The sequence below is a fragment of the Blautia acetigignens genome (assembly GCF_025566865.1).
Taxonomy (GTDB): domain Bacteria; phylum Bacillota; class Clostridia; order Lachnospirales; family Lachnospiraceae; genus Blautia_A; species Blautia_A acetigignens.
On record NZ_JAOQJM010000014.1, the window covers coordinates 24,165 to 116,376 of the forward strand.

Genomic DNA, 92,212 nt, shown 5'->3' on the forward strand with positions numbered 1-92,212 from the left:
AATATCCTACTTTTCTACCAGCCAAACGCATCCCGAATCAGTGCCCCGGTTTCTCCGTCTATGTAAAACAGTTCCTGTTCATCCGGGGAGTCTTTCCACTGGTAAGGGCAGCGAAAGCTCCAGACAGGCCTGTAAGTGATTCCCTCTGCGGTTTCATCAATATAATATTCCAGACAGATTTTTGTAACGGGAATCGTGGTGGATTCCGCTTCCTCCGCAGTGTCCTGTTCCGTGAAGAGACCAATTTTGCCCTCTTTTACATATTGTTCCACTGACTTCATAATTTCTTCCATAGAAAGCAAAGTAACTGCTTCTTCCTCTTTCACCTGAAGCGGAGACGGTATGTTGAAATAACAGTCTCCAGGCTCAGGGCCAAAGCCTGCTTTTCCCAGATAACCATGCTGGGAAAGTCCGCCCGCCGGTATTCCATTCAGCAGAATTTCTGTGTCGTAATAATCATATCCTTCCGTCATATTGCTGATTGACTTCTTTACAGAAGTTCCTGTTAAATTGGCTCTGGAAAGCAGCTGATTTATAATGTTTAATTCCTCCTCTTCCGTATTGTTTCCTAAATCTCCCAGGTTTTTTTCACTTAAGCCATCACACTGTATCCTTCCGTCTGAAATGAATATCTGCAGTCCCTTTTCTTTATTTTCCCAGACCATTTTATCAGTCTTGGATTTTTCCCAGCCGTCTTCTCCGCCAAACCAGGCGCAGATTTCTTCCTCTGATACATTGCATTTTTCCAGAATTCCTTTCGAAACATCGGTGGTACTTCCGGTAATATCAGCCTCTATTGTAAGAGTTCCGGATTTTCCAGGCAGAGAAGCTGTTACATGGCTTTCCTTTACCTGTAATACTGCTGTTTCCGGATCATATTTCTCATTTGCTTCCGCAGCATCTGAAGGATCTTCTGAATCTGTTGTTTCCTGTGTATTCTCATCCAGGGAATCCGAAATGGGTTCTACTCCAGTATCTTCCGCCTGCAGCTTTCCTTCTTTTCTGTATTTTTCTATGATATCCCGTACTTCATCATTTAATGGAAGGGTTACGGTAAGGGTTTGCGGCGTATATCCTCTGTAAGCATCCTCCGCAGGCAGTGCATAAGCCAGCATTCCTTCTGAATCTGTAAAAGAACCAGTTTTAAAAATCTTTCTGTAAGCTTCATCATCTTTCCAGGTGTAATAGATTTTGCCGTTATAATCCGGATATGCCTGAATGGTCATGGAAAGCTCTACCTGGGAATCTTCTTTTAATATTTTCTCTGTCAATGCATCATCATACAGAGTAATGTGTCCATAATAGAGATCTTCCCCGTCTATCTTGTTCAAAGCTGCAAGCGCATCTTCTCCATTCACTGTCGCATGGTCACGGCAGCTGATCGTATAGTTCTTCGCCTCCCTGGAAGGCTCTCCCAGAAAGCTTAAACCACTGCCATCAAAATACGCTTCTGTAACAGACAGCATAGACTGGTTCCAATCCTTCTCCTTTGGAGTTATATGATAAGAAGTCACATCTTCCACATTTTCTGCATTTGAATCTGGTTCTGTGACAACCATTTGAACAGCTTCCTGTTCTGTAACGCCCTGCTGTTCCAGTTCTTTGTGAAGCCATCCAAGTTTTGTTGCAAGTACGCCGGTGCTAACACCTAATATGGCAGCTACCGGAAGAAGAATACGGATTATTTTTTTCTTATTTCCTGAATTTTTGGATCTTCCTTTATCTGATTTTACAATTAGCTTCTTCGTGCTGCTCATTCTCTCATCTGGAGAATCCAAAATTCCCTTCAGAACATCTTCCATAGCTCTATCAATATTGTCCGGTATCACAGTTTCTTCTTTTAAAATTTTTCTGATTTCTTTTTCATCCATAGTCCTCACCTCCTGATCACCTTTTTTAATTTTGCTCTCGCCCTGGAAAGTTTGGTTGATACCGTATTGCTATTCATTTCAAGAAGAGCACTAATTTCCTTTACGGAAAATTCATCAAAATAATAGAGTTCCACGATTTTCCGGCTTTCTTCATCCAGACATAAAAGCAATTGTTTCCATTCGCATAGATCCAGTTCTTCACAGTGTACCCCTTCTGCGAAATTATCCAGTTCCGTGTCATGGTTCTTTTGACGGAAAATGTCTTTACATTCATTTATCAGAATCCGCATCAGCCAGGTTTTAAAATATTTCACTTCTCTTAGCCCCTGTATATTCTCATAGCAGGACAGGATCGTATTTTGCAGGGCATCTGCAATGTCCTGTTCGTTCCGAAGATAAACCCAGGCAGCTTTATACAAGCTCTGCTTATTCATCCGAATCAATTGAACGAACGCCTCTTTATCTCCATTTTTAGCTGCTGTTACCAAAGCATCCATTTTATTCCCCCTTTTCGTTTTTATAACTATTAGACTTGAAATATGGGAATTTGCTTTCAAAAATTTTTTATTTTTTACAAAACAAAACACAGGCAATCGAAGCTTAACTGTCTGTGTCCTTTTTATATCTTTTCTGATGCTATAATTGTATCGTAATTATGAGTCAGTGTAAATTCATATTTATAAATGTAACTTACATTATTTGCCAAAAGAACCCCTGGAATCTATCCGAATGAACAGATACCAGAGGTTCCTCATCTCTTTTATTTCAATTTCACAAATCAGCCTTTTACAGCACCTACCATAATTCCTTTTGAGAAATACTTCTGCATGAATGGATACAGTGCGAAGATTGGAAGGGATGCCATAGCCTGCGTCATGTCTGCTCCACTGGATGCATTCTTCAGCTGTTCGGCAAGTCTCTGTGCCTCATTTAAGTAGTTGTACAGTAAATACTGTAAGGTTGTCAAGTTCTCGTTTGCACGGGTATAAATATGATTGTCAAACCAGGAGTTCCACTGGCCAACCGCTACGAATACCACAACAGTTGCAATGATCGGCTTGCAGAGCGGAAGGACGATCTTGAAGAAACAGGTAAGATAGCCTGCTCCGTCCAGGCTGGCAGACTCTTCCAGTGCCGGAGGAAGCTGCTCAATGTAAGTCTTGATCAGAATCATATTATACGCGGAAATAGCCGTCCCTTATTCTGATTCAGGTAATTCTCCACCCGCTTCCACTGCTGCCCGGAAAATCCTCTGCTGTTTCCAATAATATCTACCATATCCGCAAGAATGATGTTAGGGGCAAAAATTCTTTTGCCCCTAACTTGATATCCACGAATTGCCCCGCAGCAAAGCATTTTTATTATAAGCAATATTCCCCAATACTTCAATAGCCTGGGAAAAAGCTGTGCAGTGTTTTTCCAGTGCCTCATTAAGAATTAAGAGGAAAGCTGTTTTTGTCTGCCTGCGACTGTAAAGCCGTATTCGGACCAGCCGTTTTCCCATTGGCCGCGGATGAGGTAAATCATTCCTTCCCGGGCATTTTTCAGGACAAAATTGCCGTCCTCGTCTGTTTCTATGGAAGCAGTCTCTCCTTCTTCCCCGGAAGCCTCTGTGCCCAGAAAATCTGCCGGATAGGCTATAGCAGTCACTTCCACTGGCTGTTCGTCAAAATACAGTTCCATGTCTGTGGCTTTCTCTATATTCATTATCGGAAGGTCTGACCACATTGTGACCTTGGAACTGTCTGCCGTTATGGTCTGGCTCACGCCCTCTTCGTCTGTGTAAGTCCAACTGTATCCTCCCTGCATGGTCACTGCGCTAATAACGCCGTAGGACTGGGTGTAGCCTACATTCAGACAGGGAAGCTGGGAAGAATCCCTTGGGGACCAGATCTCGTCGATAATATCCTGATACTGGTCAGCGTCTGCAGGATCTCCCTGGCTGACAACTTTTATTCTGGTTACGCCGGGGTACTGGCCAGGATAGGATTCCAGCATAATGCCGTCGCCGTAAATATCCAGGAGGTTTCCCCTCTTCAGCTCCTGCCAGGTGATCTGCTTTCCGTTTTCATCCAGGATCGTGTCCGGCATGGTTATGGAAAAAACGTCGCCGTTGTTCTGGCCGATCATAAGGTGGTCATCGTCGCCAAGGGGAATATACATGGCACGAATGGGCGGCTCTTCCTTTTTCTCCAAATACTTCTGATAAAACCATGCGCCAGAGCCAATGGCAATAAGAACGACTAAGAGGACCGGGATCCAAAATTTTTTCGTTTTCATATGTGGGCTTCGCCTCCTTGTGGATTTACATTTTGCATTGTCTATTATATGATTGATACTCTGGTATCATATTATGAATGTTATTCTAACATACTATGTATGCTTCTATGTAATTTCAAGATTGCGTGCACGCTAGAGCTTGTTTGAAAAATCATTCCTGCAATCTGCACGCCCCACTTTGCGGTATATTTCACCCGAATTCGGTTGTCGCAGCCCGCTACGGCTCATCTTTATATTTTCGGCAGATCCTCATATTCCGTAAGTGCAGGACTTTGGTCGCCTACATACCAGTAATCGCAGCAATCGCCGCCAAGGGCCTCAGCTTTGGTGCGGATCAGCCGGGCGTGCATGACTTCTGCCAGGAAATGATCGGTCCGGCAAAGGTAGGGAAGCTTTCCAGAAGAACAGGGCCATCCAGCTGATGTGCACTTGCCTCGTAAAAAGAAAGGATGGTAAAAATGCTCCCGGCAGTACTGCTCGTAACATTTTCCATATTGGGATACCATGTATGCTCTTTTTTTCATTGTGGTCTTCCTTAGCCTTGCTGGCCGTTGGCCTGGCGGATCATGTCTTCCACTACAATATCAAAAATATCGCCGATGGAATTGCAGTATTCCAGAATCTTCCAGGGCTCATTGGTGTGGAAATGGATTTTTACCAGATCCTGGTCTCTTCTCTCGATCAAAAGCTGTGTGTCGTAGCGGTATGCGAACTGATCGTCTTCCGCATCAATTGAATGTACTCCCATGTGTTTTTCCTTCCTGAAATTATTTCTTGACCCCTTTGCTACGTCCGAAACATGCCGTAAGCCCCTCCCAAAGCTTCTGTTCCTCCACGGGCTCCATAAAAAAATATTCCACACGCAGTTTAAAGGCATGAAGGGAAAAATCCAGATCACTGCACCAGATTATTTTGCATTTGGGGTGCAGGGAACGAAGATGCTCGGCAGCATTCAGCCCTGCTACCCCCGGAAGCGCCAGAAGCACAATAGCTGGTACCGTCTTTTGTATCTCTCCAAAAAACTTTTCCTGATCCTGATAAATCTGAACCAGGGGAAATATCTTTCTGTCGGCACAGTAATTCAAAATATATTCTGCATAATCCTGCCCCTTTTGTTCTTCATCAATCAATACAGCAATGCAATACACGAATCTCCTCCTTTTCCGCTTGATTTTTTCCTTCACTTGTTGAGACTAATTATATGAAAATCCAAATGTTTTTCAATTGGTTTGGCACGAAACAGGAAAAAATGGCACGAATTGCCAGCAAGGGGAATGGTTTGGTCTGGTGTTTTGTGTTATACTGTTTTTATAAAAATTGTGATGATGGAGAAATTTTCACACGCAGGATTGTTTGAGAAATCAACCAGTCAGTGCGCAAACCGGGAGGACAATACATATGAGAATTGCAATTGTAGATGACATTGCCAGCGAGCGTACCCTGCTGCGTGACCGCCTGGAACAGCAGCTTGGCAGGCGCGGGGTTCATGCTGACCTGACAGAATTTGAAAACGGAGAGACTTTTCTGAAAGCCGCAAAGGAACGACCTTTTACCGTTTTGTTCCTGGATATTTATATGGACGGGGCAAATGGGATCGAGATTGCCAGAGAGCTTCGGGGATTTGATCCGGACTGTCTGTTAATCTTTACCACCACCTCCACAGATCATGCGCTGGATGGATTTAAGGTCCGCGCCCTGCACTATCTGGTAAAGCCTTATAACGAGAAGGAAATCTCGGAACTGATGGATGAGGTTCTTTCCCGGATTCCCGATTCCGGGAAGTACATAGATGTGAAAGTGAACGGCAGCAACATACAGGTTCCCTTCCGGAGCATTGTGTTTGCGGAGCATTTTTCCCATATGATCCACATTCATACTACAAAGACAAAAGAACTGGTTACCCGCCAGTCCTTTGAGGCCTTCCTTGCCCTGTTAAAAATAGAGCCTCGTTTTTATCAGTGCAACAGAGGTATTGTGATCAATCTGGAACACGCGGTTGATTTCGACGGAGAGGTATTCGTGATGGATGACGGGAACCAGATCCCGGTGAGCCAGAAACTTGTGAAACATGCCAGACAGACTTTCATGGAGTTTCTGTTTCAGAGAGGACACTAAAAAAGAACATTAGAGCGTGTTTGAAAAAGATCTCTGAGAAAGGACATTTCCAATGGACAAAATGCTAAGACCGATTCTTGAACTTACAGTGATCATTCCAGGCTTACTGCTTGCCTATCTGCCTGTAAGGACTTACCTGCGGCAGCCATTGCACAAACTGGCAGTGTGGCTGCTTCCTTTGCTTGCAGGTTTTTGTGTATCAGGTGGTGTATTATGTTATACTTTGCAGATTACCACCTTGCCTGTGCTGATTTTTCTGCTGCCGGCAGTTATGGCTGTCTACCACAGGACTCTTCGGGTCACCATCTGGAAATCCGGCAGTATTTTCCTGGCTGTGTGCGCGGTGTTCGCCTGCGTCAACAGTCTGTCCAGGGCATTCAACGCCATTCTCACTGCAGGGCTTAACCTTGCGGAAAATGAACTGTGGTTCCGAACAGGCACAGGACTTTTCTATAATGGAATCTGCCTGCTCTTTCTTGCAGCTGCATGGTATCCTGCTTCCCATGCAGCAAGGACTATGGTGGACGATGAAAATTTCGCACAGACCTGGTATATCTTCTGGATCCTGCCTCTGATCTTCATTGCGCTGAATCTGTTCATGGTGCCAAAGTACCGGAACACCTTGTACACCGGACGGATCCTTCAGGGATATATTGTGATCAGCCTGGTTCTTCTGGTGATCCTGGTATTCTTCTACGCCATGTTTCTGCTGATAGCAAACAGCCTGAACAAAAACGCAAGGCTTGTGCAGGAGAATCATTTCCTTTCCCTGCAGCAGGCAAGATATGAGAATCTTCGCTCTGCCATTGAGGAAGCCAGACAGGCCAGGCATGATCTTCGCCATCACTTTGTCCAGCTGTCTGCCCTTGCGGAAAACGGCGATCTGGACAAAATAAAAGAGTATCTTTCCTGTGCTTCCAGCAAAATTCCAAGCCAGGATCTGCATTTTTGTGAAAATCAGGCGGCGGATGGCGTGCTTGGCTATTACTCTGCCCTTGCCAAACGGGAAAGCATTCCCTTCCATGCAAAAACGGATCTGCCTTCCCATATTGCTGTGGATGAGATTGACATGTGCCTGGTGCTCTCTAACCTTCTGGAAAACGCCATCCAGGCAAGCCAGAAAACAGAGGTTTCCCGCAGGAAAATTAACGTGGAGATTTATCTTCACTACAATCATCTGCTTCTGATCCAGGTGGAGAATACCTTCGACGGCAAAATCCGAAAGAAAAATGATATCTTCCAGTCATCCAAACGCACAGGCAATGGAATCGGAATCCAGTCCGTCCGCCACATCGCCGAAAAAACCGGCGGTGCCAGCAGCTTCACCTGTGATAACGGCGTCTTCACGGCGAAGATCATGCTGCGCCTGAGTAAAAATAACGCTAATACATAGTCGTAAAACCCTTCGGCAAAGTAGTACGTGCAGATTACAGGAATGATTTTTGGAACACGCTTTACAGCAGGTCGCTGTCTATGATCTGGTAATTGGCACGGTGTATGTAGAGAGCCTTTCCATCGATCATCAGCTTGGTCATCTTGGGGAGGTCTTCCGGGATTTCCCAATATACATTGTCGCCGGAAAATGCGGTGATAGGCTGGCCAAGCTGGGATTTGATCACCACGATCCGGGACTTGCCGAAGTAGTTCTTGTACTTGTTTATGTAGCGGGCAACTGCCGCGTTGTCTGTAAGGCCAGCGCTGCTGCTCTGGATGGCTTCCTCTGTGAAATCCACCTCCGGGTTCAGGCCGTCCTGCATGAAAATACAGGTGTCGCCGCAGCTTTCGATCTCCTTGCCGTCTATGGTAATGGTGATTACTGATGACAGGTCGTAGCCCTTGATGGCTTTGCCGGTATCATCATAGCTGACAGTCTCAATTTTATTTCCGGTGATGCTGATCTTCTTGCCAGTAGTCTCCAGAGTCTTGTTGCCGTAATTGTCATAGGTGTCTATGGTATAGCTGTTTCCTACCAGGGAACCATGCAGCTCATTGATCACTGAGTTCAGCCCGCCTATGGAACAGCCGGATGTAAGCAGGGTAAAGCTTAACAGGACTGCGGTTATGAATTTTTTCTTTTTCATATTATGAATTTCCTCCTTTGTAAAAATGCGGTGATGGCTTCATTGCTGTTCCATCACCAGAGCGTTCTTGCCGGCAAATGCAATTCCAAGCTTATAGATCTTTTCCCTGGGAATTCCAGCAGCCAGAAGATCTGTCTCATAAGCTTTTTCCTCTATCTGAAGCAGCGCGTTCCTTGCAGTATCCTCGATTTCCTTCTCTTTTTTCTCGTTCATCACCTTGAATTCCAGAATAAACGCGTCCAAATCCTTCTGGAGAGGATACATGGCAATGTCATATCTTCCCATTCCGCTTTCCCGGTTGGAGACAATGCGGTACTGATCCCGCAGAGATACAATAAGCCCAAGCACCAGTCCGTGATAGAAGTTCTCCGGTGTCCGTTCAGCGGGGCCTTTGCCAGTATCAAAATAGCTCATGGAGGTATACGCCACCTCTGTGAGAATTTCACTTAACAGCTCCGTCTTATGGTTCATCAGTGCATAAACAAAATCCCTGTATACAGAATCTCCGTTCTTGACCATCTCCCTGATCTGGGAGCGGAACATTCCCATCACTTCCTGATTGGTAACGGATACGTCGCATTCGGTGATCTCGCCCTTCTTTTTGACATTGTCCGCCTTGATATAGCCTACAGCCAGCAGCAGGGACCAAAGGCTGTTCTCATCTCCGTCTAAATACTGGAACGTAATATTCTCGTTGATCTCCTTGTGCACTACTTCGCCAGCCATAAGCTGCTCAATTTCATGCTTGCTGCGCATAGGATGCTTCCGGATAATATCCCCGACCAGCTTATTGCTGCTGGTATTGGTCCAGTAGGAAAGAAGTTCTCCATCTATAAGATAGTTGCAGATGGACCACGGATTATAAATATCTTTGTGACTGCCAAAGATAAAACCGTCATACATCTTCTTCACTTCCTGCATCTGGTCTACGCTCTGGCACATCAGGGCATCCTTTACCTCCTGCTCTGTGAAGCCAAAACAGTCACTGTATTCATCACAGGTTACTGTAGCTACTTTTATATTATTCAGGTCTGAAAACAGAGAATTCTTAGAGACTCTCGTTACGCCTGTAATAATCGCCCTGCTGTAATAATTATTTTCTTTAAATGCACTGTGAAACATCTGACGGCAGGTTCCGATCATCTCATCACAGTATCCGTCTGTATAAGCTTCCAAGAGCGGCGTATCATATTCATCCAGAAGAATGACTGGCTTGGTTCCATAATGCTTGTACAGCAGTCTGCACAGTTCGGGAATTGCCATTTCTATGTTATTATTCTCACGATGCCAGAGCTTCTCCCGCATAGAGCGATATGCTTCTTTATCCTCAGCATCCAGTATCTCGCTTTTCAAAAGTTCATTGTGAATCTCATACATGTTAAACAGGCCACTGATCATTCCCCGAACTGCCTGCGCATAATTCATCCCCTTACAGCTTCCAAAGCTTACGGAAACTGTGGGAATGGTGCCATAACACTTCCGGCTCTGCTCGCTCTTCCACACCTTCAGCTTCTCAAAATATTCCGGATGCCCGGCACATGCAGGATCCAGAAAATTCTCTACCGTACTGAGAAGAGTGGTCTTGCCAAAACGTCTCGGCCGGGTGATCAGAGTGACCTTTTCTCGGCTTCGCAGCCACTGAGTAATAAAATGGGTCTTGTCCACATAAAACTGCTGGCCGCAGGCAAAATCGCGAAAATCCTGGTAGCCGCAGCCTACCTGGGCATCCAGATAAGGATTCTCCTTCAGGATATCCTTCAGCGTCTCATAATATTTCAGAAGCCGCTTCTTCTCCTCTTCCAGACTCTTCCGCTCTTGAAATTCCAGCAGGATCTTCTCTCTGCCTTCCAGCTTCACATACACACTCTGGGACTTGCCCTGTATGGTACGCTGGATGTAAGGCTGCTTCTTCCCATTGATGGTCTTGTAGGTCAGGGTTCCCTTGGGCAGTTCTTTCAGTCGGCTGTCAATCTCCTCAAGCCGCATTTTCGGATTATTCAGCATGGTCTTGATCCTCCTTCTTATCATTATTTCCGGTCAAAAAAATGGTTATATAAAGTTATCCCTATTATATAACTTCATATAACCATTGTAAATACTATATTAAAAATATTTTTTAATTCTAAATAATCACTCGCCCATTTTCTTAATTTCCATATTCTCTGGAAGCACCAGACTCAGAATGATGGAAATTACAAAAATAACTGCCACTACGTTCTCCGCAAATACAGACTGCACCAGAGATGGGAAAATTTCCCAGATTCCGCTCTCCCATTTTCTCAAATCCAATTTACAATTTCGGAAATCCTTACAATCAGTAAACCACAACCGCCATCACCACATACACCAGAATGGACACCAGACAGTACAGGGAGTTGGTGGTGGAAACGTAGGCGCTTCCGTCCTCGCTCTTTAAGAAAGTCTGCATGCTGAAGGTAGCTGGTGAAGACATGTAGCTGATCACCGCAAGGTCCAGAAGCAGATGGTCTCCCACTATGTAATGGATTGCCAGCAGCACTCCCGCGATCATCACCGCCTGCAGGATCACGCGAAGCACAATCGTACGGATGCACGGGGAAAGCAGCCTTTTGTCAAGCTCAATGCTGTAGCCTACAATCACCAGAATGATGGAAGTCACAGAAGTTGTAAGAATATTCTCCACACTTGTGTAGGTTCCCGCAAAAGGACCCTCCAGAATCTTCAGCACCACACCGGATAATCCCGCAAGAATGCCAAGCACGCTTGCAATAAAAGCCGGGGTGCGGATGGCGCTGGCGAACAGCTTTTTCACATCGATCTTATCACCGTTCTCCACCTGTCCCAGCATTCCCATGTAAACACTGAACCCGAACAGAAGCCCTGCAATATCCAGCACTGCGATCTGGGAAAGATTCTCCGCTCCGCAAAGGCTGGTGTAAAGAGGGTAGGCCATAGAACCTCCCTCATACACACTGACCATAAAAGGCAGATATTTGCGGTAGCGCTGCTCCGGCATAAGAGGCCGCATTGCAAAACCAAGACTAAAGGAAATTACCAGCATTACAAACATAATGCCAACCAGAATCCCCGTTTCCTTATTGTAGTCGGAGGTGGCTAGGGCATGAAAAATAGCAACCGGAAGCATGATCTGGGTCACCAGAACCTTCATATTATCAATTCCGTTCTGATTCAGAAGCTTCCATTTCCGGCAGGCCATTCCCAGAAGGATCATCACCAGTACGGGAAGAACAATCTCTAAAACTTTCATCTTTATGCACTCTTTCTGAATATAAACTTTCTTATTACAATGTACTTCTTAATTGCCGTTCTGTATGATTATTCATCAAAATCTGTCTCAAATACACCCTCCGGTGTCCTCATGGTAAGCACACCCAGGTTAAAATCATCATCCATCACGGTAATGTGATACTCAAAAACCACGTCATCATCAAACTTGGATAACAAAATGTAGGTTCCGTTCTCCTTGCCCTCGATCTGATCGCAGATGTCATTGTACACATCCTCCCCGGAAATCAGGCGCGGATAGCCGGCGTCCTTAATTTTTTTCTCAATTGCTGCATATAATTCTTCCATTTTTTATTTTCGCAGGATTCCCGGCCTTCGTGCCGTGAAATGCACTGCGTGCTCCTTTCTTCAAAATCTCCATCCTGTCAAAGCAAAAGCTCCCACAGCTTTTTGGTTCTGCTCTTTTTTCATTGTATAATATCCGCCCCCGGAATGTCAAACCCGTTTTATCAGTATTTTCGCAGGTTTCACAAACGCCCCTGCCTGCCATTGTGCATTTCATTTCAATTTTCGTCTTTTTTTGTCGCTTTTGTTGACTTTTTTCATAATTTTTGTTGACATTATGACCGATTCATTGTATGCTATTAATACAAAGAGGCAATCCATGATACGAGGATGTATCTGTGGGTTGCCCCAATTCGTATCTATAGGGAGGTAACACTTATGAAAATGAAACAGGTTTTAGCAACAGGTGCAGCTTTATCCATGGCTCTTTCTATGACCCCTGTCACAGCATCAGCCGCAGACAAAGTAGATATTAACGTGATCGCTGCACAGTATGGCCAGCAGACAGCTGATTGGTGGGCAAACTTCGTTACAGAATTTAACGAGGCAAATCCAGACATCAATCTGAACGTAGAAGTTGTTTCCTGGAACGATATTTACACTGTAGTGAATACCCGTATTGCCAATGGCGAAGCACCGGATGTTCTGAATATCGACGTATTCGCTGACTATCAGGCAGACGACCTTCTCCTTCCGATCCAGGACGTTGTTTCTGAGGAGACCTACAGCAAGATGTATGACGCATTCCTTGCACAGTCCGAAGTAGACGGAACCGTATGGGCAATCCCGGATCTTGCATCTGCACGTGCTATGTACTACAACAAGGACATCCTTGATGCAGCAGGCGTTGAAGTTCCTACCACATGGGACGAGTTAAAGGATGCCTGCGAGAAGATCAAAGCTTATGACGATAGCCTTTATCCATGGGGAATCGATATGACCACTGACGAAGGTCAGGCAGCATTCGCATACTACACCTGGAACAACGGCGGCGGATTTGTTGACGACGACGGCAACTGGACACTGAACAGCGAGCAGAACGTAGAAGCAATCCAGTACGCAATCGATCTTGTAAACTCCGGCTACACCAACACCGATCCTGCTAACGATACCCGTTATGACCTGCAGGATATGTTCGGCGCAGGCAAGGTTGCTATGCTCATCGCTCCGAACAGCTTACCTACATATATCGCTACAGGCGGAAATGAAGTAAACTACGGCGTAGCTTCTATCCCGTCCAATACTGGCGAGTCTGTTTCCGCAGGTGTTATGGACCGTTTCATGTGCTTCGATAACGATTACTCTGATGAAGAGAAAGCAGCTATCACAACATTCTTCGATTATTTCTATGATGATGCACGCTACACAGAGTGGGTTGACATGGAAGGCTTCCTTCCGGCTACCAAGACTGGCGGCGAGGCTCTCGCAGCAGCTAACGAAGACATGGCAAGCTGGATTGATATCTTAGACAGCTGTAAATTCTATCCAACAGCAAAAGCTGAGTGGGCAGATGTAAAACAGGGCGTTATCAATGTAGAGCAGAACGCACTTCTTGGCGGTGATGTTCAGGAATTACTGGACGACCTTCAGTCAGAGATCGCTGGCTGATCCAGGACTGTAACATTCCCATTACGAGGATGATAATGGGCCGGACTGATTGGTCCGGTCCATTTTTTTGAAACATGGTAACTGTAACGGTACAGGCAGTTACGAAACATACGAAAAGAGAGGTATCCCCTGTGAAGAAAAAATTCAAAAAAGTGGAGCCCTACATTTGGATCCTGCCAAGCGTCCTTCTGATGGCAGTTTTCATTCTGGTTCCCATTGTATTTGTATTTCGCATGGCATTAAGTGATGTCAGCAAGGCCGGACTGATCAAAGGCTTCGCAGGCCTTGAGAACTTCCGCAAGGTAACCAGCAGCTCTGTTTTTGCCATGGTACTGAAAAACACCCTTGTGTGGACCGTTGCCGTTGTCGGTATCTCCACGCTTCTTGGCTTTATCCTTGCCATCTTACTCAACAACGAATTTAAGGGCCGTAAGCTTGCCCGTGCAGTTGTGGTTTTCCCATGGGCGACTACACTGATCGTTCAGGCAAGTATCTGGAAATTCATCATTGACACTGATTACGGTACCTTAAATACGCTGTTGATGAGGCTTGGCATTATCGACCATGCCATCAACTGGACGCCTACTGCCGGTGCATACTTTGCCTGGGAAATTGCCTGCGGTATTTTCGTTACCATTCCATTTGTAACCTTTACCGTGCTTTCCGGTCTGCAGAGCATTGATGCCAGCTACTATGAAGCTGCGGCTGTAGACGGTGCTTCCTACTGGCAGAAAATGTTCCAGATCACCATTCCCCTGGTACGTCCGAACCTGACCATCAGCACCATCCTGAATATTATTTACGTATTCAACTCCTTCCCGATCATCTGGACCATCACCAAGGGTGACCCGGCCAACCGTACCGACACCCTGGTTACTTATCTGTACAAACTGGCCTTCTACAACGGCAAGCAGGGACAGGCTGCGGCAGTATCTGTCATCGGCTTCCTGATTCTGCTTCTCTGCGCCAGCCTGTACATGGTTTCCGTACTGAAGAAAGGAGATGAATGATATGGCAGGCACCAATGCTTCAGCTAAGAAAAAAAACACCAAAAATACCGTGCTCCGGGTACTGCTTTATGTGGTAGTCATTCTGATCTGCCTTTTTACCCTGTATCCGTACTTTGTCACCGTATGTACCGCCCTTAAGAGCCGTGCGGAGATTTTCTCCATAAACGGTACCATTTTCCCTATTAAGGCCATCTGGTCCAACTTTACAGATGTGTGGAAATTAGCACCTATGAGCAGCTACATGCTGAATTCCATCGTCATTGCCGGCGGTTCTACTCTTCTGGCTATGCTCTGCGGCATTCCTGCTGCTTACGCCCTGTCCAGAATGAAATTCAAAGGCCAGACCGCATTCCTGGGATTTGTCATCGTTTCCCAGATGTTTGCCCCGGTCGTGCTTCTGATCGGTATTTACAAGGTTATGATGGCGTTCCATCTGACCAACAGCATTATCGGCCTGATCTTTATCAATGCCGCATTTAACCAGGCATTTGCCATCTGGCTCCTTCGCGGTACTTTCCTGAGCATCTCCCCGGAGATGGAGCAGGCCGCTACCATTGACGGCTGCAACCGTGTACATGCTCTTCTTCGGATCCTTCTTCCGGTTGCCGCACCTGGTATTGTAACTGCGCTTATTTTCGTATTTATCAACGCATGGAACGAATATACCGTAGCGCTGACCCTGATTTCTACCGATACCTTCAAGCCTCTGACAGTTGGTATCAATATTTTCAACGGATACAATATGATCGAATGGCAGTATCTGTTTGCTGCTTCTCTCTATGCAATTGTTCCGGTTGTTATCCTCTTCGTCGGAATCGAAAAAAATCTGGTTGGAGGACTCACTTCCGGCGGTGTCAAGGGTTGATTTTTATTTTTTTCCAAGTATAATAGAAAAAGATGCGAACACAACGAAGGGTTGCTCACGGCAGCCCTTTGTTTATGCAAGCCACCATAAATCCTGCATATATGCGGGATTCTTTGCTGTATATCCCATATTTTTTCCATGGGAAAAACAGTGCACTTTACTATTCGAATACATAAAATTCGGCACATTTCACAGATTTTTAGAATCGTCCGTTTTCACCTTGACTTTTCTGTAAAATCCTGTAATATTGTTAGTGCACAACATTTAGTGGTTTAAATACTTTTCAGACACAATATATGGAGGGATTTGATAAATATGAGCACAGAAGTCAATGCAAATGTCATTAAGCGAAATGGCGTGGAGGTCATCTTTGATAAGGCGAAGATCATCAACGCAGTACAGAAAGCCAATGAGGAGGTTCCCAAGCTCCATCAGCTGAGCCAGTACCAGATTACGGCGCTTGCAGATACGATTGCCACCCGTGCTCTGGAGTCCTCACACGCAGTGAATGTAGAAGACATTCAGGATATGGTTGAGACCGGCATTATGGAGATGCGAGGCTATGAGGTTGCCCAGAAGTACGTGCGTTACCGCTACAAGAGAGAGCTGACCCGCAAGTCCAATACCACAGACGATAATATCCTCTCTCTTCTTGACCAGATCAATGAGAATGCCAAGCAGGAGAACTCCAATAAGAATCCTACCATCAACTCCACACAGCGTGATTATATGGCAGGCGAGGTCAGCAAGGACCTGACCATGCGTGTGCTTCTTCCGGAGGAGATCGTGAAGGCTCACGACGAGGGAATCATCCATTTCCACGATTCCGATTACTATGCGCAGCGTGAGCACAACTGTGACCTGATCAATCTTCAGGACATGCTCCAGAACGGCACCGTCATCAGCCAGACACTGATCGAGAAGCCCCACAGCTTCTTTACCGCCTGCAACGTTACCACACAGATCGTAGCCCAGGTAGCCAGTAACCAGTACGGCGGACAGTCCTTCTCCCTGGCACACTTAGCTCCGTTCGTTGATATCAGCCGTCAGAAGATCCGCAATAAAGTGATCGAGGAGCGTAAGGAATGCGGTGAGCCTATGGACGAGGAGATCATCCGCAAGGTTTCCGAGCGCAGACTGAAGGACGAGATCCAGAGCGGTATCCAGACCATCCAGTATCAGCTGATCACTCTTATGACCTGTAACGGACAGGCTCCGTTTGTGACTATTTTCATGTATCTGGACGAGGTTCCGGAAGGACGTACCCGTGATGACCTGGCTCTGATCATTGAAGAGGTAATGAAGCAGCGTATGCAGGGCGTTAAGAACGAGCGCGGCGCATGGATCACTCCTGCTTTCCCGAAGTTGATCTACGTTCTGGATGAGGACAACATCCACGAGGATTCCAAATACTGGTACCTCACTGAGATTGCTGCCAAATGTACCGCCAAGCGTATGGTTCCGGACTACATTTCCGCTAAGATCATGCGCCAGCTGAAGAACGGCAATGTATACACCTGCATGGGATGCCGCTCCTTCCTTACCGTTGAGGAGAAACAGAAGAACCCGGACGGTTCCTACAAATTCTACGGCCGTTTCAATCAGGGCGTTGTGACCATCAACCTTGTTGATGTGGCATGCTCCTCTGAGGGTGATTTCGATAAATTCTGGGAGATCCTGGAGGATCGCCTTGAGCTTTGCCACAGAGCACTTCGCTGCAGACATGAGCGTCTTCTTGGAACGGTTTCCGATGTTGCCCCGATCCTGTGGCAGTACGGTGCGCTTGCCCGTCTTAAGAAGGGTGAGACCATTGACAAGCTCCTTTACGATGGATATTCCACTATTTCCCTTGGATATGCTGGTATCCACGAAATGTGCATGAGAATGTACGGCAAGTCTCATACAGATCCTGAGGTTCGTCCATTTGCCATGAAGGTCATGCAGCGTCTCAATGACAAATGCGCAGAATGGAAAGCAGCTGAGAACATCAGCTACTCTGTATACGGAACTCCGATGGAGTCCACCACCTACCGTTTTGCCAAATGTCTCCAGAAGCGTTTTGGTATTATTCCAGGCGTTACAGACAAGAATTATATTACAAACAGCTATCACGTTCACGTTACCGAGGAGATTGACGCATTCTCCAAGCTGAAATTCGAATCCGAATTCCAGAAGCTTTCCCCGGGAGGTGCCATCAGCTACGTGGAAGTTCCGAACATGAAGCAGAACATTCCGGCAGTTCTCTCTGTTATGAAGTTTATCTATGACAACATCATGTACGCAGAGCTGAATACCAAGAGCGATTTCTGTGATGTTTGCGGATATGACGGAGAGATCCAGATTAAAGAGGACGAGAACGGCAAGCTGATCTGGGAGTGCCCGAACTGCGGCAACCGCAACCAGGATAAGATGAGCGTTGCCAGAAGAACCTGCGGTTATATTGGAACACAGTTCTGGAACCAGGGACGTACACAGGAGATTAAGGATCGCGTGCTGCATCTGTAAAATAATCTAAGCAATGCAGTTAGCGCAGATACTATGAATTATAAACAAATCCGGACAGTTTTCTAAATTGAATGATTTTGATTTCTGTCCGGGTTTGTTTTATATAGACACCGGGATCAGGCGTCACAAGGCAATATATATTGTACATACTTCTTTCTTCTTTTTATTTTAAAGAAATAAACACTTCTTCCAGAGGTAGTTAAAGAGGTATAAAGGAAATCTAATTTTGAAATCATTCGCGGCATTTTAGAGCGTGTTTGAAAAAGGCTTTCTGCAAGATGTGCGTCACAATTTGTGGGAGATTTGGTCCGGATGAAGGCGCCGTAGCGGGCTACGGCAACTGAATTCGGGCAAAATCTCCCGCAAAGTGGGGCGTGCAGATTGCGGGAATGATTTTTCAAACACGCTCTAGGCCACACAAATGAGGGAATTACGTTATGAACTATGGAAATATTAAATCTTACGACATTGCAGACGGTACCGGGGTGCGGGTAAGCCTGTTTGTATCCGGATGCCGGCATCACTGCAAGGGCTGCTTTAACGCCCCTACCTGGGATTTTAATTATGGGGAGCCATACACAAGGGAAACACAGGACAAGATTCTGGAACTGCTGGCACCGTCTTATATAGAGGGCTTCTCTTTACTTGGCGGTGAACCCTTTGAGCCGGAGAACCAGCCGGTCCTGGCAGAGCTTCTGGAAGAGATCAAGAGCACTTACCCGGAGAAATCCATCTGGTGCTACAGCGGATATCTTTTCGATAAGGACCTGGCTCCTGGAGGCAAGGTCTATACGCCTTACACAGATCGTATGCTTTCTTGCATTGATATTCTGGTGGACGGGGAATTTATTCAGGAACTGAAGGATATTTCCCTGCAGTTTCGGGGAAGCAGCAATCAGAGGATTCTGCATTTGAAGGATGGGAAATTGGTAAAGGAAGGGTTATAAACCCGCTCAATTCCACGCAATACACCATGTATAATTCAAAACCGTAATGAGAAATCAGCAATTATTATTGGCCCATCATAGTAGTTATCCCTGATAATATGCCAGGCACCAGATAACCTGCCTATGAGCTGTCCGATTTCTCATTACGGTTTTGTATTTATTATTTCTCTGGATTCAATTTTTCAACTTCTGCAAGAATGCTGTTCATCTCATATAATTTCAGCTGCTTTTTCAGTTCTTTCATATTGATGTTCAGACGCATGTCTTCCAGGCTTTCTTCTATTACAATGTCACGCTTCATGGTTGCCAGCTGCTCGCTTAAATAAACCATTTCTTTGTTGGTTTTTAAAGCTTTTAGCGGACTTCTGCCGATGCCAAGGCTTTCCTTCCAGAAGGTATTCAGCTCTTTCTCTTTCTTCGCTACGCCCTCGCAATCTTCGATTGCCTCGTAGATAGCATCTAAACTGCGGTACTCTTCCACTAACGGTGCTGCTGCAGAGGAAACACCTTTACAGCCTGGAATGCCGTCTCCCGGGTCTCCTGTGATGGCAAGAAGCACCGGGATCTGCTCCGGGTAAACGCCCTCTTCGGAATGGACGATTTCCGGGGTGTATTCAAATACATTAGGAGGAAGCGCCTCATAGGCATCTTTTCCATAAAGGCCGTAGGCATCCTTCAGAGCCTCCAGCTTGTCTCTTGTAACCACGCGCCACATGCGGGTGTATTCGCTTACCAGCTGGAAATAATCGTGGTCCTTGGTAAGCACATAGGTCTGAAGCTCCGGCCCCTGGAATTTCTCCACCAGGGAGGCGGCGTAGTCATCTGCCTCGTAATCCGGACTCATAAATACTGGACAGCCAATGGCTTTGAGGAACTCTTCCATCTGTACAAACTGATTCTTCAGAGGCTGAGCTGTCTCCTTTCGGTTGGCTTTGTAAAAGTCCGCTCCAAGCTGGGTGCGGCGGAAGGTGTCTCTTGTCATATCAAAAGTGAAGGCAACATATTCCAGCTTCACCTTCTTATAAACTGCCAAAAGGGTGCGCAACATGGTGAACATGGCATTGGTGTATTTTCCATCGGAGGTGTGTAAGATCTCCGAATAATGCCGCTCCTTCTCTTCGTCTGTCTTGGCGAAAAGAATGGACTTGGGAAGGTTTCCGTAATAGGAAGTAGACAGCATAGAGGAACCGTCGATAATCAGAAATTTGGGCATAGTAAACTTCTCCTCATAATTTTTATTGGTACCTGTGGCCTTATCTATCCCTCAGAATGTGTTTGAAAAAGGCTTTCTGCAAAATATACTGCAAAGTGGGGCGTGCAGATTGCGGGAATGATTTTTCAAATACGCTCAAACTCTCTCTGTTGAATACTTTCAGGGGACGCCACAGTTTATCTTATATCGAATTCAATCACATAAGCACTTGCATCCATATGCTTCTTAAATGATGTCAACTAAGAGTATACCATAATTTTAGCTAATTCGAAAATATTTTCAAAAAAATTACAGATTCCGTGTTATTTTCCCCTCTGAATTTCGTATATATAGTAAAGGGAGCAGGAAATAAAAATATTTCATGAATCCCGTTTCTACGTAGTAATGAGGAGGTCCTTAATGAAAAAAATTATTTTAGTGTTATTCGGTATCCTTTTTGTAATCTTTACCGGATTGTCACTGCTGGTCTGCATGATTAGTGGAATCCCCACCATGGACCAGCCCGCCGCAACCTTTTATCTGGTGAAAGCCATTGTCCTTTCCTTTGGTTTTCCTATGGTCGCGTTTGGTTTCTTTGCACATAATCTTCATCTGCGCCACAAGCTTGAAAAAAGAGACCAGCTGATCCGGGATTTCCAGGAAAAGATTCTGGAGCACCAGAAATCCAGCTGCAGGGACTCCCAGGAAGAATATTCCCAGGAGTTCAAGGATTCACTTGCCTGTCTGTTCTGTGCCTTTGCTGACGAGGGAAAACTCAGCAAAAAGGATCAGAAGGAATTACTCGATTTTATCGATAAATTATAAGTGAGGGTGACTTGCATGCTTTGGATCTGCGTGAGCATCGCAGGAACGATGCCGCTTTTGGTCTGTCTCCTGCTGATGCTCCTGAAACGGAAAAACTTTTCTTACCGGCTTGGCCGGAAACTGGTGTTATTGAGTCTGGTGGAATATTTCATACCTTTTCAGATGCTGAAATATTATCTGCCGCAGGATATGCTGGAAGAGACCAATTCTCTTAACGCAATTTCCTATTTTGTAAACTTTGACGACAAGGAAGCGGTTTCTTATCACGGAATTTCTGTGTGGATGCCTGATTGGATTCTTATGATCGTTTTGTGCTGGCTGTTTGTGATCGCAGGATTCAGCATTTATGAGACGATCAAATACCATCAGCTCACGCGAAAGCTGAAACGAATTACGGAGATAAGAACATATCCTTTGCCTGGAATCGGGAATGTGGAGTACCGCATTTCTCCGGAAATGAACACGCCGTATACCGTTGGGTTTGTGAAACCTTTCATTGTGGCTCCGGCTGAGTTTCCAAATTCCAAGCTGTCGGAAATGATTCTCAGGCATGAATATTCACATCTGCGCCGCCGTGACTCGATTGTAAAATTAATCTGTTTGTTAGCAATTTGCCTTCATTGTTTTAACCCGTTAACGATCCTGACATTTTTACTTTACACCCGTTTTTCTGAAAACATTGCAGATGAAGCTGCTACGGAAGGCTGTTCCGCTGAGGAACGAAGAGCCTACGCCAAAGCTCTCGTGAAACTTTCTGCAAGAACCAGACAGGTTCCTGTAGTCTGGAGAAACAACTTATTGGGAGACAAGAAAGAATCAATGAAAAGGAGAGTGGAACTCATTATGAATAGAAACAAAAAGGCATCTAAGATTGGTACTGTGGCAGCTGTGCTGGCTTCGGTGATTCTGAGCGGGACTACGGTGTTTGCGTATACGCCGATGCAGACGGTAAAAGATGCTTCTGATACCAATGAAGATTATATTTCTTTCGACTTTGATAATGAAGCTGAAACTTTATTTGCTGAATATGATACTTACTTTGAGGCTCTAGATGGCACCATTATTCCTTTAAATACAGACACAGCTAATGCAAGAGCTATTTTTTGTAGCCACAATTTTAAATCTGGTTACGTAAATAAACATTATTCTCAAAGCAACGGAGGATGTATTGTAAAAAGGTATACTGGAAAAATTTGTATGAAATGCAATCATATAGAGGTAGGTGACTTGTTAAGCACACATACATATGTAACTTGTCCACATAAATAAACTATTTTATCTCTTTATAGATTTACAAATAAATTTATCTTTCGGAAGCTCAGGGGGACGAAAGTTTTAGAAGAAGGATAGGAAAAAGCATCTGCTTTTCCTGTTCTTCTTCTGTTTTCACTTTCTACAAGTATCCTTATACTACAACCTCAAAGCCGCTTTTCCTTTTTCCTACTTCGGTTCAAATCTGTTATTCCCATTTTTCTGTCCCCATCAACTCAATTCAAACATCCCATGATACAACTGATAATATTTCCCTTTCTGCTGTAGCAGATCCTCATGATCCCCACGCTCTACGATTTTTCCCTGCTCCAACACCATAATCGCATTGGAATTACGTACCGTACTCAATCTGTGAGCGATAACGAATACCGTCCTGCCCTCCATCAGCTGATCCATTCCTTTCTCGATCAGCGCCTCCGTACGGGTATCTACTGACGAGGTCGCCTCATCCAGGATCAGCACTGGCGGGTCTGCCACAGCGGCCCTGGCAATGGCAAGAAGCTGTCTCTGGCCCTGGGAAAGATGGGCGCCGTCAGAGGTTACCATCGTGTCATATCCCTGTGGCAAACGGCGGATAAAAGAATCTGCGTTGGCAATCTTCGCCGCCCGTTCAATTTCCTCCTGGGTAGCATCCAGTTTTCCAAACCGGATATTGTCCGCCACCGTTCCTGTAAACAGATGGGTGTCCTGCAATACAATTCCAAGAGAATGGCGCAGGGATGTCTTGCTGATGTCCCGCACGTCAATTCCGTCATAAACAACCGATCCACCCTGCACATCATAGAAACGGTTGATCAGATTGGTAATGGTGGTTTTTCCTGCTCCCGTGGAGCCTACAAAGGCAATCTTCTGTCCTGGCTTCGCATACAGGCTGATATCCTTCAGAATCATCCGATTCTCATCATAACCGAAGTCCACATGCTCAAACCGTACATCCCCTCGAAGAGGCACCAACTCCCCACCTGGCTTCTTCCACGCCCAGGCATTTCCTGACACATTTCGCAGAGGATTTTTCCCCCTTTCTGCGTCATTCTCTCCAGTTTTTTCCTTCCCGAATGTACCATTTTCCCATGCTGGAACTGTACTTCCAATTTCTTTTTCCATGGCTTTTTTCTCATATTTGGAGTCCAAACAGCCACTTTCGATTTTATTCGGAACTTCCATCTGCACCAGTTCTACTTTACCTTCATCAACTTCCGGCTCCAGATCCATCACCTTAAACACACGCTCCGCACCCGCCAGCGCAGCCAGAAGGAAGTTGCTCTGCTGGGTGAACTGATTGATGGGCAGAGCCGCCTGGCGGACAAACACCAGATAGCTGGCAAGGCTTCCCAAGTCTGCTTTTCCCTGCAGAGCCAGAAGGCCGCCGAGCACTGCCACAATGGCACAGTTGATATAAGAAATACTTACCACCACCGGAACCATAGTCGCCGCATAACCTTGGGCCCCTGTACCAGCCTTGCGTAGGGCTTCGTTTTTTTCACAGAATTCCTGGAAGCTGGCTTCCTCGTGGTTAAACACCTTTACCACCTTCTGCCCGCTGATCATCTCCTCAATATAGCTGTTTAACGCACCAAGGCTATTCTGCTGCTTGGCGTAATAAACCTTGCTCCTACCTCCGCTGAACCGAATATACCACAGCATAATGCCGTAACACGCGGTCACAATAATAGATAGCCGCCAGTTCAGCACATAAAGAATGGTCAGGGTTCCCACCATCTGGATAAAGCTCTGGATCACCATTGCAAAGCTGTTGTTCAGCGCATCGGAGATGGTATCAATATCGTTGGTGAAAAGACTCATAATGTCGCCGTGTCCGTTTGTGTCGAAGAACTTCAACGGCAAGGTCTGAATATGGGAGAACAGATCCCGTCGGATATCAAACAGAATCCGCTGGGAGGCTTTCACCATGGTCTGGGAATATCCCCATGCCGCCAGCGCACCTGTAGCAAAAATCCCCGCCGCAGTCAGAACGCCTTTCAAAAGAGTGCTGACATTTCCATCTGCCAGGCCATTGACTACCGGGCGGATCATATAAGTACCAAGCAAATTGCACAATGCGCTTACCGATACCAACACTGCTACTACAAACAGCATCCGCTTATGCCGTCCCATATAGGAGAGAAAATAGCCCACCGTCTTTTTCATGTTTTCCGGTTTCTTACCGCTGTAAGTTTTCGCTGCCATCTGTTGTCCCTCCTTTCACCTGCACGCCGCCGCGCTCTGCCTTTGCAGCACTCTGCTCTATCTTATTTTCCTGCTGATCCGCTTTCTTTGCAGCGCTGTGCTCCATCTCGTTCTCCTGCGCCCCGCTCATCTGGGATCTGTAAATTTCCTGATAAATCGGGTCGTGAGCCAGCAGTTCCTTATGAGTTCCTGTGCAGTGCACCTTTCCATCCTCCAGGATTACAATCTGGTCTGTGTTCATCACAGAGGTAATCCTCTGGGCAATAATAATCTTGGTCACATCCTTCCGCTTCGCCAGCGTCTCCCGGATTTTTTTCTCCGTTGCAGTATCTACCGCGCTTGTGGAATCATCAAAAATCAAAATCTTCGCCTTTCCCACCAGCGCTCTCGCGATACAAAGTCTCTGCTTCTGGCCACCGGAAAGGTTGCCTGCGCCCTGCTCCAGCATGGTATCCAGACCATCTGGCATCCGGTTCAGGAACTCATCTGCGCACGCAGCCCGGCAGGCCTCCCAGATTTCCTCATCTGTCGCCTCTGGATTTCCCCATTTCAGGTTGTCACGCACCGTTCCAAAGAACAGCACATTTTTCTGCAGGATAATGCTCACCGCATCCCTTAAGGAATGAATCTCATAATCCCGCACATCCTGTCCGCCTACGTACACCGCTCCCTCGGACGCATCATAGAGCCTTGGAATCAGCTGTACCAGCGTGGTTTTGGAGGCACCGGTACCACCCAGGATTCCTACTGTCTGACCAGATGGAATGTGAAGATTCACCCCGGACAGGGCAAACTCCCGGGCATCCTTGTGATATTTAAAAGAAACATCCTGAAAGTCAATACTTCCGTCTGCTACCTGCTCCAGTCCGTTTTCCGGGGAAGTCAGTTCCACCTGTTCGTCCAGCACTTCTGCAATACGGTGAGCGCTGGCAAGGGAACGGGTAAGCAGAAGGAACACGTTGGCAATCATCATCAGGGAGTTCATGACCTGCATCACATAGCTTAAAAATCCAGTCAGGTCACCTACTGCCAGATTGGATTTCAGGATCATATTTCCTCCAAACCACATGATCAGCACAATGGCGCTGTACATCACCGCCTGGAAAGCAGGCAGGTTCAGCACCGCATAGTGGAAGGTAGTCTCGCTGGAGCTGGTCAGATCTGTGTTGACCTCCGCGAATTTCTCTTCCTCATATTCGTCCCTGACAAAGGCCTTCACCGCACGGATGGCAGTGAGGCCTTCCTGAACCACCCGGTTCAGTCTGTCCATAATGCTCTGAAGCCTTGTGTACATGGGTGCTACTTTTGACACGATCCAGAAAAGCACGCTGCCCAGAACCGGGAGGCACACAAGAAATACAACTGCCAGCTTTGGATTCATCCAGAAGGAAAGCACAATTCCCATTACCAGAAGGGACGGGCCCCTTGTCACCGGACGAAATCCTGCATTTACCATATTCTGAAGCACCGTTACATCCGTAGTCATTCTTGTGATCAAAGAGGACACTGCGAAATGATCCAGGTTGGAAAATGCATACTGCTGCACCTTCTCATACTCCGCCTTCCGAATCTCTGCGCCCCATCCATAAGCCGCCTTCGCAGCAAAGTGCGCATACAAAAGCCCGGTAATCAGCGCCATCAACGCACACAGAATCATCTGAACTCCTTTTTGGTAAACATAAGAAAGGTCATGATTTGCCACTCCCACATCGATCAGGTCCGCGATCATAATGGGAATAAACAATTCAAAGCAAGTCTCAATCAGAACCAGCACCGCCCCCAGCACCATATCCCTCCGATACGGCCCCGCATACCTCAAAAGCCTTTTCATATCATTCATCCCACACCACGCTCCTTATGTCATATTTTATCTTGTCTTCTATCATGGATACAATTTTTCCTCTCTCTTCCATGCGCCGGATATTTCTCAGGTTATTATAGTCACATTCAAATATTCCGTCAATTCCCTTTCCAACGCAAAATAAAAGAAGGACCCCAGCGCTCCACCTCTCAATCTCAGATGAAGCCAACTGCAATCCTTCTGTAAAATCATATATCCTATCGCCGCCACCCGGCAGCATTCCCGTAATCTCTTTACGCCACATTCCTTTTCAGCTGTCCATGTACCGTCCGCCTTACGAAGATGAAGCAGATCACCTGCATCACAATGGTGATGGCCCAGGAGGCTGGGTAGGAGATGAAAAGGGTGTAGAGGGAACGGTTCTGTGGGAAGATCCAGAAGATCCACACAATTCGGGTACCCACCGTACCGATAATGGAAAGAATCATGGGCACGCCGGAATGTCCCATTCCGCGGAGGGCTCCCGGGAAAAGATCCATGATACCGCAGAGGAAATAAGGCACTGTGGTAATGGAAAGGATCTCCACGCCGCAGCGGATTACCTCCGGATCCTCTGTATAAATCTTCAGAATCTCACCGCCGAATATGTAAGAGCCGCAACCCAGCACAAACGCGATCACAAAGGACAAAATCCCGCAGTCCAGAAGCACCCTGTCCATACGTTTATATTTCCCCACACCGTAATTCTGGCTGGTAAAGCTCATACATGCCTGGGTCACAGCATTTACAGAGGCATAAAGGAAGCCCAGCACATTGTTGGCTGCCGTATATCCTGCCATGGCCGTGGAGCCAAAGGAATTTACAGAGGACTGAAGCAGAGCATTGGAAAAGTTAATAACCGTGCTCTGGATTCCCGCCGGAATTCCCACCTGAAAAATCTGCGCCAGATAAAATTTCTTCATACACAGCCTGGAAAAACGCAGCTGATAGCTGCTATCTGTCTTATACAGGCATCTTAGCACCAAAAGGCAGGAAATCATCTGTGAGATCACTGTGGCAATGGCAACACCTGCCACACCCATGTGAAAGGCGATGACAAGAAACATATTCAGAACCGCATTAATCACCCCGGCTACTATCAGAAACATCAGCGGCCGCTTGGTATCTCCCACTGCACGAAGAATAGCAGCTCCATAGTTATACACCATAAAAAAGGGCATACCAAGAAAATAAATCCTCATATATAAGGAGGACTGGTCAATAACATCTGCAGGCGTCCCCATTATCTCCAGGGCCCATCTGGAAAAAACAAGCCCAATCACTGCCATCACAACACCGCTGACCAGTGCCAGCGTAATAGCTGTATGGACCGTCTCTGACATCTCCTTATCCTTTCCGGCTGCATAAAACCTTGCCGCCAGAACATTGGCACCCAGAGAAACACCAATGAAAAGATTGGTAAACACATTGATCAGGGCTGTAGTGGAACCTACTGCAGCAAGTGCCTGACTGCCGGAAAACCGCCCCACCACAATAATGTCCACCGCATTAAACATCAGCTGCAAAATACCGGAAACCATCAAAGGAAGGGCAAAAGAAATCAGCTTATCCATAATGGTTCCGTTGCACATATCAATTTCATATTTGTTTTTCTTCAACTCTATCGCTCCCTATCTGCGCCAGCCGCGCATCAGCTATTATAAATCCCTGGCAGCCATTTTTCAAGCACGGAATAAATAATCTCCATATCAACGGGCTTGGTTACATACCCGTTCATACCACATTCAGCTGCCTTACGCTCATCCTCCTGGAATACGTTGGCAGTCATGGCAATTATGGGAAGCTTTTTCCAGTAAGAGCTTTCCCCTGCCCGGATGCTTCTGGTTGCCTCATAGCCGTTCATTACCGGCATCTGGATATCCATAAAGATCAGCTCATAGAAGTTTTCCGGCTGCTGCTTAAGAAGCTCCAGTGCTTCCCTTCCGTTCTCCACAGCATCCACGATCAGTCCCTGCTCAGACAGCAGCTCGTAGGCGATTTCCCGGTTCAGCTCATTGTCTTCAACCAGCATGATTCTATGCCCCTTAAGGAAGCTTTTGTCCTTTGCCCTGCTGCGCTTTTCCTTATGGGCAGCTGCCTGCTCCTCTTTACGCTTCTCCTTATCTGCCAGCTCCAGATCCAGCTGTACAACAAAGGTGGTACCCTTTCCCTGGCAGCTTGTAACCTCAATGGTTCCGCCCATCTGGTTGATAATGGATTTGGCAATGGAAAGCCCAAGTCCGGTTCCCTGGGTGGCATCGGTCATGCTGTTATCCTCCCTGGAAAATGGCTCAAACAGCTTTTCCAGGAACTTTTCAGACATACCGATCCCATTATCCTCTACCACAAAGGTATATCTGGCTTCTCCCTTCACAAGATGGCTTTCCTGGGATACCTTCACCAGAACCTGTCCGTTTTCAGGGGTATACTTCACAGCATTTGAGATCAGGTTGATCAGGATCTGACGAAGCCTTACCGGGTCTGCTATTACGTAATCATCGCAGATGCCCTCTATATCCATCACAAAGCTCTGATGCTTTTCCATGGATGAGGGCCTGCAGACTCCGTCTACGATCTCCATAGTCTTCGTCAGGCACAGGGGCTCTTTCCGAAGAACTGTACTGCCGCTTTCGATTTTGGACATGTCAAGCACCTCATTAATAAGCCCAAGAAGGTGCCTGGAGGAATCATCAATCTTGCGCAGACAGTCCAGAACCCGCTTTGGATCCTCCAGATGATTCATGGCAATCTGGGTCATACCCAGGATTCCGTTCATAGGTGTACGGATGTCGTGAGACATACTGTTCAGGAACACACTCTTGGCCTTATTCGCTTCCTCTGCGGACTGGTATGCTGCCTTTAAGCCGGCCATCAGCTGCTCATTTCTGCTGTGGCTCTCCTGAACGTCCGTTGCGATTATGGTCATCATCCTTGGCATAACATTTCCTTCATCCAGACGGATAAACTGAAAGCGCACCCACCTGTACCTTTCTCTGACCTTTACCCTGGCCTCACACTCATAGCTTCCTTCCTGCTCCAGAAACGTATGGGAAAGCTCCGACAGCTTGATTTTCAGACGGATCCTGTCCCAGTCTTTGGGATCAAGATTAGGGGACAGATAGTCCTTTAGGAAATCCACATAATGGCCATCCGGGATTTTTTCATCCAGAAGCCTCTGGCTTCCTCTGTAGGAAACCTTATACTCCCCGGACATCATATCCACATACAGGATAATCAGGGAATTTCTGGCAAGTGCGCGAAGAAGCTGGCGGTTTTCACTTCCGCTTTTGTGAAGGAAATCCAGAATGTTATCGTCCTCGTCCTCCTGCTCCTCAAGCATTTCCCACTTCTCAATATTAATGGCAGAGCGGATTTTCTCTGCCTTTCCATCCTCCACTGCACTTCCATAAACAGAGCAGCTGGTACGAAGTCTGCCGGTTCCCACCAGATAAGCAAGATCCGCCTGCAGTTCCTTGTCATTTTGGATCAGCTCCACAAGCTCCGGACAATACCAGGTACCCTTGCCGTAGGCCAGCTCCTCTATCACCTGTGCTATCTTTTTATTGCTCTTGTAGCTTCTCCCTATAAAATCTGTAGCTGCATCCATTCCATCGCTCACGTGAAAGATTTCAATGAGAAAGCGCTCCTTGGAAGCACAGTTATCAAAGTCCTTTGGATATCCCATTTTGCCATCCCAGGACTTGTGATGTCCGAGAATGATATCATTATACTTCTGAAGAGCCGGAATTTCCGCAAGAAGCTTCACTCCGTTTGCAGGATGACAGTAAATCCGCTCCATCTCCCGCGCAGTCAGCTGGCGAGTCTGCTTATTTATAATAGAAGCCAGCTGGATTTTACCCACATCAAAAATCTGGGCAGCCTGGGATACAAAATCCAGGATTTTATCCTGATTTTCCAGCACCTCTACCACATTGGCACAGCCACAGCTTCCCACCAGAAGCTCTGGCTGTCTGCGGATCACTGAGCTTAAGATCCTTCTTGCGATCTGCTCCACCATGGCACAGTGGATAACCGTAAGCTCATCTCTGCTGACCATAACCTTCATAAGAAGCATGGAGCTTACCTCATCCCTGGAAAGATACTTCAGAAATTCTCTCAGGGAGCGCCACACCACGTCATTGATAAACTGGTCATTCTCTGTCCTTGGCAGGCTGCGGATCATACGCACATATTCGTCTACGCAGTAATCCTTAATATCATCTGGTCCGTGGTATTCATCCTTGTACATATCCAGGGTTTCCATAATATTATAAAGGTGGTTGACTACGACCTGAAAATAACGGCTGTCCGAAAAGTCCACATCCTCCTGGCTGTCCAGAGTGTCATGCTCTATACAATACCTGCAATAGCCTATGTAATCCTCTATAAAGCTTGTGCAGTCAAGCTTTCCCTGGAAAAACAGACACCTTTTATAATTGCAGTAGATCTCATCCGGCATTTCGTAGGGATTGGGGTTCTCTTCAAGCTGCCTGGAATAATATTCTCCAAGCACCTTAGAAGCCCTTTCAAGAAGCTGGGGATCAATGTTTTCCCTGGAATATCCAAGCACAGAATTCCCAAGAAGATCGTAATTCAGCTCCTTGATCAGCTCATCAAAATCAAATTTATCTTCATCTAATGCCCGGACTTCTTCGTTATTGTAAAAGGCCAGTGCCTCATCGATAAGCTGCATAAGCTCCCTGGCATTTACAAGGTTAAAATTCATCAACGTGATGGGATAATTGTAATAAGAAAATATAATCCGTTTTCTCACATCAAAGTCTTCGATCTCAAAGTAATGGCAGGAAAGCTCCCGCAGCCGTTTAAAATAAAGGGCACCCTTTTTTCCGTCCTCAACACTGAAGGGTCTGTTATAAAAATTGCCAAGAAGATTCAAGGTCCAAATGTAGGCATTCAGATTTTTATTTTTCTGAAAATATCCATCCAGCAGCTCTGCCACCTCCACAAGTGCCAGATCGTCCTCATACCCTTCATTATTGGCTTCCCGGATCTGATTTAAAAGCTCTTCTGCAAGGGCATCGTCCAGCTTCACCTCTCCGCTTAAAAACGGACGGATGTACAGATTGAGAAGCGTTTCATTCTCAATGTAAAGCCGCCGCATAGCCTTGGATTTCTGCCGCAGCTTTCCCAGCCAGGCCTCCTGATCCTGGGCTTTCAGGATCCCCTCAAGCACCTGTGCCTCTGTTCCCAAATTTTCCTTATATTTGTTATAAAAATGTATGATATTTCCCTGCGTAATCATTTCGTTTTTGCCTCTTTTAAAATACTCTCATGATTTCGTTTTTTGCATAGGTACATTCTGCGGTCTGCTTCCTTCACCAGCTCTGCAACATTTCCATTTTTCTCCTCAAACGCCACAATACCATAAGAAAAACCGATATTACGTTCATCTCCGTTAATATGAAATTTGATCGGGTTCTCTTCCACAATGAAATGTAGCCGCCTCTTAATTTCCTCTTCCCTGGCGGAAGCAAGAATCAAAAACTCATCTCCTGCATAACGGTACAGGGCACCATCCAGTCTGAGAGCCTGTTTCATATTTTCGGCAAAGCATACAAGATAACTGTCTCCGCCTTCATGCCCATAGCTGTCATTGATTTCCTTAAGATAATCAAGGTCAAGAAAAGCAAGACATCCTTTTTTATGTTCACTGACAAACCGTCTGCTGCTTTTTTCAAAGGCAGCCCTATTCAGGCATCCGGTAAGAGGATCCTTTTTCATGGTATCCTTCAGGTTTACAAGGCGAAGCTCCTCCTTCGCCAGAAGCCGCAAAAGCTCATCATAGTTTTCCTTCTCTTTTTCCAGAGCCTCCAGATACATTCTCTCATATTTATGCACCTGGCTTCGGATCTCTTCCTTCTCGCTTCTGCGGGCAGCCTGACACATAACCTTATAAACCGGGCAAATGCTTCCGCTGAAATTGGGGGCATCCTTTATAAAGTTGCCAATGCGGATAATATCCTCCCAGCGCTCCACCTTCGCCATAACCTGAAGCAGCTCGCCAAAATTATAAATACAAAAATTCAGGCAGTCCACCTTAAGCTCTCCGGACTCCATTTTCCTCATATATTCATTAAATTCTTCTGCAATCGCAGCGATATCCTTCGTCTTGTGCATTCTCAGATACAGATCCGTGCATTCCCTCTGAAGGCGGAAAAAGTTTTTTCCTTCTTCGGAAATATCATCGCACGCAAGAAGTCTTCCGATCCCCTCCAGGGCCTGCTCAGCGCCTTTGACATCTCCCATTCCAAGCTTCACATATACTTTACTGTCATAATACACGAACTCATTCATGTAATCAGAATTCCAGAAATCCACTTCCGGCCCGCAGGGATCCAGCCTGGAAATATCCAGCATTTTCTCCAGATAAATATCTGCCTCTTTATAAAGTCCACAGTCTGTAAAGGTTGCTGCAATGGTATTATATACAGATTTCAGGCAATCACGCAAAGTGTAGCCGGATTCTGCATATTTCAGACCGTATTCCACTACCTTCGGCAGAAAGCCCAGGCAGAAATAAAGACGCATCAGTGCCAGATAAATCAGAGCTTTTTCCATGGAGGGACCAAGCAGAAGCTTCGCCTCCTGGCAGATTTCCAGCATAGGATACACACGGTCACGAAAGCTGTATGCAAAGACACCATAGCTGGAATAATAAATCTCCCCCACATGGGAAGTAAGCTTTGAGGAAGCCTTCAAATCTGCGATAATCGTATCTACATCCGCCCTTGTCCATTGACCGCTTCCGATTTTTTCTTTAATTTCTTCTACTGTATACATATAAACTGTCACCTCATAAAACGATACTACCTGTAGTTTAAAAGATTCCTCTTATAAATGCAACCTTTCTCCTGTATAAAAAGACAAAAAAGTGCCCGGGCAGATACATCTGTCTGCATTCTGCCCGGGCAATGCTTATTTGGATCAGATCTGATACCACTTAATTTCGTTTGCTTCTACATGAAGTTCAAAGCTGCTGCCATCGCCTCTGTAAATCACCGTATCCTGTGGCTCATAGGTATTATTTACCACACAGTATTTGCCGTTTTTCACGTATGCATGAACTTCCACGTTATAGTTTGTGGAATACCAGCAGTTCAGCTCCTCCTCTGCAGAGGCAGACCAGAGAACTGCACGGTAAAGCACACGGCTGTTCTTAAAGCTATACGGCAGTCCGCTGATGTAAACGCCGCGGCCTTTTCCGAAGGTTTTCACCGCCATCTGTACCTCCTGGTCTTTCTGGATCAGAATGGTGGTTTCCGGAAGCGCAAAAATGTTTTTCTTGCCTTCCCCGAAATCCACGGTTCCGTCTGTGTCTGCAAGAATAAAGTGATCCTTATGCTCTTCCCAGTTGTATTTATCTGTATTTAAGTTGAAGCCTCGTTCCTCTTCCACTCCCAGCACGTCGTCCAGCTGGAAGTATTTGCCCTGCCACTGATGGGCTGCTGGCTCCCCAACGCCGATGAATCCGCCGCCGTTATAGACAAATTCCTTCACGGCTGTAATTACAGTCTCATTGGCCCAGTACTCGCCGCCGCTCTGGGCTGTGTCTGCGTCTCCCACATTGATCACAACGTCGAAGTTTTTCAGAAGATCCTTATCTGCCAGAATGTCATCAAAGCTGATAAAGGAAACGTCAAATGGCGCACCGCTTAAAGCCTCGATGATACCGAAATAAGAGTAATTCTGTTTGTGGTAAATAGCGTGATGAACCATATGGTTGCCCCAGGAACGCATTTTGCCCCAGCAGTTTAAGACTGCAACCCGCTTCACGCAGTAAGGGGTAACGCCCTGAATGTTGTCGTACAGGGTGCGGAATTCCTGGCACACTTCCTTGATATACTGGACAAAATCCGGGAACTCCAGGGCCAGCTTTAAGTATCCGCCGTATCCGATTCTCTGGATGGGACTTCGCAGGATGGCACGCCTTGCAGTTACCCAGTTCACCTTCGCTTCTTTCACAGGATCCCCGCCCTCATGGAAGGTGTCCGGGAAAAAGTAAGGAAGGAAACGGCCTTCTGTGTATTTTACATTTTTGATGTCGCTAAACAGACGTAAGGTGGCGCCGTTTCCAACGCTTCCCACTACGGCATCAAGCCCGATGGATGCAAACTCCTCCATGAAAGGTTCCATACCGATCCAGTGATCGCCCATAAACATCATGGCCTCTTTGCCGTATTCATGGACAATGTCTACCATCTCTTTGGCAAGCTTGGCAACTTCTCTTCTCTGGAATGCCTGGAAATCCTTGAATTCTTTGGATGGAATGCGGTAGGTGTTGTTCATGTAGCCCTGATCGATAATGTATTCCGGGCGGAAAGGATAGCCCACTTCTTTTTCAAACTGCTCCAGCACATAAGGGCTGACTGATGCAGAATAACCGAACCAGTCCACATATTTTTCCCGTGCCAGCTCATCGAAGATCAGGGTGAACTGATGGAAAAAGGTGGTGAAGCGAACCACATTGACATAAGGATGGCTGTCCAGGAAACGGCGGAGACGCTCCAGGGAATGGGCTCTTGTCTTTGGCTGGCGCACATCAAAGGTGATCTGGGGCTCTACGTCCTTCCAGTCGTTTACCACTGCGTTGTACATATGTACCGGGTCCCACATAATATATGCCAGGAAGCTTACGGTGTACTCATGGAAAAGCTTCGCCGGGGTGATTACCACATTTCCGGTCTCTTCGTTGTAGGACCAGTCGGTTACCGGCACTGCTTCGCCTGTGGTGCGGTCTATAACTTCCCACCATCTTGTAATGTCGTCACGGGTGTTGACCTTCAGCATATCCGGGTAAAGGTGATCCATCAGGTGAATTTCCAGTGTCTCAGAAACTGCGGTGTGGAAGGAGCTCATAATGTACATCTGCTGGATCTCGTCCGGGTTGGCTTTTGCCCAGGCGTTGTCTTTTCTTGTGGTGTAGTAAGTGGCGTAGATCTTCGCTCCGGTGTCCTTCAGTTCCTGGGGAAATTCCGTTCCGTCGCAGTCACGGATGGCGTCTGCGCCCCACTCGTCCATAATATCCAGTGTCTCTTTTACCACATCCAGGTTTGTTGGTATGGTAACACGTCCTTTTTTTGCTTCCATTTTCGGTACCTCCGTTGTTGTAAAATCTTATCCTCATTCAGCGCTTTCGCAGCTGCGTAATTGCCTATAATCTCTATTCTTAGAATAAGAGTTTCGCAGGCAGATTTCAACGGAGGTCTTGCTTTGCTTTTTAGAAATCTTGCGGTCTTTTTTGTTCTGTGATATGATAAGGTTATTCATAACATTATTGCCTATATGAATGAATGCATGTATGTTTACAATAACTGCTCACAGATAATATTCACGGAACACTGCGATCCCTTCATTCCCAGTATCCTTCGTGATACTTTTACCAAAATAGTTCAGGAGGCGCTGCTATGAGTACACGCTCTTTTTCCTTCGATTTTGAAAATCCCCTTGCCCAGGAAGCGGTTCTTGTGAACGCTTCCCTTTCCCGGTATGAAAATGACTGGCCCAGCATTCCCCACACCCACGCCTTTACAGAATTGTTCTATGTGCTGGAAGGAAGCGGGGAATTTGTGATCGAGGACGAAACCTTCACCATCTCCAAAGATGACCTGATCATTGTGAATCCCCACATCCAGCACACGGAAACTTCCAGAAACGCAGCGCCCCTTTCCTATTTCACAGTAGGCGTGGACGGGATCAGTTTCTCTTTTCACGATCAGAAAGAGTTCCAGATTTTTAACTGCCGGAAGAAAAAGACGGACCTGCAGTTTTATTTCCACTCCCTTTTCACAGAGCTGGACCAGAAAAATCCAGGCTATGAGGAAATCTGCCGCCATACCCTGGCTATTCTCATTATGCAGCTGCGGCGGATTACCGTATCCGGATTCCAGCTGGTTCCCTCCCTTCATCCAAGCAGGGAGTGCGCCCAGGTCAAGCGCTATCTGGACGCCAGCTACAGTCAGGAGATTACCCTGGACACCCTGGCAAAACTGACCCATCTGAACAAATACTATCTCAGCCACGAATTCACCAGGTATTACGGCATCTCGCCTATTAACTACCTGAACCGCAGGCGCATTGAAGTGTGCAAGGATCTTCTGGAAAATACGGACTACGATATTTCCACCATCGCCCACCTGGCCGGATTTTCCTCCCAGAGCTACCTGGCACAGAGCTTTCGAAAGCACTGCCAGATGACCGCGGTCGAATACAGAAAGAGTGTCAGAAAATAAGAGAGACCGTTTCATATAAGTCTCTCTAGAGCGTGTTTGAAAAAGGCTTTCTGCAAGATGTGCGTCACAATTTGTGGGAGATTTTGTCCGGATGAGGGCGCCGTAGCAGGCTACGGCAACTGAATTCGGGCAAAATATACCGCAAAGTGGGGCGTGCAGATTGCAGGAATGCTTTTTCAAACACGCTCTAACATCAGCCAGCATGCCCCTCACACGAAAAAGGCCAGGCAGTCTTTAATAGATCACCCGGTCTCGTCCTTGTTTCTTTCCCATATAAAGCTTGTCATCCACGTTCTTCAGAAGCGTATCAATGCTGGAGGAAAAATCATTCTCCTCAACTCCAAAGGTCATGGTCACCTTCAGCCACTCTCCCTTCCAGTCAAAAGGATCGTTGTCCAGCCGCATACGCAGTACATTCAAGATCTCGCATACCTGGTCCCCGTTCATGTCCGGGAAAAAGAAAATAAACTCCTCTCCGCCCCAACGGCAAAGCCTGGCATGCTCCCCCAGCACCTCGCTCATATGCCTGGTGATCCACACCAGCACTGCATCCCCGCAGTCATGACCCCAGTTGTCATTAATTTTCTTAAAGAAATCAATGTCACCCATTCCCAGGGTAAAGGCCATATTGGAGTCCTTCTGATGCTTCTCTGTGATGTACTGCATCATCTGGCGGCGGTTCCAGAGCCCGGTCAGCGGGTCGGTGCCAGCCTGCTTCTTCAGCTGCTCATTGTAGAGCACCAGCTTCTTCTCTGCAGACTCCACATTGGAGCTGAACATGGCACACACAACTCCCATAAGCACAAAGGAGAGGATCATGTTCATAATCTGCAGTACAACCGTTGCGTTCTCAGTAAGCCCATAATAAGGCTGGTTCCTCCTGCAGTAAACAAACAGCACAAACCGCACAGCAAACAGAAACGCCGTGTATCCGATCTTATATCCCACCCCATTGTAAATGGCAAAATACACCAGCACCAGCATCTCAAACATCAGGTGCTGAATACCGCAGTCCCAGCCATACATCAGGATAAAGATCACAACCCACGCCAGCTGCAGTGTCACGCACATCACTACGCCGGTACGTACCCGAAGCCTGTAGGTTCCGAAAAAGATCAACGCTGCCAGCACTGCAAACACATATCCGATCCACCCTCTTGTCCGTGGACTTACCAGGCACATTACCAGTGGAAAGATAAGAAAATACAGTCCAAGAAGCAGCATGATATTCCGAAGGAGAAACAGGATACGCTGGGGTTCATTCTCATGAGCTGCTTCTTTCTTGAGTAGTGAATAAAACCTTCCGCACAGTTCTTTCAACATATACGGTGCCGCCTTTCCCATGAGTGTTTGTTATTTTCTATTTTGCACTATTTTATACAAAATTGCAACCATTTCCAGGAAATTTATGTGATTTTTTGCTATGAAGTAATCAACTTACACCTGAGTTCCCATATAGTAGAAGCCCTTGCAGGTATCCAGTCTTACATTGATATATTTGCCAAGAAGATCCGGGGTTCCCGGGAAGTGTACCAGAAGATTGTACTGGGTTCTTCCTGTGAAAATGCCCTTCTCCTTGCTCTCGGTCTCTACCAGAACTTCCTGCACTTCGCCCTCAAATCTGGAGGAAGCCTCTCTTCCTTTCTCCTGAACTAGTTTCAGAAGACGATCGAAACGGTCTTTTACCACATCCTCCGGCACCTGATCCTCCATCTTGGCTGCAGGGGTGCCGCTTCTCTTGGAATAGATAAAGGTAAATGCAGTGTCAAAGCAGGATTTCTCCACCACATCCAGAGTCTCCTGAAAATCCTCCTCGGTCTCGCCTGGGAAGCCTACGATAATATCCGTAGTTAGGGAAATATCCGGCACTGCCTTACGGATCTTCTCAACCAGACCAAGGTATTTCTCCTTGTCATAGTGACGGTTCATCACCTTCAGAATACGGCTGCTGCCGGACTGCATGGGAAGGTGAAGGTGATGGCAGACCTTCTTGCTTTTTCCCATGTACTCGATGAGCTCGTCAGAAAGATCCTTCGGGTGGGAGGTCATGAAGCGGATTCTCTTCAGGCCTTCGATTGCCTCAACCTTCTCAAGAAGCTGGGCAAAAGTGACCGGATTCTTCAGAGTCTTGCCGTAGGAGTTTACGTTCTGTCCAAGAAGCATGACCTCAGTCACGCCATCTGCCACCAGTGCCTCGATTTCTTTCACAATGGCCTCCGGCTCACGGCTTCTCTCCCGGCCTCTTACGTAAGGTACGATACAGTAACTGCAGAAATTGTTGCAGCCGAACATAATGTTGACGCCGGATTTGAAAGAGTAATTGCGTTCTGTAGGAAGCTCTTCCACAATCTTGTCGGTGCCTTCCCAGATGTCGATCAGCTGGCTGTCACGGTTCTCCATCTCATAGAACAGCTCGGCGAACTTGAAAATATTGTGGGTTCCGAATACCAGATTGACAAATGGATAGTCCTTCTGGATCTTGTCCACCACCTGTTTCTCCTGCATCATGCAGCCGAAAAGGGCGATCTTCATATCCGGGTTGGATTTCTTCAGGCTGTGAAGCTTGCCAAGACGTCCGTATACCTTCAGATTGGCGTTCTCACGGACGGTACAGGTGTTGTAGATAACAACGTCGGCGTTCTCTGTGTCCTGTCTCTTAAAGCCGATCTCGTCCATGATTCCGGCTACTACCTCGGACTGCTTCTCGTTCATCTGACAGCCAAAGGTCTGGAGACAATAGGTGATAGGGCGTCCAAGTTCCTGCTCCTTGAGGGTAACCATAGTGGCAAGCTTGGCCATGTAATAATACTGGCGGCCGGCATCATCTGTAGGCGGCGCGCCAGCGGTATCTATTTTGCTGAAGTCAATTTCGTTAAACATAGTTTTTCCTTTCTGAATAAGTAATATCATAAAAACAACCCCTGGATCACAGGGGTTGTGGGATTGCCTGCAATGTAAAGAAAAAATTTCGTTACATTTTAATATTTTATCGTATTTACACCTGTTTGTCCAGAGCATGTTTGAAAAATCATCCGCTCTGTTTCAGGCATAAAAAAAGCCCCGGAGCGTCTGTCTTCACAGATTCCCCGAAGCTTCCAGTTTAAGGAAAAATTACAGTTCGATGTAATGTCCCTCTGCTTCACCGTTTACTACATAGTATGCCTTGTTCTCTTCTGGTTTTACGTAAACTTTAATATCCTGGATGTCTTCTTCTTTCTTTCCGGTCATCTCTATCCAAGCTTTCTTAACATCAGACACCAGATCTTTGGAAGCAAATTCCTTGCCTAAGTACTGGAAATAAACTTCTGCTGTTGCTGCTGCAGCGGCTTTCTTTGTTCTTCTTACAGGCTTCTTAGCCTCAGCTTTCGGAGCAGCTTCCTTTGCAGGTGCAGCTTTTGCTGTCTCTTTCACAGCTTCCTTAGCGGTCTCTTTAACTGTCTCTGTTGCAGCTTTAACAGTCTCTGTAGCTGCCTTTACAGTTTCTACAACAGCGGTCTTAACAGCCTCTGCCTTGGATTGCTCAGCCTTTACCTCTGCTGCAGGTGCTGCAGCAGTCTTCGCTGCTTTCTTGGCTGCCATTGTTTCTGCCTTTTTTGTAGTTCTCTTTGTAGCCATTATAATAGCCTCCTTGACGGTGAAAATATTCTTCGTTCTTGCTTCTTCGTTAGGATACTACGATTTTGAAAATTTGGCAAGTTTCCGAAAATCACCCCTTGACAAGCCTTTTTCTTCGGTTCATAGGTAAAATTATACAAATCTGCTCTCATTATTTCCCGAAATCCCCGGGTTGAAATTCCAAATTCCTGAGAATTTTTGTTTCTTTGCACAGTTATTACCAAAAAAATTTCGTTTTTTGCCGTTTTTTTCGTCGCATATTTCCTCGTGACTGCCTACAATCCAAGGTTTTCAAGGTCATATTTCATATAAGAATTCAATCTTTCCCGCAGCATTTCGTTCTGTGGCAGCGTCAGTTCCCGGTCAAGCTCCAGGATTCCGCCAGCCGCATCACTGGCAGCTTTCAGCACATCTGCGTCCTGGTAAATATCCCCGATGCGAAATTCCAGCTGGCCGCTCTGGCGGATTCCAAACAGGTCGCCGGGGCCGCGAAGCTTCAGGTCTTCCCCTGCAATAAAAAATCCGTCGTTGGATTTGTTCAGGATCTCCAGTCGCTTGGAGGTTTCTTCCTGTTCATTTCCCTGCATAAAAATACAGTAGGACTGATACTCCCCGCGGCCTACACGGCCTCTTAACTGGTGCAGCTGGGCAAGGCCGAAGCGCTCTGCGTTCTCTACCATCATCACCGTGGCATTGGGCACGTTGACGCCAACCTCCACAACGGTGGTGGACACCAGCACCTGGATTTCCCCGCTGGCAAACTGTTCCATGATCTGATTTTTTTCCTTGGGCTTCATCTTGCCGTGGAGCATGCCGATGGTGATATCTGAGGGGAAAATTTCCCGGATCCGCTGGGTGTAGTCCGTTACATTTTCCCCGTCTGCGCCCTCGCTTTCCTCTACCATAGGGCAGATGATGTAGGCCTGGCGGCCCTGGCGGATCTGTTTCTCAATAAAAGAATAGGCCTTGGGGCGGTAGGAGGTTCCCACCACGCAGTTTTTAATAGGAAGACGCATGGCAGGGAGCTCGTCAATGATGGAAATATCCAGGTCACCGTATACAATAATGGCCAGAGTCCTGGGAATAGGGGTGGCGCTCATAACCAGAACGTGAGGCGCATTGCCTCTTGTGGTCAGCGCTTCCCTTTGCTTCACGCCGAAGCGGTGCTGCTCGTCTGTGATGACAAGGCCAAGGTTTTCGTAAACCACTTTCTCCTGGATCAGGGCGTGGGTGCCAATGATCACGTTGGCCTCGCCGGATGCAATCTCTCCGTAGATTCGCCGCTTCTCTTTCAGAGTGGTGGAGCCGGTCAGAAGCACTGGATGGCAGGAGGTGATTCCCTGTTCCTCCATAAGTTTGGTAAAGGCCTCGAAGTGCTGGTTTGCCAGAACCTCTGTGGGCACCATCAGCGCTGCCTGGTAGCCGTTTTCCACGGTCAGGACCATGGCAAGGAAGGACAGGATGGTTTTGCCGCTTCCAACATCTCCCTGAACCAGTCTGGACATAAGAGTGTGGCTGCAAAGATCCCGCTCGATCTCATGCCAGGCGTTTAGCTGGGCCCTGGTCAGCTTGTAGGGCAGGTTTTCCATGATCTGCTCCGTGGTCCACACTGGCTTCATGGGAAAGGCATTGGGGGCTTCTTCCGTCTTGCCCTTCAGAATCTGCACAGCCAGGATAAACAGCAGGAATTCGTCAAATACAAGCCGTTTTCTCGCTACCAGCAGTTCCTGCATATTAGCGGGAAAATGGATGGCGGAAAGGGCATAATTGTCATCTGCCAGGTGATAATATTCCTTGATCTCATCCGGGAGAAATTCTGTCTGCAGGTTCTGCTCTTCCAGAATCTGGTGCATCAGCTTGATGATCAGCTTGTTGGTTAATCCTGCCGTAAGGCCGTAGATTGGCTGCATGCTGTGCAGAACTTCCTCGTAAGCAGCCGGGGTGAAAATTTCCGGATGCTCCATTTCCAGGCGGCCTTTTTTCCGGGAAACTTTGCCGCGGAGAATGAAGCAGCTGCCTTTTTTCAGAGTGTTCTTCAGATAAGGGGCATTGAACCATGCCACGGCAAGGCGGCCGGTGGTATCTGCAACGGTGATGGAGATTACCTGGAGATTGCGGATTTTGTTCACATACACGCCTGTGGTGATGGTGGCGCGGATGGCTGCAACCGTGTTCTCCTTCAGAGAGCCGATTTCTTCCGGTTCCTCATATGCATCGTAATTTCTGGGATAGTAATGGAGCAGGTCGTCTGTTGTGGTGATCCCGATCTTCTGAAATAATTTTTCTGTTTTCTCCCCTACTCCCTTTAATTCACGAAGCTGCTTCGCCACGGTTTTTACCTCCTAATCATAAGTAACTGCCCATACTGACTTGTCTGAATTCACACAAAACAAACCGCAAAATGGGGCGGAAAAATTCCCGCCCCAAAATCAGGCTGCATCCAGCAGTCTTCTTTGTCTTTCTTGTATCGCGAATATGAAGCAACTGCCCTCTGGCATTCCTTTATTCTACAGAAATAATGTAATAGTAAATCGGCTGTCCGCCCATGTTTACCTCTACTTCGCAGTCCGGATATGTCTCTTCCAGTTCTTCTGCAAGCTTATTGGCAGCCTCCTCGGAAGTCTCGGCACCATAGTAAATGCTGATTACCTCAGAATCCTCGTCTACCATAGCCGCTACCATCTCCTTGGCAACTGCTTCCCGGCCTTTGCCTACTGCAAGGATTCCGTGATCACCGATTCCCATAATATCGCCCTCATGGATGTCTTTCTCATCCAGTCTGGTGTCGCGGACCGCATAAGTAACCTGTCCGGTTTTCACCATGGAGACAGCTTCCATCATGCCCTCTAAGTTCTCCTCTCCGGTCATATCCGGCTGGAAGCTGATAAGAGCTGTGATTCCCTGAGGAATGGTCTTGGTAGGAACAACTACGATCTCCTTGTCCTCGGTCAGGTCTCTTGCCTGATTTGCAGCAAGGACAATATTCTTATTGTTCGGGAAAATGTAAATGGTGTCTGCGTTTACTTCTGCGATGGCGTTCAGCATGTCCTCAGTACTTGGGTTCATGGTCTGGCCGCCCTCGATAATCCAGTCTACATTCAGCTCTTTGAACAGGGCAGAAAGTCCCTCTCCAACGGAAACGCTGATGAAGCCGTATTTCTTGCGCTCTTTGGCAGCCTTCGCAGCGGCATCCTTCTTCTCCTGCTCTTCCTGCTCCCTGGCAAGCTTCTGGGCATCCTTGATCAGCTTCTCCTGATGCTCCTCGCGCATATTATCAATCTTCATGCGGGAAAGGGCGCCATAGGTAAGTGCTTTCTCAAATGCCTGTCCCGGATGATTGGTGTGTACGTGTACCTTCACGATCTCGTCATCTGCTACCAGAACAACAGAATCGCCGATGGACATCAAAAATTCCTTGAAGCTGTGTACTTCCTCGTCTGGAAGGGGCTTGTCCAGAAGAATAATAAACTCTGTACAGTAGCCAAACTTGATCTCTGCTTCTGCCTGCGGGGAAATCTTCGTTACAGAAGATGCAGGGGCAGCTTTCTCAAATGCAGTGTAGTCGATTTCTTTGCCAAGGTAGCCGTCAAATGCGCCGCGGAATACCTCAAGAAGTCCCTGTCCGCCGGAATCTACGACTCCAGCTTCCTTCAGGACCGGAAGCATCTCCGGTGTACGTGCAAGAGTCTTCTCTGCGTGCTCAAAAATGGCGCGGAAGAAAAGCTCCAGGTTCGCGGATTCCTCTGCGATCTCAGTTGCCTTTACAGCAGCCTCACGGGCTACGGTAAGAATAGTTCCTTCCTTCGGCTTCATAACTGCTTTGTATGCAGTCTCCACAGCCTTCTCCATAGCTGCAGCGATCACCACTGCATCCATCTCTTTATGTCCCTTGGTTCCCTTGGTAAAGCCTCGAAGAAGCTGGGAAAGGATAACGCCTGAGTTACCTCTGGCACCGCGCAGGGAACCGGAAGAAATTGCCTTGGCAAGGGTCTCCATGTCCGGGTCTGCAAGAGCGCTTACTTCCGATGCAGCTGACATGATGGTCAGGGTCATATTCGTACCGGTATCTCCATCTGGAACCGGAAATACATTCAGCTCGTTGATCCATTCTTTCTTCGCTTCCAGGTTCTTGGCTCCTGCCAGGAACATTCTGGAAAGTATCTTGGCATCTATGGTCTGTCTATCCACCACAAGTTTCCTCCTCTAATCCTAATCTATTGCACGAACACCTTCTACATAAATGTTGATCTTCTCGATCTCCATTCCTGTAAAAGCCTCGACTTTATATTTTACATTATTTACAAGATTATCTGCAATAGTGCTGATATTTACGCCATACGCCACGATCACGTGAAAATCCAGACGGATCTTATTGTCCTCTGTGATCTTAACATTAATACCGTGCTGCAGAGAATCTCTCCTGAGCAGTTTCACAAGGCCGTCCTTCATGCTGACAGCGGCCATACCGATAATACCGAAACATTCTACTGCAACGCTTCCTGCATAAGTAGCGATTACATCCGTATCAATAATGATCTGGCCAAGGCCGGAATCTATACGTCCCTTCATATGGTTTACCTCCATTAATTTGATTTTCAAAATGTATATACTCTATTATACCCTTTTTCTTTCCATAACACAACGTCCAATTTTAGCACGCATTTTACCAAATAGCAAATTTATTTTAAAATTGTTTTAAAATTTTCCTTTTTTTGCTTGCAAAATGTAATTTCATCTGTTAGAATATGAACTGTTGAAAAAAAGCGTCAAGGAGGTGCTATCATGGCTAAATGCGCAATTTGTGAAAAAGGTGCTCATTTCGGAAATAATGTGAGTCATTCCCATAGAAGATCCAATAAGATGTGGAAATCAAACGTAAAATCCGTTAAGGTTAAAACTGAGAACGGAGCTAAGAAAATGTACGTATGTACTTCCTGCTTAAGATCCGGAAACGTTGAAAGAGCCTAAGTAACACCCGCCCTCACAGAAATGTGAGGGCTGTTTTTTTATAAAAATAAGAGCAAAAAAACAGGCGCAGAAAGGATTTCATTTCCTTCTACGCCTGTTTTATTTACAGAATAGATGATATCCGCACATCAGACACAGAGCTGCGGCGATCAGAAGCGCTATGGTCTCAGACACCAGAAGTCCGATCACCATCCCCAGTCCGATAAAAAACAGCATAAACCCAAGAACTTTTCCCATATCTTATACAGTCCTGTCTCTTTGGTTTAGTATATTTTATGCAGGGAGACCGCTTCTGAACACTTTTGCAGATTTTCTCTGTCTTCTGACCTGCAAAAACACATTCCAAAATCCTGTTTCACTTTCACTGGATTGAATCTGCAAATTGCAATGCACATCTTGCAGGTGTACTTTTGCTTACTCTTCTTCAGAGTCTGCAGTCTCAGCGCTGTCACTTCCGCCAGGTGCGAAGCGGTTTACAAAATCCGGAACCATATCCAGAACTTTGGTCAATCCATCCTGGTTCTTTACGTTGACAAGCTTGGTGGTTCCATTCTGGATCACCAGCACGGCACATGGAGTCATTTTTCCGGCGAGACCGCCGCCTCCGTTGTTCTTCTTCTCTCCTGCGAAAGCTCCGGCACCTACGCCAAAGGATACGTCCACCAGCGGAAGTATAATCGTATCGCCTACGTGAATGGCGTCTCCCACTACCGTCTTGGCAGCTACAAAGCCATCCATTCCTTTAAACAGGGAGCTTACTGTTTCTTTGAAGTTGTTTTCGTTTTCCATTGTTTAGTCCTCCTTATGCTTCCATCGGTTGATGACGTATTTTACATTTTTATTGATATAGATCTCAAGTGCCGCCTTTACAAACATAATCCCATAAATCCGGCCTTTCAGAGATATATTTCCTGTGAGCTGGTTCTCCCCGTCAAAAAGGGGAGTGACCTGAATTCGGTTCTGATGGAATGGGAATGTCATTCCAAGAACCGCCAGAACTGTTCCTGTAATGGATGGATCATCACAGCCAAAAGTAACCTGGCCTTCCACTTTAGTTGGAAGTACGTGGTGGATCAGGCCTTTGGCATCTTTCCATACCAGGGCGATTGCGGCTTTGGTTTTCTCATTTCCAAGAAATTCCTTCCACCAGTCCAGCTTGCTTCGGATTCCGGCAATAGTATTTCGGATGTGCCGAATCTTCCCAAGGATGCCTTTTATAAAAGAAGTGATTTTCCTCCACAATGCCCCTGGAAGCCCTATGATCCTGGTTAGTATATCCCGGATACGGGTAAATAAAACCGGAAGTTGGCTCTTGCCGGACTCTGTGTTGACCGATTCCGAGGTTTCTCCCTCAATTACTTCTGGCACTTCATCTGCAACATCTTCTGTATTCGCAGCTTCCGGTGATTTCTTCTCGCTGACCGTTATTCTTACAATATCCGGTGATTTTTTCTCCGGCATTTCCCTTGACGGCTCCTGGCGAATTGGTTCCTGCTGTTCTTCTTTTTTCCTGGATTCTGCTTCGGAGCCTTCTTCTGTTCTTTCAGCTTCTGGTTCCGTTGTTTTCTCATGCGGCAGTTCTGATTCCTTTGCCGGGATTTCCTTTACTTCCGCTTTCTTTTCCGATGACTTCTCTGGCTCAGAGCGTGTTCGTTCTTTTTGTTTGCTGGACTTTTTCTGGTCATCTGCGGCAGCCTTTCCACTATCGGCAACCGGCTTCCCACTCTTTGCGCCAGTCTTCCCGCGGCTTCCCTGCCCCCGGCTTTGGCTTCTGCGCCTTCCACGCGCCTTGCGCCGCTTTCCAAGTCCATCCAGCCACCCTCGGATCTGATCCAGTGAAATCCCAAACAGGGTAATCACAAGCTTCTGCTCTCCGTTCTTGAAAAAGAACCGGACGCCGATCGCACGAAACAGCCAGCTTACCCTGGCTTCGATTTCGGCTTCCTTAAAGCTGTCGCCTTCCTTCGCGGCGGCCGCACTGTACCGCACCGGGCAGAACAGAACCAGCAAAACCGCCAGCAGCACAAGTCCCAGCAGGATTCCCAGAAGAATCAATATAAACTTTATGAGGATCCACAGTATATGTAACATGCGCTCACCTGTTCTTAAAATATTCTTTTACCTGAAATGCCCCTGTCTCACCGTAAATATTCTTCACGATATCCACAGCCAGATCAGTTGTTTCATCTTTGCCCTTCGCCATGCCGATAATCTCCGGACACTTGGCATAATAACTCTTCTGGATCAGCATATAGGATGGAATGATCTCCAGAAGATTTCCCGGATTCTCAGACAATGTGACAAGATACACGCCAAGTGCAACCTTGCCTGCATCAATGCGTTTCTTCGTCTTCTCTGCGTCCTTGATTCCTTCCCCAACATAATAGTCTTCCCGCCATTTCAGCATATCTGGTACAACACTCCTTTGTTATAGAATGATTTCCCTTTCTTCCCAAATTTAAACCAGTAAACAAAAAATGAATCTTATGTTTGCAAAAAGGCTGCGTAACAAGACTACGCAGCCTTTATGATTGCATCTTCGCATTCCTCAGAAATACTTCTGCTGCCGATCCCATAATCCGGCACTTCTAAGCTCCAGATATTCCTGATATGCCTTCTCAACAATCTGCTTCTCATTTGCAAAGCGGAGCAGATGGTAGATTTCGTGGAATTTATAGTATCCTGAATCCACGAAAAATTCCTCTCTTTGAGGCTTGCTATGATAATTATCCGCCGTCATAAGATACCAATGTACCTCTTTGTTGACCATGTCCTCCGGCACTGTGAAATTATACTGGCTCTTTCCCACATATTTCACAATGGAGGCTCTCACATCAGCTTCTTCCTTGACTTCCCGCAATGCGGTCTGTTCATGGGTCTCTCCGGGCTCTACGGTTCCTTTGGGTAAAACCCAGCCCTCGTAACGGTTTTTGTAAGACTTATATAACGCTAGAATCTTACCTCGATGAATTACCACACCGCCACAGCTCGTTGCTTCTATCATGCTGCAATCCTCCTGTAATGCGTGTGTTTTCTCAACTGTTTATAGTATACCTCTTTTTCAGAAAACTGGCAACAGGGAATCTTCGTTTACAAAAAATATATTATAATAATTACAGCATCTGTTATTTGTTTGCATAATATGCATCAAAAATCTGGCCTGCGATGGGCACAGCGGCCTCACTTCCGGAACCGCCGTTCTCTACGATCACAGCTACCACAAGATCCGGGTCGTCCACATTGGAATAACCGATGAACCAGGAATGGCTGTGGCCTTCCTCATCAAATTCTGCGGAACCGGTCTTTCCTGCCACTGTATAGCTTCTGCCGGAAAGGGATGAGGCTGTACCGGAATCTACAACCTGTTTCATCAGCTTACCCAGAAGATTGGCTTCGTTGGAGCTCATCAGTCTCTTATAAGGAACAGGCTCTGTCTTTTTTACCGTGTCATTGCTGTCATTGACAACCTCATCAATCAGATATGGCTTCATAAGCACACCATCATTTGCAATAGCGCAGGTAATCAGAGCCATATGCATAGGCGATACAAGCGTATTTCCCTGTCCGATGGCAGTCTGCATAATAAGAGGCGTCACGGATTTCTTGTCCAGTGAAAAGCTGCTGGTCCGATAAGCGTTCAAGGGCAGGCTTTTGTTAAACAGAAGATCCTCTGCAGTCCGGCGAAGGGAAGCACCGCCCAGATCAACTCCGATACTGGCAAATGCACAGTTACAGGAATTGGCAAAGGCACTGTAGAAATCCTCCTGTCCGTGAACTGTATTGTGATAACAATGAATGGTATGATCCTCCAAGGTAATACTTCCCTCGCAGAGATAATTGTATCCCTCAAAGGTTCCCTTGGTTCTGAAATAGTCAAGGGCTGTAACCACCTTAAAGGTGGAGCCGGGAGGATATGCACCATTGGTAGCACGATTCAAAAGGCTGCTGTCATTCTCATCATTTACGAGCGTCTGCCAGTTCTGTGCTATGGTATTGGGATCAAAGTCAGGCTTGCTCACCTCCACAAGACGCTTGCCTGTGGATGGTTCAATCACCACCACAGCGCCTCTTCGATCTCCAAGGGCATTATATGCCACATTCTGAAGATTGGCATTCAAGGTGGAAATAACCGTATCTCCTGTGTTCTTGGTATTCAAAAACTCATTCTTCAGCTGGGTAAGGAAAAAGGAGTGAGAGGTCAGCAGCGTAAAATTCGCCTCTGACTCCAGTCCGCTTTTCCCATTGGAATCATAGCCCACAACATGAGAAAACACGTTGGAATAAGGATAATTACGTGTCTCAGTCCCGTCCTCGCTCACATTGGTCTGCGCCAGCACCTGACCGTCCGCAGACATGATCTTGCCGCGCACCACCCGGTCAGAAAAAGAATCCTGCCTGGTGTTGTAGGGGCTGTTAATAAAGTCATCGCTTTTGATGCCGTCGAAATAAATCAGATACCCGATCATACTGATAAAGATGATCCCAAAGAAAATGGAAACAAAGGTATACTCTTTATTTCTGGCTTTGCGCTTTTTAGTAATCTCTTTCTGCCGCTGCTTCAGCAGCTCTCTGTCTCGCTCTCTTCGCCGCTTCTCGTCGATGTCTCTCAATTTCTTCGTCCTCGTCCTCTCTATAAATATACAGGCCCTGGATAATGGCAATCATCAGGATCATACACATAATGGAGCTTCCTCCGTAGCTTACCAGCGGAAGGGTCACACCTGTCATCGGAATGAATTTGGTAGCTCCGCCGATGGTGAGAAATACCTGGAATGCATATTCCGTGCCAAGTCCAATGGCGATCAGTTTATAAAACGGATTCTTAATCTGCAGGGCAATCTCCACAATGGTAAGGAAAAAGCTCATGCACACAAGGATCAGGCAGATTGCAAAAATACCGCCCAGCTCCTCGCAGATCGCACTGAAAATAAAGTCATTCTTTACAACCGGAATTTTCTCCGGGGATCCCTGGCAAAGTCCCATGCCAAACCATCCGCCGGTCCCGATTGCAAACAGAGACTGCACGATCTGGTATCCCTCATTCTGATATACCGCCATAGGATCCTTCCAGGCGCTGACTCGCTCCCGCACATGTCCGAACAGGTGATAGGCGATCACAGATCCCACAGCGCCTCCTGCCAGTCCGATTCCCAGATAGACCGGCTTCCTGGTAGACACATAGATCATCACCATGTAGTCAACAAAGAAGATCACCGCACTTCCCAGGTCTCTGGAAAGCACCAGGATTCCCACGTGAAGACCAGCCACCACCGTTGCCAGAACTACTTTCTTAAAGGTAACTTCCCTTGCAAGAAGGGATGCCATAAAGAACACAAAAGTAAGCTTGATCACCTCAGAGGGCTGAATGCCCATAAGGGAAAGCTTCGCACCATAGCTGGTCTGGGCCAGCACAAGAACGGCTGCCAGAAGGACAACGCCCACGCCTGCATAGATCCAGGTAAGGTCCTTCAGAAATTTCATCTTCCGGATCATAACCGGAATCACCAGTGCTACCGCACTTCCGCAGGCAACGATCAGAAGCTGCTTATTGGCAGAAGCGATGTCCAGCCTGCACAGCATAATAAAGCCTACGCTGAGCAGCATGCACATATTATTCAGAAGAAGCATGGATGCATTCTTATAAATCCTGCGGTATAAAATCAGGATCGCCGCGAAATACACCATCATCTCCGCATAAAATACTGCCACCTTAAAATCAAAGGTTTTCAGAAATACTACCAGAAACGCGGTGAAATCCAGAAAAAAGGTAAGGGAAATCTGGGTCTGCAAAAGCCCTTTCCTGTCGGATGCGTGTTTCCCCACCACCAGATAGTAGCACAAAATTGTATATATGATCATCAGTGTAAGGATCACATATTTGGATAACTCAACAACAATATTAATCATACGCCTTTACTCGGCTCCTCTTTTAAAATGACCTTTTGTAAACTCATATTCCCGGGATACCCTGCCTTCCCGATAGGCAGCTACAAAATCTTCCAGAATCTGCTGTGTCTGTCCGGCACTCTCTATGGTAAAGGACAGCCGCACGGCAGATACTCCAAGCGCCTTCACCTTGTCCGCCTCTTTTAACAGGCCGTAGGGAAGACTGTTGTAGATGATATTATAACAGGGGCCTTCCGGCTTTGTATTTCCGGTTTTCCAGGGGTGACAGTAACAGACTACAGGAAATTCCTTGTCATAGCGGTCCTTCAGAACCAGCCTGTCCTCCTGGCGATTGCAGCCTGTAGTGTTCTTGCGGACACACTGGGCGCTGTGCATCAGGGGAAGCCTGCCGTATACAATCACCTCGCTGCCAGCATTTTCCCTGTGGCGAAGCTCCTTCTCATTTAATTCCAGGGGAACGGTATTTCGAAGTATCTTCTGATTTTTCCAGAAATGAATGGCCTCATCATTCCAGGTATAAAGGGAATGATCCAGCACGCATTTCTCAGAAAATCCAAGCTCTGCCAGACGGCTGTAGGATTCCAGGTTCCGCACCAGAAGACCTGTCATGCCTTCTTTCAGCCATTTCTGGATCTGGTCCAGATAGCCCTTGGGCGGATTTCCTCTTGTAATGTGAGGAAGGGAAAGGTACATCTCTTTGCCCTGGGAAAGGCCTGCCTGAAGGTATTTCTCCATCAGCAGGTAAGGCAGGTAAATGCCCTGGATTCCTTTTTCCCGGCAGAGAATCTCTGCTGCCTCATCGGTTTCGCAGGAAGCGTAGACTGGGATTGCTCCTTCTACACCATAGGAAACGTAATTTGAAGCCGATCTTTCTGTACTGCTGGCAGATTCTTCTGGCTTCATCTCCGCTTCTATCATTTTTTCCGCTTTATCTCTTCTGTATTTCTCAAGCAGCTTCTCCTGCAATTCTTCCAGCGCCTGGTGACGGGCCTCATTCAGAGTCTTCATCGGGACAAAAATGCTCTCTCCCATCTGAATATCCAAGCCTTCCCAGACAAAAGGCGTATTTCCAAGCTTGTCCATCTGCTGGCGGATGCGTTCCTCGGTTACAGGCTGGCTCTTGGCATACTGGACTTCTCCAAGAAATGCGGCAGCACTCTCGCCCCGGCATGATACCGTAAGAAACACAGGGGATTCCGGGAAAAGACTGAGCTCGCCTTTTATGGGCTCCTTAAGAGTCTTCGGCTGCAGGGATACTTCTCCGGTCTTTTTCTCATTGGTAAATGCCATCATCTGGGGACCGTTTCCCATCTGGTAATATCCTGTGCAGGAACCGCCGCGATTAAACAGGTCCAGAAGATATTTTCTGTCTTTTTCGCTTACCTGGTAGTTCTCCTGGCCTTTTTCAAAAAGAAGGTCCAGATATTTCCGGTACATGCCTGTAACGCCAGCTGTGTAGGAAGGCTGCTTCATTCTTCCCTCAATCTTAAGGGAAGTCACGCCAGCTTCGATAATCTGGGGCAAAATCTCAATGGTACAGATGTCCTTCAGGCTTAAGGGGCAAAATTCCCCTTTGCCGTAGTCCCGGGTCTTAAAGTTCTTCACCTGGTAAGGAAGCCTGCAGGGCTGTGCGCAGCGTCCGCGGTTTCCGCTTCTGCCGCCCAGAAGGCTGCTCATCAGGCACTGGCCGGAGTAGCTGTAGCAAAGGGCGCCGTGCACAAAGGCCTCGATCTCAATAGGGCTTGCCTGATGCATCCGGGAAAGCTCCTCCAGGGAAAGCTCTCTTGCGGCAACCACGCGGGTGGCTCCCTGCGCTGCCAGAAACTTCATGCCTTCCGGACCTGTGACCGTCATCTGGGTGCTGGCGTGAAGGTGAAGTCCCGGAAATTCCTGCTTCAAAACCGCAAACACGCCCATATCCTGCACGATCACCGCATCCAGTCCAGCCTCATAGTATGGCGTCAGATAGGCAATCAATTCTCCTTTTAGTTCTCTGTTCTTCAATAATGTATTGACTGTAAGGTAAAGCTTCCTTCCATGAATGTGGGCCGTGTCAATGGCCTTCAGAAGCTCTTCCTGGGTAAAATTCTGTGCGTATGCTCTGGCCCCGAACATGGAACCGCCTACGTAGACGGCGTCTGCGCCTGCCCCAAGTGCCGCCTCAAAGCCCTCGTACGAGCCTGCCGGCGCCAGCAACTCTATATTTCGTTTCAAAGTATTTCCTCCAATTCCAGATTGTGGTTATAAAAGAGAAAAGAGGAATCACCTAGGCAATCCCTCCTGCTTTTTACTTCAGCATTTCATCCAGTTCTTTTTCCAGTTCCTTAACCTTGCCTTCCAGAAGATTCTTCTCGTCCAGAGCTTCCTGCTCGTTCTTCTGTGCTTCCTCGATCTGCATGCGAAGGGAGATCAGCTCATGCTTCAGGTCATACATCTCCTGATCCTTCTGCTGCAAGTCCAGTTCATAGGTCTCTACCTGCTTCTTCGCCTTGAAATAGTCGTCTGTAATATTCAGGCTGAGAAGCATATGCTTGGTCTCCATAGGCTGTCTGCCGTATCCTGGCACAGTCTCCAGCTCTCCTATCTTCTTATTCATATATGATGCAACCTGCTGGAAATATTCCTCTGATTCATATCCTCCCAGGGTAATGATCTTACCCCCGATGATCACCTGTGCTGTATTCTTGACCGCCATTCGTTCAAGCCTCCTGTATCTTTTATCAAATTCCGAATCCAATTTCCGGTTATCGGACTTCGTTTTCTCATTTTCAATTATGTAAGCATCCCTATTATAATCGAAAAATGTACAAAAGTATAGGGAATTTTTACAAAAGTTTGTTTTTTATGTTTCAGGAACAGGAAATCCCAGGTGTTCGTAGGCGAGGGCGGAGGCCATTCGGCCGCGGGGGGTGCGGTTTAAAAAGCCGTTTTTCAGCAGGTAGGGCTCGTAGACATCTTCCAGGGTGCCGGAATCTTCTCCGATGGCGGCGGCCAGGGTGTCAAGGCCTACAGGGCCGCCTTTGAAGTTCACAATCAGGGTGTTGAGGATCTGGCGGTCCAGCTTATCCAGTCCGTACTGGTCTACTTCCAGCAGATTCAGGGCAAAACAGGCCACATCGTAGGTGATCCTGCCATCGTATTTTACCTGGGCAAAATCACGGACGCGCTTTAGAAGACGGTTGGCAAGTCTTGGGGTTCCGCGGGAACGCATGGCGATCTCACCGGCGCCTTTCACGTCAATTTCCACGCCAAGAACCTGAGCGGAACGCATAATAATGGTAGTAAGTTCTTTTTTGCTGTAAAATTCCAAATGGTGGATGACACCGAAGCGGTCACGGAGAGGCGCGGACAAAAGTCCGGCTCTTGTGGTGGCTCCTACAAGGGTAAATTTGGGCAGATCCAGACGGATGGAGCGGGCGGAGGCACCTTTTCCAATCATAATGTCGATGGCGAAGTCCTCCATTGCCGGGTAGAGAACCTCCTCTACCTGACGGTTCAGGCGGTGGATCTCGTCCACAAAAAGGATATCTCCCTCCTGAAGATTGTTCAGGATTGCTGCCATTTCACCTGGTTTCTCAATAGCAGGACCGGAAGTAACCTTCATGTGTACGCCCATCTCATTGGCAATGATCCCGGAAAGCGTGGTCTTTCCAAGCCCGGGAGGGCCGTAGAAAAGGACGTGATCCAGGGAATCGTGGCGCTGCTTGGCAGCTTCTATATAGATCTTCAGGGTGTTTTTGGTCTTTTCCTGACCAATGTATTCGTCCAGGGTCTGAGGACGGAGATTTCCCTCCAGGGAAAAATCCTCTTCCATGACGTCTGTTGTTATAATGCGATTGTCCATTATTTACCTCTTATATTCATATAAACGAATTGTAACCGCTTATGTCTTCACAGTTACATACAAAATTCTGCTTAGAGCCTGTTTGAAAAAGGCTTTCTGCAAAATATACCGCAAAGTGGGGCTTGCAGATTGCGGGAATGATTTTGGGGCACGCTCAGAAATTTTTCAGAGCAGCCTTCAAAATAGATTCTACGTCTACCGCCTCGGCGTCCGTCACCTTGCGCACAGCGCGAAGGGCATCGGTGCTGCTGTAGCCAAGGGCAACCAGCGCTTCCACTGCTTCCTGCTTGGCATCCGTCATTCCGGCTCCTGTGGCTGCAGCTGCTGCTCCCGCCTGTTCGTTGGCAAGCTTTTGCTCGAAGGCCTCTTCCAGGCTTAACTTATCTTTTAATTCCAGGATCAGCTTCTGGGCTGTTTTCTTCCCGATGCCAGGAGCTTTGGAAAGGGTTTTAACATCATCAGAGAGCACTGCGAACCGAAGCTCATCGGCGGTAATTCCAGCAAGTACGCCAAGCGCAGCCTTTGGACCCACACCGTTTACCCCCAGCAGAAGCTTGAACACCTGCAAATCATCTTTATTGAAAAATCCGTAGAGCACCATAGCGTCCTCTCTCACCTGGAAATAGGTGTGAAGCTTCACTTCCTGGCCAATGTGAAGCTGGGCAAGGGCGTTTCCTGTCATATTTATTTCAAAACCGATGTAACCGGATTCCACGATTACAGAGGTTTCCGTGAGATCAGCTACGGTTCCGCGGATGAATGAGATCATAAGTGCCTCCTGAAAATATGTTTTGCAAAATTACTTCCTCTAAAAAAGAAGAGATTAAAATTCTTTGTCATCATACCATATCCCTGAGCAAAAAGCAAACATTCATTCGATTAAAAAAGGAAAATAATAAAGAGAATTAAAAAGGGCGCATTTTACAGTAAAGCATCAACTGTAAAAGCGCCGGGTATTATAATAAAGCTTTATTCTGCCTTACGCAAAACTTTCCCATGATACAGGAACGTACAGATCAAAACCGTAAGCGGCACAGACAGCACAATTCCAAAGCTTCCTGCAAGTCCTTGCATAATAGCGATTCCGATATTATTGGAGTTGATAATCTGCTGGTAAGGAAGATCATAAGCATAATCCAGAAGCAGCATGCTCACACTGCTTCCTGCAAAAGCCAAAATCAACGTATTGCTGTCCGTTCCCATCATATCCCTCGCCACGTGCATTCCTGCTTTAAACAGTGCCCCACGGCTCATACTCAGATTCTGGGCGTAAATCTCATACATGGAACTGCACACGGACATTGCCACATCCATCACTGCACCAAGGCAGGAAATCAAAAGCCCGGAGAAAAGAAGCCCTCCCACCTGAATGCCGTTTGTATTCCACAGCGTCATCAAAGTTTCAATATCCGAAACATTGTAGCCTGTGATTCCCGATGCCATGCTGAAAAGCTGGGCGGAAATTCCGGCAATCACAACGCCTGCCACAGTTCCCAGAGTCGCTGCTATGGTTTTTCTTGTTGCGCCGCCAATCATATACATGGTCACCAGCGTAGTGATGAAGCACACAAATACCGCAGCTCCAAAAGGAGAAATATTCCGGTAGATCATAGGCAGATACACGAAGATCACGCAGAAAAATGTGAACACCAGCCCAATGCATCCTTTTATACCCTGACGTCCGCCTATGACGCACAACGCCAGCAGATAAAGCGCCGCAAAAATGTAGATGACCCACTCTCTGTCCTGGGTGTAGACACTGGCGATGGTGGTCTCTCCTGCTACACTTTGCATAACGATTACTTTCATTCCAACTTTACATGCAGCACCGAACAGATAACCGGAGCTGCTGGTTATTTCAAGATCTTCCCCTTTGCGGACACCTGTGAGCATGTGCACCCGCACTCTCTGCTCTCCCACTCTGGTACCGTTTTCTTCCAGATTGTCCTGGAGAATTTCCGTTACTTCTGCTTTTTCGAAGGTCTGTCCCGTGCGGACAACCAGCTCTATTTTGTCTACCTGATTCAAAAAGTAAACAAAAATTCCAAATATAACAATGATCAATCCTAAGATACAGCGCCAGACTGCTTTTTGGGAAAAGCGAAGTCCGGCGTTGTTTTTGTTTTGCATCTGATTCATTTTATTACTCATTTCTATTGCATATTTTTGATTTCTGTCAACTTTTCAGAGGCAAACTTTGTTCACAAAACATTTCGTAAAACATTGCCTTTGAAAAGTTACATCCAGACTGTAATTTATTTCGCAGTCTTCTCGATGGTAAAGGTATCGTCAATTGCCTCAACGCTGCCGTCATCTGTGATCTGATAAGTGTCAATGGAGAATTTCGCTGCATCCATTGTGATGATAGAATAACTTGGAAGCCAGTTCTGGCTGCGGGCTGCGATGTAATCCTGCTGTGTGGAAACCAGCTCATAGAACTTGGAACCGGAAGCGGAGTTTGCGGTCATGTAAAGGGTTCCCTGGGGATCGGTTACTGTATTTCCGTCCACATCCTCGATGGTGTAACACTGGTTGTCTTCGTGGAATGCATCAAGTGCTGCCTGTGCTTCTGTATCTCCATCTTCCGGATTTAAAGTAATCTGCTCGCCTGTCTCTACATTTGCAGCATGATCCCAGTCATAATCTGTTCCATCTGCATTCAGACTGAACTCATAGCTCTGATGGGTCTGTCCGTCACCGTAAAGAAGTTTGGAACGGCTGTAGGTGTGGTCATGTCCCTGAAGCACTACGTCAATATCGTTTGCGTCAAAGATTGGAGTGAGCTGTGTACGAAGGATCATTCCGTCTGTATCAGAGTGGTCAAGACCGGAACCGTAAATATCCTGATGGATGGTAACCACACGCCAGGTTGCATCCGGGTAAGCTTTTACTGCTTCCTCGATGGTATTCTGATGCTCTGCTACGTTGTAGTTGTTGGTGTTCAGAACAATGAAAAGTCCGTCGCCATAGCTGTAGTAATAGTCACCGCCAGCTGCTGTTTTTCCATTTTCTGTGTTGTTCGGGTTGTTGAAATGGTATGCATAGTCCGGATTCAGGGAATCGTGGTTTCCGATGGTAGTTGCTACCGGAAGACTTGTAAGAGCGTCTGCGCTTAAATAGGAAGCGTACTCTTCTTCCTTTGCTGCACCTGTTTTGTTTACCTGATCACCTGCGGAAATTACAAAGTTTACGTCTGGATTTTCAGCAAGTGCAGTGTTTAAAGTACGGTTCCAGGAAAATCCGTCGTTTCTTGCGGCTGTGTTTGCAGCACCGTCATCTGGAACCAGCTCTGCGCCGTCCTGGGTCTGGCCTTTGGAAGCACCTACCTGCGGGTCACCTACGTAGATCATTTTTACGGTATCAGTGCTCTTGGTTGTATATTCAACAGGCTCGGTCTGCTCACCGTTTTTCTCAACCGTATAATAATATGTGGTGTTCGGCTCAAGTCCTGTAACGGTTACGTGGTTGTATTCGTAAGCTTTATCGCCTGTGAGATCCTGGTCTACTTCTCCTGAAGTTCCTTCGAACGTATCCAGAGCATCCTTGTCTGTTCCGAAATGAACAACAGGTGTTGCAGCTGCATCTGTCTTTTCACTGTACCATGCGAAATTCAGTTCGGTGTCGTCTTTTCCTGGGGTAAGGGAAACCTTGGTAAAATCAGAAGCGGTCTCATCCCAGTTTGCTACCCATTCATCCCAGCCTGTCTCAGCACCAACAATACTGCTGTCTGTGTAATGCTCGGTGGATGCAAATGCTGTGGAACAAACGGTGGTCATGGCAAAAACAGTTAAAACTGCGGCGATATATTTTCTTTTCATAATAATCAAATACTCCTTTCAGATGTGGGGGAAGGAAACTTGCGGGCCCTTATTTCCCTGTCCGAAAGGAGTATAGCATTCTAATTTTCAGAAAACAATGGGGTTTTCTGTCATTTGACGCACATTTAACATTACGATCACATGCGCAGTAGGTTCTTTTTTCAGTTCTTTACACTGTTTACGTTGTTTTAACAATTCGTACCAGATTTTATCCCACCTGCTTTGCCTTTGGATAAATTCTCGCCATCCGTGCATCGTCAAAGTGTTCATCTACCCAGCTTTCAAAACTATTGGAAGCCTCTATTCCATTGCTTCTGGTATTATAACGGGCAAGAGCAGCACTGGAAACCACCCCATCAGCAAGCATGAAGATCAGAAGAAGCCAGGTGATGATCTTGCCTGGTTTTACCGGGATTTTCTCGATCAGACGGGAAACTCTGGGGTAAAGGATCTTGAACCATGCCACTGCGGCAAAGCCCCAGAAAAAGCAGTACAGAAGGTTGATCCTTCCTGCAAGGTTAAAAGGAATGTCGCTGTAATCCCAGAACACGGTTCCAAATACAGCTTCCGTAAACACGCTGCAGATATATTCGTAAGCGCCGCCAAGGAAGGTTCCCATCCAGAAAAGGAACTGTTCGGAGCGGTTTCGATAGCGGTAAAGCAGCGCAGTAACTGCCGCAATGGCAAGTCCCCACACAATGCTGAAATCTCCCCACACCACACTGCTTCGGCTCATCCAATATCCGGCTGTGATCCTGCAGAAAATGGTCTCTGTGATATCCCCCAGAAAGGCACCGATGAAAAACAGAAGCACAACTTTATAAAAGCTGCATCCATAAGCAAAAATTTCCGGGTGTGCCTCTTCTTTCTCTGTATGCTGCTTCTGCGGATACGCCTTGGTAATTCTTCGGTTTACAAAATCATCAATTTTTGCTCCAAGCTTCCAGGTCACAGAATCCAGGTTTTTCTCTGTGGCGATCCATCTCTCCGGATTTTTGCTGTGTCCAAAAAGAATCGTCAGGGTAGCTCCCGCATCCACTGCCAGAACGCCCAGAACCACCAAAATCAGGATTCTGCCCAGCAGCTGAGGAAGCAGATCATACACGCTTATGCAAAGCCCGTTTCCAATCTTGATGACAAATACGCCCAGAATACCCCACACGCAGGAGGTGGGAACACTGATATATCCGTCCAGGTTCCATTTGATCTTGCGGTAATCCCACCATCTCTCGTGGTACCACAGCTCAATCAGATGACCGGCAATCCACTCAAGAAGGGACGCCACAATGGCACAGCCAATAAACAGCCAGATGCCTGTCAGTTCTCCGGTAAATACGGTAATAAAGAATCCTCCAAAGCCATAGATCAGACAGAAGGGTCCGTTGATAATGCCTCGGTTTGCAAATTTCTTCTGTTTCAAGGATGCCAGAACTGTCTCAAGCACCCATCCTGCGAAGGAATAGATGAGAAACAGCCAAAGTAATTTCCATATCATATGCATGTCTCCTCTTTTGTGTGTTTTCATCAGGAATCCTGCCTCGCAGAATTCACCTACAACGGATGACCACCAAAATCTGATATTTGATTCCAGTGCATCCTGATTCAAACATCATATCATACCTGTATCAAGAAAGAAAGCCAGACTCCTGTCTGTTCACAAAAAAATATCTCTTGAAATGTGCTCTGACAAATGGTCATGATTCTGTTTTGTCCAAACAAAAACCTGCATTCCGGGCAATATGCATAAGATTTGCTTTATGCTTCATTCACCCCAAATGCAGGTTCTCATCTTATAAATTTACTTTAAGAGCATTCGTTAACTGCAAGGAAATCATGCCTCCCGGATAACCCCTCTCGGACACGCTTCCTTACATGCTTCGCATCCTGTACACTTCTCATAATCAATATGTGCACAGAAATCTTCTACTGTAATTGCCCCATTGGAACAAGTCTTCTCGCACTTCTTGCAGCCGATGCAGCCAACCTCACAGGCAGCCATCACCTGCTTGCCCTTATCATGGGAGCTGCAGTCCACAACCACCTTCTGATCGTATGGAATCAGCTCAATCAGGTGTCTTGGGCATTTGGCAATACATTTACCGCAGGCCTTACATGCTTCTTTATCCACAACAGCAATACCGTTTACAATGTGAATCGCATTAAAGGGACAGACCTTCACGCAGCTTCCGAAGCCACAGCAGCCATAGGTGCAGGCCTTTGCTCCGCCATTTGGAACAAAGGGAAGCATTTCGCAGTCCTCCACTCCTGTGTAAACATACTCTTCTTTCGCCTTGTCACAGGTTCCGGAGCATTTCACATGGGCTACCTGGCGGGCAGTCTCTACTGCCTCCTGCCCCATAATTCCTGCAATTATTTTTCCTACAGGCTCGCCGCCTACCGGACAGCGGTTGACCGGTGCCTCGCCCTTGGCAATGGCTGCTGCCAGACCGTCACAGCCCGGATATCCGCATCCGCCGCAGTTATTTCCAGGAAGCGCTTCTCTGATGGCAACTTCCTTCTCATCCACCTCAACAGCAAACTTTTTTCCGGCAACTCCAAGGAACACACCGATGAAAAGTCCTACTGCCGCAACCAGAATGGTCGCTCCTATAATCGCACTTATATTCATCCTTACGCCTCCTTAGATCAAACCTGAAAATCCGAAGAATGCAATTGCCATCAGTCCAGCTGTCAGAAGTACAGTTGGGAATCCCTGGAATGCCTCCGGGATATCGTTGTACGCAATTTTCTCACGGATTCCTGCCATCAGCACAATGGAGATGGAGAAACCAAAAGCAGTTGCAAAACCGTTTACAGTACCCTCCAGGATATTATAGTCCTTCTGCACGTTTGTAAGGGCCACGCCAAGAACTGCACAGTTGGTGGTGATCAGAGGCAGATACACGCCAAGTGCCTTGTAAAGAGAAGGCATGCTTTTCTTCAGGAACATTTCCACAAACTGTACCAGCGCTGCAATGATCAGAATGAACACGATGGTCTGCAGATAAGTCAGATCCAGAGGCTGCAGGATCAACTTGTAGATCACACTGGTTACAAAGGAGGACAGGGTGATTACGAAAATAACCGCACCGCCCATACCAGCTGCTGTATCCGTAGTTTTGGAAACACCAAGGAACGGACAAAGCCCCATAAACTGGCTGAGGACTACGTTATTGACAAGCGCAGAGCTTACAATGATCAGTAATAATTCTTTCATCTTCTCCTACCCCCTTTTTCCTGAGCACATGGAATTTCCGCAGGAAGCACAGCCGCCCTTGCAGTCCGGATTGCTTGGATCAATGCCCCGTTTGGCAGCGCCAAGCTTGAATTTGTTCTGGATTGCAGATAAAAACGCAAGGACAAAGAATGCGCCAGGTGCAAGAATGAAAATGGTTACAGGCTCATAGCCCATTTTGCCAGCTGCAGCATCTGCAAGCGGAAGGATCTGTTTGCCGAAAATAGTTCCGGCACCGATCAGCTCACGTACTGCACCGATGCAGGTGATGCTTAAGGTAAAGCCAAGTCCCATTCCAATGCCGTCAAACAGGGATGGGATTGGTTTGTTCTTGGAAGCATAGGCCTCTGCTCTTCCCAGGATGATACAGTTTACAACGATCAGCGGAATATAGATTCCAAGGGAAGAATACAGGAAAGGAATAAAGCCCTGCAGAAGCATCTGTACAATTGTTACAAAGGACGCAACTACCACAATGTAGGCTGGCATACGCACGCTGTCCGGAATAAAATTGCGGAGCAGAGAGATCATCAGGTTGGATGCAGCCAGAATTACCGTTGTAGTAAGTCCCATTCCAATACCGTTGATGGCAGATGTGGTAATAGCCAGTGTAGGACACATACCAAGCATCAGCACAAAGGTAGGATTTTCTTTGATGATACCGTTAATCAGTCGTTCAGATGGTGTATTCTTTTTCATTGCTGACTGCCCCCTTTCTCATAACGAAATGCGGCAAGTCCGGCATTCACGCCATTTGTCATGGCATTTGTGGTAATCGTCGCACCGCTTAAAGCGTCAATCTCATCATCAGATGTGGCGCCAGTCTTTGTGTATGTAAATTTCTCTACGTTTTTGTCCTTGAACTGGTTCTTGAAATCGTCTGTGGTGGCACGCATGCCAAGGCCGGCAGTCTCACTGATGGACAAAATAGAAATTCCATTTAAGGTTCCGTCATCCTGGATTCCCATAGCAAACTGGATATCTCCGCCGTAACCCTCGGAAGTGGTAACCGAAAAGGCATAGCCAAGCTCATTTCCAGCGTCATCCTTTGCAAGCATCACCTCATCAATGCTCTGGGCTTTGTAGCCGTTCTCATCCAGATAGCTCTCAAGGTCTGCATCTTCCCCGCTTGTAACTACTTCAAAGGAAGCTGCCTCTGCAAATACCGCCTTGTAGGCTTCTTCTTTTTCTTTTGCCTGCTGACTGGCAATGGGACCTGCGGTAATGTCATTGACAACACCAAGAAGCAGGCCGGAAATCAGTGTGATCACAGTCAGCGCAAGGGTATCTTTCACGATCTTGTTTTTCATTTCTTTGCGCCTCCTTTTCCAAAAGCAACCGGACGTGTGAAACGTTCAATCTGAGGTACCAGAAGGTTGCAGAAAATAATCGCATAGGAAACGCCTTCTGCGGAAGCTCCGAAAATACGGAAGATTCCGGTGAGAACACCCAGACAGACACCGTATACATACTGTCCCTTCACCGTGATGGGGCTTGTCACGTAGTCAGTGGCCATAAACCATGCGCCCAGCATCAGTCCGCCGCCGAAAAGGTGGGTAAACAGATAGTTTACGTCAAAGCCTTTGCCGGAAGCCAGCATGTAAATGATCACAAATACGGCAAAGCTGCCGATGTAGGTAAGAGGAATCCTTGCGCTGATCACCTTATAGCAAAGCAGGATGGCTGCTCCGATCAGGATGGCGATTACGGAAGTCTCACCGATGGTACCCTGGATATTTCCAATGAGCAGGTTCTTAATGGGAACAGAGGAGCCTGCCACAAAACCATGGTCGCGAAGAGCTGCCAAAGGAGTTGCCCCTGTCACACCGTCAACTGCGCCCTTGAAGCTGTCAGATACGGAAAAGTCCGTCATTTTTCCCGCAAAGGAAATCATAAGGAAACAGCGGGCAGCAAGGGCCGGGTTCATAAAGTTTTGGCCAAGACCGCCGAACAGCTGTTTTACCACAATAATTGCAAAAATACTGCCAAGTGCCGGAATCCATAAAGGAATTCCTGCAGGCATGTTCATGCCGATCAGAAGACCTGTGACAACTGCACTGAAGTCTCCGATGGTGTTTGGTTTGTGCATGAAATGATCATATAACCACTCTGCAAGCACTGCACTGCCGGTGGATACCACCAGAATGGCCAGTGCCTTGAATCCGAAATTATAAATTCCCACTATGGCTGCAGGCAAAAGCGCGATGGCAACCAGCTGCATGATCTTCGCAGTGGTCATCCTTGCCCGGACATGGGGATTGGATGATACATTAAGCATTTGTTCCATGAGTTTCTTCCCCCTTATTATTTCTTTTTCCTGCTTGCCAGCACCATTTTACGCATGGATTTGATGCTCTGGGTCAGCGGACGCTTGGCCGGGCAGATGTAGCTGCAGCAGCCGCACTCGCAGCATTCCATTCCATCAAATTTCTGGAAGCTTTCCATATCGCCTCTCTGAGCAAAGGTTGCCAGCCTTGCGGGAATTACGTGTCCCGGGCAGACACTGACGCAGCGTCCGCAGTTGATGCAGGCTGTCTGCTGTGCATTTGCGTCTGATACAGGGTCGCTTTGCATACACAGAAGTGAGGAAGAGGTTTTCACACAAGGTACATGAAGATCATACATGGCAAAGCCCATCATAGGACCGCCGGAGATTACCTTTCCTGCGTGGTCCTTCAGACCGCCTGCCGCGTCGATCAGCTCGGCCATATCCGTTCCTGTACAGACTTCAAAATGAGCCGGGCGGTTGATGCCTTTTCCGGTTACCGTAAAAATACGCTTCATGATAGGTCTGCCAAGGGCTACCGCATCATATATGCTGCAGATGGTCTCCACGTTGTCTACAATACAGCCTGCATCTGCAGGAAGCATGGAGGAGTTGATCTCTCTTCCAGTCACTGCGTAGATCAGGGTTCGCTCACCGCCCTGGGGGTACTTGGTCATCAGTTCCTTGACTTCGATATTGGGGATGCCCGTTACCAGCTCTTTCATTTTCGCAATACAGTCTGGCTTGTTGTCCTCAATGCAGATACAGCCCTTTGCGTTTTTGAAAAGACCTACTACGATCTTCAGGCCTTCTACCACCTTCTCGGGCTGGTCCATCATGCGCCTGTAGTCGCTTGTCAGGTAAGGCTCACATTCTGCACCGTTTACCAGTATGTACTCAATCTTGTCCGGTTCCTTGGGGGAAAGCTTCACATGTGTGGGGAAGCCTGCACCTCCAAGTCCTACGACACCGCCGTCGCGGATTCTTCCGATAATTTCCTCACGGGTCAACCCCGCCGGATCTGCGGGAGTAAACTCTGTTTCCTCATATAATCCGTCATTTTCCACAATAATGGAATCCACCATGCTTCCGGTAGCTGTGAGCCGTTTCTCGATGCCTTTCACAGTTCCGGATACAGAAGCATGAATAGGGGAAGATACGAATCCGCCTGCTTCTGCGATCATCTGTCCTGCCAGCACATGGTCACCTTTTGCAACCACAGGCTTGGCCGGAGCACCAATGTGCTGGGACAATGGATACGCCAGATCAGCCTTGGGGAGATATTTCTCCACCGGGCAGTCCTTTGACATTTCTTTTCCCTCGAAGGGATGTACGCCGCCTTTAAAAGTTAACCGCACTAATATTCACCGCCTTTATAGTATTGATCACTGACTCTTTTGTCCGCAGCAACCTGATTTCTTTGTCTGATTTATAACTCTTTGTTTCCCTTTTGTCTGATTCGGACAGCTCTCCGCCTTTCCCGACGGCAGAAAGCTGTTATGGTTATCTGTATGATCCATAAGACTTCCGCATTGAAAAAACTTATTATAATCTTTCATTCCTTCTGATGCGCTTCTGTTATTTCTGATCCGCATCTTTTTTTCTTTTGCCGAAACCGTATTTTTTGTGGATCTTATAGCCACGGTTCAGGTTCGGGTATGCCTTTACGAAACGCTGCATATTGTGGCTGACTTTTCCTGCCATTGCCTCTTTGCGCTTCTGCAGTTCCTCGGAGATATCGGTCATCATAACAGAGCGCTTCTCTTCCAGCTCCTTGATCAGGGCGATATCGTCCAGACGGCCAAGCTTGTCACCAAGCTGCTGCTTGATCTTCTCACGGGAAAGGCCGCTGCTCTCTTCCAGATTCTCCATCTTCTCACGGGCCTGCACAAGCAGCTCCACTCGCATCTGATCCAGCGCCTGCTCCCATGCAGGAATGCGCTCGTGGATGTGGAATGCTGCTGCTGCGGAAAAAGCGAAGTCCACAATGTAGACCACCGTAATCACACAGACCGCGATTTCTCCGGTTCTCCTGGAATACAACTCCACAAAATCCGATACAACCGGATGCAGCACCCGGAAAAGTCCTACCGTAAACAATCCCCATCCAAGGGAACAGCCAAGGCAGATACGTCCCTGGAAATTAAATTTCTTATCGCTGTAATCCCACCAGGATGTATGGAAAATGTTCTCCATCAATACCGCTGTCACATATTCCAGTGCAGTGGCGACTACAATTCCTCCTACAAATAAAAGAAGCAGATTTTCGCTTACCGGAAGAAGGATCAGATAAACGGCAAGTGCTCCGCAGCCATAGATGGTACACAACGGGCCGTTAATAAAGCCTCTGTTGATCAGCTTGCCTTTCCTTACAGATACGTAGCAGGTTTCCCACAGCCATCCAAGAAAACTGTATATGTAAAACCAGTTGGCTATGTGATAGAAATCTACTCCATTAATTGCTAAATCCCACATGTGTTTCTCCTTTTCTTTTTATTAATGCCAGGACTTGCTCCTTACAGCTTTTTGAACTTTTGGTCCTGGTATTTTATATATTCTGACTATTCTCTATATTCTACTATACCTCATTTTGTAAAAAAATTCACTACCTAAAAAGAAAAAAATTGTGTATAATTGAATACAATCCATGAAAGGAGTATAAGCAGGATGATTGTTAAAAAAATGCCGATTTTACAAGGGTTTCCAGACTTTGAGACTGTTAAAAATTTATCTGGGAACGGGAAAAATCAGGTAGATTTTGCCCCTTTATTTTACGATATTGAAACCACCGGATTAGGACGAAATTCCTCTTTTTTATACATGATCGGAGCTGTGTGCTATGAAGGAAATGAGGGCTGGCAGCTGTATCAGTGGCTGGCACCGGATTTTCGGGAAGAAAAGCAGCTTCTGGAGGTTTTTTCCGAATTTTTGAAAAAATTCACCTGCACCGTTCAATACAATGGCGATGCGTTCGACCAGCCTTATCTTCAGGCACGGCTTGCGTTTCATGAACTGCCGGATCCATTTGAAGGGCTTCCTTCTATTGACCTTTATAAGATTCTCCGCCCCTTAAAAGGATTTCTGAAGCTTCCAGGACTGAAACAGGAGCAAATGGAAGCCTTTCTTGGAGAACACAAGCGTGTCTACTGCAACGGCGGCGACTGCATCCGCATTTACAAAAAATATATGTCACGCAGGGAACAGACAGATCTGGATATTGTGATGGGACATAATATGGAGGACCTTCTGGGTCTTGGAGATGTGTTTAAGATGATGGGATATCTTTCCCTGAAAAGCGGAGATTTCCAGGCAAACGGAGCGGATTTCGACGAGGAAAACCTGATTCTGCAGCTGAAGCTTCCCTATACTCTTCCTGCCGCCTTTTCCAACCGCACTGAGGAGTTCTACATTACCGGACATGAAAATCTGGTGAGCGTACTTACCTGCCCTGTAAACGGACGGATTCGCCAGTATTACAGTGATTACAAGCATTACGACTATCTCCCCGGCGAAGACATGGCCGTCCCAAAATCCATCAGCAAATTTATGGAAAAAGGGTTGAAGCAGTCCGCCACAAGAGACACCTGCTATACCTGGTTCCCCTGCTCGGAAGAGTTTCTGCAGAATTCAGAAAAGCAGAGACAATATCTGGTACATACCATGGAATATTTGTTCTGGAAGCTGAAATAACATAATTTAAAAGGAGACATCTTCCATCGCGGAAAATGCCTCCTTAAATTTCTGATAAGCCAAACTTACCAGTTCTCATTCTGATACGAAAAGCAACCGCCATTCACAATAACCTGTGAATGGCGGTAATTCTTTACATTATTCCTCTACAGGTGCGTCCTCTGCCGGAGCCTCAAGAGCCTTCATGCTCAGGCTGATCTTCTTGTCTTCACCATTGAAGTCAACAACCTTAGCCTGGATCTCCTGTCCGATGGAAAGTACATCAGATGGTTTTGCAACGTGCTCTCTGGAAATCTGAGATACATGAAGAAGTGCATCTACTCCAGGAGCAAGCTCTACGAATGCACCGAAGTCTGTCATACGAGCAACTTTACCTGTTACTACATTTCCAACTGCGAAATCCTCGGCTGCTGTAAGCCATGGATTCTCCTCCGGGAATTTCATTGTAAGAGCAATCTTCTCACCCTTGATGTCTTTGATCATAACCTTAACAGTCTCACCAACTGTGAAAACCTTCTTCGGGTTCTCTACTCTGCCCCAGGACATCTCAGAGATGTGAAGCAGTCCGTCAGCGCCGCCCAGATCAATGAATGCACCGAAATCTGTAACATTCTTAACAACACCGTCTACAGTATCGCCAACATGGATGCGCTCCATAAGCTCCTGCTGTTTCTTAGCCTTCTCAGCAACAAGAAGCTGTTTGCGGTTACCAATGATGCGGCGTCTTCTTGGATTGAACTCTGTGATAACGAATTCGATCTCCTGATCAGCGTATTTGCTGAGGTCTTTCTCATAAGTATCGGAAACAAGGCTTGCAGGGATGAATACACGAGTCTCCTCAACATTTACACATAATCCGCCGTCAAGTACCTGAGTTACAGGAGCAGTTAATACTTCCTGGTTCTCGAATGCTTCCTCAAGACGTTTGTTGCCTTTCTCTGCAGCAAGTCTCTTGTAGGTTAAGATAACCTGGCCTTCGCCATCGTTTACCTTAAGCACTTTGGCTTCCATGGAGTCACCTACATGTACAGCGTCGGTAAGTACTATGGAAGGATCATTGCTATATTCACTCTTGGTGATAATACCATCAGCCTTATAGCCAATGTTCAGGATAATTTCATCTTCTTTTACATCGATGACCTTTCCCTGTACGATTTCTCCATTTCTGATTGTTTTTACGGAATCTTCCAGCATCTGTTCAAAACTTAATTCTGACATGTTCTTGAACCTCCTCAATAATTTTCTTTGGGGTTGAAGCCCCTGCTGTAATACCTACATAACTACTGCATTGGAACATATCTGAATCCAAGTCTACAGGTGTTTGTATATAGTAAGTATTTTCACATTCCTTTTTACATATTTCAAACAGCTTTTGAGTATTGGAACTATGTCTGCCGCCTACGACCAACATAGTGTCTACCTCTCCGGCTATGCTCTTTGCTTCTCTCTGCCGTTCTTCGGTAGCATTACAAATAGTGTTTAAAATATTAAGAATATTTAAAACAGTATTATCATACCTCTTTTTGCGGAGAATTTCAACTAAATCTTTAAATTTATTGTAATTAAATGTTGTCTGCGACACAATACATATGTTTTTACCCGGCGGAGGCACAAAATCCAGCGCATCCTGTTCCGTTTTTATGACGGTGCAGGGACCCATGCACCAGCCGCAGATTCCTACAACCTCCGGGTGATCCGGATCGCCGATGATCACCACATGGGAACCTGCCCTGCTCTCTTTCTCCACAATCCTGTGGATCTTCAGCACAAAGGGACAGGTCACATCCACATAGGAAAGTCCGTATTCTTCCAGACGGTCGTACACTTCCTTTCCAACGCCGTGGGAACGGATCACTACGGTGCTGCCTTCCGGGAGCGTCTTCAGATCCTCCTCAGAGGCAACCCGGACGCCTTTTTTCTCCAGGTCGTTCACCACTTCCTCATTGTGAATAATGGGGCCAAGAGTAAACAGCTTGTCCGGATGGCTGCCGATCAGCTCGTAGACCTTGTCTACCGCGCGCTGCACACCAAAGCAAAAGCCTGCTGTTTTCGCAACCTTTACTTCCATGGTTTATTCCACCTTATCTCTGTAAATTCCAAGAATTGCGGCTACCACTTCCTCAATGTTCATATTGGAGGAATCCACAAGCACTGCATCCTCAGCCTGGCGAAGAGGGGAAATCTCTCTTGTCATGTCCTGATGGTCGCGGATCTCGATATCCTTCTTAATATCTTCCAGATCTGCTTTCTCACCCTTGGCAAGGTATTCCTCATAGCGTCTGTTCGCTCTGGTCTCTACGCTTGCAGTGAGGAAAATCTTCACCTGGGCATCGGGCAGAACAATGGTTCCGATATCGCGGCCGTCCATTACCACATTGTTCTTCTCTGCAAGATTTCTCTGCAGGTTGAGAAGATGTGCGCGGACTGCCGGGTTGGCAGAGGTCTTGGACGCCATATTTCCCACTTCTTCCGTGCGGATACAGGCATTAACATTCTCCCCGTTCAGGATCACCAGCTGTTCTCCATCTTCATAGCGGATAGAAACCTCTGCTTCCTGACAGTGATCTGCAACTGCCTGGGAATCCGTTCCGTCGATTCCTTTCTTCTGCAGATAAAGTGCAACTGCACGGTACATGGCACCTGTATCTACATAGATAAATGAAAGCTCCTTTGCCACTCTTTTGGCAATGGTGCTCTTGCCGGCTCCTGCCGGTCCGTCAATGGCGATATTGCATCCCATTATTGTGTTACCTCCTGGTACATTTTGTATCTGATATCAGGGGCAAAAGGTCAAAAAGCTGTTCGTGCTTGCACGATAAAGCTTTTGAACTTGGGCCCCGCAGAATTGCGGGAGCTGCCTCGCAGCAGAGCAATTCGCAGATATCAGGTTAGGGGCAATTTTGACCCTAACATTCCTTATTTGATAATACCACATTTTCAGGCATTTTTCAACGCCATGGCAGCCAGATATGCGGTGGACCATGCAATCTGAAGGTTATAGCCGCCTGTTACCGCGTCCAGATCCAGCACCTCTCCAATGAAGTAAAGGTTCTTCACCTTCCTGGACTCCATGGTGCCCGGCTGTACCTCCTTCACGGAAACACCTCCTCTAGTGATAACCGCTTCCTTGTACTCTCCCATTCCATTGATGGTAAATGGGAACGCCTTCACCAGTTCTTCAAAGTGGATCCTCTCTTCCCTGGAAATGTCATGGATCTTCTTTTCCGGCGAAATTCCTCCGAGCTCCAGCATAACCGGCGTCAGAGAAGATGGGAAAAGTACCCCAATCACATTCTTAAACTGCTTATTCTGTCCTGCCTCAAACTCCCTTAAGATCCTGGCGTCCAGCTGCTCCATGGTAAGGGCCTGCTTTAAGTCCAGATAAGCATTAAGCTCGCCGGATTTCTGCAGCTGTTTGCCAATGTGGGCACTTGCAGATAAGATCATGGGACCAGTCACGCCAAAGTGAGTGAACATCATCTCGCCGAAATCCTGGAAAAGAACTTTCTTCCCGGATTTGATGGTCAGCTCTGTGTTCTTCAGGGAAAGGCCCTGGAGTCTGGGAATGTAGTCTTCTTTTGTTTTAAGAGGAACCAGGGACGGGGAAAGCTCTGTCACCTTATGGCCTGTCTCCCGGGCAAAGCGGTAGCCGTCTCCTGTGGAACCGGTCGCCTGATAGGAAAGCCCTCCGGTAGCAACCAGAACGCAGTCCCCCTCCAGGAAGTTTCCGTCAGATAACTGCACGCCTGTGACTCTGCTGTGGTGTGCCTTTTTCTCATCCACATCGGGTTCCTCATAAGGGTCAGCACTTACAGTTTTCACTTCTGTGCGAAGGTGAATGTGCACGCCTGCCTTCTTCAGTTCCCGCTCCAGGCCGCGGATAATATCAGAAGAACGGTCGGATACAGGGAATACACGATTGCCTCTTTCTGTTTTCAGCGGTACGCCTGCTTCCTCAAAAAACTCCATGACGTCCTGGGGTGTAAAGGAATAGAAGGCGCTGTACAGAAATTTGGGGTTGGACATCACTGCCTTGAACAATTCTTCCGTGTCACAGTTATTTGTAACATTACAGCGTCCCTTTCCTGTAATATACACTTTCTTTCCAAGCTTCTCATTTTTTTCCAGGATGTGGACTTCATGGTCTGCTCTTGCCAGGAAAACGCCTGCCATCATTCCGGCAGCCCCGCCGCCTACGATCAGTATTTTACTCATATAAAACCTTTCACATTTCTTTTTTAAAAAGACACGTGCAAATATTTTCTGCACGTGTCTTTCGTCATTGTTACCGCAGGTACAGCCATAACGGCTGCCCCTTCGGTAAATTATTCATCACTGATTAAACCGGATATGCTCCGTTCTTAGTATCAGCAGCAGTCTCATCAACCTTTGTCTGCTGAGCCTGACGATACTTGAAGAAATTAGTAGCAACCTGCGGGAACAGTGCATAGGACAGAACATCCTCATCCTGCTCCTTGTACTGTGCCATCTCTCCCTCAAGCTTATCCAGCTCGTTGTCCAGAAGGTCTGCCGGACGGCATGTGATCGGTTTTACATCACCGATGCACTTCTTCTGTACTTCCGGATTGAATGGTTTTGCTGTTGCGCCGTATTTTCCGCTGAGAACATCCTTTGTCTCTTTGGTAACCATCTTGTATCTCTCGCCCATAAGAACATTGAATACAGCCTGTGTACCAACGATCTGGGAAGACGGAGTAACAAGCGGCGGCTCACCAAGGTCTTTACGAACACGCGGAACTTCTTCAAGAACATCATAGAATTTGTCTTCTGCATGCTGCTCCTTCAGCTGGGAGGTAAGGTTGGATAACATACCACCCGGTACCTGATACAGAAGAGTCTTGATGTTTACACCAAGGTTCTTCGGATTGAGAAGACCGCTCTCAAGAGCCTCGTCACGCATTGGACGGAAGTAATCTGCGATTTCAGCAAGGAGCTGCTGATCAAAGCCTGTATCATATGGTGTTCCCTTGAAGGTCTCAACCATAACCTCTGTTGCAGGCTGGGAAGTACCAAGTGCAAATGGAGACATTGCAGTGTCGATAATATCAACGCCAGCTTCAACAGCCTTTAAGTAAGTCATGGAAGCTACACCTGAGGTGTAATGTGTATGAAGATCGATCGGGATCTTAACAGTCTCCTTCAGTGCAGTAACAAGCTCTGTTGCTTTATATGGAAGAAGAAGTCCGGCCATATCCTTGATACAGATGGAATCTGCTCCCATTTCCTCGATACGTTTTGCAATGCTTGTCCAGTATTCCAGAGTGTAAGCATCACCAAGTGTATAGGAAAGTGCAACCTGTGCATGGCCATGCTCCTTGTTTGCAGCATGTACAGCAGTCTGAAGGTTACGAAGGTCATTCATACAGTCAAAGATACGGATGATATCAATACCATTTGCCAGAGATTTCTGTACAAAGTACTCAACAACGTCATCTGCATACGGACGATATCCAAGAATGTTCTGACCGCGGAAAAGCATCTGCAGCTTGGTGTTCTTGAATCCGTCACGTAATTTACGAAGTCTTTCCCACGGATCCTCATGAAGGAAACGAAGGCTTGCATCGAAAGTAGCACCGCCCCAGCACTCTACTGCATGGTAGCCTACTTTATCAAGTTTATCAACGATTGGAAGCATCTGCTCTGTTGTCATACGGGTTGCAATCAGGGACTGATGTGCATCACGCAGAATGGTTTCCACAATTTTAACAGGTTTTTTTTCAATTTCTGCCATAATTGTTCTCCTTATATTTTTATAATGAAGTTCGTGTCAAAAATTCTTTTTGACACGAACCAATGCCTGCGGATCGTTCCGCCGCTTTTCGGCTTTGAAAACCTGGCATTGTCAGATTCCGTAAATTGCCATGAATGCTCCGGCAGCAACTGCTGTACCGATAACACCGGCAACGTTTGGTCCCATTGCATGCATCAGAAGGAAGTTGGTAGGATCAGCCTCAGCACCAACCTTCTGGGAAACACGGGCTGCCATAGGTACTGCAGATACACCAGCAGAACCGATAAGCGGGTTGATCTTGCCGCCTGTAAGCTTGCACATAATCTTTCCAAGCATAACGCCTCCGAAGGTACCGCATGCAAATGCCACAAGACCTAATACAACGATTTTCAGAGTATCAACATTAAGGAATGCCTCAGCACTTGTGGATGCACCAACAGATGTTCCAAGAAGGATAACTACGATGTACATAAGTGCATTGGAAGCTGTCTCTGTAAGCTGTTTAACAACGCCGCACTCTCTGAACAGGTTGCCAAGCATAAGCATACCAACCAGAGGAGCAGTTGTAGGAAGAATCATGCAGACAACGATTGTGATCACAATTGGGAAGAGGATCTTCTCAAGCTTGGATACAGGACGAAGCTGTTCCATTTTGATCTTACGCTCTTTCTCAGTTGTAAACAGTTTCATGATCGGAGGCTGAATGATCGGAACCAGTGACATATAGGAATATGCCGCTACAGCGATCGGTCCCATAAGAGCTGTCTGTCCAAGCTTACCGGCAAGGAAGATGGAAGTCGGGCCATCAGCACCGCCGATGATGGAGATTGCTGCTGCTGCCTTACCATTGAATCCAAGGAAGATTGCAAGGAAGTAAGCCATGTAGATACCAAGCTGTGCTGCAGCACCCATCAGGAAGCTCTTCGGGTTTGCGATCAGAGGACCGAAGTCTGTCATCGCACCTACACCCATGAAGATAAGGGATGGAAGAATACTCCACTCATCAAGGATATAGAAATAATGAAGAAGACCACCAACGCCGTTGGACATGTCTTCCGGATTAGCCATAATGTCCGGATAAATATTAACAAGGAGCATACCAAATGCAATAGGAACAAGAAGAAGCGGCTCAAATCCCTTTGCAATGGCAAGATATAAAAATACACAAGCAACCACAATCATCAGATAGTTACCCCATGTCAGGTTAAAGAACGCGGTCTGATGGATCAGGTTGGACAGAGTGTCTGCTACATAAGACATCTTATTACCTCCCGACTTAGTTCATTGTTGCCAGGGTATCTCCATTTTCTACAGAGGCACCTTCTGCAACATCAATGCTTGCAACGGTTCCGTCCTGAGGAGCTACTACCGGAATCTCCATCTTCATGGATTCCAGGATTACAATGTTGTCTCCGGCTTTTACAGCCTGTCCAACAGTTGCTGCGATTTTCAGAACTTTTCCAGGTACGGAAGCTGCAACTTTAACAGAGCCTGCTCCGGCTGCTGCTTTCGGAGCTGCCTTTGGTGCCGGTGCTGCCTTAGGAGCTGCTGCCGATGCTGCAGCTGCTGGTGCGGATACGCTTCCTGTCTCTTCAACAGTTACTTCATATGCTGTTCCATTAACGGTAATTGTATAACTTTTCATTTTAGGATCCTCCTGTACTTATCTTTTTTTACGATTGATTTTGCGGATGGAACGAACTACGAATCCATCAGTGGTGGTTCCCTCAGCTGCTGCAATAGCTGCTGCGATAACCGCGATCAGTTCTGTATCATCTGCCGGCTCCTCTACTGCTGGTGCTGCCACCGGAACAGGTGCAGGTGCCGCTGCAGCCTGAGCCTTTTTCTTTGCCTCCGGATTCGGAATGAATCGGAACAGGTAGATAAGGAAGCTCAGGAAAATAAGAACGATGAATACAATTGCAATACCCATGATGGTATTCATAACAGCTCTTCTTAAGGTCTCAGCCATGGAGTACTGAACGTCTACAGTAAGAGATGTAGGTGCTCCTGTAGAGCCGTCAAATACATAAACAAAGTTTGCATCTGCCTTTTCAAAGGAAGCCGGAACAGTAACGGTATATCCGTCATCAGAAGCTTTTACTTCCACTTCACCGCTTCTTTCCTTCAGGGCACCAAGCTCTGACTTGGAGCCTGCCCATGCAGACATTGCAGATGTTGTAAATGCATCAGAAGACTTGGAATAGTTCTCAATGTCCTCATCGCCAAGAGTAACGATGGTATCCGTAAGTCCCTCAGCAGTGGTGATCAGCGTCTGCTTTACAGTGTCGTCCACCTCTTCCGCCCATACTGCAGATGCGCCTGTAAGAGTGAGAACTGCCATCATAAGGAGTACTGTGCAAAGGGAGGATACTTTCTTAAAAATCTGTTTCATATGCTCCACCTCGCTTAGACCGTGCCGTGTTTCTTGGACGGACGTTCTTCCCTTTTTGTGAACAGCATTTCAAATGCTCCGATCACATATTTTCTTGTATCAGCCGGGCTGATAATGGTGTCAACATATCCTCTTGCTGCTGCAGAGGAAACGGAATTCTGAAGCTCTCTGTACTCTGCTGCCTTCTCATTAAGAGTGGCTGCGTCATCGCCTGCATACATGATCTTCGCTGCAAGATCTGCATCCATCATGCCGATCTGGGCATTCTCCCATGCATATACCATATCTGCGCCGATTGCCTTGCTGTTCATAGCTGTGTAAGCAGTTCCGAATGCATTGCCGATGATCACGTTAACCTTCGGAACAGTAGCATTTGCAAATGCATGAACCAGCTGTCCTACGGATTTCGCCATCATCTTCTCGCTGCATACAGTAGCCTCGAAGCCTTCTACATTGGTAAGAGTAAGTACCGGGATCTCGAAAGCGTCACAGAATTTCACGAATTCTGCTGCTTTTCTTGCGCCGCGTGCAGAAAGTCTTCCGTCAGACTCCCATGCCTTGTTGCCCTCAGCGTCATAGCTCTCGCTTCTGTTTGCAACAGCACCAACGGTAGCTCCGTTCAGTCTGATGAATCCAACCGCAACGTTCTTGCCATAGTCTGCTTTTACTTCGAAGAACTGTCCGTTGTCTGCGATTCTGGAAAGTGCAATGGCTGTGTCGCCTGTGCAGTTCTCAATGTCCTCGCATACGCGGTTTAAGTCGTCTGTGCACTCCATGTAGGAATCAGTGTCTTCGCAGTTAGATGGCAGATATGTTACGAGTTCACGGATCTTTCCAAGGATTTCATCCTCTGTGCCGATTCCGTCTACAAGACCTGTCTCTTCGCTCTGGAATTTGGCAGCAGATGTATCACATTTGGAGATATTGTTGCCGGCAAGGGCATTCGGGGTATTTACGAACAGTTTACCTTTCTTCTCTTCCACAAAGGTAAAGTCTGTCAGTGCCGGTACAAGTGCCATACCACCACCGCAGGTGCCGAAGATACCTGTGATCTGTGGGATCAGTCCGGAAGCCAGAGTCTGTTTCATATAGATCTCACCGAATGCTTCCAGCGCATCAGTTGCCTCCTGGAGACGCAGACCTGCACAGTCGATCAGGCCGATCACCGGAGCACCGGTCTTCATAGCCATATCATAAAGTCTGGTAATCTTCTTGGCATGCATTTCGCCTACGGTTCCGTTCAGTACGGAAACATCCTGGCTGTACACATACACCAGATTTCCATCAATCACACCATATCCGGTAATAACACCGTCTGAAGGTGCTTTTTTTTCAGTCATGTTGAAATCTGTATTTCTGGCTGTTACACTTTGGCCGATTTCAACAAAACTGTTCGCGTCCAGCAAAGAAGTGATTCTTGTGCCCGCTAAGCTTTGTGTTGTGTTACTCATTCTTTCTTGCCCTCCATTTTATAAAAATTTAAAAGTATAACCAAAAAATCTGCCGATTCTAATTGTACATTTTTTCACATAATTTTTCAATAGTTTTCCGTGTTTTTATGCAAAAAAATCCCTCGAAATTCGGGGGATTTTTTGATATATCATACATATTTCATCAGGCTTTTTAGTGGAAAAAGTCATGAAATACTTTATTTACGCACCACAAATAGGTAATTTTGACGATATTGCGGTCTGCGGTTACAAAATAGTCATCCAGCACCAGTTCTCCGATGGAAAAGGTGACCTGGCCAATCTTCTGCCCTTTTTTCACAGGGGCAGCAAGTGACTTCTGGAGACGGACATTGCAGGTGACTTTTTCACTGTCCTTTAAAAGGACCTCTTTCTTTTTGTCGGAGTCTTCTGCCTGGATGACGCCTTTTATAAATGCAGCTTTCCCTAAGCCGGCTGACAGGTTTTGCTCGGACTGTGCCGGGCTCTCATCGGAAACGGTACTGTTTTCCGAAACGCCGTCCTTCACCTGGATTTCGGGAATGGCAGGCTCCTGCCAGTACACTTCTTTATGGAAGTTTTCCTTTCCATATTCCAGAAGCTTCATGGTGTCCTTCCATTTGTAGCTTTTGTTGTTGGGCCATCCGCAGCCAAGAAGAGCGATAATAAAGGTTCTGCCCTCATTTTTGCAGGCGCCCACATAACAGTAGCCTGCATTTCCTGTGAATCCGGTTTTCCCGGAAATGGCGTCCGGGGTCATGTCCAGAAAGGCGTTTGCATTGTGCACGGAAAACTGCCGGTTCCCGGAAAGGTCGTAAAAAGAATAATCTCTTGTCTGGGTAATGTGAAGAAAGGTTTTGTTTTTGATGGCGTAACTCATGATCAGGGCAAGGTCCCGGGCTGTGGTCTCATGAACACCTCCTGCATCTGCACCGTCCAGGCCGTTTGAAGTGACAAAATGGGTGCTGGTGCAGCCGATTTCCTTTGCTTTTTCGTTCATCATGTGGGCAAAGCCTTCCACAGAGCCGCCGATGTGCTCGGCAATGGCCACGGCAGTGTCGTTGTGGCTTTTCAGCATCAGGGAATAGAGAAGATCTTCCAGGTAATACTGCTCCCCTTCTTTTAAGCCAAGCTTTACCTCGGGTTGGGCGGCGGCATTTTTGGAAACCATTACGTAGTCGTCGCCTTTTCCGTTTTCCAGGGCCAGGATGCAGGTCATCACCTTTGTGGTGCTGGCGTTCGGCCTGGCTGTGTAACCCTCTTTTTCGTAAAGCACTCTGCCGGAATCTCCGTCCATGAGAACAGCCGAAAGGGCATACAGGCTTCCGGGGCCATCTGTTTCGTTCATGTCCACCGCTGCCGGGATCATCTGTACCACGGTGCTCACTCCCTGAAGGTCTGCCGCTCCGGCGCTTGCGGATGCCTGCCCTACAGATACCGTCCCGGTGATCAGGATAAGAAGTCTGCAAAGAAATCTTTTTCCTTTTTTCTTCATATTCCACATCCCCTCATATTCAAACACGCTCTAATCTTCCATATATTCATTTTACGCAGACATGTCCGGGATATGACTCAGGGGCGGAGATTTCGAAGAATGTCCGCCCCCTGAAAAGATATTATCACCCGTTATAAGTTAAATTCCACCGATCTGATAACGGATGATCCTCCTTGGAAAGCTGATATAGCTCAAGCAGTTCCCCAGGCGCCTTTTTCACTTCCTCTTCAAACAGCCGGTTCAGTTCCTCTACAAGCTCCTTGCTGCCCCCTGCCGGATGGACCATCATGTAGTGGTCGATCAGGGCTGACTGGGCTTTATGGCCCCCCAGACTGGAAATTCTGGCCAGACGGGCACGTCTTGCGCCGCCGTCATCGCATACCAGCTGGTTGGTAATCCATTTCATAAGCTTCAGGCTCAGAAGAATATCCCCTGTTTTTACAAGGGGAAAGACCTTGTGGATTTCTTTTGCATTTCGCTCCTTTGCCGCGATGCATACGGAAGGATAATAGGTATAAGGGTCTTTCCCTGTTTCTTCCATAAGCAAGCGGTCAAACTCGATTTCCAGAAGGCTGTGGGAAATCCGCCCCTTGTCGTGCATCTCGTTTACAAAAGGATGGCAGGCGGAATCCAGAAGATAATGGCAGCCAAAACCAAGAAGATAGGCAAGCAGGGCCTGATCCTTGGTCTCACGCACCTGACTCATTCCCTGGATGAAAAAGGCTCTGGCTTTTTCCTTATGCATCCGGTATCCAACGCCGCTGACATGATTTTTGAAAATAAAATAATAAAAGAAGATGTCCGGGCCGTGCAGTCCGATGCGGTACAGCTCCCCATTTTCCCTGATGACTTTTTTTACTTCTTCCGGCATCTGCCTGTATACTTTCTGTCCAAACAGATCATGTGCGTATGTTGTTGGCATTTTTATCCTCTCCTGTCTTATGCCGCAAAAGCTGCGGCTCATATGTTCCATCCTGCATCACTTAGCTTATACCGCTGGCAGCCTTTTATACGTCCAGCTTCAGCTGTATCTCTTCTTCTGCCTCCGCCTTGAAGTCTGCCATTTTCACCGGGTCCACAGAAGGAAGCTCTTCCAGGCCCTGCACGCCGAAGGTTCGAAGAAATTCCTCGGTGGTTCCAAAAAGGATGGGGCGTCCCGGTGCATCCAGTCTTCCAAGCTCTTTGACCAAATTATATTCCACCAGCTTGTTCACTGCGTGGTCGCTTTTTACCCCTCGGATCTTCTCGATCTCTGCCTTGGTCACCGGCTGCTTGTAGGCAATGATGGACAAAGTCTCCAGCATAACGTCGGTAAGTGCCGGCTTCTGGGGCTGCATAGCGATGCGGATCAGGCAGCCGTAATAGTCCCGCTTGGTGCAAAGCTGATAGGAATTTTCCAGCTCGATAATGTGGATTCCCCTGCCCTCATCCTGGTATTTGTCCATGAGATTGTGGATCAGCTTCTCTGTGGTGGCCTTGTCCTGCTGGATGGCTTTCGCGATCTGGCAAAGCTCCACCGCCTCTCCCATTGTAAACAGAATGGCCTCAATGGCTCCTTCTAATTGTCTGATTTCCATATATTATCCTTCCTCTGCAAATTCCGTGAGATTTTTCCAGGTTTCAGGATCAGTCACAACATCGATCTGGATGTCGTCAAAAATCTCCTCCTGCACCACATGGATGTGTCCCATTTTGATCAGCTCCAGCACGGAAAGGAAGGTGACGATCACCTGCACCTTGGAGCACTGCTTTTTCAAAAGGTCCTTAAAGCTGAACTTTCTGTGGGTCTTTGCAAATTCTTTCATCTCAAGCATTTTATCTGAAAGACTGACTTCTTCTTTTTCAATCCTGCCGAAACGGCTTCGGATGGGGTCCACCTTGTCTTCCTGCCTGCGGATGATGGACTGGTAAATGGCGTGGAGCTTTTCCAGGGTCAGCCCAGCCAGCAGTTCAGATGGATCCACAGGCTCCCGGTACTGAAGCACTTCCTCCGGCACGTCGGGAGCACGGTAATAGACTCCGCTGGCATCGTCCATTTTGTCCTTCAGCTCGTAAGACATGTATTTGTACATCTTATATTCCAGAAGCTTCTGGACAAGCTCGGCTCTTGGGTCTTCCTCCTCCCCTTCCTCGTTTACTTCTTTTGGAAGAAGCATCCGGCATTTGATGTCAAGAAGAGTGGCCGCCATAACCATAAACTCGCTCATCACGCCTAAGTCTTCTTTTTCCATGGCGTGAATGTATTCCATGTACTGGTCTGTGATCTCCACAATGGGGATGTCGTAAATGTCAATTTTATTTTTATCGATCAGGTGAAGGAGCAGGTCAAGCGGTCCTTCAAAAACATTTAGTTTTACGGAGATTGCCATGAGCTTTCCTTTCTTCCCTTAAGATTTCATTTCTATAAAAATCAGTTCTCTGGGGTTGTGGATCCGAAGGGGCATGGTGTGTTCCCCAAGCCCGGCGCTTACGATCATGCACTGCCCGTCCTGGTAAAAATCCCCGCAGCAGTACCTGGGAAAAGGCATGAGCTGGGGACTGATGGTGCCTATGTGCCTGGAAAAACGCAGCACGCCGCCGTGGTAGTGGCCGGACAGGATCAGGTCTGCGCCCCAGTTAAAATAGGTTCTGCCGTATTTGGGACTGTGGGCGAGGAGAATGTTTACCGCGTCCGGCTCCGGTTTTCCCATAAGCTGTTCCATTGCCTGGTCTGTAAGCTTTGGGGAGGTTGGCTTGTGATAATATTCTAAAGGAAGTTCCAGGCCGTTTATAACAAGGGAGGTGCCTTTTGCCTGGAATTCGTATTTCTCATTTGTCAGGATATGGACGCCAGCTTTCCTCAGGGACTGTTCGTATTCCAGATATTCGCTCTGGCAGGGATAGCCCTCTATTTTCATTTTGGATTCGTGATTTCCCAGACCATAGAAAACAGGAAAATCCTTTGCCAGGGAAATAAGAAGCTTCCGGGCGTTTTCCAGGGTGGATACATCTTTTCGCACAACCATGTCTCCAGCTACAAGAATGGCATCTGGCAGGTTTTCCCGGATTTTTGCCTGCAGGTCGCAGTTGTCTGTTCCAAATTCGCTGCCGTGAACATCCGCAAGGACGGCGAAACGCACGCTCTGGTTTTGTTTTATTTTGGGGTTGTGAACTTCGTAGGTTACAGTTCGGAATTCGCCCATAGGTCTCCTTTTGTGTTTTCTTTATTTTCCAAATCCGCAGTTGGGGAAGGTACAGACTTTACAGTTCAGGCAAAGGCCGCCTTCGCCGTAGGCTGCCACTTCTTCGGCGAAAATTTCATCGTCTGCCATGATTCTTGGCAGAACAAGATCAAATACGGTTCGTTTCGCATACATGACGCATCCTGGCAGGCCAAGGATGGGAATGCGTTTGCCGTCTTTTTCGTAGTAAGCAATCAGAAGCATGGCGCCTGGAAGCACCGGGGCACCGTAGGTTACCACTCTGGCTCCGGTGTCGCGGATTCCTCCTGGGGTGCGGTCGTCCGGGTCAACGCTCATGCCGCCGCTGCAGATTACCATGTCTGCGCCCTGGTCTATAAAGGCCAGAATGTCGGCTGTAATCTGGGCTTTGTCATCTCCCGGGGTGGTCTGGCCGATAACTTCGGTCGGATATTCTGCCAGCTTGTCTTTCAGCACAGGGGTAAAGGTGTCCTGGATCAAGCCTTTTTTGACTTCGCTTCCGGTGGTGACGATTCCTACCTTTTTAAACTGATAGGGAAGAATGGAAAAAATGGGGTCCGGGCCTGCGGCTTCTACGGCTTTGTCCATTTTTTCTTTTTCGATCACAAGGGGGATGATGCGGGTTCCGGCCAGCTTGTCGCCTTTTTTTACAGGGAAATCACCGTGGCGGGAAGCGATCATCATCTCGCCGAGGGAGTTGACTGCCAGAAGGGCGTCACGGCGGATTTTCAGAACGCCGTCGGTGTCGGCTACCAGCTCGATTTTGCCTTCTTTTACATCAGTTCCGTGCATGGAGGGGCCGGCACAGATTTTGTAGAGGATGTCAGCGCCTTCGTTTTCATGAAGAATGCCTTCTTTCTTTTCCCAGACAAAGAGGTGCTCTTTGCCGACGGAGAGGAGGAGGGGGATGTCTTCTTCTTTTACAATGTGGCCTTTGGAGAAGAGTACGCCTTTTTTCTTATCTTTGATAATCTGGGTAATGTCGTGGCAGAGGATGTGGCCTACTGCGTCTTCGGTTCGGATTTCTTTCATTGTACGGTCTTCCTTTCGTAACTTTTACAATCCAGCTTTACAAAGCTTGGCGTATACGCCGTCTTTTTCCATCAGTTCCTGGTGGGTGCCTTCTTCTGCGATTCCGTCTTCGGTGAGGACCAGGATTCGTCTTGCGTTGCGGATGGTGGAAAGGCGGTGGGCGATGACGAAGGTGGTTCGGTTTTTGGCAAGACGTTCTAGGGACTCCTGGACTACCTTCTCGCTTTCGTTGTCAAGGGCAGAGGTTGCCTCATCGAAGATCAGGATGGGCGGATTTTTCAGGAATGCTCTTGCAATGGAAAGGCGCTGCTTCTGTCCGCCAGAAAGCTTCACGCCCCGCTGGCCGATATCCGTTGCGTAGTTATCCGGCATTTCCATAATAAAATCGTGGGCATTGGCAAGCTTGGCTGCGCGGATGACTTCCTCGTCTGTGGCATCCGGGCGGCCGTAGCGGATATTTTCCATAATGTTTCCTGCGAACAGATATACATCCTGCTGAACAATTCCAATCTGCTGGCGAAGGTCCTTCAGCTTGATCTTGCGGATGTCTTTTCCATCCAGATAAATGGCGCCCTCGGTTACATCATAAAATCTGGGGATCAGGCTGCACAGGGTGGTTTTGCCTGCGCCAGAGGTGCCCACAAGAGCAACATAATCTCCCGGCTTCACTTCCAGATTGACATTGGAAAGAACTTTGTCATCATGGTCCTCATAATGGAAGGAAACATTTTCAAAGCGAATGTCCCCGTCCACATGGTCTAACGGCACTGCATCCGGCGCGTCCTCAATATCCGGCGCAATGGACATCATTTCCAGGAAACGGTCGTAACCGCTGTAGCCGTTCTGGAACTGCTCAGTGAAGTTTACCAGTTTGGTAACCGGCTCGGTGAAGTTGTTGATATACAAAAGAAAGGTCACAAGGTCTGTGGCACTAATGCTTCCGGACGCAAGGAACATAGCACCGGAAACCAAGGCTGCAACTGTAATCAGGGTGGTAAAGGCATCCATGCCTGCGTGGTAGCCTGCCATGTAGCGGTAAGTCACTCTCTTGGCATCCACGAAGCGCTCATTTCCCTTGCGGAATTTCTCGATCTCACGCTTCTCATTTCCAAAGGATTTCACCACGCGGATTCCGGAAAGACTGTCCTCGATCTGGCTGTTGATCTCGCCCATGCGCACGCGGTTTTCCTTAAATGCGCTTTTCATTTTCTTATTGTAAACCAGCGCATAGATCAGCATAATGATTACAATGGCAAAGCAAAGCAGTGCCATCTGGGGCTTCACGTTCATCAGAATGATCAGCGCTCCGAACAGCTTGATCACGGAGATCAGAATATCTTCCGGTCCGTGATGCAGAAGCTCTGTAATATCAAATAAATCGCTTGTGATTCGGGAAAGCAGATGGCCTACTTTTTGATTATCGTAAAATGCGAAAGATAGCTTCTGATAGTGGCTGAAAATCTCGTTTCGCATATCGTGCTCAATGTAAGCGCCCATCATATGTCCGTAATAGGTGATAAAATAACGGCTTCCCAGCTGTACCAGGATCAATGCCAGCATTCCTATACCGATTTTCAGGATAATGGTTTTGGCTTCCTGGGCTGGCATTTCCCCTACTGTGTTCATAATGTAGCGCACCAGCAGCGGAATGACCAGAGTTACGGCTGCTCCCAGAAATGCAAAGAACAGATCTGCGAAAAACAGTCCCTGATATGGTTTATAATAGCGGGCCAGAAGCTTTAGCTTACCTGGCTCTTTCTTTGGTTGTTTCATGTGTTTCCCCTCCGTCTTTGCTATTTTTTACTATGAAAGTCCCAGACGGCAGCCAAGAATGAGCCATGCTTGCATGAGCGAATTCTTGGATATCGGATGGGCTAGACCGTATGAGTAAGTAGGGCGATAGCCCGGATTACGAATGCGGGCGGCAGCTGTGGGAGCGCCCATAGGCGCGGAACAGCTGACTTTCATATATGGTGATGTCGCCGGTAGGCGACATGTCTGTTTTGTAAGATAGCAGCAAAAATTTTCATACAGAATTTATTATAAACCGACAGGGACTGTTTTGTCAAAATGCTTCTGCAATTATTTTTTCCAGGCAGTTTTTGTAGGTGGCTTTTTCTATGGTTTCTGTAAAAAGAATGTTGATCTCGCCTAATTTTCTGCCGTTTTCGTAGTATTCTAGGGTTCCGGCTGTGTCGCCTGCTTTTACTGGGGCCTGGACCTGTGGATTCAGATTCAGTTTCGTCTGGACATCACCTATGGTTTTACCGTCGCAGCTTAGATACTGGAAGGTTTTTTCATATTTTACTTCGGTTGTGGGTTTGGTTCCTTTTCGGACTTCGATGGAAGGGAGTTTTTCGGGGTTTTCATCGGTGTAGAGACTGCTTTTGGAAAAACCGTAGTTCAGCATGGCAGCCGCATCCTTGAAGCGAACCTTGTAGTCGGGCGCTGCCATGACTACGGAAATAAGAGTGATGCCGTTTCGGGCGGCAACTGCGGATACACAGTATTTGGCAAGGCTGGTGCTTCCGGTTTTGAGGCCGACACAACCCTCGTAGCTTCGAAGAAGCTTGTTGGTGTTGGTCAGGCCGAATTCCTTGGAGCCCTGTCTGGTGACGTGAGTGATATTTTCCATCCAGATGGAGGAATATTCCAGTATTTTGGGATATTTAGTGATCAGCTCCCGGCTCATCAGGGCGATGTCCCGGGCAGTGGTGTAATGGTCGGTAGAGTCTGTCAAGCCGCAGCAGTCCACGAAATGGGTGTTTTCCATGCCAAGACCTGCTGCCCGCTCGTTCATCTGACGGACAAATTCCTGCTCGCTGCCGCCGATGTGCTCCGCCATTGCCACACTGGCGTCGTTGCCGGATGCGATCACAATGCACTTAATCATGGTTTCCACATCCTGGGTTTCCCCTTCTTCTAAGAAAACCTGGGAGCCGCCCATGGATTTGGCGTAGGCACTGGTGGTAACGGTGTCGGTCATTTTCAGGGTGCCATTTTCCAGAGCATCAAAAATCAGGATCAGGGTCATGATTTTTGTGATGCTGGCAGGGCTGCGGCGGGTGTCCGGGTCTTTTTCGTAGATCACGGTGCCGGTGGTGGCTTCCATGAGAAGCGCGGAAGGGGCCTGGATGAGGGTGTCGTCGGTGGCTGGGATCTGGGGCGAGGCGTTTTCCTGCTGCGTATCCGTATCCGAAGTATTGTCTCCGGTATTTTCTTCCTGGCTATTGTCTTCCTGGAAAAGAACAGCCGTATCCCAGCTATTTTTCCCCGCATACTCATAAATTGCTCTCCCGGAATCCCCCACATACCCATATGTAATCCGGCAGCCCGGACCAGTTAACAGGCTGCCGATCAAAACAGGAAGAACTGCTTTTTTTATTGCCTTAAGAAACATAGATTGTCTCCTTGAAAAACAGATTCTATTCTATTTTAAATCCCGCAGGGGGATTATATGCATGGAATGTACATAAAATAGAATGCCTTTCAAAGATAAATGCCCGGAATTGTCAAAGAAAAAGTTTTCCATTTCCATGTATCTCTTTTCCTTTCCAATTCCAGGCATTAAAATTTACGTCAATATCTTTAGATATGGTTTGTTTCCTGCTTCTCCAAATGATACAGCAGTTCAAAAGCTTATAAGCAAACTACTGTATAAATCACCCAAGTTACTCTTTTTTCTGTAATCTGGCAAGTTCCTCTTGCAAGTGCAAAATTTCCTGCTGTAAACGCAGATTCTCTTTTTCTGCTTCATCAGCTCTCTTCTTTTCTCTTTGCGTATTTCGTCTTTCAGCCTGAATGTCCATTTTCTCCATATTTTCAAACAGATATCCCATTCCACGACCTCCAATCTCACCCATCATCTCTTTTGCATCCTTATATTATCATGGCACACTTTATAAGACAAGAATAATTATCACTCCGTCAAGGACGTTCCGTAAACTTTCAGCATTGTTGCTATAATAATGACATTGTATTGACAGCAAACGAACGCTTGAGTATACTATACTTGAATGGAGGTGTTCTATATGGCAACAACTAATTTAAATATTCGCATAGACAAAACAATCAAAGATCAGGCAGAGGAAATTTTCAATGAGCTTGGCCTGAATATGACAACTGCTGTAAATATGTTCCTGAGAACCGCTATCCGTGAACATGGTATTCCTTTTGAATTAAAACTGGAAGTACCGAATGATACTACAGCTGCTGCCATTGAGGAAGGCAGAAAACTACTGAATGACCCTTCTGCCCCTAGATATTCCAGTATGGATGCTCTTAAGGCGGCACTTGATGTATGAAATATGATGTTCAGTTTACCACGCAGTTTAAAAAAGATCTGAAACTTGCTAAAAAGCAAAACAAGAATCTTGATAAGCTGTTTGAGGTAATCAATGTTCTGGCGAATGGCGGTACGCTGGAAGCAAAATACAGGGACCATGATCTTACAGGCAACTATAAAGGCACGCGTGAATGTCACATTGAACCAGATTGGCTGCTCATTTATGAAATTCAGAACAATATTTTAGTACTAATGCTTTACAGGCTCGGTACACACTCAGAGCTATTCAAGAAGTAGTTTAAGAAAACGGCATAGCATAAGAAAAGCATCTATCAGAAATGGTAGGTGCTTTTCTTACAGGTAATAAACAAGCTCCTTAAAAATCAATGCCTTCCTGCGTCACCACTGGATTTTACTCAGGTGGTGAGACTGTTATCCTCTCTTTTTCTTCTGTTTTATCTCGATTAAATCTTTTTCATCATACATAGGAATTGTCATGTCCGGCAAGTGCTCTTCCTCTACTAATTCTTTGATGATATCAAAATATATTTTCTGAAGTTCATATTCAGATAGTTTAACCCTTTGATCTCGACTTTGTTCTTCGCTGTAATCATCCTCTTGCGCAACATTTAATTTATTGATAGCTTCCAAAAGTTCCTCTGTAGGTTCGACATTGTTCTCCTTAAAATCATCTATAATTCCATATTCATCATCGGATATATACTGATAATCCATGCACTGATAAGCTAATTCAAGTACATCTTTCTTTATTTTCTTAGCGGCTCTATCCATATAAGATATCGGGTGCTTCTGTCGATAGACATTTTCCGCATATTCTCTAGCCTCTCTGATAAAGTCAACAAAGCTACTCGCCGTTAGAGTATATTGTAATACTGCTTTATATTCATCTGCTATGTATTTCCCATGCCAATCCACACTCTCTCCGGATGTAATTCCTTTTATAGCTTTTACACCGTCTTCTTCCAATCCTATAAACTCACAGACTTTTTCTATCTCAAATGTTTCATAATCTGTTTCACCCGTAAGGTACCCCACCGATACACCAAAAAAGTCAGCCAAATTTAGCATTGTTTCATATGAGGGGAAACCTATAGTTTTTCCATTTTCAATTTTACTTCCAACACGTAACCATCTGCTAATATTTGCTTGTGTTCCGCCTCCATATTTCTCCTTGTACTCTTTCAAGAAAGTTTTTTGCGTATAATTTCTTTCTTTCATTAATTTACCCAGACGAGTACACCAGCACTTCGCCCTGTCGCTTTTTATATTACTCATAGTATATTTTATGCCTTTCATTATCTTAAATTACATCATTTATATATCGTATTTGATATTTACATTTGTAAGAGTAACCCATAAAATAAGAATTGTCAATACAGTGAAAACACATAGGAGGTATTCCATGAACAACAATAACTTAATCCAGGCCACAAATGAACAAGACACCATGCAGAGTACCATTATCAATGAAGTCCGTCAAAAGATTTCCGATGCAGCAATTAATGCTGAAAACACCTCAAAAGAGAAATACGCAGCAAAGGAAAAATTAATTGCGTCAGCTGATGACATGACTACACAGGAAAAGTTGGATGCTATGGACAGTAATTATGACCGCAGAAATCAGGAACGCTGGCAAAACGTACTCCGCTTTGCTGCGATGTCCTTTAGTGTAGTTGGAATAGCAATTGGTAGCCCTATTGCCGTAAAAAATGTCCGTAAGCTTCTCTCGGTCGCATAAGGCAAATGGTAAACAGCCTCACCACCGGATTTTGCTCCGGCAGTGAGGCTTTTCTTATTCCTGGGTTTATATTATTTTATGTCTGTCTTTTTCTGTTGAAATTATTATTCTGCTGCTATGTGATGCAATTATTTGATTGAACTTCCTAACTAAATCACTATCAGCCATGCGGTAACTAATAACATTTACGGGGTCACTTCCTTTTGCTATAAGCAGCATGTGCTTTGGAGATATTGGAAAGTAGTATCCATTCATATTCGTTGCTTCAACATTAGATATATGTTGGAATGCAGGATTATCAGATGTGATAAAACTGACAGCATCAGAATACGCTTCAAAAAGGATAAACTGACAGTTTTCAACTGTCTTAGCTAATGCTGTATGATAAAATCCACCATTTTCTTTATAAAACATCCTGTATAGTTCAACAAACCATACTGCATCCATCATCTCGCCGGTTTCTTTAATATCTGGAAAAGTCTGCTCCAAAATATCTTTCATCCATGAATAGGTCCCCATGGGGTCAAACTGAGGACTTCTGCAAAACATCATGAAGAAAAATTCCATCATATCTTCTGCAACCTTTTCTGAAATTTTTCTGTTTAAATCTATCTCAGGATTTGGAACCGCTTTTTTTACTTCATCAATAAATGTACGAAGTATCTTTTCCCAGTTGTCTTCATATATGCTACTAAATGAATCTTCTATCAAATAACAATGCATATCGTTAAAGCGATTCAGCAGCGCCTTTTTCCTTGCAGCTGTTCCATCATCGTAATAGAAATCCCAACTATCAATTTCATAAAGATGCTTGTAAACACTCTTTTGGGTCTTTATTAGACTATATCCCAATTTTCCGTATACAGGCTGTGGAACATTATTTCTCATAGAATTAAAAACTTCATCAACGAAGAAACTATAGACCTTTGGGCATTCTCTTGCTAAATACAGTTGTCTAAAACTAATTGTGTATAGATGTGGCTTCCAAAGAATCGTTTCACGTGTGGTTCCCTCACCAGCCACGTCATCTTTTCCAAAGTAATAAACGCCATCAAATTGTTTTCCAGGTTCCTTCTTTGTTTCAACTTTTGTTTCCCACGCCTTCAAATACACCCTTGGAACAAAATGTTGATTTTTCGTTGCCAAATACAATCCCTCCTTCTGACAAAGAACACACCTGTTTGCAAAACCGACACCTCAAACGACACCCTTGCGACTATGTTGCATTAAATTGTATTAAATAGCGGGGTTTAATTTCATACACTCGTCCCTTAAACGGTTTTAATGCTTGTACCAAGGTACGAACTACACAGGACGGCGTAAAGAATTCACCGCCACGCTTACCTTCCTGTTCCGCAAACATAAAAAGGCAATACTCATAAGTATGACCCAGAATATCTTTTTCGCTGCTATGTTTGATCATCTGGATGTACGCATGCCGCATCCCATATTTGTTTTTCAAAACCAATATCAGCTGTGTTTTTATCTGCCATTACAACCACACTCCAATCAATTCTTTTACACGCGTTTGCACACGTAAAACTTTCGCATATTCCATAAGATTCGGTATATTTTTTTTCGGGTCTTTTACATAGCCTTGTACTGCTTTATTAAAAATTTCCCTATCCATCTTGTTTCTATTTCGCAGCACATCGCAAATAGTACGGTCACGGTCATAAATACGGACTTTGTGAGAATCAATTTCACCCTCGGTTTCGCCCAGCGTAACCAACTCTGATTCTACGCGATATGCCTTTATAAACGGATAATCGATTTTTGTTCGCCGCTTAGAGACATTTTTATCTATTGCAAAGTTCCACTCAGCAGGATTTCTGTCGCTGTATCTATAATAGAATAGAGCAGTCTCCATACAGAGCACTGCATCTGGAAACAATCGATTGATAATGACAACTTCGCTTTCTCCATAATCTTGAGTCCAGTGATAGTAACCTCGCCTGACTCTTTCAATCAATCCTTCGTCTAAAAGTTGTTTTATATCTGCATAGTATAACTTTGAAGCTGTAAGTTCAGCAGTAGTCATAACATAATTATGGGTGCTAAACAGCATTCTTAATGCATTGTTATCTTTATTCCGAAGCATATTTTAACCTCTATTTAATCGCCCTTAATTATTTCAATGATTGGGTACTTTGCTATATTATATTCGATTTTTCTTTTTCCGTCAATAATAGCAAAGTGAACATTTTTAAATGTATTAATCGGGCAGTTTAGTATAAAAACTATCCTCCGCTTTTATAACCAAATAAAATATTGGTCACATAAAGACAAATATATAAAAAAATAAGCGTACCACTGTTCATGATACGCTTATCACTATTAAATTAACTTGTTGTGCTAGATAAAATAAATATAAAGAAACTTCAACAAAATGTGCTATCCTATTTGTAGGGAATACAACGAAAGGAGGCATCATTATGTTGAAGTTCCAAGATAATAATACCACTGTTATTGCAACTTTTGAAGACTTTATTTTGACCACTTACGTTATTATTGACGAATTGTATCATCAGTTTGCACCTCCAGAAGTTACCAGCCGACGGCATATCCTGGATGCAAAATTGTCTGACTCAGAAATCATTACTATCAGTCTCTGTGGAGAATTGGCAGGTGTTGATTCTGAGAATGCCTGGTTTTCTTTTGTGAAACGAAACTACAGGCATCTTTTTCCACAGCTTTGCAGCAGAAGTCGTTTTAACAGAACAAGACGCGCTCTGATGCAGACAACAGAATTGTTACGACAAAAAATGATTTCCGTATTCCCAATTCCAGTCAGTTCCTATTACATCATCGATAGCTTTCCTCTTGCAGTCTGTAAATTTGGGCGTGCACGATATTGTAAAGCATTTCGTGGTCATGGTGCTGATTATGGAAAATGTCCTTCCAAAAAAGAAACTTATTACGGATATAAAGTACATGCTTTAATCACATTGGAGGGATACATTGCATCATTTGAGATTACACCGGCATCTACAGATGATCACGAAGGATTACGTGATCTGGCGGCTCATTGGTCTAATATTACAATCTTAGCGGATAAAGGCTACATTGGAAAAAACATGGGACA

General features: G+C 46.5%; 86 protein-coding genes and 5 pseudogenes. 18 read left to right on the plus strand and 73 right to left on the minus strand.

All coding sequences use genetic code 11. The features are described 5' to 3' along the window. Positions 1 to 14: 14 nt before the first annotated feature. From OCV70_RS14585 to OCV70_RS14615, 8 genes and pseudogenes are all read right to left on the minus strand, one after another. On the minus strand, positions 15 to 1,871 hold the full coding sequence (locus OCV70_RS14585) for a hypothetical protein (protein WP_243000212.1): 1,857 nt from the start codon (positions 1,869 to 1,871) through the stop codon (positions 15 to 17). Between the two features lie 5 nt (positions 1,872 to 1,876). Continuing rightward, complete coding sequence (locus OCV70_RS14590; protein WP_117851780.1) at positions 1,877 to 2,368, minus strand: RNA polymerase sigma factor; 492 nt, start codon at positions 2,366 to 2,368, stop codon at positions 1,877 to 1,879. 281 nt (positions 2,369 to 2,649) lie between these two features. Beyond that, positions 2,650 to 3,045: a carbohydrate ABC transporter permease gene (locus tag OCV70_RS14595; RefSeq protein WP_021926409.1), complete on the minus strand. Its 396-nt coding sequence runs from the start codon at positions 3,043 to 3,045 to the stop codon at positions 2,650 to 2,652. A 263-nt stretch (positions 3,046 to 3,308) separates the two neighbouring features. After that, a complete protein-coding gene (locus OCV70_RS14600) occupies positions 3,309 to 4,151 on the minus strand; it encodes a hypothetical protein (RefSeq protein WP_021926410.1) in 843 nt (280 codons plus the stop codon). Positions 4,152 to 4,231: 80 nt separating this feature from the next. Beyond that, positions 4,232 to 4,327 (minus strand): annotated as a pseudogene (locus OCV70_RS19880) (DUF6783 domain-containing protein); the annotation flags it as partial. Positions 4,328 to 4,381: 54 nt separating this feature from the next. Continuing rightward, positions 4,382 to 4,675 carry an L-2-amino-thiazoline-4-carboxylic acid hydrolase gene (locus OCV70_RS14605; protein ID WP_021926411.1) on the minus strand — a complete coding sequence of 98 codons (294 nt, stop codon included), beginning with the start codon at positions 4,673 to 4,675 and terminating at the stop codon, positions 4,382 to 4,384. A gap of 11 nt (positions 4,676 to 4,686) precedes the next feature. Continuing rightward, positions 4,687 to 4,899 (minus strand): hypothetical protein, encoded by a 213-nt coding sequence (locus tag OCV70_RS14610; RefSeq protein ID WP_021926412.1) that lies wholly within the window; start codon positions 4,897 to 4,899, stop codon positions 4,687 to 4,689. Positions 4,900 to 4,918: 19 nt separating this feature from the next. Then, entirely contained in the window at positions 4,919 to 5,299 is a 381-nt protein-coding gene (locus OCV70_RS14615) for a response regulator (RefSeq protein ID WP_021926413.1), read from the minus strand. Between the two features lie 250 nt (positions 5,300 to 5,549). Here OCV70_RS14615 and OCV70_RS14620 point away from each other — a divergent pair, with 250 nt between their 5' ends. Both OCV70_RS14620 and OCV70_RS14625 read left to right on the plus strand, forming a co-directional pair. Beyond that, entirely contained in the window at positions 5,550 to 6,266 is a 717-nt protein-coding gene (locus OCV70_RS14620) for a LytR/AlgR family response regulator transcription factor (RefSeq protein ID WP_021926414.1), read from the plus strand. Between the two features lie 52 nt (positions 6,267 to 6,318). Further along, on the plus strand, positions 6,319 to 7,659 hold the full coding sequence (locus OCV70_RS14625) for a sensor histidine kinase (protein WP_021926415.1): 1,341 nt from the start codon (positions 6,319 to 6,321) through the stop codon (positions 7,657 to 7,659). A gap of 61 nt (positions 7,660 to 7,720) precedes the next feature. On the opposite strand, the gene OCV70_RS14630 is transcribed toward OCV70_RS14625, so the two are convergent. From OCV70_RS14630 to OCV70_RS14650, 5 genes are all read right to left on the minus strand, one after another. Further along, entirely contained in the window at positions 7,721 to 8,347 is a 627-nt protein-coding gene (locus tag OCV70_RS14630; RefSeq protein WP_021926416.1) for a DUF5052 family protein, read from the minus strand. Between the two features lie 39 nt (positions 8,348 to 8,386). After that, entirely contained in the window at positions 8,387 to 10,351 is a 1,965-nt protein-coding gene (locus tag OCV70_RS14635; protein ID WP_021926417.1) for an AAA family ATPase, read from the minus strand. A gap of 126 nt (positions 10,352 to 10,477) precedes the next feature. Further along, the gene (locus OCV70_RS14640) at positions 10,478 to 10,636 is read right to left on the minus strand and encodes a hypothetical protein (RefSeq protein ID WP_173766639.1); all 159 of its coding nucleotides are present in this window, start codon (positions 10,634 to 10,636) and stop codon (positions 10,478 to 10,480) included. A gap of 25 nt (positions 10,637 to 10,661) precedes the next feature. Then, positions 10,662 to 11,594 carry an AEC family transporter gene (locus tag OCV70_RS14645; RefSeq protein ID WP_021926418.1) on the minus strand — a complete coding sequence of 311 codons (933 nt, stop codon included), beginning with the start codon at positions 11,592 to 11,594 and terminating at the stop codon, positions 10,662 to 10,664. Positions 11,595 to 11,662: 68 nt separating this feature from the next. Continuing rightward, on the minus strand, positions 11,663 to 11,920 hold the full coding sequence (locus OCV70_RS14650) for a hypothetical protein (RefSeq protein ID WP_021926419.1): 258 nt from the start codon (positions 11,918 to 11,920) through the stop codon (positions 11,663 to 11,665). A 375-nt stretch (positions 11,921 to 12,295) separates the two neighbouring features. Here OCV70_RS14650 and OCV70_RS14655 point away from each other — a divergent pair, with 375 nt between their 5' ends. From OCV70_RS14655 to nrdD, 4 genes are all read left to right on the plus strand, one after another. After that, positions 12,296 to 13,525 carry an ABC transporter substrate-binding protein gene (locus tag OCV70_RS14655; protein WP_021926420.1) on the plus strand — a complete coding sequence of 410 codons (1,230 nt, stop codon included), beginning with the start codon at positions 12,296 to 12,298 and terminating at the stop codon, positions 13,523 to 13,525. A gap of 131 nt (positions 13,526 to 13,656) precedes the next feature. Beyond that, on the plus strand, positions 13,657 to 14,535 hold the full coding sequence (locus tag OCV70_RS14660; protein WP_262579803.1) for a carbohydrate ABC transporter permease: 879 nt from the start codon (positions 13,657 to 13,659) through the stop codon (positions 14,533 to 14,535). 1 nt (position 14,536) lies between these two features. Further along, on the plus strand, positions 14,537 to 15,400 hold the full coding sequence (locus OCV70_RS14665) for a carbohydrate ABC transporter permease (protein WP_021926422.1): 864 nt from the start codon (positions 14,537 to 14,539) through the stop codon (positions 15,398 to 15,400). Between the two features lie 315 nt (positions 15,401 to 15,715). Then, positions 15,716 to 17,905 carry an anaerobic ribonucleoside-triphosphate reductase gene (gene nrdD, locus OCV70_RS14670; RefSeq protein ID WP_021926423.1) on the plus strand — a complete coding sequence of 730 codons (2,190 nt, stop codon included), beginning with the start codon at positions 15,716 to 15,718 and terminating at the stop codon, positions 17,903 to 17,905. A gap of 302 nt (positions 17,906 to 18,207) precedes the next feature. Here nrdD and OCV70_RS19885 read toward each other — a convergent pair. Beyond that, positions 18,208 to 18,285 (minus strand): annotated as a pseudogene (locus OCV70_RS19885) (DUF6783 domain-containing protein); the annotation flags it as partial. On the opposite strand from OCV70_RS19885, the gene OCV70_RS19890 reads away from it, so the two are divergent. Further along, a complete protein-coding gene (locus OCV70_RS19890; protein ID WP_317259473.1) occupies positions 18,280 to 18,330 on the plus strand; it encodes a DUF6783 domain-containing protein in 51 nt (16 codons plus the stop codon). The pseudogene OCV70_RS19885 and the gene OCV70_RS19890 sit on opposite strands and share 6 nt — an antisense overlap. Before the next feature lie 12 nt (positions 18,331 to 18,342). Then, on the plus strand, positions 18,343 to 18,852 hold the full coding sequence (gene nrdG / locus OCV70_RS14675) for an anaerobic ribonucleoside-triphosphate reductase activating protein (protein ID WP_021926424.1): 510 nt from the start codon (positions 18,343 to 18,345) through the stop codon (positions 18,850 to 18,852). A gap of 160 nt (positions 18,853 to 19,012) precedes the next feature. Here the strand turns inward: nrdG and OCV70_RS14680 are convergent, their stop codons facing one another. Both OCV70_RS14680 and OCV70_RS20345 read right to left on the minus strand, forming a co-directional pair. Next, on the minus strand, positions 19,013 to 20,065 hold the full coding sequence (locus tag OCV70_RS14680) for a 5'-3' exonuclease (protein ID WP_021926425.1): 1,053 nt from the start codon (positions 20,063 to 20,065) through the stop codon (positions 19,013 to 19,015). 51 nt (positions 20,066 to 20,116) lie between these two features. Beyond that, positions 20,117 to 20,194 (minus strand): DUF6783 domain-containing protein, encoded by a 78-nt coding sequence (locus OCV70_RS20345; RefSeq protein ID WP_470256291.1) that lies wholly within the window; start codon positions 20,192 to 20,194, stop codon positions 20,117 to 20,119. Positions 20,195 to 20,464: 270 nt separating this feature from the next. Here OCV70_RS20345 and OCV70_RS14685 point away from each other — a divergent pair, with 270 nt between their 5' ends. Next, positions 20,465 to 20,869, plus strand: a complete 405-nt coding sequence (locus OCV70_RS14685) for a hypothetical protein (protein ID WP_021926426.1) — start codon at positions 20,465 to 20,467, stop codon at positions 20,867 to 20,869. A gap of 75 nt (positions 20,870 to 20,944) precedes the next feature. Then, positions 20,945 to 22,138 carry a M56 family metallopeptidase gene (locus tag OCV70_RS14690; RefSeq protein WP_244096237.1) on the plus strand — a complete coding sequence of 398 codons (1,194 nt, stop codon included), beginning with the start codon at positions 20,945 to 20,947 and terminating at the stop codon, positions 22,136 to 22,138. Between the two features lie 213 nt (positions 22,139 to 22,351). Here the strand turns inward: OCV70_RS14690 and OCV70_RS14695 are convergent, their stop codons facing one another. The 7 genes from OCV70_RS14695 to gnpA form a co-directional block, all read right to left on the minus strand. Continuing rightward, positions 22,352 to 24,328 (minus strand): ABC transporter ATP-binding protein, encoded by a 1,977-nt coding sequence (locus tag OCV70_RS14695; protein ID WP_021926428.1) that lies wholly within the window; start codon positions 24,326 to 24,328, stop codon positions 22,352 to 22,354. Beyond that, positions 24,303 to 26,159 (minus strand): ABC transporter ATP-binding protein, encoded by a 1,857-nt coding sequence (locus OCV70_RS14700; RefSeq protein WP_334292269.1) that lies wholly within the window; start codon positions 26,157 to 26,159, stop codon positions 24,303 to 24,305. The genes OCV70_RS14695 and OCV70_RS14700 overlap by 26 nt, the downstream gene beginning before the upstream one ends. A gap of 1 nt (position 26,160) precedes the next feature. Then, positions 26,161 to 26,433 carry a hypothetical protein gene (locus tag OCV70_RS14705; RefSeq protein WP_147342998.1) on the minus strand — a complete coding sequence of 91 codons (273 nt, stop codon included), beginning with the start codon at positions 26,431 to 26,433 and terminating at the stop codon, positions 26,161 to 26,163. Then, the gene (locus OCV70_RS14710; RefSeq protein ID WP_195587494.1) at positions 26,423 to 27,760 is read right to left on the minus strand and encodes an MATE family efflux transporter; all 1,338 of its coding nucleotides are present in this window, start codon (positions 27,758 to 27,760) and stop codon (positions 26,423 to 26,425) included. Before OCV70_RS14710 ends, OCV70_RS14705 begins: the two co-directional genes overlap by 11 nt. A 59-nt stretch (positions 27,761 to 27,819) precedes the next feature. After that, complete coding sequence (locus OCV70_RS14715; protein ID WP_021926433.1) at positions 27,820 to 31,431, minus strand: ATP-binding protein; 3,612 nt, start codon at positions 31,429 to 31,431, stop codon at positions 27,820 to 27,822. Further along, positions 31,428 to 32,969 (minus strand): GGDEF domain-containing protein, encoded by a 1,542-nt coding sequence (locus tag OCV70_RS14720; protein ID WP_021926434.1) that lies wholly within the window; start codon positions 32,967 to 32,969, stop codon positions 31,428 to 31,430. The genes OCV70_RS14715 and OCV70_RS14720 overlap by 4 nt, the downstream gene beginning before the upstream one ends. A 144-nt stretch (positions 32,970 to 33,113) precedes the next feature. Continuing rightward, a complete protein-coding gene (gene gnpA / locus OCV70_RS14725) occupies positions 33,114 to 35,276 on the minus strand; it encodes a 1,3-beta-galactosyl-N-acetylhexosamine phosphorylase (RefSeq protein ID WP_021926435.1) in 2,163 nt (720 codons plus the stop codon). A 317-nt stretch (positions 35,277 to 35,593) separates the two neighbouring features. Here gnpA and OCV70_RS14730 point away from each other — a divergent pair, with 317 nt between their 5' ends. Further along, complete coding sequence (locus OCV70_RS14730) at positions 35,594 to 36,418, plus strand: helix-turn-helix transcriptional regulator (RefSeq protein ID WP_021926436.1); 825 nt, start codon at positions 35,594 to 35,596, stop codon at positions 36,416 to 36,418. Positions 36,419 to 36,487: 69 nt separating this feature from the next. Here OCV70_RS14730 and OCV70_RS19895 read toward each other — a convergent pair. The 7 genes and pseudogenes from OCV70_RS19895 to OCV70_RS14760 form a co-directional block, all read right to left on the minus strand. Next, positions 36,488 to 36,622 (minus strand): annotated as a pseudogene (locus OCV70_RS19895) (DUF6783 domain-containing protein); the annotation flags it as partial. A 30-nt stretch (positions 36,623 to 36,652) separates the two neighbouring features. Then, positions 36,653 to 37,741 (minus strand): GGDEF domain-containing protein, encoded by a 1,089-nt coding sequence (locus OCV70_RS14735; protein WP_021925287.1) that lies wholly within the window; start codon positions 37,739 to 37,741, stop codon positions 36,653 to 36,655. 114 nt (positions 37,742 to 37,855) lie between these two features. Then, complete coding sequence (gene miaB / locus OCV70_RS14740; RefSeq protein WP_330385742.1) at positions 37,856 to 39,328, minus strand: tRNA (N6-isopentenyl adenosine(37)-C2)-methylthiotransferase MiaB; 1,473 nt, start codon at positions 39,326 to 39,328, stop codon at positions 37,856 to 37,858. A 201-nt stretch (positions 39,329 to 39,529) separates the two neighbouring features. Beyond that, positions 39,530 to 40,033 (minus strand): DUF6465 family protein, encoded by a 504-nt coding sequence (locus OCV70_RS14745; protein ID WP_117851823.1) that lies wholly within the window; start codon positions 40,031 to 40,033, stop codon positions 39,530 to 39,532. Between the two features lie 275 nt (positions 40,034 to 40,308). Continuing rightward, complete coding sequence (gene recG / locus OCV70_RS14750; RefSeq protein WP_021925290.1) at positions 40,309 to 42,363, minus strand: ATP-dependent DNA helicase RecG; 2,055 nt, start codon at positions 42,361 to 42,363, stop codon at positions 40,309 to 40,311. Between the two features lie 172 nt (positions 42,364 to 42,535). Beyond that, a complete protein-coding gene (locus tag OCV70_RS14755) occupies positions 42,536 to 44,182 on the minus strand; it encodes a DAK2 domain-containing protein (RefSeq protein ID WP_202031059.1) in 1,647 nt (548 codons plus the stop codon). 60 nt (positions 44,183 to 44,242) lie between these two features. Continuing rightward, positions 44,243 to 44,602 (minus strand): Asp23/Gls24 family envelope stress response protein, encoded by a 360-nt coding sequence (locus tag OCV70_RS14760; RefSeq protein ID WP_117851829.1) that lies wholly within the window; start codon positions 44,600 to 44,602, stop codon positions 44,243 to 44,245. Between the two features lie 213 nt (positions 44,603 to 44,815). Between OCV70_RS14760 and rpmB the strand changes: the two genes are divergently transcribed. Beyond that, complete coding sequence (gene rpmB / locus OCV70_RS14765; protein WP_021925509.1) at positions 44,816 to 45,001, plus strand: 50S ribosomal protein L28; 186 nt, start codon at positions 44,816 to 44,818, stop codon at positions 44,999 to 45,001. Positions 45,002 to 45,100: 99 nt separating this feature from the next. Here rpmB and OCV70_RS14770 read toward each other — a convergent pair whose 3' ends face one another. From OCV70_RS14770 to ruvB, 10 genes are all read right to left on the minus strand, one after another. Then, on the minus strand, positions 45,101 to 45,238 hold the full coding sequence (locus tag OCV70_RS14770) for a hypothetical protein (RefSeq protein WP_021925510.1): 138 nt from the start codon (positions 45,236 to 45,238) through the stop codon (positions 45,101 to 45,103). A gap of 177 nt (positions 45,239 to 45,415) precedes the next feature. After that, entirely contained in the window at positions 45,416 to 45,790 is a 375-nt protein-coding gene (locus OCV70_RS14775; RefSeq protein WP_021925511.1) for a GerW family sporulation protein, read from the minus strand. A 3-nt stretch (positions 45,791 to 45,793) separates the two neighbouring features. Further along, positions 45,794 to 47,092 carry a hypothetical protein gene (locus tag OCV70_RS14780; protein WP_021925512.1) on the minus strand — a complete coding sequence of 433 codons (1,299 nt, stop codon included), beginning with the start codon at positions 47,090 to 47,092 and terminating at the stop codon, positions 45,794 to 45,796. Positions 47,093 to 47,096: 4 nt separating this feature from the next. After that, positions 47,097 to 47,408 (minus strand): hypothetical protein, encoded by a 312-nt coding sequence (locus OCV70_RS14785; RefSeq protein WP_173766600.1) that lies wholly within the window; start codon positions 47,406 to 47,408, stop codon positions 47,097 to 47,099. Between the two features lie 141 nt (positions 47,409 to 47,549). Next, positions 47,550 to 48,005, minus strand: a complete 456-nt coding sequence (locus OCV70_RS14790; RefSeq protein WP_021925514.1) for an NUDIX hydrolase — start codon at positions 48,003 to 48,005, stop codon at positions 47,550 to 47,552. A 121-nt stretch (positions 48,006 to 48,126) separates the two neighbouring features. Continuing rightward, a complete protein-coding gene (locus tag OCV70_RS14795; protein ID WP_173766598.1) occupies positions 48,127 to 49,611 on the minus strand; it encodes a peptidoglycan D,D-transpeptidase FtsI family protein in 1,485 nt (494 codons plus the stop codon). Next, entirely contained in the window at positions 49,535 to 50,908 is a 1,374-nt protein-coding gene (locus OCV70_RS14800) for an FtsW/RodA/SpoVE family cell cycle protein (RefSeq protein ID WP_021925516.1), read from the minus strand. The genes OCV70_RS14795 and OCV70_RS14800 overlap by 77 nt, the downstream gene beginning before the upstream one ends. Positions 50,909 to 50,914: 6 nt before the next feature. After that, entirely contained in the window at positions 50,915 to 53,122 is a 2,208-nt protein-coding gene (locus tag OCV70_RS14805; protein WP_021925517.1) for a peptidase U32 family protein, read from the minus strand. Between the two features lie 73 nt (positions 53,123 to 53,195). Then, complete coding sequence (locus OCV70_RS14810; RefSeq protein WP_021925518.1) at positions 53,196 to 53,603, minus strand: cell division protein ZapA; 408 nt, start codon at positions 53,601 to 53,603, stop codon at positions 53,196 to 53,198. A 147-nt stretch (positions 53,604 to 53,750) separates the two neighbouring features. Continuing rightward, positions 53,751 to 54,752 carry a Holliday junction branch migration DNA helicase RuvB gene (ruvB, locus tag OCV70_RS14815; protein ID WP_021925519.1) on the minus strand — a complete coding sequence of 334 codons (1,002 nt, stop codon included), beginning with the start codon at positions 54,750 to 54,752 and terminating at the stop codon, positions 53,751 to 53,753. 92 nt (positions 54,753 to 54,844) lie between these two features. On the opposite strand from ruvB, the pseudogene OCV70_RS20240 reads away from it, so the two are divergent. Continuing rightward, positions 54,845 to 54,898 (plus strand): annotated as a pseudogene (locus tag OCV70_RS20240) (DUF6783 domain-containing protein); the annotation flags it as partial. Positions 54,899 to 54,906: 8 nt separating this feature from the next. Here OCV70_RS20240 and ruvA read toward each other — a convergent pair. From ruvA to OCV70_RS14870, 11 genes are all read right to left on the minus strand, one after another. Continuing rightward, positions 54,907 to 55,521 carry a Holliday junction branch migration protein RuvA gene (gene ruvA / locus OCV70_RS14820; protein WP_021925520.1) on the minus strand — a complete coding sequence of 205 codons (615 nt, stop codon included), beginning with the start codon at positions 55,519 to 55,521 and terminating at the stop codon, positions 54,907 to 54,909. A gap of 200 nt (positions 55,522 to 55,721) precedes the next feature. After that, positions 55,722 to 56,891, minus strand: coding sequence for a YibE/F family protein (locus OCV70_RS14825; protein ID WP_021925521.1), 1,170 nt, complete (start codon positions 56,889 to 56,891; stop codon positions 55,722 to 55,724). Positions 56,892 to 57,007: 116 nt separating this feature from the next. After that, complete coding sequence (locus OCV70_RS14830) at positions 57,008 to 58,570, minus strand: purple acid phosphatase family protein (protein ID WP_021925522.1); 1,563 nt, start codon at positions 58,568 to 58,570, stop codon at positions 57,008 to 57,010. Positions 58,571 to 58,778: 208 nt separating this feature from the next. After that, positions 58,779 to 60,065, minus strand: coding sequence for a putative ABC transporter permease (locus tag OCV70_RS14835; RefSeq protein WP_021925523.1), 1,287 nt, complete (start codon positions 60,063 to 60,065; stop codon positions 58,779 to 58,781). A gap of 336 nt (positions 60,066 to 60,401) precedes the next feature. Continuing rightward, positions 60,402 to 61,199 carry an RnfABCDGE type electron transport complex subunit B gene (locus OCV70_RS14840; protein WP_021925524.1) on the minus strand — a complete coding sequence of 266 codons (798 nt, stop codon included), beginning with the start codon at positions 61,197 to 61,199 and terminating at the stop codon, positions 60,402 to 60,404. 12 nt (positions 61,200 to 61,211) lie between these two features. After that, complete coding sequence (gene rsxA / locus OCV70_RS14845; RefSeq protein ID WP_021925525.1) at positions 61,212 to 61,787, minus strand: electron transport complex subunit RsxA; 576 nt, start codon at positions 61,785 to 61,787, stop codon at positions 61,212 to 61,214. A gap of 6 nt (positions 61,788 to 61,793) precedes the next feature. Next, positions 61,794 to 62,504 (minus strand): electron transport complex subunit RsxE, encoded by a 711-nt coding sequence (gene rsxE / locus OCV70_RS14850; RefSeq protein WP_021925526.1) that lies wholly within the window; start codon positions 62,502 to 62,504, stop codon positions 61,794 to 61,796. After that, entirely contained in the window at positions 62,501 to 63,115 is a 615-nt protein-coding gene (locus OCV70_RS14855) for an RnfABCDGE type electron transport complex subunit G (RefSeq protein ID WP_021925527.1), read from the minus strand. The genes rsxE and OCV70_RS14855 overlap by 4 nt, the downstream gene beginning before the upstream one ends. Continuing rightward, positions 63,112 to 64,092, minus strand: a complete 981-nt coding sequence (locus OCV70_RS14860) for an RnfABCDGE type electron transport complex subunit D (protein WP_021925528.1) — start codon at positions 64,090 to 64,092, stop codon at positions 63,112 to 63,114. The genes OCV70_RS14855 and OCV70_RS14860 overlap by 4 nt, the downstream gene beginning before the upstream one ends. Positions 64,093 to 64,109: 17 nt before the next feature. Then, positions 64,110 to 65,429 carry an electron transport complex subunit RsxC gene (rsxC, locus tag OCV70_RS14865; protein WP_021925529.1) on the minus strand — a complete coding sequence of 440 codons (1,320 nt, stop codon included), beginning with the start codon at positions 65,427 to 65,429 and terminating at the stop codon, positions 64,110 to 64,112. A gap of 220 nt (positions 65,430 to 65,649) precedes the next feature. Then, positions 65,650 to 66,546 carry a putative ABC transporter permease gene (locus OCV70_RS14870; protein WP_021925530.1) on the minus strand — a complete coding sequence of 299 codons (897 nt, stop codon included), beginning with the start codon at positions 66,544 to 66,546 and terminating at the stop codon, positions 65,650 to 65,652. Between the two features lie 192 nt (positions 66,547 to 66,738). Here OCV70_RS14870 and OCV70_RS14875 point away from each other — a divergent pair, with 192 nt between their 5' ends. Next, entirely contained in the window at positions 66,739 to 67,761 is a 1,023-nt protein-coding gene (locus OCV70_RS14875; protein WP_021925531.1) for a ribonuclease H-like domain-containing protein, read from the plus strand. 138 nt (positions 67,762 to 67,899) lie between these two features. Here OCV70_RS14875 and rpsA read toward each other — a convergent pair whose 3' ends face one another. The 18 genes from rpsA to OCV70_RS14965 all read right to left on the minus strand — a co-directional run bounded on the left by rpsA (position 67,900) and on the right by OCV70_RS14965 (position 86,949). Beyond that, entirely contained in the window at positions 67,900 to 68,979 is a 1,080-nt protein-coding gene (rpsA, locus tag OCV70_RS14880; RefSeq protein WP_117851872.1) for a 30S ribosomal protein S1, read from the minus strand. Beyond that, positions 68,960 to 69,829: a 4-hydroxy-3-methylbut-2-enyl diphosphate reductase gene (gene ispH / locus OCV70_RS14885; RefSeq protein WP_173766594.1), complete on the minus strand. Its 870-nt coding sequence runs from the start codon at positions 69,827 to 69,829 to the stop codon at positions 68,960 to 68,962. The genes rpsA and ispH overlap by 20 nt, the downstream gene beginning before the upstream one ends. 3 nt (positions 69,830 to 69,832) lie before the next feature. Next, the gene (cmk, locus tag OCV70_RS14890) at positions 69,833 to 70,501 is read right to left on the minus strand and encodes a (d)CMP kinase (protein ID WP_021924436.1); all 669 of its coding nucleotides are present in this window, start codon (positions 70,499 to 70,501) and stop codon (positions 69,833 to 69,835) included. Positions 70,502 to 70,698: 197 nt separating this feature from the next. Then, positions 70,699 to 71,976 carry a BaiN/RdsA family NAD(P)/FAD-dependent oxidoreductase gene (locus tag OCV70_RS14895; RefSeq protein ID WP_021924437.1) on the minus strand — a complete coding sequence of 426 codons (1,278 nt, stop codon included), beginning with the start codon at positions 71,974 to 71,976 and terminating at the stop codon, positions 70,699 to 70,701. 124 nt (positions 71,977 to 72,100) lie between these two features. Further along, entirely contained in the window at positions 72,101 to 73,513 is a 1,413-nt protein-coding gene (locus OCV70_RS14900; RefSeq protein WP_262579806.1) for an oxaloacetate decarboxylase subunit alpha, read from the minus strand. A 111-nt stretch (positions 73,514 to 73,624) separates the two neighbouring features. Next, on the minus strand, positions 73,625 to 74,773 hold the full coding sequence (locus OCV70_RS14905; protein WP_173766588.1) for a sodium ion-translocating decarboxylase subunit beta: 1,149 nt from the start codon (positions 74,771 to 74,773) through the stop codon (positions 73,625 to 73,627). Between the two features lie 16 nt (positions 74,774 to 74,789). Next, positions 74,790 to 75,158: a biotin/lipoyl-binding carrier protein gene (locus OCV70_RS14910; protein ID WP_173766586.1), complete on the minus strand. Its 369-nt coding sequence runs from the start codon at positions 75,156 to 75,158 to the stop codon at positions 74,790 to 74,792. A gap of 18 nt (positions 75,159 to 75,176) precedes the next feature. Further along, complete coding sequence (locus tag OCV70_RS14915; RefSeq protein WP_173766584.1) at positions 75,177 to 75,908, minus strand: OadG family transporter subunit; 732 nt, start codon at positions 75,906 to 75,908, stop codon at positions 75,177 to 75,179. Between the two features lie 14 nt (positions 75,909 to 75,922). Next, positions 75,923 to 77,359, minus strand: a complete 1,437-nt coding sequence (locus OCV70_RS14920) for an acyl-CoA carboxylase subunit beta (protein WP_173766582.1) — start codon at positions 77,357 to 77,359, stop codon at positions 75,923 to 75,925. Positions 77,360 to 77,531: 172 nt separating this feature from the next. Then, positions 77,532 to 78,725 carry a D-alanyl-D-alanine carboxypeptidase family protein gene (locus OCV70_RS14925; protein ID WP_173766680.1) on the minus strand — a complete coding sequence of 398 codons (1,194 nt, stop codon included), beginning with the start codon at positions 78,723 to 78,725 and terminating at the stop codon, positions 77,532 to 77,534. Between the two features lie 250 nt (positions 78,726 to 78,975). Next, positions 78,976 to 79,773, minus strand: a complete 798-nt coding sequence (locus OCV70_RS14930) for a zinc dependent phospholipase C family protein (protein ID WP_021926262.1) — start codon at positions 79,771 to 79,773, stop codon at positions 78,976 to 78,978. Between the two features lie 85 nt (positions 79,774 to 79,858). Next, complete coding sequence (gene scpB, locus OCV70_RS14935; RefSeq protein ID WP_021926263.1) at positions 79,859 to 80,428, minus strand: SMC-Scp complex subunit ScpB; 570 nt, start codon at positions 80,426 to 80,428, stop codon at positions 79,859 to 79,861. Positions 80,429 to 80,431: 3 nt separating this feature from the next. Next, on the minus strand, positions 80,432 to 81,220 hold the full coding sequence (locus OCV70_RS14940) for a segregation and condensation protein A (RefSeq protein WP_021926264.1): 789 nt from the start codon (positions 81,218 to 81,220) through the stop codon (positions 80,432 to 80,434). A gap of 18 nt (positions 81,221 to 81,238) precedes the next feature. Beyond that, entirely contained in the window at positions 81,239 to 82,033 is a 795-nt protein-coding gene (locus tag OCV70_RS14945) for a metallophosphoesterase (RefSeq protein ID WP_021926265.1), read from the minus strand. A gap of 21 nt (positions 82,034 to 82,054) precedes the next feature. Then, complete coding sequence (locus OCV70_RS14950; protein ID WP_117851908.1) at positions 82,055 to 83,083, minus strand: molybdopterin-binding protein; 1,029 nt, start codon at positions 83,081 to 83,083, stop codon at positions 82,055 to 82,057. A gap of 24 nt (positions 83,084 to 83,107) precedes the next feature. Then, the gene (locus OCV70_RS14955) at positions 83,108 to 84,856 is read right to left on the minus strand and encodes an ABC transporter ATP-binding protein (RefSeq protein ID WP_173766580.1); all 1,749 of its coding nucleotides are present in this window, start codon (positions 84,854 to 84,856) and stop codon (positions 83,108 to 83,110) included. Between the two features lie 292 nt (positions 84,857 to 85,148). Further along, entirely contained in the window at positions 85,149 to 86,483 is a 1,335-nt protein-coding gene (locus OCV70_RS14960; protein ID WP_021926270.1) for a D-alanyl-D-alanine carboxypeptidase family protein, read from the minus strand. Positions 86,484 to 86,754: 271 nt separating this feature from the next. Then, on the minus strand, positions 86,755 to 86,949 hold the full coding sequence (locus OCV70_RS14965; RefSeq protein WP_021926271.1) for a hypothetical protein: 195 nt from the start codon (positions 86,947 to 86,949) through the stop codon (positions 86,755 to 86,757). A 165-nt stretch (positions 86,950 to 87,114) separates the two neighbouring features. On the opposite strand from OCV70_RS14965, the gene OCV70_RS14970 reads away from it, so the two are divergent. Next, positions 87,115 to 87,387 (plus strand): type II toxin-antitoxin system RelB/DinJ family antitoxin, encoded by a 273-nt coding sequence (locus tag OCV70_RS14970; RefSeq protein ID WP_021926272.1) that lies wholly within the window; start codon positions 87,115 to 87,117, stop codon positions 87,385 to 87,387. Then, a complete protein-coding gene (locus tag OCV70_RS14975) occupies positions 87,384 to 87,665 on the plus strand; it encodes a type II toxin-antitoxin system YafQ family toxin (protein ID WP_021926273.1) in 282 nt (93 codons plus the stop codon). Before OCV70_RS14970 ends, OCV70_RS14975 begins: the two co-directional genes overlap by 4 nt. Before the next feature lie 135 nt (positions 87,666 to 87,800). Here the strand turns inward: OCV70_RS14975 and OCV70_RS14980 are convergent, their stop codons facing one another. Further along, a complete protein-coding gene (locus tag OCV70_RS14980; protein ID WP_173766578.1) occupies positions 87,801 to 88,664 on the minus strand; it encodes a helix-turn-helix domain-containing protein in 864 nt (287 codons plus the stop codon). A 127-nt stretch (positions 88,665 to 88,791) separates the two neighbouring features. On the opposite strand from OCV70_RS14980, the gene OCV70_RS14985 reads away from it, so the two are divergent. Continuing rightward, positions 88,792 to 89,127: a hypothetical protein gene (locus tag OCV70_RS14985; protein WP_173766576.1), complete on the plus strand. Its 336-nt coding sequence runs from the start codon at positions 88,792 to 88,794 to the stop codon at positions 89,125 to 89,127. Positions 89,128 to 89,193: 66 nt separating this feature from the next. On the opposite strand, the gene OCV70_RS14990 is transcribed toward OCV70_RS14985, so the two are convergent. The 3 genes and pseudogenes from OCV70_RS14990 to OCV70_RS15000 all read right to left on the minus strand — a co-directional run bounded on the left by OCV70_RS14990 (position 89,194) and on the right by OCV70_RS15000 (position 91,228). Continuing rightward, on the minus strand, positions 89,194 to 90,273 hold the full coding sequence (locus tag OCV70_RS14990) for a DUF4238 domain-containing protein (protein WP_173766575.1): 1,080 nt from the start codon (positions 90,271 to 90,273) through the stop codon (positions 89,194 to 89,196). Between the two features lie 109 nt (positions 90,274 to 90,382). Then, a pseudogene (locus OCV70_RS14995) lies at positions 90,383 to 90,529 on the minus strand (N-6 DNA methylase); the annotation flags it as partial. Between the two features lie 90 nt (positions 90,530 to 90,619). Beyond that, positions 90,620 to 91,228, minus strand: a complete 609-nt coding sequence (locus OCV70_RS15000; protein WP_173766573.1) for a type IV toxin-antitoxin system AbiEi family antitoxin domain-containing protein — start codon at positions 91,226 to 91,228, stop codon at positions 90,620 to 90,622. A gap of 334 nt (positions 91,229 to 91,562) precedes the next feature. On the opposite strand from OCV70_RS15000, the gene OCV70_RS15005 reads away from it, so the two are divergent. Beyond that, positions 91,563 to 92,212, plus strand: a 650-nt coding sequence (locus OCV70_RS15005; RefSeq protein WP_262579807.1) for an IS982 family transposase, incomplete at its 3' end; no start/stop codon positions are given.

What these genes read in the sequence shown, in the direction of transcription:
- OCV70_RS14625 (WP_021926415.1), top strand. Translation starts at nt 6,319, where the DNA reads ATGGACAAAATGCTAAGACCGATTCTTGAACTTACAGTGATCATTCCA.
- OCV70_RS14895 (WP_021924437.1), bottom strand. Translation starts at nt 71,976, where the DNA reads ATGAGTAAAATACTGATCGTAGGCGGCGGGGCTGCCGGAATGATGGCA.
- OCV70_RS14910 (WP_173766586.1), bottom strand. Translation starts at nt 75,158, where the DNA reads ATGAAAAGTTATACAATTACCGTTAATGGAACAGCATATGAAGTAACT.
- OCV70_RS14720 (WP_021926434.1), bottom strand. Translation starts at nt 32,969, where the DNA reads ATGTATACAGTAGAAGAAATTAAAGAAAAAATCGGAAGCGGTCAATGG.
- OCV70_RS14700 (WP_334292269.1), bottom strand. Translation starts at nt 26,159, where the DNA reads ATGAAAAGGCTTTTGAGGTATGCGGGGCCGTATCGGAGGGATATGGTG.
- OCV70_RS14665 (WP_021926422.1), top strand. Translation starts at nt 14,537, where the DNA reads ATGGCAGGCACCAATGCTTCAGCTAAGAAAAAAAACACCAAAAATACC.
- rpsA (WP_117851872.1), bottom strand. Translation starts at nt 68,979, where the DNA reads ATGTCAGAATTAAGTTTTGAACAGATGCTGGAAGATTCCGTAAAAACA.
- OCV70_RS14800 (WP_021925516.1), bottom strand. Translation starts at nt 50,908, where the DNA reads ATGATTAATATTGTTGTTGAGTTATCCAAATATGTGATCCTTACACTG.
- OCV70_RS14600 (WP_021926410.1), bottom strand. Translation starts at nt 4,151, where the DNA reads ATGAAAACGAAAAAATTTTGGATCCCGGTCCTCTTAGTCGTTCTTATT.
- rsxA (WP_021925525.1), bottom strand. Translation starts at nt 61,787, where the DNA reads ATGAAAGAATTATTACTGATCATTGTAAGCTCTGCGCTTGTCAATAAC.
- OCV70_RS14840 (WP_021925524.1), bottom strand. Translation starts at nt 61,199, where the DNA reads ATGAATATAAGTGCGATTATAGGAGCGACCATTCTGGTTGCGGCAGTA.
- rpmB (WP_021925509.1), top strand. Translation starts at nt 44,816, where the DNA reads ATGGCTAAATGCGCAATTTGTGAAAAAGGTGCTCATTTCGGAAATAAT.
- OCV70_RS14745 (WP_117851823.1), bottom strand. Translation starts at nt 40,033, where the DNA reads ATGGCTACAAAGAGAACTACAAAAAAGGCAGAAACAATGGCAGCCAAG.
- OCV70_RS14785 (WP_173766600.1), bottom strand. Translation starts at nt 47,408, where the DNA reads ATGCTGAAATGGCGGGAAGACTATTATGTTGGGGAAGGAATCAAGGAC.
- OCV70_RS14825 (WP_021925521.1), bottom strand. Translation starts at nt 56,891, where the DNA reads ATGAATCAGATGCAAAACAAAAACAACGCCGGACTTCGCTTTTCCCAA.
- OCV70_RS14770 (WP_021925510.1), bottom strand. Translation starts at nt 45,238, where the DNA reads ATGGGAAAAGTTCTTGGGTTTATGCTGTTTTTTATCGGACTGGGGATG.
- OCV70_RS14610 (WP_021926412.1), bottom strand. Translation starts at nt 4,899, where the DNA reads ATGGGAGTACATTCAATTGATGCGGAAGACGATCAGTTCGCATACCGC.
- ispH (WP_173766594.1), bottom strand. Translation starts at nt 69,829, where the DNA reads ATGGAAGTAAAGGTTGCGAAAACAGCAGGCTTTTGCTTTGGTGTGCAG.
- OCV70_RS14715 (WP_021926433.1), bottom strand. Translation starts at nt 31,431, where the DNA reads ATGATTACGCAGGGAAATATCATACATTTTTATAACAAATATAAGGAA.
- OCV70_RS14635 (WP_021926417.1), bottom strand. Translation starts at nt 10,351, where the DNA reads ATGCTGAATAATCCGAAAATGCGGCTTGAGGAGATTGACAGCCGACTG.
- nrdG (WP_021926424.1), top strand. Translation starts at nt 18,343, where the DNA reads ATGAACTATGGAAATATTAAATCTTACGACATTGCAGACGGTACCGGG.
- OCV70_RS14755 (WP_202031059.1), bottom strand. Translation starts at nt 44,182, where the DNA reads ATGTTCCTGGCAGGAGCCAAGAACCTGGAAGCGAAGAAAGAATGGATC.
- OCV70_RS14595 (WP_021926409.1), bottom strand. Translation starts at nt 3,045, where the DNA reads ATGATTCTGATCAAGACTTACATTGAGCAGCTTCCTCCGGCACTGGAA.
- OCV70_RS14655 (WP_021926420.1), top strand. Translation starts at nt 12,296, where the DNA reads ATGAAAATGAAACAGGTTTTAGCAACAGGTGCAGCTTTATCCATGGCT.
- OCV70_RS14970 (WP_021926272.1), top strand. Translation starts at nt 87,115, where the DNA reads ATGGCAACAACTAATTTAAATATTCGCATAGACAAAACAATCAAAGAT.
- OCV70_RS14585 (WP_243000212.1), bottom strand. Translation starts at nt 1,871, where the DNA reads ATGGATGAAAAAGAAATCAGAAAAATTTTAAAAGAAGAAACTGTGATA.
- OCV70_RS14905 (WP_173766588.1), bottom strand. Translation starts at nt 74,773, where the DNA reads ATGTCTTATGTAGCAGACACTCTGTCCAACCTGATCCATCAGACCGCG.
- OCV70_RS14680 (WP_021926425.1), bottom strand. Translation starts at nt 20,065, where the DNA reads ATGCCCAAATTTCTGATTATCGACGGTTCCTCTATGCTGTCTACTTCC.
- ruvA (WP_021925520.1), bottom strand. Translation starts at nt 55,521, where the DNA reads ATGATCTCATTCATCCGCGGAACCGTAGCTGATCTCACGGAAACCTCT.
- OCV70_RS14980 (WP_173766578.1), bottom strand. Translation starts at nt 88,664, where the DNA reads ATGAGTAATATAAAAAGCGACAGGGCGAAGTGCTGGTGTACTCGTCTG.
- OCV70_RS14950 (WP_117851908.1), bottom strand. Translation starts at nt 83,083, where the DNA reads ATGAAAGAAATCCGAACCGAAGACGCAGTAGGCCACATCCTCTGCCAC.
- OCV70_RS14835 (WP_021925523.1), bottom strand. Translation starts at nt 60,065, where the DNA reads ATGATATGGAAATTACTTTGGCTGTTTCTCATCTATTCCTTCGCAGGA.
- nrdD (WP_021926423.1), top strand. Translation starts at nt 15,716, where the DNA reads ATGAGCACAGAAGTCAATGCAAATGTCATTAAGCGAAATGGCGTGGAG.
- OCV70_RS14705 (WP_147342998.1), bottom strand. Translation starts at nt 26,433, where the DNA reads ATGTGGCGTAAAGAGATTACGGGAATGCTGCCGGGTGGCGGCGATAGG.
- OCV70_RS14645 (WP_021926418.1), bottom strand. Translation starts at nt 11,594, where the DNA reads ATGAAAGTTTTAGAGATTGTTCTTCCCGTACTGGTGATGATCCTTCTG.
- OCV70_RS14650 (WP_021926419.1), bottom strand. Translation starts at nt 11,920, where the DNA reads ATGGAAGAATTATATGCAGCAATTGAGAAAAAAATTAAGGACGCCGGC.
- OCV70_RS14985 (WP_173766576.1), top strand. Translation starts at nt 88,792, where the DNA reads ATGAACAACAATAACTTAATCCAGGCCACAAATGAACAAGACACCATG.
- OCV70_RS14760 (WP_117851829.1), bottom strand. Translation starts at nt 44,602, where the DNA reads ATGAAGGGACGTATAGATTCCGGCCTTGGCCAGATCATTATTGATACG.
- cmk (WP_021924436.1), bottom strand. Translation starts at nt 70,501, where the DNA reads ATGGGATGCAATATCGCCATTGACGGACCGGCAGGAGCCGGCAAGAGC.
- gnpA (WP_021926435.1), bottom strand. Translation starts at nt 35,276, where the DNA reads ATGGAAGCAAAAAAAGGACGTGTTACCATACCAACAAACCTGGATGTG.
- OCV70_RS14690 (WP_244096237.1), top strand. Translation starts at nt 20,945, where the DNA reads ATGCTCCTGAAACGGAAAAACTTTTCTTACCGGCTTGGCCGGAAACTG.
- OCV70_RS14975 (WP_021926273.1), top strand. Translation starts at nt 87,384, where the DNA reads ATGAAATATGATGTTCAGTTTACCACGCAGTTTAAAAAAGATCTGAAA.
- rsxE (WP_021925526.1), bottom strand. Translation starts at nt 62,504, where the DNA reads ATGAAAAAGAATACACCATCTGAACGACTGATTAACGGTATCATCAAA.
- OCV70_RS14790 (WP_021925514.1), bottom strand. Translation starts at nt 48,005, where the DNA reads ATGATAGAAGCAACGAGCTGTGGCGGTGTGGTAATTCATCGAGGTAAG.
- OCV70_RS14945 (WP_021926265.1), bottom strand. Translation starts at nt 82,033, where the DNA reads ATGGGCGAATTCCGAACTGTAACCTACGAAGTTCACAACCCCAAAATA.
- OCV70_RS14695 (WP_021926428.1), bottom strand. Translation starts at nt 24,328, where the DNA reads ATGGCAGCGAAAACTTACAGCGGTAAGAAACCGGAAAACATGAAAAAG.
- OCV70_RS14870 (WP_021925530.1), bottom strand. Translation starts at nt 66,546, where the DNA reads ATGTGGGATTTAGCAATTAATGGAGTAGATTTCTATCACATAGCCAAC.
- OCV70_RS15000 (WP_173766573.1), bottom strand. Translation starts at nt 91,228, where the DNA reads ATGCTTCGGAATAAAGATAACAATGCATTAAGAATGCTGTTTAGCACC.
- OCV70_RS14940 (WP_021926264.1), bottom strand. Translation starts at nt 81,220, where the DNA reads ATGGCAATCTCCGTAAAACTAAATGTTTTTGAAGGACCGCTTGACCTG.
- OCV70_RS14860 (WP_021925528.1), bottom strand. Translation starts at nt 64,092, where the DNA reads ATGGAACAAATGCTTAATGTATCATCCAATCCCCATGTCCGGGCAAGG.
- OCV70_RS14855 (WP_021925527.1), bottom strand. Translation starts at nt 63,115, where the DNA reads ATGAAAAACAAGATCGTGAAAGATACCCTTGCGCTGACTGTGATCACA.
- OCV70_RS14915 (WP_173766584.1), bottom strand. Translation starts at nt 75,908, where the DNA reads ATGAAACAGATTTTTAAGAAAGTATCCTCCCTTTGCACAGTACTCCTT.
- OCV70_RS14630 (WP_021926416.1), bottom strand. Translation starts at nt 8,347, where the DNA reads ATGAAAAAGAAAAAATTCATAACCGCAGTCCTGTTAAGCTTTACCCTG.
- OCV70_RS14960 (WP_021926270.1), bottom strand. Translation starts at nt 86,483, where the DNA reads ATGTTTCTTAAGGCAATAAAAAAAGCAGTTCTTCCTGTTTTGATCGGC.
- OCV70_RS14900 (WP_262579806.1), bottom strand. Translation starts at nt 73,513, where the DNA reads ATGGCAGAAATTGAAAAAAAACCTGTTAAAATTGTGGAAACCATTCTG.
- OCV70_RS14735 (WP_021925287.1), bottom strand. Translation starts at nt 37,741, where the DNA reads ATGTTGAAAGAACTGTGCGGAAGGTTTTATTCACTACTCAAGAAAGAA.
- OCV70_RS14605 (WP_021926411.1), bottom strand. Translation starts at nt 4,675, where the DNA reads ATGAAAAAAAGAGCATACATGGTATCCCAATATGGAAAATGTTACGAG.
- OCV70_RS14620 (WP_021926414.1), top strand. Translation starts at nt 5,550, where the DNA reads ATGAGAATTGCAATTGTAGATGACATTGCCAGCGAGCGTACCCTGCTG.
- OCV70_RS14810 (WP_021925518.1), bottom strand. Translation starts at nt 53,603, where the DNA reads ATGGCGGTCAAGAATACAGCACAGGTGATCATCGGGGGTAAGATCATT.
- miaB (WP_330385742.1), bottom strand. Translation starts at nt 39,328, where the DNA reads ATGATATTACTTATTCAGAAAGGAAAAACTATGTTTAACGAAATTGAC.
- OCV70_RS14930 (WP_021926262.1), bottom strand. Translation starts at nt 79,773, where the DNA reads ATGCCAACAACATACGCACATGATCTGTTTGGACAGAAAGTATACAGG.
- OCV70_RS14590 (WP_117851780.1), bottom strand. Translation starts at nt 2,368, where the DNA reads ATGGATGCTTTGGTAACAGCAGCTAAAAATGGAGATAAAGAGGCGTTC.
- OCV70_RS14730 (WP_021926436.1), top strand. Translation starts at nt 35,594, where the DNA reads ATGAGTACACGCTCTTTTTCCTTCGATTTTGAAAATCCCCTTGCCCAG.
- OCV70_RS14955 (WP_173766580.1), bottom strand. Translation starts at nt 84,856, where the DNA reads ATGAAACAACCAAAGAAAGAGCCAGGTAAGCTAAAGCTTCTGGCCCGC.
- scpB (WP_021926263.1), bottom strand. Translation starts at nt 80,428, where the DNA reads ATGGAAATCAGACAATTAGAAGGAGCCATTGAGGCCATTCTGTTTACA.
- OCV70_RS14775 (WP_021925511.1), bottom strand. Translation starts at nt 45,790, where the DNA reads ATGGAAAACGAAAACAACTTCAAAGAAACAGTAAGCTCCCTGTTTAAA.
- OCV70_RS14965 (WP_021926271.1), bottom strand. Translation starts at nt 86,949, where the DNA reads ATGATGGGTGAGATTGGAGGTCGTGGAATGGGATATCTGTTTGAAAAT.
- OCV70_RS14925 (WP_173766680.1), bottom strand. Translation starts at nt 78,725, where the DNA reads ATGATCCCGGCAGCGGTGGACATGAACGAAACAGATGGCCCCGGAAGC.
- OCV70_RS14875 (WP_021925531.1), top strand. Translation starts at nt 66,739, where the DNA reads ATGATTGTTAAAAAAATGCCGATTTTACAAGGGTTTCCAGACTTTGAG.
- ruvB (WP_021925519.1), bottom strand. Translation starts at nt 54,752, where the DNA reads ATGGACAATCGCATTATAACAACAGACGTCATGGAAGAGGATTTTTCC.
- OCV70_RS14780 (WP_021925512.1), bottom strand. Translation starts at nt 47,092, where the DNA reads ATGTTACATATACTGTGGATCCTCATAAAGTTTATATTGATTCTTCTG.
- OCV70_RS14685 (WP_021926426.1), top strand. Translation starts at nt 20,465, where the DNA reads ATGAAAAAAATTATTTTAGTGTTATTCGGTATCCTTTTTGTAATCTTT.
- OCV70_RS14920 (WP_173766582.1), bottom strand. Translation starts at nt 77,359, where the DNA reads ATGAGTAACACAACACAAAGCTTAGCGGGCACAAGAATCACTTCTTTG.
- OCV70_RS14710 (WP_195587494.1), bottom strand. Translation starts at nt 27,760, where the DNA reads ATGTGCAACGGAACCATTATGGATAAGCTGATTTCTTTTGCCCTTCCT.
- OCV70_RS14830 (WP_021925522.1), bottom strand. Translation starts at nt 58,570, where the DNA reads ATGAAAAGAAAATATATCGCCGCAGTTTTAACTGTTTTTGCCATGACC.